We start from the raw sequence: 115,343 nt of genomic DNA, 5'->3' as shown, positions 1-115,343 counted from the left end.
ATTCCCTGCTCCGTCAGCTGGCTGAACACCTCATTGATCCCCTGGTCCCGTGCCACTTCGACAGCCAGAGTCGACTCTTCAAGCAGCTCACTGTCAAAACCAGTGATCACCGGCCGGCTGTGACTGGGTTCAATATCTAAAATAAAGGTCTCATACTGCAGTTTAGCCAGCAGCGCTTTCATGCTCGTATCTTCGATCAGCTCGCCTTTTTGAATAATCCCAATATTTCGACAGAGCATCTCTGCTTCCTCCAGATAATGCGTTGTTAAAATAATGGTCGTCCCTTTGGCATTCAGTTCCTTGAGAAACTTCCACATTTCGCGCCTCAGCTCAATGTCTACCCCCGCTGTTGGTTCGTCAAGAATCAGCAGTTTCGGCTCATGCATCAGCGCCCGGGCAATCATCAGCCGGCGCTTCATCCCACCCGAGAGCATACGGGCTTTTACATTCCTTTTTTCCCACAAGTCACTCTGCTTTAAGTAAACCTCGCTGCGCTCCAAGGCTTCCTTGCGGGAGACCCCATAGTAACCGGCCTGATTCACTACAATCTGCTGAACGGTTTCAAACTGATTGAAGTTGAATTCCTGAGGCACCAGGCCAATCTGCTGCTTGACCTGCATCAGCTCCTTGTCCAGATCATAACCGAACACTTTCACTTCTCCGGCCGTTTTATTGACCAGAGACGTAATAATCCCAATTGTTGTAGACTTGCCGGCTCCATTTGGTCCAAGCAGGGCATAAAAGTCTCCCTCCTTCACTTTCAGGTCAACACTTTTGAGGGCTTCAACCCCTCCGGCATATACTTTTTTTAAATCTTTTATTTCCAGTGCGTTTGTCATCTGTATGGTCTCCTTATTTTCTCTACTGTACTTGGCCATCACCCATTGTAACATAACTGTGCTTATTTTTAGTTAGCTGATTTCAGCGTCTATAGCTTCTTTCTCGCAGAAAGAAGCTATAGACGCTGACTGACCGTTTAAAGAATCGGTAGCACGCTTGCCTATGTATGTGAAAGAAGGCTTGAACAGCCCTCTTTCTTAACTATCAATGTAGCTGACCTGCTTTGAAGAAAGCCTGATCAGTCATCGTTCACGTAACTAATCAGAGATTGAAGATCCTCAATTTGAGCCTGAATAGACCGGCCGATGGTGGTATTTTTGATCAGTTTGCGCTCCAGCTTCTTGTCAATCATACGCTTCAGCGTCGCTTCTTTTGATTTCTCACCCAGTAAATTGTCCCTCGTGTCGAAAGTCTGATGGGTGACCAGCTGGAAGCCGTAGGAGTTGTTCAGCAAAGAATACCCTGCTATTCCGGTTGTTTTCTGATAGGCTGCATTCATGCCACCGTCGATAACAAATACTTTCCCGCCAGCTTTGACCGGCTCTTCCCCTTTTTTGACCTTAACAGGAGTGTGTCCATTGATGATCTTGGACTTTTCAGGATTCAAGCCAAACTCACGCAGAATAGCATCAGCTGTATCTTCTTCATTTCTCAAATCAAAATAAGGATCCCGCTCTTCTTTGTAGGTTTCTTCATTTTCAATATAATAGCGCTCAAAAGTCGTCATTTTGTTTCTCCCAAACAAGGGCGACAGCGGGCCTGCCCAGGCATACCATTCAAGGTCTGTGGAGAAGTCCTCTTGCTTTTCCGGATGCTCAGCCGCTTTTTTGATATGGTATTCAAAAAAGTCGAGCAGTTCTTTTCCTTTTAAGTCTTTCTCTTTGAGCCTCAGGCAGGCAAACTCCCCATTTTCTTTTAAAGGAATACAGCCGTGATAGAGCAGCTGATCATTATAAACCAGATACATGCTGCCTTTGCGCAAAAGAAACTTGTTGATTCGTCTCATTTTTTCAGCCTGCTGAAAACTGGCAAGCAGGGTCTCGACAATATAGGTTTCGTCGGCATTCAACTGGTTAGGGGCATGCTTATCGATACTGTCGTATGGAAAAGCATCCAGGCTGTAAGTTTTGCCTTCGATCGTGATCCTACCTTTTTCAAAATCGATAGCCTTCAGTATATTTCGCCAGTCCATATCGAATTCAGGCCGTCTTTCGATTAGCTGTCCTTCCAGCTTGAACTGCATGATAGCCAGGGCCTGATGGACCCGGTTAAGTAGAGATTCCTTTTCCTTGTTGAAAATACGCTCCGTACCGGAAGTCAGTTTAGGCTTGAATGCAGCATGTTCAGCATAGTGATTTTCAGCATACAAAAAAAGCGGCCGCAGGTTTAAGCCGTATGTTTTTTCAAGGTCATACAGGTAGCCATATCTGGCGGCAATGCGCAAAAGAGTCAGGAGGTTGGCTTTGGACCCGTGCATCGCTCCAAGCCAGAGCACGTCATGGTTCCCCCACTGTATATCGACGGAATGATGCTGCATCAGCTCCTTCATGACCGTGTACTCACCCCCACTGCGGTCAAAGATATCCCCAACAAGGTGGAGGTGATCGATAACCAAGCGCGGGATCACCCCACACAACGAGACAATAAAGCGCTCGGCTTGCTTCAGCTCAATGAGCCTGTTTAAAATACTGTCGTAATAGTCGTTTCTGTCCTTGTGAGAAGACGGGTCCGTGTACAAGAGCTCTTCAATGATGTAGCGGTACTTTTTAGGCAAGGCTTTTCTGAGCTTTGAGCGGGTATATTTAGCTGCACAAAAACCGATAAAATCTATCAGGTGTGTGATGGTCTGGTAATACCAGCTGTCTGTTTTTTCGCTTGCTTGCATGGAGGACAGGACTTTTTTGGGATAACTGATCAGCAGACTGAACTGGTTCTTTTCCTCCTCGTTCCAGCTATCTCCATAAAAGTTTTCTATCTTTTCCCTGACGTTTCCTGATCCTGTCTTCAGTATATGCTTAAACTCTTTGGACGCCCCGTGAACATCGGACAAGTAGAGTTCTGTTCCTTTGGGTAAGTTCTGGATCGCTTCTAGGTTCATCAGTTCTGTATATACAGACTCCGGTGTATTGTATTTTTCCTTCAGCAGCTCAAAGTATTTATCTTTCATCCTGTTGCTCCCCCTCGGCTTTGAATCGTGGCTTTTATTTTGATCAATGTGTCTGTTTTATATTATAGCACGGACGGTCTGCTTTTTTTAACTCGAGACAACAGGGGCTTGAGCGCTTGAAGCCTTGGGAGATTCTCTTGTCTGCACTAAAGAGCCCTAGGTGGAGAGCACTTTGCCAGCAAAAGCTTCGTTTGGATTTGTCAGTTCAGTACACCTAGACGAAGTCAGCACGGGTTTTAAGGTAACGGGTCAACCTCTTATCCCCTCACGCACAAAATAACCGGTCAAAATTAAGGAAAAACATCACTGTCTCTCTTTTTTACTCTGACCGGCTTCGTCTATTTTAATGTCTGGATTTGTTTCAGTTTCGGCTCTGAACAGCCTTTCTCCATTCAGTTCAGTTATTTGGCATTTTTCACACTGTCGGCGACAATCGTTGCAACCCCGGGGGCAAAGACGTCGGGAATGATATTGTCAACTGTGAGATCCGCTTCCTTGATAACACTCGCGATTCCTTTGGCAGCCGCTATCTGCATTTCCTCTGTAATATTTTTAGCCCGGGCATCCAGCGCCCCTCTGAATATGCCCGGAAAGGCCAGGACATTGTTTATCTGGTTCGGAAAATCGCTTCTTCCTGTCCCGACAATAAATGCACCGCCGGCCTTGGCTTCTGCAGGATCAATCTCAGGCTCCGGATTTGCCATGGCAAAAATAATCGGCTTGTCGTTCATCTCAGTGATCCATTCTTTTTTCAAAACATTGGGTGCCGAAACCCCTACAAAGATATCGGCATCCTGAAGTGCCGTTCTCAGATCTCCCTTGACCTGGTCTTTATTCGTTACGGTGGCGATATCTTTATGTCGTTCCTCAAGATTTGGCTGGTCTGCCGAAATGATGCCTGCCTTGTCGACCAGTATGATGTTTTGGACTCCTGCAGCCAAAAGACGCCTGGAAATCGCCACCCCTGCTGCTCCGCCGCCGTTCACGACGACTTTGACCTCATCTATCTGCTTTTCAGCCAACTTCAAGGCGTTATAAATACCCGCCAGCACCACAATCGCTGTCCCGTGCTGATCATCATGAAACACTGGAATATCCAGCGCTTCTTTCAATCGTTCTTCAATTTCAAAGCACCTTGGAGCACTGATGTCTTCCAGATTGATCCCCCCAAAAGACGGGGAGATGGCTTTGACATGCGCGATGATTTCTTCTACATCATTGGTATCCAGAGAGATGGGTACCGCGTCGACATCCGCAAAGCGCTTGAACAGGGCGGCTTTCCCTTCCATGACCGGTATCGCTGCCTCCGGACCAATATTACCCAGCCCCAGCACAGCTGATCCGTCAGTCACGACAGCCACAAGGTTGCGCTTGGATGTATAGGTGTAGACATCCTTTTTGTTTTTAGCAATGGCCGCACTCACTGCTGCAACGCCCGGCGTATAGGCTATGGACAAGTCTTCCATGGAGTCAATTTTAATCTTGGAATTGACCTCTATTTTCCCTCCCATTTCCTTGCTTACCTGAAGTGCTTTTTCTTTTACATCAGACATATGTACTTTCCTCTCTTGTTTTTATTATTCTATTATCTAAACATAAGAACAGCAGAGCTAAGCAAAGACACACTTGCTCTACATGAAGGGTGTTTGATTGAATCGCCACTTGTACAGCAGGCGCAAACCAGCTCCACCCTTTGTTTTAACTGTTTTAAAGACCCGGTCCGTCTTCTTGCCGGACCGGCCCTTCTTTTATCAACATCAGTCTACACTGATGACGCCCCGGTCGATATAGCTTTGAATACTGGCTTCGACAACCTGTACTGAAGTGTAGCGTGGACTGTAGCCGATTAGCTGTTTGGCGTTTTCGATGCTGTACATGCCGCTTCGGGCCAGGTGATGATAAGCGATACCGGTCTGGCGGTCATTTTGAACATATTCGCACCACTGGTCCCATGGTAGAAACTCGATTCTGGGTTCTTTTCTGAACAGGCGGTACATCGCCTGAGTGAAGCCATAAATGGTTAGAGCATCTGCCGAGACGGCATGAAAGTTTTCTCCCAAGGCTTCTTTTCGGTGCTTCACTGACTTGAAAAACACCTGGGCCACGTCTTCTGCATGAACCGGGTGGAGCGTCTCCATGCCAAAGTTAGGCAGGCAAATTTCCTTACCTTCTGCGATCGTCTGGAAAATACTGTCGTCTCCGTAACCCAGCGGACTGATGATCGACCAACCGGGTCCACAGATCTGTCCGGGACTGACGATCGTTACGGGGAAGTTGTTTTTTCTGAATTCCTGCATCAGATACTGCTCACTAAGGTACTTCTGACGGCCATATTCATCCAATGGTTCCTTGACACTATCCGCTTCGATTGGCAGCGTCTGTGCACGGCCGTGTGTCCAAATGGTCGAACAGTACAGGTAATGAGACAAGTCTGTCTGCTTGAGTGCAGCAACCATCTCTTTGACCTCGTCCAGTTCAAAGCAGATCAGATCGATCACTATGTCTCCATTCATATCCGCTATTTTCTGCACAAAGGCTGGATCCTTGCTCCGGTTCATAGACACATGTTCAGCCTTTTCCCAGGCCCAGTCTCTGATATACGGCTCTCGCCTTCCGCGGCTGACCATGATCACTTCATGGCCTTCTCTGACTAGCATAGGTACCAAATACGTCCCGATATGCCCGCTTCCCCCGATTACAATGACTTTCATAAGTTTGCCTCCCTGCTCATCTTGCTCTTTTTTCTCTGCTTATAGAATAGCACAATTAATGGCCAAAACAGCGCCTAAATGCCCGGTCAAAACAGCTGACTCCCACCAGCCGCCTTTCTTTTCTATGACTCCAGGGCCAGCCCTTGCTGATCTGACACTCTCAAAAGACTCGAAAATACCGCAACTGTGGTAAACTGTAACTATCGAATCCACTTGAGAAAACAGCAGTGCTTTGCCCGGCTTATCTCAAGTGCCAAGGAGGACACCTTATGAAAGCTGCTAAAATCACCGCCTGGCTCTGCCTGTTGGCCATGATCGGCGGACTGGTCAATGCCTTTGTGAACGGGGATTTTCTTGTCGACGGCGGGGCTCTGCTCGACAATCCCTGGGGCGTCATGTCCCTGATCGATCTCTATGTCGGCTTCGCACTCTTTTCCATCTGGATCGTCTACCGGGAAACTACACTCTGGAAAATCATCCTATGGGTAACTGCCATGATGATCTTCGGCTTTTTGACTGGGAGCGTCTATGTCCTGAAAGCATTGTATGAATCCGATGACAGCTGGGAGGTCGCCCTTAACGGCAAAAGAAGAGGAGGCCCTTATGAACAAACTTAAAGAATGGCTGGAACAGCTCCTGCTTGTTTTCGAACGCAAGACGGTGGATGCTCTTTTCCCCCCGCTGATCTTTTTCCTGGCCAATCGTTTTCTGACATTGGAAATCGCTGCCGGCCTGACTTTGCTCTATATTGCGGGACTCATTCTTTATCGCATCTTTAAACGCCATACAAAAAAATATGTCCTGGTTGGTACCGGCGGCGCTCTCTTTTCTATCGGCTTGAGCTACCTTTCCGGGGAAGCCATCAACTTTTACCTTCCAGGCCTGATTTCAACCGGGCTCATCGTGCTAGCCTGCATAGTGTCGCTCTTTATGAAACGCCCGCTGGCTGCTTTGCTCAGTCATCTGACCAGAGGCTGGCCGATCGAATGGTATTTAAGAGACGATATCCGCCCAGCTTACCGTCATGTCACGATTTTATGGGCGGCTTACTTTCTGATGCGTCTGGCTGTACAGATTCCCCTCTTTATTGCTGGAGCCTTTGACTTGTATTTTATTTTTAACAACATCCTGGGCTGGCCAATGAACATCATTCTGCTGATCACTACCTATGTCATGGGGATCAGAGGGCTAAAAAAGCTGTCTGGTCCTAGCGTTGAGGAGTTTATGAATAACAAACAGCCTCCTTACGAGGGCCAGCAGAAAGGCTTTTAGGTGCTGTGGATTTTGTATTCACCTTCAGATGATTGCTGATTTCATCTCTCCAAACAAAAACACCGTCAGGCCTAGTAGGTCTGCCGGTGTTTTGCTGTTTATCTTATTCAGTCAACTCATCCCGCGAGATGACTTAAATGATCATGGAAGAAAAGAAGAAGCTGATAACGGAGACCAAACCTCCTAAAGTAGTTCCCCAGATCAGATCAACAATAGTCACTTTAAGCGGCCATTTGTCCAGCGTGGCCAGGTTGGTTAGATCATAGGTCGAATAGGCCATCAGCCCAAAGAGCAGACCTCTGATTAACGCGTCCATAATTTCCCCGGACTGAAGCGCCGGGTCGATAACAAAAAAGACCAGACCAAAAATAAAGATAAAGTAAAAAATGACAGCGGCCGTCCAGTTTGTCTTTTCTTTCATAATGAAACCGAGCTGGTCTTTATAAAACTTTCTGGCTACAAGCCCGAGCCAGATGATGTCGACTACAAAAAAGGCGACAAAAGTGATCAGGTAGACGATCAGAAAATCCATTGCTTCCCCTCCTAATTGGTTATATAAGCGACGGCGACAGCCCCTTTACCGGCTCCTACAGCGATGACCCCGGAACTTTCAGTGATGTACTCCGGCTCTTTCCCTAGAGTTGCCCGCAGCTCATCTGCAAAAGCGTTCCCCAGCTTGATATCGTCGACATAGGTGACCGCATAATGCTTGATGCCTTTGTCTTCATTCAAGGCTTTCAGGTGCTTCAGAATTTTCTTTTTCGCTTTTTCCGGATGAAAGGCAATCTTGAAGACTTCTCCTTCTCCCTTTTCATCCAGGGAAACAATCGGTTTCAAGCCTACTTTCTTGGCGATGCCGCCTGCCCGTACACTCAGTCTACCTGAAGCAATCATATTGTCCAGTGTATTGATTTTGACCAGTATTTTAGAATCACTGATTGCTTGTCTTGCGTCGGACATAATGTCATCAACTGACTTGCCGGCTTTAAGATTCTGAATTGCCTGCCAAACAATCAGTCCCTCAGCTACTGAGTTCTGCTTTGTATCGATAACCTGGATTGTCTCTTTTTCCTTATTGAAGGGTTCAGCTGCTTTGGTGAACACGTTGTAAGTCCCGCTCAAAGCTTTAGCTACAGAAAACACGATAACGTTGTCGTAGTAACTGAGCAGATAACGGTAAGCATCCTCGACTGTTTTGGTCGTCGGCTGAGAAGAGGTCGGATGAACTTGCTTGTTTTTGGCAAGTTCGAACAACTTCTCATTCGTGATTGTCAGCTTGTCGATATACGTTTCTTCGCCAACAAGCAGAGAGATATTCACTACATGAACTTGGGCATCATCCAGCATCTCTTCCGGCAGATCGGCAATGGAATCCGTTACGATGACTGTCTCGTACTTACGGTTATGGATACGGTCATACTGTCTGACCATGTCGTCTACTTTTTGTTCGATGATTTTGCCTTGGTCGGACAACCGGTCGAACATTTCAGCCGGATTATTGGTATGGATATGCAGCCGGGTCTTCGACTTGCCTTTGACCTGGACAATAGAATCACCAATATCTGATAGAAGATTCTTCAAATCTGCATCCGCTGAGTTCGGTTCGATCAGCGCTTCCGTGCAGTAGCGGTATTTCCCAATTTCATGCTCGCCTTCGCTGATGGTAGGGATTGTTTCCAGCGGCTCAACCGTTTCCTCTGAAATAACTTTCCCCTGTATCCCGTCAACGAGACCTCTGACAAAATAGGCAAAGCCTTTTGCTCCAGAATCCACAACTGCTGACTTTTTCAGTACTTTCAGTTGTTCCGTTGTATGCTCCACAGCCTGATCCACTTTCTCGAAAGCCGACTCCAACAGCTGGTCAAAGGCTTCATGGCTGGCCCCTTCTTTGGTCAGCGCCTCATAAAAAACAGCCATCGTCGTCAGCATCGTACCTTCTACCGGGTTCTCGACTGCACGGTAGGCGTACTCCATCCCAGCTTTAATGGCTGAGGTAAAGCTCTCTTTGGTAATTACGTCCTCGTCAGTGATCCCCTCACTGAGCCCCTGAAAATACTGGGCAAAAATCAGACCTGAGTTTCCTCGTGCTCCAACGATGGCAGAATCTGCGATTGCTTCCAGCGTCGTTTTTGTGTCCTCCTTGAGTTCCGAGCGGTGCACGATACTGTGCATCGTCGAAAACAAATTACTTCCGGTATCCCCGTCTGCTACCGGAAAAACATTGATATCGTTCAAAAACAGCCGGTTATTCATGACTTCTCTCGCCCCGTTTATCAGGCCGATATACAGTTCGTTGTACGTTATTGTTTCCATTTTTTCTCCCCTTCTCTCCTGATGGTCGACTGACAGACAGCTGGCTGATTGTGCCAGGCTAAAAACATCAGTGCCTTCAGCGTTTACTTGTGTACTTTATCCTTTTTTACCCCAAGGGAAGATCATCGGTACCCGCTGTTTGTAGTCTTCCCAGGCATCGTATTTTTCCATGTTTTTCTCTAAAAGGGGTGTAGATATTTTGATCAGGACTGCACTCATGATTACCGGCGAAATCACCAGCAAGCCATAGTAAATCGGGCTGATATCCCCGTTGAACATCATCGGCAGGCCACTCACATACAAACCGATCCAGATTAGGATTTCCCCAAAATAATTAGGATGACGGGTCACTGACCACAGTCCAGACTGCAGAAGCTTCCCGGACTTTTTATTGATGTGCTGTCTCAGCTGCTCGTCTCCGACTACCTCAAAGAACAGACCGGTCAAAGCAACTAAAAGGCCCGCATAGATGATAAACTGACCTGCTCCTTCAAACTGAAAAGTATTAAAGCGGATGATCGAATAACTGGCAGAGCCGACAATAAAGTTAATAATTCCTTGTACCATAAACACTCGGAAGAAAGCGATAAGTACGACTTTTTCTCCCCATTCCTTTCGCCACTGGGCATAGCGGAAGTCTTCAGGCTTGCCCCAGTTGCGTTTCAACAGACGCAGCGACAGCCGGGTTCCCCAGACTGTAATAAAGCCGACAATAATGTAGGACAGCAGTGTCGGATCTCCTGTCACAAAAAGAGTCAGCCAACTGCCAATCACAAAGCCCATTCCCCATCCGATATCTACAATCGAATTGTTCTTGATAGCCGTAGCAATCAGAAAAATCGTCGTGAAGTAAATAAAAGTAAAGATCAACGGAACCAGCAAGCCATCAAAACCGATATTGGTAAAGCCTTGTGTAGAAATTGCAAGCGTAGCCAAAAATAATAGCGGATAAATAATCAGTCTTTTTTTGTCCATAACACACCTCATTCTCTTTAATTTATAATAGCGCTCAGAGCGCATTTTATGACTTTAGTATAACACTTCCTATAATCTATCGGCACCAGTAATTCTTATATTCTGAATTATATTGATTTGTTCAGCTAAACTGTAGGGTGCCCTATAGCCTGATCCTAGAAACTAAAAATGCATCCACTTAGCTTTTCTGTGAGCTTTTTGAGGAATGCACCGTTAGCCAAACAAGTCAAATACGCAAGCTTTTTGCCAAGCAAAAAGCTGCAGATTCGATGAAATAGAATCTACAGCTTATGAGCTTATAATCTGATTTTTCAGCTTAATTCTTCAAGTGCTGTACACATTCATCCTGCTTTCAGTTCTTCGTAGAAAAAAATTGAGCAGCATACCATCTGGGCAAGGCTCGAATCAGTAAAATAACCATAACAAGTCCCCCAAGTACGGCTACCAAAAAACTCATCCCTAAATCGGTCCCTCCGACAGTGTCCATCGGATTGAATGTTAGCAGATGTCCTAGTAGTCGGACAGCTACACTGTTGCGTGACAACTCAGGTGACTGCTGGCCTCACAGTTGGAACGCTAAGCCGATTGCGCGACGACTCAGGGGACTGCTGAACTCCCAGTTGGAACGCTCCACCATTTGCTTGACGACTCAGGCTTCGAGTCCTTCCTCAGTTGGATTAAAAAACATGATTAGCATCTATAGATAGTGCAATAAAGTAAACACCTTTGCTCTTTTCAGCAGAGGTGCCCCCTTCAATGTACGCAATAAAAAGCCTCAAGCAGCACGTAGAGTGCTCGCTTGAGGTAAGCTGCTGTTTAGCACGCTTTGTACAGGAAATGATCTGACTTTGGATAGCAGTTAACGGGCTAGACCGTATGCAGTATAACTTAGCCGACCGCCAGCTCTCGAGTTGGAATGTCAGACTGTTTAAGATTTTTCTTTATTCCTTAACACCTGAGAGGGCTATCAGCCGGGCACAATTTTGTGCTGTTTGTTTTAGGTTTTTATAGCCATTATCCAAAGCCGCTTCAACAGACATAAATTCTGGAAGAATGCTGAATGCGGCATGAATGCCGTGTTCATATACGGCTTCGTACCCCTCGCCCAAGCATCCGGCTAGAGCAATTACAGGTATGCCTTGTGCGTGCGCCACACGTGATACAGCGACCGGCGTCTTCCCGTATACCGTCTGATGATTGATGCCGCCTTCTCCTGTAACGACTAAGTCTGATCCTTTCATTTTTTGGGTCAGATCCAGTATGTCAACAAGCAGATCTCCACCTCGTTCCAGCTGCCCATCTAGGAAGGCCATGATCCCGGCACCTAAACCACCCGCTGCTCCAGCTCCAGGGACAGACTCTACATCTTTACCTGTCGATTCTTTTATTATGCGGGCAAAACGGCTCAAATTCTCGTCCAGCCGCTCGACTTGCTCTTTCGTTGCTCCTTTTTGTGGTCCGTAAATACGTGCGGCTCCTCTTTTTCCTGTCAAGGGATTGTCCACATCACAAGCGACACGAAACGATACCTCTTTGACACGCGGATGCACATCCGACAAGTCAATATAAACCAGGTCCTCCAGTCCCTTTCCGTTGGGGCTGATTGCCTGTTTATCGCCGTCAAGCAGCTTCCCCCCTAGGCTCATGATCATTCCTGCGCCTCCATCATTGGTGGCACTGCCCCCAATACCAAGCAAGATATGACTAACTCCTTCGTCGAGAGCATCCCTGATCAGCTCTCCAAACCCTAAAGTTGTGGTGATCAGCGGATTTCTTCTAGCTGGCTCTACTTTGTCCAGACCTGAAGACGCCGCCATTTCGATAAAGGCAAGGGTTTTATCCCCGGACAAGCCATAGTGGGCATCTATCTTGTCCCCCAGCGGTCCCGTCACTTGCAAATTTTTTATTTTTCCCTTTGTCGCGTCAACAATCGATTGAACAGTCCCTTCACCACCGTCAGCCATGGGGACTTTAATGTATTCTGCATCAGGTATAATCGTTTTGAACCCTTCTTCAATCGCTGTTGCAGCTTCCATAGCGGTCATACTTTCTTTAAATGAATCAGGTGCAATGACTATTTTCATGTAATCAGTCCTTTATTTATTTAGATGGATTGTATACGGCGGAGAATAAAAGATAGTGCCATTGATAGATGCTCTCTGATACACTATGGTTATGACGAGGAGGGCCATCATGAATTTTTATGAAAAGCTAGAATCTAACCGAAAACGCTTGAATGACAATGAAAACACGATTTTAAATTACCTTTTAGATCACAAAGAACAGTTATCTGAAATGACAATCAGAGAAGTTGCCGGTCATTTTTACACCTCACCCAATACAATTGTTCGCTTAACTCAAAAATTGGATTTTTCCGGCTATCAGGAATTTAAAGATCAACTGAAAAAGGTGCTGTCTGTTCAGAAATCTGTCGGTGAACTTTATTCGCTGGATGACAGGATCATCAAAACAAAGCAGCTGATTAATCCAGATATAGTTCAGCAGATGATTCAGGCTATACACAAAGCAGATACAATCCTGTTATTTGCTGTTGGTCTTTCCCGATTCCCCGCGGAAGAATTCAGCCAGAGACTTCAGATTGTTGGTAAGCACAGTCAGACGTTTATCGATCCGCATATTATGAAATACAACGCTCAACTGCTCGGAAAAAATGATTTAGCTATAGCGGTCAGTGTCAGCGGAAGCCAGTCGTCCAATGTTTATGCTGCTGCGAGCCGGGCAAAAGTAGCCGGTGCACAGACAATCAGTGTGACCGGCTTTTCGTCTAATGCTCTGGCTAACTTAACAGACTATCAGCTTTATGGTTACAGCAGTCCCATCAAAATCAATGCCATTGATGCGACTGACCGCTTTTCCATCCACTATTTGACCAATTACTTATACAATCAGTATATCGAACAGTATTATGATATTGAAACATCTCATTCATGAGAAAATAGACGGGAAACGCTACCCGTCTATTTTATTTTTATTTAATTGATTTTATTTAAGTTCCGGCCAGTAAGCCTTGTTTGCTTCAATCAGCGCATCCAGAACCTTTCTCGCTTTTTTGGCATCCACTATCGTACGGTTTAATGTCAATGCCTGTAAAGCTTTAGTATAAGACTCTTCCATGTAAGCCTCTACTGTCAGTTTTTCATACGCATGCTGGGATTCAATCAACCCTTTATAAAACGTATCAATGGGTCCGACAGCGTACGGTTGAGGCCCGTTGATGCTTAAGCTTGCTGCCACTTCAATCATGCTATCATCAGGCAAGTTCGAGACGATACCATTGTTTCTGACCATGACCACGTATGTTTTTCGCAGATTATGGAAAATCGAAGCCGCTACTTCAACCATCATGTCTCCATGGGCATCATTGTGGACAACTGTAGAGTCTTTTGCTGTACCATTTTCCACAATACGCCGGCATTCGTCAAAAACTTTCTTTTCGCGGCCTTCACGTACTTCATCTGTACGCGTACGATTCGGATTAGACTTTGAAAACTTGTATTCTGGATACAGATAATACTGCAGATAAGTGTTCGGCAAGTAGTCCGGGAAATCCACAAGCATATCCTCCACCATTGCATACGTATCCAGCCAGGACTGATCACGCTGCTCTGCGTCAACAGGTCGGAAGCCCCCGTTCAAAATAATCTCTTTGATTTCAGGCATTCTATCCTGACCCGCTTCATCGTATAGATGCTTGAACCAGCCGTAATGATTGAGTCCAAAATATACGGGTTCCAGCTTACTAGCATCGTAGTCAATCAGTCTGGCAAAGGAGCGCAGCAAGTTGACGGGCTGATCACAAATATTCAAAATGCGTTCTTCTTCTGGAAAAATCTTATCCAGAGCCAAGGCAACGATAGCTGCCGGATTCGTATAGTTGAGTATCCAGGCATCCGGAGAGTAAGTCCTGACACTATGAACCATTTGAACCATATCTCGGATTGAACGCAAGCCGTAAGCAAAACCTCCTGCTCCACAGGTTTCCTGGCCGATGACCCCAAACCGCATCGGGATTTTTTCATCTTTTTCTCTCATGTCAAAGCCCCCTGTCCGCATCTGACAAAAGACAAAGTCGACATCTTTATACGCTTCTGCTTCATCCGTAGTGTAGCTGACTTTTACATCGGGTGCTTCTTCCTTGAACAGTATTTTGGCAAACTCCCCAATCACCGCTTGACGTTCTTTGTCGATATCGTACAACTTGATTTCTTCGATAGGAAATGTTTGTAAGTGTGTCGTCATTGCTTTGAGTATCCCAGGAGTCCAAGTAGACCCTCCACCTACTAATACGATTTTACTTTTTTTATTCTTCATGATAATTTGCAGCTCCCTTCACTTTTGGTGCAATATTTTCAACTTTTGGTCCATAAATGACCTGATAATTCGTTTCATCCAGTTTAACCATGCCGGCAGCCCCGGTTTTTTTGAGTGCTACTTCATCTACAAGCGCAGTATCTCCCAGAACTAATCTCAGGCGAGTAAAACAGTTGTCGATACTATTTATATTGCTAGATCCCCCCAAGGCTTCGACAATCGCTCCTCCCAGTTCATCCTCAGACACTTTCGGCAAGTTGTCGATTTCTTTTTCGTCTTCATGACTATCACGGCCCGGTGACAATACTTTTCTTTTTGTAATAACCGTTTTAAAAACAAAGTAGTAAATCGGAGCATAAATCAATCCCACTAGCACGGCCCAGAACCAGTTAGTTTCTGTTCCCTGCAATATGCCAAAGACAAACAAATCGATCACTCCACCTTGTACATTGCCAATAACCACTCCGAATGCATCCATCAGCATAAAGGAAAGTCCAGCCATGACTGCATGAAAGAGAAACAGTACAGGTGAGACAAAAATAAAGGAGAATTCAATAGGTTCGGTAATCCCTGTTGTAAAACTGGCAAGTCCCGATGCCGACATCAGGCCTTTCACTTCTTTTTTCTTTTCCTGATAGGCAACTTTGACCATCGCAAAAGCTGCAGCAGGCAAGCCAAACACCATAAACGGAATTTTTCCCTGTGCTAAAAAGCGTGTGGAATCTGCCATGATTGCCATGTCCGGTGTATCCTGTGCCAGTGAGGTATTGAAAATATTCAATGCCCCTACCACCTGATTACCATCAATTTCTGCAATACCCCCAATGGGTGTAAAGCGAACCAGCTGATTGAGTATATGATGAAGTCCTGTTGGAATAAGCAGTCTTTCCAAAAAGCCGAATAGGAAAGAACCCAAAAGACCTGTCTGAGCAATCACGTTCCCTGTGGCTTCAATAGCCGCGCCGAAGAATGGCCAGATAAAGTACATCGCTATAGCCAGAAAAGGAACCGTCACTGTGGTGATAATAGGAACAAATCGTTTGCCTCCAAAAAAGCTGATGGCTGTAGGCAAGTCAATGGTGTGGAAAGTATTATGAAGAAACGAAACGAGCATACCTACAATAATTCCTCCAAAGACATTCATTCTCAATGAGAATATACCAAGAACCGTTTCATACTGAGAAGCGGTTTGAGTCGCTTCCAGTTCCGACAGTCCCGCTTCCATTAATGCTTCGACGGAGTACGTTGCAGCAGTTATTCCATTGATTTGCAGTAAATATTGAATCGTGACATGAAACAGCAGAAAGCCGATGACTCCAGAAAAAGCAGCGGTGGTCTTTTCTTTCTGTGCCAGTCCAAATGATATGGCGACTGCAAACAATACAGGCAAGTTCCCAAATATACTTCCCGCAAGTGATCGAATCAGTCCAATAACATTTTGCACAGCTGTCATCTCTACAAAACTTTCACCCACGATACTTGGATTCTGCAGAACAGCAGCTATCCCTAAAAATATACCGGCAGCTGCTATCAATGATATGGGCGTCATCAGTGACTTCCCGAGCTTTTGCCAAAAATCTCTGGTCATACATTTTCCTCCTCGAAATGCTTTCCTTTTTCTTTGTTAATCACATGATAGTATAGTTCGTGAAGCGGTTACAATAGCAAACACCATCGTACACATCCATTGTCCCTGTTCACATTTCTGTGTACACCATCACGCAAATAGATTTCTGGCTTGTCCGTTCGCGGCATATGAGTTATTACCCGGGCTGACTCAGGCTGATTTTCCCTTACTCGTGTGCATATGAAAAGAGCACCCGCTCAGGCGGCTGCTCTTTATCCCTATCCTACATTCACTTGAAGGTCGTAATCTGTGCTGCATCCAGACGAACAGTTTCCTCCCCCGGCTCAAGCGCCTTGCCTATAGCCAGCATCAGAACCGGAACATAGCGCTCCTTATCCAGACCCACACGTTCTGCTAGCTCAGCGTGGTCAAAGCCGGCGATAGGATTCGTGTCATAACCGTAACTTCTGGCAACCAGCATGAACTGCATAGCTGATAGGCAGGAATCGAGCCGGACGACTTTTTTCATTTTTTCTTTAGGGAAACTTTTGTACTCAGGGATGATTTCTGCCAGTTGCCTGTCTTTCTCTTCTTCCGATAGCTTGCCTTCCGCCACTGCTTTGGCGTAAATTTCTTCTCCGTACTCAAAGCAGTGCAAGTCTCCAAAAATCAGGACCATAGCTGCTGAGGTATCATTTTGCCTGGTATTCCAGCGAACTAAGGGGCGCAGATTCGCCTTGCCTTCATCGCTGTCAACCACTACAAAGCGCCAGGGCTGCAGGTTGACCGAAGAAGGAGCACGTGTAGCTTTTTGAATCATTTCAAGCATGTCTCGGCGAGGAATCTTCACATTGGGATCGTACTCCCTGACGGAACGCCGGTTCAACATTATAGCATCAAAGTCATTCGTTTTTGTCATAAGACTGCCTCTTTTCTCAAAAATAAATATACTAATACGCAAACGCTACTTTATAATCTGCAAAAGGTATCCGCACCAAGTCTTGCCCTGACTAAATTTATATCATGTAACCCATTCTTTCATTCTCATGTCTACCGTCTCAAGACTATTGTAAAAGGCAAATGAGTTTCCATCAGTAGTTCCCCCATCATAGTTCTCCGTTGAAAAAGTGTGTCCAGCTTCTTTGAATATGTACAATTCTACGCTTCTAGCTGAAACAGCCTGATGCTTTATTGTTTGTCCCATTTCAACGCTTGGCCATGTCAAATCATCGTCACCCGCAAACATTAAAATATTTCCTTCGAAACTAGAGATGTCTATCAACGTCTGGTTTATTTTTTTGCTGTGCTTTAGCTCTCTGTTAAAAGAAGCTACAAGAGCTAAATTTCTATTCAAGAGTCTATGACATAGAGTCCTGATTGAAAAATTTATATATGGCGCTTCATGCCCATTAATAACCCAGGCAGATGCCCTTTTAGTACCGGCAAACATAAAAGCTGACGGAGAATATAAAATAACATTTGAGACTTCAGAAAATTCTTTGGCCAATAACAAAGCTAGTTCGGCTCCTCTAGATGCGCCTACTACTGTGACTGATTCAGATTCCGGAAATATATGATCGATATAAGTCAGGACTTCGGCAAAAAAACTAAGGTCTACTTTATCCAACGTCTTTGACAACTCTGGTTTATTAAAGTAGTAAAGTGAGAGCACTTTGTAGCCTTTTAGAGCCAGATCATGCCCCATGTCGAACCAGCAACTACCCTCTGACCCCCCAAATGTAACAATGACGGCTTGTCTTACAGTGTAAGCCGGGCGGAAACTGTAACCATGGACACGGCCTGTGCTGATTTGTTCAATCTGAATATTCATACCTTGCCTCCTCTTAGTAAATCAGATGTATCCTCCACGCTTCTTTAGTTATGTACAAGCTGAACAATCCATATGATACATTTTTTAAATACAATAGGATATTACACAACTTTATTTCAAAGCAAACTAATGCTATCTGCTCTAAGTGTAATTATAACCCGAAATGATTGAACAACAGACAGCTAGCCCCCTATATAAAACAGGTGGCTCACTTATGCGGGCACTGGTTCTAAATAGAGGGCTGATGCTGATTATTGAGTTAAGTGATCCAGATGGAATTCTAGATGTTCTTCGATAAAGGTCGCAATCGTGTAGTAACTGTGGTCATGCCCTTTTTGCATGCGCAAGGTTACCAGATAGTCGGCTTCCTCTGCAGCTTCTACAAAAGCTTCGGGCTCCAGTTCTTTTTTGTAAAAACCGTCTGCATCCCCTTGGTCAATCAGGATCGGCAGTTTCTTGCCTGCATGCTCTTTGAGCAGCTCCAGTGCATCCCACTGCTTCCAGTCTGCCGGGTCTTCTCCAAGGTAATGCGTAAAGGCCTTGACCCCCCACGGCACCTGACTTGGATTGACGATTGGGGCAAAAGCAGTGATTGACTGGAAACGGTCTGGGTTCTTAAGCCCTAGTACAAGTGCGCCGTGCCCGCCCATCGAATGGCCCGACAAAAATTCAGGTCCCCTTAAACCAAAAACAGTTCTCACCAGATCAGTCAGTTCGTCTAGCACATAGTCTGCCATCTGATAATGAGAGGCCCAGGGTTCTTTTGTCGCATTCAGATAAAAGCCTGCACCTTGACCCAAATCGTAGTCTTCTGAATCCGCTACAGAATCGCCTCTCGGACTCGTATCCGGAACCACCATGGCTATACCCAGGCGAGAAGCCGCTCTTTGCGCCCCCGCCTTATGGGTAAAGTTGTCATCGTTACAAGTCAGCCCCGACAGCCACCACAAAACAGGTGGATCAGGAAAGGCCTCTTTATCTGGTAAAAAAAGGCTGAAAGTCATGTCGCTGTTCAGCAGGCTGGAGTGGTGACGATACTTATATTGCACGCCACCAAATGCCTTGTGTTCTTCCAGTTTTTCCAGTTCAGTCACTTGGTTTCCTCCTTTAGTGTGTTGAGTGGACTTAATACGCCAAGACCGTTCGGATAGACTCGCCTTTATGCAGCAGATCAAAGGCATCGTTGATTTCGTCAAACGTCAGATTGTGGGTAATAAACGAATCCAGATCGATTTCTCCATCCATATAGTTCAATACCATACCCGGCAGTTCCGTTTTCCCTTTCACTCCGCCAAAGGCTGAACCGCGCCAGACCCGACCCGTCACTAGCTGGAACGGACGCGTACTGATTTCCTTGCCTGCGCCGGCTACTCCAAGGATTATACTTTCTCCCCATCCTTTATGGCAGCATTCCAGTGCAGACCGCATGACATCGACATTGCCGATACACTCAAAACTGTAGTCCACTCCACCGTCTGTCATCTCTACGATGACTTCCTGAATCGGGCGGTCATGGTCATGAGGATTGACAAACTCGGTCGCCCCCATTTTTTCAGCTAGCGGCCATTTTTCTGGATTGATATCGATAGCAATGATGCGCTTGGCTTTCGCCTTGACTAGGCCTTGAATGGCAGCCAGACCAATAGCTCCCAGGCCAAATACAGCTGCCACAGCATCTTCTTCCACTTTCGCCGTGTTTTTAACAGCGCCCATGCCGGTTGTCACACCGCACCCAAGCAGGCAGACCTTTTCCAGAGGCGCACTTTCATCTACTTTAACTAAGTTGACGTCATTGACCACGGTATACTCACTGAAAGTGCTGGTCCCCATATAGTGATAGATTGGTTCTCCCTTGTAAGAAAAGCGGGTAGTCCCGTCTTTCATCAGACCTTTCCCTTGAGTCTCGCGAACCGAACTGCATAAATTGGTTTTACCCGACAAACAGAACTTGCACTCGCCACATTCTGCCGTGTACAAAGGAATTACGTGGTCTCCCGGCTTGAATCCTGTGACGCCTTCTCCTACAGATTCAACGATTCCGCCGCCTTCATGGCCTAATACTGCTGGAAATACCCCTTCCGGATCTTCACCCGACAGCGTAAAGGCATCGGTATGGCAGACAGACGTATTAACAATCTTGACACGCACTTCATTCGCTTTCGGTTCTGCAACATCGATTTCGACAATTTCTAACGGCTCGTTTGGCCCAAAGGCTACAGCTGCTCTACTTTTCATTTTAATATTCCTACTTTCCTGTAAACTGATTTTCGTCACTGTTTTCAGTATACAAGGAAAGGATGAAGAATGCTTTCAGAATGCTTGTCTACAAGCCAAGAGCCCACAGGCTGAACCAAATTATTGCTTTGTATTGTTTGATTTTGATGTTCGTCGCTTGGTTTATACTCATAGCCTGCAGGTTATAAATTTTCCATCGCGAACAGATCATCTCCAGTGATAGCCCGCCTTTTGGCTAGTATAAAAGCCTGTTGAAGCGACGGATCCTTTTTTTATTTCTGACCGCATTAACGCTCTATCTCATTACCCCACAGCACTCGGCCAGTTCCAGCTGGGAGATTTGCTATATTTTTTGCATCGATTTAGTCTGATGGATCATCTACTGATAACCCAGCCAATCGCCAGTAACCCAAATGCTAAAAGAGCCGTTAATGTCATCATCTTTTTGAATTCCTGATCCCCTTTTATTTTTGACAGGAAATACTGCTCAAGTGTGATCAGCAACGTTGTAGAAAGCACGGCAATCAGCAGCAAGATCCGCCCTTCCCCATCGTTTTGAAAGCGGAGAATCGACCCGCCTGCAAAAAGGGCCATGACGGTCACAAACCACGTTATTCTTACCGCTTTGTCAGCCATCCGCTGCTCCCTGTTATCTTTTTTTCTCATCCCTATCTCCCCCCTATGTAAAAAAAATTTTTTCACTTCCACCTTATCTGTTTTAAACAATGAGAGCAAACTGAATCTGATTAGCTGCTGCACTCCCACTCTTGTTGGTTCATTGCCCCTCAAGAGAATAAAAGTCTGAAACCCAGGGGTCTCAGACTTTTATCTTATTCTATCTATTTTAGACAGATGAATCGACCAACTTGCTGCTGTCTGCATCACTCACTGCCAAGTACTGAATGATATCAACTCGCCCGATTAGCCCGTATTTTGTCTACTTCTATTTTAAATTAATCATTTATTTTATCTGACGTGTCCCACCTAAGGTACTTTTTACAAGCTGTCTCTTACCGTTTTTTTGTAGTATAAAATCGATACAAGTCCAAAGGTGGAATAAAGTACAATATATGCACCCATAACTGTCAGCATCGGAATCCACATTTCATTTCCAAAAATGAACCAGCCTGCGTTAACAGCGAAATACGTGTGCAGTAAACCAATGATTAGAGGTATCCCGAAGGTTATCGCTACTTTTAGTGTCAGCCCTTTGACGATTTCATTTACAGAGAAGCCAAGTTTTCTCAAGACTTTATAAGTGTCTTTCTCGTCTTCACTCTCACCTATCTGTTTAAAATATAGAATACAGCCTGTTGTCATCAAAAAGGCCAGTCCGACAAAGCCGATTACAAACATTAATATGCCTGCACCTTGAATCTGATTTGTGTATTGCTCGATTCTCGATTCGAATAAAGGATTATTTTCTCCATTCATCAACTGAAATATCTCTTGACTATCCTCACCCACGATATCTATAACAAAAGCTTCATGAGGTTCTGCTTGTTCTTTGTCGTGGATGGCGTTCTCCTCAAGTCTACTGTAAACCTCACTAGACACAACTGCTTGTAGCCTTCCACGAGCAACAAAAGAGGGAAGTGCAGCATCTTCGTTTGTTTCTACCAGTTCAAGTGTCACTTCATAATCATCATTGTAGAGTGTAATAGAACGGTTCAAATCGAAGTCCATGTATACACCTACTACAGTGGATAGACCGTGGATAACAAGCTCGCCCTCATCGACTTCAGTATCATCCACAAATTCTTCGCTCACAATATTTAGACTTATCTCTGAATCATCATCGCCATTACCTGATATTATGCCATCTCCCCTCGCAACGTAGCTTATTGTTGGGATGACAAGGGGCCGATGTTCGATCTCACTATCATCAAGCAAATGACTGTAGAACTGCATGTCCTCTTCTTCATAAAAAGTATAGTCATGCGATACAGTACTCTCAATCAACGACTCTACCGAATAGTGAGAAATATATGAAAATGATATAAGCCCCATACTTATGGCACTAATGATACTGACCAGGCTCAAAAGAAATGCATTGGACTTCATCTTAAACATAATACTTGTCAGTGAAAGCACGTCATTGACAGATACGCATCCCTGTTTGGACTTTCTAATCATATTAAGAACAAAGGCAACCGACGCTTTAAACGTAAGATAGGTGCCGACGATGGTCAGAAAAAGAATACCAAACAGAACCAGAAGCAAAACTGATCCGAATTCAATAATATTCATTGACAACCAGTATCCTGAGCTAATCATGATAAGGCCGAGTAAGCCGAGGATCATTGTTCCAATCCCCATACCTGAATAGTCAGCCTCACTGGACTGGTCAAGTGTGAGCATGCTGATAAGGCGTGTTCTTTTTAAGAATATAAAATTCTGAATCATCAGTAGTGTAAATATGCCCACGAACAGTATGGCTGTCTGTATGACTGCCTGAACTGAAAAATTCAACCCTACTGAAAGTTCTACTTGCATGAGTCTAAGCAAGATCATGAGTAAAGTGCGGGATGTCAGAAAGCCAAAAGCGATACCAAAAACCAGACTGCTGAAATAAATAACCGCATTTTCCAGTACAAGTATCCTGAGTATTTCCCCATGGGTTAGGCCGATTAATTGAAACAGAGCCAATTCCCGATTTCTTCTTTTGAGAAAAAGCGAGTTGGCAAACATGACGAATGCTAAGATGATGACGACCAGCAATACAGAACCGACAGTAAAACCTGTACTCATCAATTGACTCGACTGTATTTCTTCTACTGCACTGTCATCCTGTGACATGAGGACAAAAGAAAAGTATAGAACCACACTGAATACTAGCGCAAACATATATAACGCATAGTTTTTGAGGTTCTTAAAGAAGTTTTTTAATATGACTGTGTTAAAACTCAACGCTGACACCACCAATAACACTTTGCGTGTTCATGATTTCTTTATAGAATGACTCTTGCGTGCGCTCCCCTTTAATAAGAGTGGAATAAATCAACCCATCCTTAAGAAAGACCACTCTCTTTGAATAACTCGCAGCCGTTGCATCATGAGTCACCATCAAAATCGTCGAATTAATTTTTTTGTTCAGTTGCTTCATTTTACTAAGTAAGCTGCTGGCGGCTTTTGAATCAAGCGCACCTGTCGGCTCATCTGCAAATATTATTTTCGGCTGGTGGATGAATGCCCTTGCTGCACTGGTCCGCTGCTTTTGACCTCCAGAGATTTCACTTGGGTACTTTTTTTTCAAGTTATAAATATCCAGCTCTTCTGAAACGAGTTTGAACTGCTTTTCTGCTTCTGCTTTTTTTGTCTCTCTAATGGACAATGGAAGTAAAATATTTTCTTTTACGGTCAGCGTGTTCAGGAGATTATATTCCTGAAAAACAAACCCAAGATCTTTTTTTCTGAAATCTGCAAGTTTTTTTTCTTTTAACTGGGTAATATCTTGATCTTCAATATACACATGGCCACTAGTCACATTATCTATGGAGCTTAAAACATTTAGCAGTGTTGTTTTTCCTGAACCAGATGCGCCCATGATGGTCACAAATTCGCCTGCTTCAATAGTCAAATCAATTCCTTTAAGGACTTCTGTTCTATTCCGTTTATTTCCATACGACTTCTTAATGTCTTTAGCTTGAATAATCATGCCTATCCCTCCGTTATTTGTTCTACTCTAATCCTACCTCACCGCTGTCTATCTATCGTTTGATTTCAGTGACATATGCAGAAAACCATGTGACAATAATGTCACATGGTTTTAATTTGCTGGAGCCTGTTTTGTTTAGGAAAGGTCAGATGAACGGATGTCCCTACACCATACTGGGACTCGACCTTAACGGAAATACCCATAGCATCCGCTGCTTCTTTTGCAAGGTATAAACCCATTCCAGTCGCTTCATCCTTGCCGTGATCACTGGTAGACGTAAAGCCTGCTTCAAAGATTCTGGGAAAATCTTCAGCTTTAATGCCTCTTCCTGCATCCGATACGACAAGTTCCATCCAACCCACTTTTTGAAAGCTGGTAATGGTGACTTCATTGTCCCTGGAGTATTTGATACTGTTGGAGATTACTTGATCCAGTATAAAAGACAGCCATTTTAAATCTGTATCCACATGCGTGACCTGCAAATCTATATCAAAGCCAATTCCCTTAGCCATACAGATGGTCTGCATTTTTCTGATGATAGTGGACAAGACGCTTTCAATCTCGACGCGTTCAAAGTAGAGATCATTATAAATATTAGTCAGTCTTTTTTCATAAAGCATCTCATTCAAAGTTGCATCCAGCCTGAGCCATTCTTGCTCAATTCCGCTACTGTCTTTTGGGTTTAAATCATCAATCATCAGTTTCATCGTGGTCATCGGCATCTTCAGGTCATGAATCCATCTAGTCAGTTCATTCAAGCTGGCTTCCGTTTTTTCTGACTCTTTGTCTAGCGCAGCAAAATGACTATTTCTCATCAGCTTTAGCTGACTATCCAGCTTCTTTTGATAAGGCGTGACGGGCTTCGGGAGGCTGTCTGTATCTTCGATATGATCAATAGCCATCAATTCACGGCGGTAGTCTTTGCCCCTGAAATAATCCCACACCAGAAAAAGAATCAAGACAACTGTATTGATGAGACAGATGTATACAACAGAGAGGTTAGGGATAGCACTATCCAGTAGGCCGATGGATAGAATCAGTCCATTAAAAAGCGAAAACAGCAGTAACCACGGCAGTCTTTGTCTTAAATACAAAACTCTCACTCCTCAAGCATATAACCAAGGCCTGTCTTGGTTATAATCGCATCCCTTAAATTGACCGTTTCCAGTTTCTTTCTGATCCGATTGACGTTTACGGTCAGGGTATTGTCACTGATAAAGCGTGAATCGTCCCATAGCTGTTCTATCAGCGTTTCCCTACTGACCGTCTGATTCATGTGTGAACTGAGGACAGATAGAATCAAGGATTCATTTTTAGTTAAGTCAATTTCCTCTTCTCTATGACTGATTTTATGCCGTTTAAAATCAAACACAGCCTCTCTAAAGTGGACACTGTCCATTGACTGATTTTGGTACTGATAGGTTCGCCTCAATAGTGCCTGTATTTTGGCCACCAGCACTTCAAAATCGAAGGGCTTTTGAATATAGTCATCACTCCCCATCTGCATACTCATCACCATATCCGACGGGTGATTTTTTGACGAAAGAAAAATAATTGGGGTATTGGATACTTCACGGATCCGTCGGCACCAGTAAAAACCGTCATACTTAGGCAGCGTGACATCAATAATGACCAAGTCCGGTTTTAAAGAGTTAAACTCATCTAAGATCTTGGAAAAGTCAGTCACACCATGAACAGTAAAATCCCAGTCTTTTAACCTTTTTTCAAGCTCACTAAAAAGTGGCTGATCATCTTCGATTATATAAATGTTCGTCATCATCTTCACAACCATTCATATTTAATGGGGTGTCTAGTCATGCCTCTAAGCTGCTTGTGTTTATCCTTTGATAAACACATATTCGCTCTCGGTTGAATGGTCATCACTAAAGGCAAAATCTGAATGATTGAAATCTTTAAGCTTCTCCGGTGTCTGAACCTGGTTTTCAGCCATAAAGCGGACCATTTCTCCTCTTGCCATTTTTACCATCGTTCCTTTTTCTTTCACTTTACCGTTTATGAGTTCGCCGAATTTGCAGCGAATAATCTGTGCTTGGTCATTGTATTTGGTGATGGTTTTACTGTACTCTTCCGAAGCCAGATTGATGATTGTGTCCGTTTCATCCAAAATCTGCTTAGCCAGCTGGTCTCCCCAGAAAGCATACACCGACGGGTAGGTTGCGTGCTTTAGTTTAGCCTGCATCTCCAGGCGGTAAGGCGTCACCCCATCAAAAGGCTTCAGCATACCATAAAAGCCAGACAGGATGCGTAGATGCTTCTCCAAATACGTGTACTGCTCTTTTTCTAAAACATTGGGCGCCATGTACTGGTACTGAATGCCTTCGTAAGAAAGAATCGCCGGAGTCAGATTTTTCTGCAGATTCATCTTCTGAATCCGTTCATGATTCACAGCCGTAATATTATCACTGGCTTTCCATATGTTCTTTAATTCATCGTATGTCAGCGTCTTCAAGTGCTCCAGCAGCTCACTGGTCTTATCCAGAAACTGGGGCAGCTGGCTGTGGGTAAAACTGTCATTGTCTGTCTTCATCTTTTTCGCAGGGGAAATAATTATGCGCATAAAAACCACCTTTTTTAAAATTCATTCTGTCTCAAATAGTATAGCAAGCAGAGTCCAGCCTTTCAAAGCGAATATCTCTTCCTTGCAGCCTGCTGTTCTTTTTTACAGGTTAGTAAGGTGACTGGTCAGTATTTCTGTTATTATTACACTAAAAGATGAAAGGAGCCTCACATGACTAAAATATCAGAAAGACATCGAAGAAAAGAATAATTATCTCTTTGATTATTTGTCGTATATATCAGCTTGGGAAGAAGAGCCACAATAATTTATTATTATAACTAGCTCACTATTTTAGGGATAATAATATACCTTATAAAAAAGCTTCTATAACCCACACTATTTGACATAGAACTAATAAAACAGGGTTCCCCCACCTCTTCAAACTGTAAAACACCAGTTGAATTATTTTGGGAAAATGTACCAGATTTGAAATTGTCTAGCTTAATTTGACAAACTAAATAACTTATAGATGGGATAATTAAAAAGCTTTAATCACAATTGTCAAAATGTGACGACTATATCATGTTATATAAGTTCGATAAATACTTATACAATTTATTGAACTAAACAAAGCAGACTTGCATAAGTGGGAGATGAAATTAAATGTTCGAAAAAAAAGAATATTTCTATCAGCAAGTAGGAATAGCCCCCAGACTGTTTTCCCTATACTCTTTTCTGACTATTTTATTTTTTTCCGGAATAACCTTTACGTTCGTTATTCCAGGCCTAAAGGGTTTCGACCTATATTCTATGATGTTAGCACTATTGATGTACTTTATAGTAGCTAATGTCTTTGTCGGCCTATTTGAGAAAAGAGTATGGTTTGTTTTTATCCTTTCATTAGTTTTAAGTAATCTCGGAATGTGGGGAAGATTATGGGTTGAGCGGGAGGAGTACAGTTTGGTTGAACACCAAAATTCAATCATCTACTTTAGCTACCCAGTTGCTATTGCACTTACCGTTACCATATTTTATAGTATTCTCAGTTCAGTACGTGGCAGAAAATCTGGCTAAATACACACTGTTCATATCAATTTACGGGATAGTTACTTTTAAAAGCCACAAAAACACTTTAAATTCAATCTAATTTATCTAAATAAACAGGGTTCACCCACCTCTTCTATGCAGTGGGTGAACCCTGTTTTCAGTTTAGACTATACAGAGTGATCTTCCATATCCAGGAAATGGTATAGAGCCCCGTACAAGTTGGCATCATTTCCTAGCTCACTGCGTTTAACTGCTGCCCGAACTCCTGTCGCTGCATAAATCGGGTCGTGTTCATAGTAGTGATCCAGTGCTTTTTCAATGGTTTCTGTCAGCATCGGTTCCGCACTCATGCCGCCACCGATTACAAATACTTCCGGATCTAAAATCCCCTGCAGGTTCATGATTTGGCCCGCAATGCTCGTGCAGTATGCCGTAAACGCCTCCTGAACTTTCTGATTTCCTTCTCTGATGAGCTTAAACATATCCTGTCCTTCAAATTCTTCAGGGTCGGCTCCTGTCATATTTGCAACGCGCCGAACTAGGTCCGTCGTGCTCCCATTTCTGCCAAAAAAACCGTCCGGATTCAGCGGATCCTTTCCTTGCATGCGTATAAATGAAAACTCGCCTGCACTAAAATGATGCCCTTTGACAAGCTGACCGTTGGCTATGATGCCGCCTCCTACGCCGGTACCCAAAACAAAGCCCACACCGTGGTCCACCCCCTTCAGGCCACCTTTAAAGAACTCGCCTAAAGCTGCACTCTTCCCGTCATTTTCTATCCTAACAGGCAGGCCCACCCTTTCCTCGATCAGCCTTGCAAAGTACGTATTTCTATTGTAAGTTAGTGATCCGCCATGACCGACAAAGCCAGCTGCGGAATCGATTCTTCCGGGCATGCTGACAGCCAGGCCTGCTATGCTTTTTGTATAAGGCTGGACAATCTTTTCAATCACAAACAGCAGAGATTCCAGCGAATCACGGGGCGTCTTTCTTTTCCCTTTACTATGTATCGTGTCTTTATCCATCAAGGCAAACTTGACTGCTGACCCACCTATGTCCAGCACCATATACTGCTTCATCTGATTGCTCCTTTTTGGTTAAAACTAGCCCAATCTGTTAAAACGCTTTCTCTTTGTCAGTATAGCAAATAATAAACGGATTGGAAGCAGTTCTTTCTGCAGCAGCAGTAACTGATTGATGCTGGAAACGTGCTGAAACCGGATTGATTCGTTTATTTATTGAACCCCCTGCATTGCACTCGCTCCTTTAAGGCTTTGTTTTCAGTCAGCCTCTTTGCTTTGAAGGATGGAACCCTGACTGGCATACCAGAGCTTTGCCAGCAAATACATCAGGAACATGACCACCACTCCGATTATGGTAAGAGACAGAATGTAAACCGGATTGACTGTCACTCCAGATACTGTGACAGTAGAACCGAGGCTGTACAAATACACCAATGGCCCTGCCGATCCCGGTGCATAGGTAAATAAATAATTGGATTGCTCATTAAAAATGTCAGCAAACCAGTTATTTATAATAATTGACGAAATATACAGCGGAACCGTTATTGCATATGCTTTTAAGAGGTCTCTTTGGTCAATCCGAATCATCTCTGTTAACAGCAGGAACAGCCCCGTCGCTACAATTAGCATATGCCCTAAAATGTAGGATAGGCCTCGAATGCTAAGTACATTACTGTATGTTTCCAGTGGGTCGGCAAATACAACGGCTGCCAGACCTGCAGGCACAGCCAGGCACCAGGCAATTGCACTTGTCACACGCAGCTTAGGATTGATTGCAACGATAAGCAGTAGGATGTTGGCAAAGTGAGAAATGTGGAATGGGAAAACTTCAGGACCTAAGCCGTCGGTACTAAAAACATAAATCTGTCTGATAGCTAATATGCCTACCAGGATTATCCCCATCGCTATGGCAACACGTCGCTTTACTGCAAATGTCTTGTCACGAGTGACTATATATAATGTAACGGGAAGCACAAATGGAAAAATCATCATAAAGTAATGAAACGTGCTCCACATTTCAAACTGCGCTTGCATACACCTTTCCACCTCATAACATATCTTAAAAGAATAAAAATCTTCCATTTCGTTTCCAGAACATTGAAACCATTATATAACCATCTATTCTTGGACAAAACAGATTTTCTCCAGTCATCGGTTTCATTTAGTTTATACTATCACTCTTATTCGGTTTTTAAAATCATATCACATTCCAGCTTTCAAATCGGCACTATTACAGAAGTAACTCAATAACACTTGAGTGAAAAACTTGAGGAATACTCTGACCAAGTGAATTGAAACGGTTGTTCTTTGTTTGTACAGTCAGTTTAAGGTCCGACAAATTAAAAAACACCTTCCAGAAGGAAAGTGTCTTGAAATATTGTATAGAAGCTTACTTAAAAATAATCGGAGCTTTTCGCATATATTTCTGGTCATTTTTGGCTATGCTTCTTTGGATATCTTTTCCGCCGCCTTGCTTGTTCTTTATCAGTTTTTGCATTTTTTCTTTTGGAGTCATTTTTTCCACCACCTCTAAAATTCTATTTTTAAAATTATGCTTTATAGTCCTTTAGCATCAGCCGGATACTCTTCAATTCTTATATTTGATTAAGCCGAAGATTAAATTTCATATTTGAAAAAGAACTTATCGACTTCTAGAACTGGAAACCCACTAGGCAATTTGTACTGATCTATTCGTTCAAAACCGTGTTTTACATAAAAACGATGTGCTGCTAGAAATAAAGGGGTGGTTCCCAGATATATGGTTTCTACTTTCTGTTCAATTGCCCACTGCTTGGCTGTATCCAGAAGAAGCTTAGCTGTATTAAATGTTGTACCCCGAAAACCTTTATCCACAAACATTTTCCGCAACGCAACGTTTTTCCCACCAATATCCAGTAAACTAATCGTTCCGACAACTTTATCTTCAATTGTAGCTACCCAAAAATTGCCTTGACCTTTCTGATAGACCTCTTCTATCTTGAAAAGATCAGGCTGATCTTCAGCTGATATTGCTACTCCATATTCCTGTTGCTGAATGGAAAGAATTAAATCTACTACCTGTTTCTGATTTACTTCTTCATATTCCATTACCACCGGCTCATCTGCCATACTGTTTTCTCCCCTTTTATTGAACACTATCAGATTCACTAACGTCAACATCCCTGTTACTGTCTTCATTCAGTTTTTCAGGTAGTATCTTTCAAATTATTTTACCTATACTCGGTCTCAAGTGATAGACTTAACAGTTTATGACTAGTGCCATTTATTCTACCATGTTACATACTTAATAAATAGTCATCAAAGAAAACTTCATGTGAAGACATTTATGGATATCTGGTAAAAAGACAGAGAGATTTCTGCGGACAAGTTATCGTAAAGTTTTAGTTTCTAAACTGAATGTTAAATCTTCAGTCACAGTTTCGGTCACGAGCGTAAAAAAAAGACACCTTCCGAAGTGGAAAGTGTCTTGAAACGCTGTAATTCCAACAATTAACGTTTTGAGAAATATCTCAAGAAATTCTAAGGATAATGAGTACATCTTAATCCATTTATAATAGTGTTTCGACAGACTCTAAACGGATAAAAAACTATGAAAAAGGATTATGATTGATACTATTTGAGCCAATTTGAACCAAAAGAATTGGTGCTGGTTGAATACAATAACTTTAGAAACTTAACAGGCTATAATATACATTCCATAATATAAATTAAAGTAATTAAGATAATAAATATGAATATCCAACTTTAGACATAATATCTTCTACTTTATCCCAATCGGGTTTGTCATCTTTAGAAGGCATTATTATTGTCAATTGCTTTAGTCTTTCTTCGCTCAATTTATAGCCATAAGGAAATCTTTTTTTACTTTGATATATTATTGTTTTTAAGAATAAATATTTTAATTTACTAGGACTGTCTTCTGACTTAATTTTTATTCTTTTTACATCATCTGAAAATAATGACTTCTCTTTGTGATAAAAAGAATCTGCAATTGAACCATTATAATTTACCCCAAGTACGTCTTTGTCACAGCTCCCATTCATATTATCTACAAAATTAGTAATTCCGTGATTTTTTGAACTAGCACCAATGAATGGAGTGGAACCTGCTAACATATCTGCTTTAGTTAACCTCACTCCAGGATAGATATCAACTACTTCTTCAAGTCTAAATTCTTTCCAACTATTGAAATCAAGATCATTTTGTTCGATTGATGAATTACGTTTAATTCCAACAAACTTTAATCGCCCAGTTATTTCCAAAATTTTATTTTCCATATAATCCCATGAAATTTCGTCATCTTGATTCACTGGTAGAATTATTTTCTCTCTTTTTAATCGAGTATTGCTAATTTCTCGACCAAAATTGTATTTAGACCTCATCATTTCGACTATTGGTTTAAGAAAGAGAAACACTTTTTTGTTAAGCTCTTTATTCTTTAATTCTAAAACTGTCACATGGTCAGAGGCTATAAACTTATAAGGATGATAAAATGCATAACCAATAGAGCCTGAATTGGAGAGAGATATGGCGTTTGAAAAAACTTTAGAAGATTCTGGAGGAGTGACTAAACTATCAATACCATTGTTCAACTTAGTAGAACTTATATAAGGTGTATCTCCAGCAATATGATCTTCACTTTTGTAACGATCGCCTCTAGTTATATTGAAAACACTTGTTATCGGGAAGGGCTTAAACCTCATCACTAACACCCCCATTTTCTTGTTCTCCGTAATAATCTGAAACAATAGTCAATAATTCTATTTCATCCAAGTCTCTATTTAATAAGCCTAAGTTTTCTCGTGCTTCAAAAACCAATTGTTCACGAATAGCTCTTTCAAAACTTTCTTCACTTAGATTACTATAGTCAGTTTTAGCAAAGCTTTGAAGTAACCATTCATCGCCTTCTCTAATTTTGTGAGATAATACATCAATATCATTTTCAAAATCTCTTATATTTTCAATTTTTTCGAACAATTCATTCTTTATATCGTCCCACCTGTTAAACAAATCTGTACGTCCTTTATTTTTAGCCAGTACAAATCCATCATCTGGTAAGTCAATAAATTTCGTTTTGTAATCACCTTGTGGTTGACCAACTTCAAAAACACTTATAGCAGTAATAGTAGCTGCGTTGGGCTGAAACAAATCTTCTGGCATATTGATAACATATTTTAATCTATGCTGCCTTAATATCCCATCCCTATCTTTTTGATCTTTAAAGTAAGTAGATAAAGGAGCTATCATAACAACATATCTTGTACACGTATCTAAAAGTAACTTTAAGAATGTTAGTTCTTTTTTTGTGGGATTAGATCTATTTTCTCTACCTCCATAAGGTGGATTTACAAAGCCTATAGTGGGTCTTATATCTTCGTAGTTCAATCTCAATAAGGTTTGTTCAGCCTCTTCACTAAAAGAATCTAAATTAAATAATTGAGACTTTCCATCATGTCTAAATAGCATGTTTGAGACACTTAAAGTGTACATAGTAGGGTTAATTTCAAAACCAACTAGTTGTTTTTTCTTAACATTCTTAATTCTATTTTGTTTGTCTGGTAATGCAGAGTTATTAATTCTTTTTGTCAAAGCATTCATAGCTGCTATCAAGAAAGCTCCCGATCCTGAAGCAGGATCAAATATAACATCATCCGGTCTCAATGGCACAAGTTCTGTAAAAAGTTCTGTAATATGTGCAGGAGTTAATACTATTCCATTTTTCACGTTTGATATCCCTGCATATCGTAAGAATTCTGCATAAAAACTTCCCATAATGTCATAATTAGATTCTATTTCAAAATAAGGAATAACATTATACTTTAACTCAATTAGGATATCTCTTAATACATTATTAGATTTTAAATCAATTTGAGAATCAAGAAATGTAATTTGATTTAAAATTATATTCAACTTCTCTTCAGGTATATCCTCAGAGCGCAACACTTCCCTCACCCTTGCCGGCAATTTAACAATAATGTCCGACCCTGAGTTACTTTCGAATTCGTTGATAAAACTATTGGTACTACGATCAATTTCAAATAGAGCAATCATTAAAGCAGATAGCAAGATTGGTCTTTTTTGAGAATCAATATTTCTCAGCATATTATTTATAACTTTAGATGAAGTGCTAATACGCTCAATCATTTCTTCTTCATTAACTTTTACAAAAAGTTGTAAATACTCTTCTTCTGAACATAGTGAATTTACTTGGTCTACATGTTCTATCTCTTCATCAATAACTATGAATGTTGATATGAGATGATTATACGAATCATGTATGTCCCCAGAAACTGCAATTCCAACTATTTTCCAATTCGAAAATCTATTATCATTAAATCTGCTCAAATACCACAATATACCGTCAACTGCATACTTTTCTGGATTAGTATCTTCATCGTCGTCAGATTCATGATCCGAAGGGTTTGTTTTATCTTCTACTAATATAAGTAGTTGTTTATCCTCATTAATATAAATTTGATCTGGGTAACCTGGATTTCCTGTAGCTGATTTTGAAGCAGTAGATAGAATACTATTAACGTCAACATGTGGCACAGACCTATTCCACTGATATGTATAATCTAAATTATTTAAGGCTAATAATATATCTGCATCTATTTTATCTTTTCTAGTCAATATTCTCTTCTCCTCTATAGTAAATCAATATTATAGTTATTATTTAAGCATTAGCTTTTTATATTTTAACATTTTCAATCTAATTAAAACAGACAGTAACCAGTGAACGATTTCTTCTATCTAAACAATAAAGAAAATAATTACAACATATTTTCTATTTTTCCTTACTAATTATTAAGTTTACTAGATTTATTTTTGGTCTACTTCCATGAATAGCTATTACTTCACCAGTTTCGTTGTATTCAAGATTACAATAATTAGAATCTACTATTCTAAAAGCTTCTTCTTCGACTAAGTTCATATTAATAAAATCTTCGACTACACTATCCCTGTTTAAATACTTTAAAACCTCAATTTGGTCATCCTTGAGAAATAATTGGAAGTATTCATTAATAACCTCATCAATCAATTTCTTGATTACACCCTCAATAGACTCTTCAAAACTGGTTATATTTCCCTCTCTTATTAATTCATCATGGTGCTGTTTGTATTTTTTTGACACTCTCATACTACTTTGGCCTATCAGTCCCCAATCATCTAATATTGGAACAGTTTTTCTTTTATAAGCACTTTTAATCTTTTTTTGAACTTTTGTATCACTAATTAATTTTTGAATATCGCTTTTAAACCATTCGTTGTGATACTGATCTAACTTTCTGGGCTTTATTTTTCTTTCGTGGGTTTTATTATACTCATCTACATAGTGATTAAAATTGTGTCTATCAATAACATCATCTCTTTCATTCGTTACTTTTCCAGTATTATCTAACCCCTTAAACCCTACTTCTTCATTAAACATATCCAGCACTTCATATATTAAAATTTTTTTTTGACTGCTCACCCAATATCACCCTTCAAAATAATTATTTATACTATAATACCATTAATAAAATTTTAACAGAACCTTCTGTACCTAAAATAAATGTTTTTTAAGCAAAAAGTTTGTCATTTTGCTATTTTAAAATCTGTTTTTTTAATATGATGAACTTAAGGAACAACAGCGCGCGTTCTCCTTAAAAAAATTTAACAGAAGGGAGTTTTTTCAAATGAAAAAACTCAGACAATTCAATAAGTTCGATGCAGAGGGTTTCTTTCAGGAAAAAGATGTCAGGGTCATGGCTCATGAACCTTGGAATGATTATGAAGATGGGCAAATAGCCAAGCAATTAGGCACGAAGTATAAGTGTGTGATTGCTACCGACAATACTACCTATGATGGTGACGATGTTCCAGCAGATTTAAATGCTGGTGAGCAAATCGATGTTAAAATAGCTAAACAGCCCAAGGATTATAAAAAGTTTAGCAAAATCAAGTTTATTCAACCAACAGCTTCAGTATACGGAACTTTCCAGTCTGAACTTAGCGTTAAAGCTGAAGATATCGAGATTATTTCTACTAAATAATATCTTCTATTCAACTTTCCCACCCTTTTCCCAAGGGTGGGATTTACAACAAGGAAGTGATTTTGTGAGAATAACGAATAGAACACAGCGTGGTATTTTCTTCTGGTGTATTCTAGGATTATTTTCTTTAATCTGGTATTTTGTGGATCGAATTTACCCTCTAATAATTGAGAGAGAAGTATTACTAGGGTTACCGCAAGTTAATTCGAATATTTTCTTCTTGCCAATTTTTTCTACTATTTTTATTCAGATAATAATTTGGGCAATTAGAAATAAATTGTGGAATGGTATATTCTATGCTATTGATTACTATGGTCGTATACGAAAAATACGAAAACATCTTCTTAGAGCAAATTTTGATATTAGAAATGAATTTGATACCACAATTGTAAAATTACCAAAGATAATTATCCAGTTCGATAATAAAAAAAGAAATACAGGAAACATTTATATTCAAAATTCAATAAAGTTTGATAAAAAGTTAGAGGACATGAGAATTGATTCAGCATTAGATGGATATGTATGTGAACGCCAGTACTTGTCTCAGGATAGAAATTGGTATATTTATTCGTTCTATAATACAGATTCTATGAAACAACTAGAAATTAAATCTCAAAAAGAATTGGTTGACTGGTCAAACAAGACATCAAACGATTATACTTTACGTTTAGATGAGCGTGCAACTGTACCTCTTCATCATATGGGTTTGGTAGGTCAAACTGGTAGTGGAAAATCCTATTTTATTCAAACATTAATTGAACAAATATTATCGAAAAAGGTCAAACACGAATTGTTTATCATCGATCCTAAGCGTACGGATGTTTATCAAATGTCAAAATATACTTTTGGTAATGAGCAAACAGCTGATAAGACAAATGCGATTGACCTGATTAAGCAATTTCATAAACGTATGAATAAAAGACAAGACGAGATGCAAAATTATCTGAAATCGAACCGAAACAAAACATTTAAGGATGCTGGCCTACCTGCTCTAATATTGCTCATTGATGAATTCGGGGCACTCAGAGAGTCGTGGAAGACTTTATCGAAAAAAGAACGTGATGAAGTTGACAGTATACTTTCTGATGTTGCATTTATGGGCCGACAACTAGGATGTATTTTGTGGGTTGCTACCCAACAAATGAATGCACAGACAATGCCAACAGCGATTAGGGAACAGCTTGTTTTGAAGATCGCATTAGGTGATAGCGATGAGCAAACCTATAGAACATTGTTTTCTTCTGGTGTGGATATATCTCCAGTTCGATTTTCTGCAGGTCAAGGTATTTTTAGCTTCCCTGGTCTAGCAAGTGCAGATAAACCAAGGCTAATAAGTACACCATATTGTAGCTTCTTAGATTCAAGCACCTAGCTCTCCCTAAAGGATTCAAGGCGCAATGATCGGAAGGGGACCCGCTGAATAGGCGGGGAAGGGGCCGATCCGCGCTTTTCGCCTTTAGGAGAGCTGGGGTGCTGGTAATCACCCCAGCTCCAGTTATGCATTTTTTTTGAGCAACACCTGTTATGACGGGGTTTTTAACTAAAAAAAACTTATATATAGTTTTATAAAAGGAGTGAACCGAACTTGATTGAACCAAACATTGACCAATTCACAATTGTTTTACAGCCACTAAATTCGTTTGATTTCGATGAGTGGCGCAACTGGGTTGCTAAAAGTATGATAAATACTTTTATAGTTAATTCTAAGATGAATCAGTTATTTGATAATTTCGGCGAATCAGATGTTAAATTACCAGAAGGTTATACGCTAGGTTATTCATTCAATAATACACCGTTTTATTTTTGTATTGCCTATCATGAAGCATTCACAAAAATGGGCGTAATCATAAAATATAGTGCGTATGCATGGCACTCTTATCAGCAGCGATACAACGCTATGTTTAATGAATCTATTCATTTACACACATTTTTAAAAATGATTGATTCGGATGAATATAACTTTAGACTTTCACGGATTGATATCTGTTGTGACATTTTTAATGAAGGAATTGATATTGCTAAATTGAAGAGATCAATTGAAGATGGAAGGACTGAGATTCGCTATGGTAAATATTAAAAAAAGCTATTTGCAAAAAGTAATTGAAGACAATAAAGAAATGCCTTACAAGAAAAACAACTCTAAATTGTCTGATGTCTCCAAAAACTTTCAGGCACAGACATTATATGTAGGTGCAAAAAGTAGGAACACAAAAGTACACCTACGCATATACAACAAAAAAGAGGAACAACTATCATGAAGCATATGCGTCATATTGCAAAAAAAGTAGATGATTGGACTCGTATCGAAGCAGAATTTTCTGGCGAATACGCACATCAATTGACTGATGCTATTAGATATTGTGACACAGATGAGCAACTTAAAAATATACTAGTTAGTTCTTTAGTAGATCGATATATGTTTTTTTACACAAATTCAAATCGACCTCATAAGATTACTAAACTAATGCTTGAATTACTGGATGATAAGGATTTCAGGTTTAAATCACCCTCACCACGTAATAATTTACTGAATCAGTCAATAGACCATTTGATAAAGGGTTCTGGTCTTCTACCTACATTATGGAAAGTTCAAAAAATATGGGGTGGAGAGACTGCCAAAGAACTGAGTGACTATTTGTTCACGAAATACTACTCGGAATTTAAACCTACTGATGACCATTTATCCTGGGTAAATAAGTACAAGCCACTATATTTAATCGAAGGAAAGCCTTGGAAGGAGAATAACTAAAATGAGAAATGAACAAATTCTTCATAATTTGACGGAGTTAGAGAGACACACAGACAAAATCATAACAAATTTATTCGCTAGTCTTGGACTAGTTGATAATTACTCACCTAACGACGAAGAGGTTCATAAAATTTGCAAAATCGAATACGAACTGTTCAAGGAAAGAATTTTAGAACTAAAAGTTGAGATTAAAATGGACAAGGAAAACGTAGGTCATACCGACGAGGTGAATGACTAGTGAGAAATAATATTGTTTTCAAAAAGTACCCTTATCTCTTAACTAGAGAGCAAGCATCACATTTCTTAGGTTTAGACCCTAAATCCTTCGATAAGTACGTAAGATCCAATGACTCTTTAGACCGCTTTATGGTAGGCCGTCAGGAACGTTACACTATGAAATCTTTAATAGATTTTATCGAATCACAATTTATTTAACGTTTTTACAGTTGATTAGGTGCTCGTTTCAGAATACAATACACTTGTATTCAACTAGCACCTATCAACTTATTTTTTCGAAAGGAATTGATAGCATGGCTAGTATTGTAAAACGTGGTAAATCATATCGAGCACAGGTGTCGTTATATAAGCATGGGAAGCACAATAAAATTTCTAAAACATTTCCTACTAAGAAAGAAGCAAAGCTATGGGCTTTAGAAATAGAATTGGCCAAGGGAGAAGGGAAAGAACTGGCTCATAGAACTACAACCTTTGCAGACTTCTTCGAAAGTTGGATTTACCTAGTAAAAGCCAACGACGTCAAGGAAACAACATTTCAAAATTATGTTCGTACTCTAGGTGTTGTCAGAACACTCTTTCAAGATATTCAGTTAAAGGACCTAAATGATATCGTAGTTCAAAAGAGAATTGACCAATATGCAACAACACATTCACGAAAAACAACTCATGAGGTACTCCTCAAAATAAAGACATCTTTACGTGATGCTTATGCTCGTGGTTATATAACAAACGATTTCGCCTCTCTGGTAAAGACGCGGGGAGCCAACCCACCAAAACGCAATAAAGCATTATCCATTAGCGATTTTAAAAAGCTTCGTAACTTTGTTTTAAGTCATCCAGAAGATGAGTTTAACATTCTTGTACTGTTGGCTTTAGAGACAGGTATGCGACGTGGTGAGCTACTCGCATTACGCCCTGAGAGCCTCTATAAGTACGGAATCAAAGTAACACGTTCAATCAGTCCAACTTCAAATGACACCTCTTTAAAGACTCAAAATGCGAAGCGAGACGTTTCCATTAATAGAGAAGTTTATGAACTAATTCTTAACATGTCAGTTAAAAATAATGGATATTTTTTTAGTTTTAACGGTTTCAAACAGTCAGAGCAACTAGCTGTATTGTTGAAAAAATTAGACATAAATAGGACGACCTTTCACGGCTTAAGAGACACCCATGCGTCCTTCTTGTTTGCCCAAGATATAGATATTGCATATGTATCAAAGAGATTAGGTCACGTTAATATTCAGACCACACAGAATTACTATCTGGAATTAATGCCAGAAAAAAAGCACCAGCAGGATGCTGATGCCTTAAATCTGTTAAGTTCTTTATGAGGTTCAAGCTGATTTGAACCAACTGGAACCAAAAAATCTTTGTAAACGTTGATGCAATAAGGAATTGATTAACGTTTTGAGAACTGTGGAGATTTACGCGCTTTTTTAAGACCTGGTTTCTTACGCTCTTTCATACGTGAGTCACGTGTCAGCAGTCCAGCTGCTTTAAGAGGCGCACGGAATTCAGGGTCTACTTGTAGAAGTGCACGAGAGATTCCGTGACGAGCAGCTCCTGCTTGTCCTGAGAATCCACCACCGTGGACATTGATAGAAATGTCGTAGCTGTCTACTGTATCAGTAACGGCTAGTGGCTGCTTAACTACTAGGTGTAGGTGATCGAAGTTAAGATATTCAGAAATATCTTTACCGTTGAAAGTGATTTTACCAGAACCTGGAGTCATGATAACACGAGCTGTTGAGTTTTTACGACGACCAGTTCCGAAATATTGTACTTGTGCCAATGGAAGTCCCTCCTTAAATCAAGTTTGTAATGTCTAGTGTTTCTGGCTGTTGAGCTTGGTTCTTGTGCTCTGGGCCAGCGTATACGTGAAGTTTTTTGACTTGCTTACGACCCAGCGGGTTGTGTGGAAGCATGCCTTTGATTGACATTTCAATCAGACGTTCCGGCTTTTGAGCACGGATCGTTCCAGCTGAAACCTGAGTCAATCCACCTGGGTGTCCAGAGTGACGAGAATAAATCTTGTCGCTTGCTTTCTTCCCTGTCAATTTAACTTTCTCTGCATTAATTACGATGACGTGGTCACCAGTATCAACGTGTGGTGTATACGTTGGTTTGTTTTTACCGCGCAGGATAGAAGCAACGACTGTTGACAGACGTCCCAAAGGAATGTCTGTAGCGTCGACTACATACCATTTGCGTTCAATGTTGCTTTCATTCGCCATAAATGTTGTACGCACGATCTTAACCTCCAAATTTTTTTCAAGATTCAATTGTCATTTGATTGCTTTCCGTCGCTTCTAAGTTCCGTTAAAAGTTGTGAAAAGTCTGTTGTTGTTTGTTCCAAAACAAGTTTCCGGGGCTTATCATGGTGGCAAACAATACCATCTGATATAGTACCGTGAATGACCATAAAAGTCAACAATCTATCTGAAATTAATCCATTTATTTGTGACAGAGATTGTTTATTGATGTTAACTCTGTCCTGCTCCCATCAAAGCACCAGCATATTGGACTCATCAAATGTCCATATGTCTCCATAGGCAACCTCCCAGTAGTAACCGTCCAAATCACGGAAGTAGCCGCTGTAGCCACCCCAGTCTGTTGGCTGAGGGCTCTTGACGATTTCAGCACCCGCCTGTGCAGCCTTTTGAAGCAAGAGGTCCACTTCCTCTTTATTCTTAACATTATGCGCAAGCGTAAAGCCTGGAAAGCCTGCCTGCCGATAAGGGGGATGTGTCGAGCTGATATCTGATGCCAGTTTTTCTAATGGATAAAGTGCCAGGCGCGTCCCTTCATTTTTGAAGAAAACGATGCTGGGCTCTTCCGCATCCCCTTCCACAGTGGATTCAAACCCCAGTGCAGTATAGAAGCTAAGTGCGTTATTGATGTCCTCTGTTCCCAGAGTGATGATATTTATGCGGTTCATTATTGGTCCTCCCTATTCCTTGCTGGCCTGACTTTCTTCCCCTCGGCTGTCAGCTGTTTGAGTCTCCTACTGCCTGTGTTTACTGCTAGAAATCCATCCTGCTATACAAATAGCTGGAAGTCCTAAAAGATGCTGCTAAAACGGCTGCTGATGAAGCGCTGGCTACAGCAAAAACCTGAGCAGCTGATGAGGCGTCATACACGCTTTGAAAGCCCCAGTAGTCAAACTGTTCACCCTGACTATACACTGAATAGACTAGAGCTGACAATACAACAAAATAACCAATAAAACTAAATACAGCAAATCCTTTTTTGACTAAGTATTTCAAAGGGTAATGAACGGACAAGAAAAAAGAAAGAATCAGAAAAGCGACTGACAGTTCTGCTAGACTGATCACTTCAAAATGACGATTAAACAGACTGATCAGAAATGCACTACCGAGATAAAACACTCCAATCATTAGACTGTACAAATATTTACTTAAGACTATTTTCTTACGTGATACAGGTAAGCTATTTATCAGGACATCACTCCTCACTCCTTCATTTAATTCATTTGAAACAGTTGAAAGACAGCTTAGTATTATTGCAAGATAAAGCATGTTACCGATGATTCCTCTGAGAAGAATCAGAAGAGTAAACCAGATTAAGTCAATCATTATTTGATTTCTATTTACTAAAAACTCTTTCTTCAGTAGTGCTTGCATGAGCCTCTCCTTTCAAGGTGTACACCATGATATCCTCTACTGATGCAGACTCAATCAGCACTTTGTCTCCAAAAAGCTCTGTAAACGTCTGGTGCTCTTTCGATAATCCTTGAAAACCTATATCTGTCTCTTTTAAGTGAACAAATAAATCTCTCAATTCTGCATCTAGCAAGCCAGACGGCCCCCTGATCAGCTTAAACTCATCCTGCAGTTGTTCTTTTGACCCACTATACGCTAACTGTCCCTTATTCAGGCAAACGATGTAGTCTGCTACTCTTTCTAGATCGTTGAGAATATGTGTTGAAAATAAGATTGTTTTGTCTTCATTCTGAATAATGTCAGATAAAATATCCAGTACCTCTCTTCTAACAAGTGGGTCCAGGCCTGATGTCGGCTCATCCAGTAGGATCAAATCAGCATGATGAGAGAGTGCAATCGATAAAGATAATTTCATTTTCATGCCAGTTGAAAGCTGACTGACTTTGGAATGTAAAGGTAGCTCAAACCTGTTTATGTAATACAAAAACTGGTCATTATCCCATCTTTTGTAAAAGGGGGCCACTAGTCGACCCGTTTGCTTAACTGACAAGTGGTCGTAATAGCTATTTTCAGGACATACAAAGCCAATGCGCTCTTTTATCCTTTCTTCGCTTCCTTCCAGCTCTTCCCCAAAAATATGTATTGACCCACGATTATTTTTCAGCAACCCCATAATCATTCTGATTGTAGTTGTTTTTCCAGAGCCATTCGGGCCGATTAGTCCTGTAATATAGCCTTTTTTCACACTAAAGTTCAGCTTATTTATCGAAAATGATTCAAAGGTTTTGCTTACGCCTTTCAGTACAATTACCTCTTCGGTCATTTCTATTCCTCCTTAAACTTGCTTTTCAAAAGCTGTTGAAGATTTTCAAGTGATAGCCCAACTACTTGAGCATCCTCAATAACTATTTCAAGGTGATGTTCTATTTGCCTGATTTTACTCTCTTTTAACTTGCCAACCTCTTGTTTAGCCACAAAAGTGCCTTTACCCACTAGCGATGTCACATATCCTTCAGCTTCCAAATCCTCATAGGCACGCTTAGTGGTTATCACACTGACTTCCAGATCTTTAGCCAGCTTTCTTATGGATGGCAAGGGTTCCCCTTCAATTAGTTGCCCACTTAAAATACTATTTTTTATTTGACTTTTTATCTGTTCATATATTGGCTTGTTTGACTTATGAGATAGCAATATATTCATTTTGCCTCCTTGATGATTATATTGTGTATATTCATTATATACACTGTGCCATTCAAAGTAAACTTTTTCGTAGATTCAAAAACAAAATCATCCGTAGCTCATAGCTTGCCTTGAGCGGTAACGTTCTTTATATACATGAGCTACAAAAGATTATAGACAAAAAGAACGACAAAGAGCCTTTAATGGGATTCTTTATCGTTCTTTTATCCTTTTTTGTACTTTTATTGATATGGCTGACATCAAATCTGTTCATCTATCAGTCTAAGAGGCATCTCCACTGATTTTCTCTTTGAGTTGCGCCGCAAAAGGAGTTTGCGCGGCAGCTCCACTGATTTTCTCTTTGAGTTGCGCCGCAAAGGGAGTTTGCGCGGCAGCTCCACCGACTTTCTCTTTGAGTTGCCCCGCAAAAGGAGTTTGCGCGGCAGCTCCACTGATTTTCTCTTTGAGTTGCGCCGCAAAGGGAGTTTGCGCGGCAGCTCCACTGATTTTCTCTTTGAGTTGCGCCGCAAAAGGAGTTTGCGCGGCAGCTCCACCGACTTTCTCTTTGAGTTGCGCCGCAAAAGGAGTTTGCGCGGTAGCTCCACCGACTTTCTCTTTGAGTTGCCCCGCAAAAGGAGTTTGCGCGGCATCTCCATCGACTTTCTCTTTGAGTTGCGCCGCAAAGGAGTATATAGCTAGCTCATTAGGGCCCTTAAATCAATACGAACCCAAGTACCATAATGAATGCCGGCAGTCCGCCGGCAAAGAGGACATCTTTTGTTCTGACTTGCATCTGCAGCTGCATTACGCGGTTTTCACTGAAACCTTTGGACTCCATGGCCAAAGACAGCCGCTCGGACCAGCGGACCATCCGGATCATCATCGTAAAGAGCGGCTTGCTGTCCAACGGTTTAACCGGTATGTTTCTGACTTGCAAAGCAAGTCTGGACTGCTCATGCTCGGTCTTAATCAGGGCTGTGAGATTCACAGCCGTCAAAATTGCGTAGCCCATTTTCATCGGCATACGAGCCTGCTGGATCAGACTGGCGATCAGCTCGCCGGAATCGGTCGTCATCCCGTAACTGATCCCAAGCATCGCAAAAGCAAAAATACGCGAGCTTAGATTCAGGCCATTAACCAAATCCCGGCCTGTCGGCAAGGTCAGGTCTCCTGCAGACGTTGCAAACTGGGCTCCTTCTGAACTGAAGAGCCAGCCGGTGAAGAAATAGCTGAGAGAAATAACTGCCAGCGGCAAAGCCACTTTCAGCAGCCGAGCTGGCTCGGTCCGACTGGAAGTTATCAGGAAAAGGAGGCCCAGTAAGGAAACAGCCAGATTGACCCGCCAGTCAAAGGTAAGACCCAGGGCAATACTGCCCAGCAGGATGCCTACCGTTTTAGCGGTTGGATTGATTGTATCGATCATCTCTGCTTAAACACCTTCTTTTCTCTGATTTCAAATATCCGGTCAGCATAAGCATCGACGAGCTGGCGATCATGACTGGTAAACAGGCAGGTCATCCCGTCCCGGCACAGCTCGCTGAGCGTGTCCATAATCAGCCGGGCATTCGAAGCATCCTGACCGTACGTTGGCTCATCGACCAGCAGGAGCCGCTGCTTGCCAACTGTCATACAGATCACCGCCAGCCGGCGCTGCTGACCCTGACTGATCAGCCAGGGGGACTGCTTTTCTTTGTTGTGAAAGCCGTGTGTTTCAAGCAAGGCTTTGGCTTCTGGTTCAATCTGGCTTTCTTCCACCGTCTCCCAAGCACGCAGGCTGATTTCCATTTCATCCAGTAATGTCGTTTTGACAAACTGCAGGGACGGATCCTGGAACACCAGGCCGACTTGACGGTAAAGATCTGTTGGCTTCAGTTTCTGCGTGTTCTCCTCCTGCAGCCGGATCTCACCCTTGTAGGGCGTGGCTTTCAAAATCGCCTTGAACAGCGAGGATTTGCCCACCCCACTGGGACCGACCAGAGCCGCTAGCGCCCCTTTCTCCAGTTCAAAACTAGCGTCTTCGATCACGGTATGAACGGTGGTTTCTTTTTTAAACAAAGAGCGGCGTCTTGTTTTTTTATAGAAGACTGAAACCCCGTTTAGTTCCAGAACCGTCTCAGCTGACTGGAGCATCTGTTGTTTGGCTTTTAGCTCCTCAGGCCAGATACCCTCAGCAATTAGACGATCGATTCGATCTTTTGTGTCTGGCAGTTCAGACAGATCCTGGAGCTGCTGCTGGGCGTCCATCAGAAGCCAACGGTCCACATCCGTCCACCTTTTAACGTGATGGTCGATAATAAGGACCGCTTTTCCGCTCGCAGTCAGCTCGTTCATATAGTCCGTGTAGGTCTCGATCGTGTCTTCATCCATATTGGCGAAGGGCTCGTCCATGATAAAGAGGGGTACATCCGTCAGCGAGGCGCAGACAAAGGCGGCTTTCTGCAGCTCCCCTCCCGACAAATCATCAAAAGAACGGTCCAGCAGCTCTGTCAAATTAAATGCCTCTGCTTTATGCTTTACGGTCCGGTCGATTTCTGAGACGGGCGTTCGGCTGTTTTCCAGGCAAAACACCATCTCTTCTCTCAAATTACGCATGGAGAAAGACAGCCGAGCATTCTGGAAAATCGTCTGGACCTTGTCTGAACGCTCCACTACCGATTGCCGGCTGATATCCTGCCCATTAACCGTAAGGCGGGTCACGGTCTGCTTCCCGCCGTATTCGGGATAATAGCCGTTGATTAGATTCGCAAGCGTACTCTTCCCGCTTCCGCTTCTGCCGCAGAGAAGAACGGTCTCACCGGCTCGGATATCCAAGCTGACCTCGTCGATCAGCCGTTTGCCGTCGATCTCAAAAGTCAGCTTGTCTATCGATAAAATGGGCTTATTCAACGGCATCACTGGCTTTCAGATTGTGATTCAGGACGCCGGCTTCATCCAGCTTGTCGCACAGCCATTTGGCTACAAAGCCGGTAAAGAACAAGGCGCTCAGCAGACGGATCACAAAGATTGCCAGGACGATACGCCAGTCCATAGCCAGGTAGTTGCTTCTGAAACCGGTCCAGATAAAGGACAGCACTGTCGTTATGACAGCAGCCAGCATCGAGACTTTATACGTGTACTGTTCGTACTTGGTAGCAGCAAAGGCCAGTTCGACCCCGACACCCTGGATAAAGGCGGAGATTAAAACGATGGCCCCGAACATATTGCCTAGAAGGATCTGGACGAGGGCGGTAGCCACTTCGGTGACGATGCCGACGACCGGCTTTCTGATCATATAGGTGGTGACGAGAGCCGCTGAATACCAGATACCGTAAAACGGCTCATAGCCGAGCACCCCAAGGCCAAGCGGTGTCAAAGCAGCGGTGAGGGCAGTGCCGGCATATACTGCCGTCAAAAAGACGATTCCGAATACTACCGCAATCAAAGACATCAGCAGATAGTCACGCAAACTCAAAGGCTTTCTGTTCATCAGATGTCTCCCTTCGGCACGTTGCACAACAGTGTGATCTGACTGACATAGTGGCTAACTTTGCTTCCGACTGTTTTTGAGACATATTCTAGATAAGCAAAGACGTCCTGCACGCTGCCGCCCAGATTGGTGCCGTAGTGGCCGGAACCGGTGACGACTCCTCTGTCGATACCTTCGTTGACGACTTCAGCGATCGTCGCCATATAATCATCGGATCCCATCGGGTAAAGGGCAAATTTGCCGATGACTGGGAAGTCGATGGACTGAGTGTCTTCCTGATTTACTTTAGGATTATCCAGCTCCAGTGTGTAGTCGCTGTCTGAATCTCCCGGACAGCCTTTGGAGATCGTCGCTTCCAGAGACATGTGGACGCCTTCCTTGTAGGCATAGACATAGGCCGCTTTCAGGGCATCAAAGACGGCTTCTTCCTTGCCACGATAGACTGTGGAGATATGGTCCGTTTCCGACCAAACCTTAGACAGGTCGACCTGCTTGATGGCTCCAAGAATAATCGCCTTGAAGTCATCGCTCATTGGGGATAAATTAAAGCGTGCGCCGGTGATTTCCATCGTGGAACCGGGCTTTCCAGCTGCACAGCTTCCGTAGTTGACATAGCTTTTTGACATGAAAAAAACTCCTCCAAACGAAAAAAATCCATAGGAAAGAGCCATAATATATAAGATACTTCCTACGCAGCCATTACGCTGATCAGGTTACTGGTCTGATATACATCACTCTCAGCCTCCAAAACAAGGCTCCCAGGATCTTCCGTATTTAATTTTTTTGTTTACCTAGTGACTATACCAATTTAACTCACTAATTACAAGAGCGTTTTCAACTCCTTGGCTGACTCGGCCTAACAAGGAGAAAAGGAATGCCCCGGGATTTGTTCTGACCTTCTGCATCCATTCCAACCGGCTTGAGCTAGAATGGACAGGGGCTCGCTTAATTAGGCGAGTGCATGACTGAGATCTCTTCAGGCGTGTTTTATGTTCCTAAGGTCCGTGAAATGGCGTTCAGAAAAATCGGCGGCATCTCTTAAAGAATACAGTTTAACGGCCGCATTGCCGATTTTACTGGGCTGGACGAGCCCCGCCGCCTCAAGCTTTCTTCCGACAGCCGGAAACTGATCCTCATCCAGGTCGACATCCTGATACGTCTGCCATACCCGCTGTTTATCTAGTAATATCGGTGCCCCTTCTGTTTTCACTGGCGCATGTGGTGCTCGGTATTCACCCAGGTGCATGGCTGTTGAGGTGTCATAGTCTGTCCCGACAGCCAGGATCCTGGCATCCAAATCATACAGTGTCTTCAATGGAGATCCTTCCCCCAGGCCGAAATCCAGATCATGCCTTTCAACTATAAGCCCGGCTTGAGCTCCCCAAGCAGCAAAAGATACCGCCGGATGATTGCTTCTCAAAACCATTGGATAGGTCCGGAAAAGATCCGCAACTACCCCCATATAGGGGCAGGGTGTTTTTCGAGGGTCAAAAGCCGGCATCGTCTCCCGAATCGTCTCCCACCAGCTCTGTGGCACAGGTGGATGCTGCCAGTTGGACGGCTCGCTCCAGTCCCCGCTTTGAGTCGGCATCACCAACGTGCCGGCAGCCGGGTCAATCACTGACATCAAAGCGTCCACAAAAGCTGTTGCACCCCCATTGACCCAGCCAACTTTAGACAGGGAGGTATGGACTAGCAGCACCTGATCCTTCTCTACCCCTGCCTGCTTCAGCTCCTGGGACAATGACGCCCTTGTATTCGGATAGGGCGTTTCTTTAATCAGTTGCTCTCTCATTTTTATCCATCCTTTATTATATTTGTCTTTACTTCATACTAGGAACATTTGAAACGACTCAGCTGTTGAATTAGAAGCTGCACTGCTGCATGTCAGACCGCCTGAACCTTCCTGGGCCTGCCTTACCTAATGACAGTCGTCTCTTTTTATTTTAACGAAAATACAAAATACGTACCGTATGTTTTAAAATGAAAAACGCACCTGATAAGTCTATTTTACACAAAAAAAAGGATAAATAAGGCAATGATTTCTGTCTCATTCATCCTATTGAGCTGGATTATTTTTTAGCTGAGTCCCATTCAGTCTAGGTGATTTAGATGCGTAAAAGTGTTCATGCCTGAGTGACAGCCGACTGCAAAAAAAGCTCCTCCCCTGCTAGGCTTGGAAGGAGCGTACTTGATCGAAAGTGATCGGACGGGCATGCCCATCCTTCCCGTTTTACTTGAAACCTGGGATATCCTGTTCGTCATAATAAACGGTCTCCATGGTCAGACCTTCCGGCGCCAGGGTTTTCCCGGCTGCTTCCCGGTTTTTTGCCTCGATTATATAGGGAATTTCAGAGGGCTGGCGTCGGCCGTCAGCCACTTCCAGCAGCGTCCCCATGAGGATACGAACCATGTTGTACAAAAAGCCGTTGCCTACAAAGGTGAAAATCCACTCATTCGTCCCCTCCACCTGCTCGACACCGGCATGATAGATTGTCCGGACTTTGCTTTGAGTCTCTGAATGCACCGAGGAAAAACTGGTAAAGTCATGCGTCCCGATCAGCAGCTGCATCGCCTCTTTAACAGGTTCCTCTATCATCGGATACCGGTGGTGGCAGGTGTAACGTCTGAGGAAAGGATCCGGAAAGTAGCTGTTGTCCACCCGGTACCGGTACATTTTCCCCTTTGCTTGGAAGCGAGAATGAAAATCAGGATTCGCCTGCTCTACATGTGTTACCGTAATATCTTCTTGCGTCAGCGTATTCAAGCCAAACTGTATCCCCGTCGGATCGATATGAAAAGGGAGATCAAAATGAATAACCTGTCCCCGCGCATGTACGCCCGCATCCGTCCGCCCAGCGCCCTGCACTTTGATTTTTTGGTTTTTGGCCATTTTATAGAGCGCTTGCTCAACCTCTCCCTGAACAGTCCGCTGCTTCGGCTGAACTTGAAAGCCGGCAAAATCTGTCCCGTCATAGGCTATGATTGCTTTATACCGGTAAGTCGTCATACCTTTCTCTCCTTTGTTCGATTATTTTGGTCTCATCTGCCTTTTTTAATATAAAACTGTTCCCATAAGCCGCCGCAACTAAAAAATTGGAATCTGTCAAAACACAGCTAGCTACAGAACGCTCAAATCGGCCGCTCTTGTCCGGTTTGCTGAACACCTTTCTCCTTTGCTCGCCCAGTAGTCTAGACAAGCTCAGCATGCCTTTTTTAACGAATCATAGGCATATATACCCTCTAGTGCAGTTCCAGTTGGACCGAGTTCCTCTTATTCAGCAGACCCAGGACAGCCGTCTTTTACAGTTTATGAAAACAGCTTATTTTCAGCTTGCTCAAAAGCCGCTCACACTTCACCTGTCCATTAAGCGTCTGTTTTGATTCAGCCAGTTCCTTATTCTGTCTCAGCCTACCGCGAAGCTTACCTAAAGAGAAAGCGGACAGCGCCTTATTTTGGGACGATTATGAGCTGTGCTGGGAACGGCTCATAGTCCAAGCCACTAAGACACCTCACTTGCAAAACTGTCTCGTACACGTCCTATCGACGTGTATCTTTCCTTCTGAACGTCAAAAGAAAAAGGATAAGGATCCTGTCCTTATCCTTTCGGCTTATGCTTCACCGTATTTACAGTTCTACAGGCTAGACTCTCAGGACAAACAATGCCACAGATAGCAAGCCGAAAGCAACCATAACCGCCGTGTCCCGATTATGCCAGTTCAGCTGGCGGTACTTGGTTCGTCCTTCCCCGCCTTTGTATCCTCTGGCTTCCATGGCGGTAGCGAGTTCTTCAGCCCGGTTAAAGGAGCTGACAAACAGGGGAATCAACAGCGGTACGATTGCCTTCATTTGCTGATAGATGCTGCCTTCGCCAAAATCAATCCCACGAGCACGCTGAGCGTTCATGATTTTTTCAGTTTCGTCCATCAGTGTCGGTACAAAACGCAGAGCAATGGATAACATCAGGGCAATTTCATGCACAGGCACTTTGACCGCATCCAAAGGTCGCAGCAGGTACTCAATCGCATCTGTCAGCGACAGCGGCATGGTCGTCAGTGTAAGAATCGTTGACATGAAAATAATCAAGACGAACCGCATAAAGATGAATACCCCATTCAAAATACCCTCCTGGGAAATAACAATCGGCCCTAGCCGGAACCAGATTGTCTGTCCACTGGTGAAAAGGATCTGTAAAATGACCGTAAAGAGAATCAGCCAGATTAGCGGCTTCACTCCGTTGATAAAGAATTTCGGACTGATTTCAGAGAGCTTGATAGCTGTCAGCACAAAGAGTGCCAAAACCAGATACGTCAGCCAGTTATTGGCCATAAAAATGATGATGATAAACCAGATGGCTCCGACCAACTTAGCCCGTGGATCCAATCGGTGGATTAAAGAGTCTCCAGGGATATAGCGCCCGAAAATAAGTTTTTCCATCATAGAGCATCCCCCTCTCCGGCTGACAGCTTGACTTGCATCTGTTCCGCGAGTTCATCGGTTGTCAGCGGAAGAGGATCAAAATGCCATTGGAACTTTTCTTCCAATTCATGAGCAAAGCGGACCGTTGATGGTACACCCAGCTGCATGCTGGACAGCCAGCCCGCTTCCTTGAACAGTTCTCTTGGATGACCTTCCTTCATGACCGTCCCTTTTTCAAGCACAATCATGTGATTCGCGTAGGTGGCAACATCATCCATCTGGTGCGTTACCAGGACCACAGTCAGTCCCTGCTCTTGATATAAATTATAAAACATATCCATGACTTCCTTGCGTCCCTGTGGATCCAGACCTGCCGTCGGCTCATCCAGAACCAGTACTTCCGGCTCCATTGCCAAAACACCAGCGATAGCTACCCGGCGCATTTGTCCGCCAGACAAGTCAAAAGGTGAGCGTTCCATGAAGCTTTCATCCAGTCCGACCAGAGGCAGAAGCTCCTTGGCTTTGGCCAGTCCCTCTTCTTCTGATACCCCGAAATTCTTGGGTCCAAAAGCGATATCCTTGGCAACCGTTTCTTCAAATAACTGCGCTTCAGGAAACTGGAACACAATCCCGACTTTTTTTCTAAGTGTCTTCAAACCTTTATCTTCGGAGAAGTGTGTGATTACACGATCTCCAATGGTGACCTGACCACTGGTCGGTTTTTTTAGAGCATTCAAATGCTGAAGAACAGTCGACTTTCCGCTGCCGGTATGGCCGACCAGAGCTGTAAATGACCCAGCTTCGATTGTCAAATCGATGTCGTGAAGGGCCCGGCTCTGGAAAGGCGTTCCTTTCTGATAAGTATAGCCTACTTCTTCGAAACGTATGTCCATAACCAGTCCACCATCCCTTCTTCAGTCAGATAATCAGCCGGCACATCCATGCCCTGCTTTTTCAGTGATGCTTTTAGTTTTTCCGGGAAAGGCAAGTCCAGACCCATTTCAATCAGTTTTTCGCCATACGAAAAAATGGTCTCTGGCGTTCCTTCCTGAATCATTTTACCGTCTCTCATGACGAGGACCCGGTTGGCTGCGGCTGCTTCGTCGATATCATGGGTGATGGACAAAACAGACAGGTTTTCCTGTTCTTTCACTTCCTTAACGGTGCGCAGCACCTCTTCCCGGCCCTGGGGATCCAGCATACTGGTAGCTTCATCCAGAATCATGATATCCGGCCGCAAAGCGACGATTCCGGCAATAGCCACTCGCTGTTTCTGTCCGCCTGACAGTCTGGCCGGTTCACGTTCAGCAAATTCAAGCATATTGACTTTATCCAGTGCGCTTCTGACCCGCTCGATCATCTCATCTCTGGGAATCCCCAGATTTTCCAGCCCAAAAGCCACATCGTCCTGGACAGTGGACCCGACAAACTGGTTGTCCGGATTCTGGAACACCATGCCGACCATTTGCCGGATCGACCAGATATTCTCTTCGTTCAGATCCAGTCCACCGACACTGACTTCTCCGCTATCCGGCTCAATCAGGCCATTGATTGTTTTAGCCAGAGTTGATTTGCCTGACCCGTTCGGTCCGATGATGGCCACCCATTCTCCTTTGGTGATCTGAAAAGAAACGTCCTCCAGTGCCGGACGCTGGTCTTCATCATCATATCGATATGTGATATTGTTTAGTTTGATAATTTCAGACATGATTTACCCTCTACTTTATTGTTTCTCTTATTTTTTAAGCATTTTACAGGTGTCAAGACAGTAACTCAACATTACAAGGTTACCAAAAACTGACTGACAGTACAACAAAAAATGACGGCTGTATCCCTTTACATCAAGGTCCCCTGCAAGATCCTGGCTTCCTCAAATTATTCAGCTGAGCTGGCCTAAACAGACCACCCTTCGTATAGCCGTTGATTCAGGACCTGACCAGACAATCAGCGCATAAGACAGGATTTTTTATCTAGCTACTATGTATAGGATGAAACGGTAATAAAAAAACACTTTACGATATATGGTGTCCCTCCCGGGTTAAACCCGGGAGAAACTGAGCTAGACACTTGGAATATCTTCCATCATCGTAACGCTCATCATACATCCAAAAGTGATTTTGGTTGATTGCTGTTCGTGTATTTAATTATTCAGCGTCTGCGTCGCTAGTGTTTACTGGTCCTTCTACAAGTTCCAGTACAGCCATTGGTGCGCCGTCTCCGCGACGAGGTTCTGTTTTCAATACGCGAGTGTACCCACCGTTACGCTCAGCGAAACGTGGTGCAATATCATCAAACAATTTTTGTAGTACTGATTGTACTACGATTTCGTCTTCAGTTTCTGATACAGTTGCCAGTTCGTTACGAACAAATGCAGCAGCTTGACGACGAGCGTGCAAGTCTCCACGTTTACCTAAAGTGATCATTTTATCAGCAAGTTTAGAAACTTCCTTCGCACGAGTAACAGTTGTTACAATACGCTCGTTGATAAACAAGTCAGATGTCAGATCACGAAGCATTGCTTTACGCTGAGAGCTTGTGCGTCCTAATTTACGATAACCCATTCGTCGAAATCCTCCCTTTACTACAAGATTGCTGTTGCCGAATACAGTAATATCGGCAGTGAATATTTACGATCGCTCCATTAAAGGATTGGTCGGTTTACTCTTCATCGCGCAAGCCTAAATCCAGCTCGCCCAGTTTGAGTTTAACTTCTTCCAGTGACTTACGGCCCAAGTTACGGACTTTCATCATTTCTGGTTCAGTTTTGTTTGTCAGTTCCTGTACAGTGTTAATCCCTGCACGCTTCAAGCAGTTGTAAGAACGCACAGACAGATCCAGCTCTTCGATAGTCATCTCAAGCATTTTTTCCATTTGTGTCTCTTCTTTTTCAACCATAATTTCAGCTTCACGGGCTTCTTCTGTCAGGTTGACGAAAATGTTCAGGTGCTCAGTCATGATTTTTGCAGCCAAGCTGACACCATCTTCCGGAGAGGTCGAACCATCTGTCCATACGTCAAGGGTTAGCTTGTCGTACTGTTCTTTTTCTCCTACACGTGTATTTTCAACATGGTAATTTACTCGGCTGATTGGGGTATAAATCGAATCAACCGGCAATACACCTATTGGCATATCATCGTGCTTGTTGTGTTCAGCGCGTACATATCCTCTGCCTTTTTGTGCTTCCATGCGGGCGTGCAAGTGACCACCCTCAGAGACTGTACAAATATATAGATCCGGGTTCATGATTTCAACATCGCTGTCGAAAATAATATCAGCTGCTGTAACAGTAGCTGGTCCCTCAACATCTATCTCAATGGTTTTTGTTTCATCAGAATACAACTTAAGCGCGAGTTTCTTTAAGTTTAAAATGATGGCTGTGACGTCTTCAACAACTCCATCGATCGCAGTGAATTCATGCAAAACGCCATCAATTTGAATATTTGTGACGGCAGCACCTGGCAAAGATGATAACAGGATTCGACGCAGGGAGTTCCCTAATGTTGTACCGTATCCTCGCTCAAGCGGTTCAACGACAAACTTGCCGAATTTTCCATCTTCACTGATCTCAACTGTTTCAATTACCGGCTTCTCAATTTCGATCATCTGGTCCGTTTACCCCTTTCAAAACGTATAGTCCACGTTATCCTTAAAACGACTTTTTTAATTTTATACGCGACGACGTTTTGGAGGACGGCATCCGTTGTGTGGTACCGGTGTTACGTCACGAATTGCAGTTACTTCTAGTCCAGTAGCCTGTAGGGCACGGATCGCAGCTTCACGACCTGAACCAGGTCCTTTAACGGTAACTTCAACTGTCTTCATTCCATTTTCCATTCCGCCTTTTGCAGCAGCTTCAGCAGCCATCTGAGCAGCAAATGGAGTGGACTTACGAGAACCTCTGAATCCCAGTGATCCTGCAGAAGACCATGAAATAGCATTTCCGTGTACATCAGTTATCATAACGATTGTATTGTTGAACGTTGAACGGATGTGCGCGACTCCCTGTTCAATATTCTTTTTCACTCGACGTTTACGGTTACGAGCGGGTCTTTTTGCTTTAGCCATTCGTAGATTGACCTCCTAACTTATGGTAAATTATTTTTTCTTACCGGCAATAGCGACTGCTTTGCCTTTACGCGTACGTGCGTTGTTCTTTGTGTTCTGTCCACGTACTGGCAGACCACGACGGTGACGAATGCCACGGTATGATCCAATTTCCATCAAACGCTTAATGTTCTGGTTTACTTCACGACGAAGATCTCCTTCAACTTTAAGCTTGTCGACTTCAGCACGGATAGAATCCAGCTGGTCGTTTGTCAGTTCACGTACACGAGTTTCCTCTGGTACGCCAGCAGCTTCCAAGATTCCTTGAGCTGTTGTTTTACCGATTCCGTAGATATATGTTAGTGAAATTACCACATGCTTGTCACGTGGAATGTCTACACCTGCTACACGAGCCATATATATGCACCTCCTGTTTTAATATTATCCTTGACGCTGTTTGTGTTTAGGATTTTCGCAAATAACCATTACACGGCCGTTACGACGAATCACTTTACACTTGTCACACATTTTTTTGACTGATGGTCTTACTTTCATGAACTTTCCCTCCTTGAGTCTTCGGAGTCCTAAGTTTATTTAAATCGATACGTAATGCGTCCACGAGTTAAATCATATGGAGACATTTCAACCGTTACCTTATCCCCAGGCAGAATCCGGATGTAATTCATACGAATTTTGCCAGAAACGTGTGCTAGAATTTCATGACCATTTTCCAGTTCAACTTTGAACATTGCATTAGGCAGAGTTTCTAGGACGGTTCCTTCAATCTCTATAACATCGTCTTTTGCCACGCCTGGTTTCCTCCTTTGATATCTCACTTCTGTACACATGAAAACGTGAGAACCTGGATTCTCACTTGATTGATTATCTAACTGTTCAAACGTCAGTTTTTTGACGCTCGTACAATTATATCATGCATACACAATCATTGCAAGGATTCATCATAAAACATCGGACTTCTTAGTTTAAATGGTCCACAATGTCTTCAAATACTTGATTAGGACTCTGCTCGCCGTCGATTTCACGGACTAGGCTGTAATCAGCATAGTGCTTAGCAAGTACTTCTGTTTGTTCTTCGTTGACGTTGATACGATTCTCAACTGTTTCAGGCTTATCGTCTTCACGCTGATAGAAGTCGTGCGAGCCACATTTATCACAAACACCTGCCACTTTAGGTGGATTGGTTATTTTATGATAAGTCGCTCCACAGTTAGAGCACATGAATCGTCCGGTCAGACGTTCCATCAAAATATCTTTCGGTACTTTGATGTACAGAACATGGTTCAGTCTTCTATTGGAAGACGCCAGTGCCTGCTGCAGGGCCTGAGCCTGATTCAATGTTCGAGGATAGCCGTCCAGTAAAAACCCTCTTTTGGCATCGTCTTGCTGCAGTCGCTCTTTGACGATTCCATTTGTTACTTCATCGGGCACGAGATCTCCCGCGTCCATGTACTTTTTCGCTTCCAGACCAAGCGGGGTCTTGTTCTTCATAGCAGCTCTGAACATATCTCCAGTCGAAATATGGGGAATGTTATATTTATCAGAAATACGGGCTGCTTGCGTCCCTTTCCCTGCTCCGGGAAGACCTAACAGGATCAAATTCATCTTGCTTCCTCCTTAGTATTTAAGCTTTCTTCAGCAATAACGGAAAAAAGATCGATTTACCCTGCTGCGAAACGGTTGAGACTGACGGGCAAATCGTCTATTTTCAATACGTTATCATGATGTGCGCTGAATAAAGCCCTGATAACTCTTCTTACTTAGTAATCCTTCAAGCTGACGCATGGAGTCAAGTGCTACACCGACAACGATGAGCAGGCTTGTTCCTCCCAAAGCAATCGAACTTGGAAGATTGAATAAAGCAGAAGCTACTATTGGAAGCAATGAAATGGTTCCCAGATAAATCGCTCCCACGGTGCTTAAGCGAATAAGCATGTATCCAATATACTCTTCTGTCGCTCGTCCAGGCCTGACACTTGGGATATAGCCGTTCTGTTTCTGCAGATTCTCAGCCGCTTTTTCAGGGTTGACCTGAATGAAAGCATAGAAGAACGTGAAGAGAACGATCAGTATCGTGTAAAGCGCTGCTCCTAGTGGTTCCTGCAGATTGAACACGCTGTTCAATGTCTGGAACCAGCCGGCATTCTGATTACCTTGAGCAAAGTAACCCAGAATGATTTGAGGAGTCATAAGAAACGAACTGGCAAAAATAACTGGAATAACTCCAGCTGAGTTCACTTTCAGTGGCAATACAGCACTGTCTTTCGATGTGCTTGCACGTTTAGAGTAACGTACCGGAATATTGCGCTTGGCATTTTCCATATAAGTGACCAATAATACAAGCAGTACAAACACGACCAGCAGCAAAGCTGTCAGTATCCACGCGCTGACAATCTCGTCTCCCGCGTTTCTAATTTGCAAGTTGTAGTATTGTTGTATATCTTGTGGAATTCTGGCAATAATACCTGAGAAGATGATGAACGAGGTTCCGTTACCAAAACCGTGTACGGTGATCATTTCACCTAACCACATCACAAGCATTGTACCAGCCGTCAGGATGATAGCGATGGTTACATACGTGGCCGGTCCTGGATTTCTCACCAGTCCCAAACCAGTTAATGCATTGAAACCATAAGATATACCGATTGCCTGAAAGAAAGCCAGGACAATCGTTAAATAGCGCGTTGCCTGATTCAATTTTTTGCGTCCTACTTCACCTTGCTCGGACCACTCCTTGAATTTCGGAAGCACATCCATTTGCAAGAGCTGTATGACGATCGAAGCCGTAATGTATGGTGAAACCCCAAGGGCGAAAACAGAGTAACTCCCAAGTGCTCCCCCACCAAACGTATCCAATAGATTGAACAGACCAGTATCTGATAATTCTGTAAGTGCCTGTGCATCTACACCGGGTACTGTAATATGTGTCCCTAGACGAAACACAATCAGTAGACCCAGAGTAAATAGAACACGGCTGCGAACATCTTTCTCTTTCACTGCGCCTTTAATCAGTTCGATCATCCTTAGATCACCTCAACTGATCCACCGGCAGCTTCGATCGCTTCTTTAGCAGAAGCAGAAAACTTGTGTGCTTTCACAGAAATCTTGTGATCGACGTTTCCTTTCGCCAAAACTTTCACACCGGATTTTTCGTTTTTGATTACTCCTGTCTCTACAAGTAGTTCTGGAGTAACTTCTGTACCTTCTTCGAAACGGTTCAATGTGTCTAAGTTGACAATTGCGTATTCTTTACGGTTGTAGTTCGTAAATCCACGTTTTGGAAGGGTTTGGAACAATGGAGTTTGTCCACCTTCGAAACCTAAACGTACTCCTCCGCCTGAACGCGCTTTTTGTCCTTTTTGACCACGACCGGATGTTTTTCCGTTACCAGAAGATGATCCGCGACCTACACGATTGCGTGTCTTGCGAGATCCTTCTGCAGGTTTTAATTCATGAAGTTTCATAAATCCTGGCACCTCCTTTAGTTAGACTCTGAACTCATTAAACTTCTTTAACATCGACCAAATGGGCGATATGCTTGATTGCGCCTCTTGTAAATTCATTATCTGGTCTGACTACTGTGCTGTGCAGTTTTCTTAGACCAAGTGACTGAACTGCTTGGTGTTGCTTTTGAGGACGACCAATCAAGCTGCGCTTTAGGGTAATTTCTAAGTTTGCCATTATGTCATCTCTCCTTATCCAAGTAATTCTTCTACGGTTTTACCGCGAAGTTTAGCCACATCTTCAGCACGTTTCAGGTTACCAATTCCGTCGACCGTTGCACGAATCATGTTGATTGGTGAACTTGATCCAACTGACTTGGAAGAAACGTCCTGTACTCCAGCTAATTCCAGAACCGCACGGACAGGTCCGCCAGCAGATACTCCAGAACCGGCAACAGCTGGTTTCAAAATGATTTTACCGCCGCCGTGGCGTCCGATAATACGGTGTGGAAGAGTAGTCCCAACCATAGGTACTTCCACAAGATTGTTTTTAGCTGCTTCGATCGCTTTACGGATTGCTTCAGGAACTTCCTGAGCTTTACCGGTACCGAAACCAACGTGTCCGTTTCTGTCTCCAACAACGACTAAAGCGGCAAAACGCAGACGACGTCCACCTTTAACAACTTTAGTAACACGGTTGATTTCTACTACGCGATCTTCAAGATCTAATTTAGATGCATCAATATGAGTTGTCATGTACTGTAACTCCTCCTTTTCTTAGAATTTAAGTCCGTTTTCACGGGCAGCGTCAGCTAGTGCTTTAACGCGTCCGTGGTACTGATATCCGCCACGGTCGAAAACGACTTCTGTTACGTCTTTTTCTGCAGCGCGTTTAGCAACTAAAGCGCCGACTGCAGCAGCCTGTTCTACTTTCGAATCACCTGAAGCATCAGTGTCCAGTGTAGATGCACTTGCGAGCGTTACACCCTCTACATCATCAATGACTTGAGCGTAGATGTTTTTATTCGAACGGAATACATTCAAACGTGGGCGCTCAGCAGTACCAGAAAGATTTCTGCGGATACGTTTCTGTCTCTTTTTGCGTAGCTTGTTTTTATCTGGTTTTGTAATCACAATTGTCACCTCTTTATTCAAGATTCTCTTAACAGAGATCGTCAGGTAAACCGGTAAACTGGAAAGCAGAACAGAGTGAAAACATTCACCGGGCTCCACTTAATCAGATTACTTACCTGTTTTACCTTCTTTACGGCGTACGTTTTCGCCTCTGTAGCGAATTCCTTTACCTTTGTAAGGCTCTGGAGGACGTACGGCACGAATGCTGGCAGCCAATGCGCCAACTTTTTCCTTGCTTGCACCTTTAACAGATACAACAGTGTTTGATGGTACTTCAACTGTCAGTCCTTCAACCTGTTCAAATTCAACTTGGTGTGACAGGCCAACATTCAGTACAAGTTTATTACCTTGCAGTTGTGCACGGTAACCAACACCGTTCAATTCTAGAACTTTTTCAAATCCTACAGATACACCTTCAACCATGTTGTTTACTACAGCACGTGTTGTTCCGTGAATCGTACGGTTTGCTTTAGAATCATTTGGACGGTGGAAAGTCATTTCGTTGTCTTCGATTTTAATATCAATAACAGGGCTCACTTCACGGGATAGTTCACCGTTTTTCCCTTTAACTGTTACCACGTTACCGTCGATGTTTACCTCAACACCTTCAGGGATCGTGATTGGTTTATTTCCGATACGGCTCAAAGTCCGGCACCTCCTTCATCTTTCTTAATGATTACCAAACGTATGCGAGGACTTCTCCTCCGATGTTTTTAGCACGTGCAACTTTATCAGTAACAACACCTTCTGAAGTGGACACTAGGGCAACACCCAGTCCGTTCAGTACTTTAGGCATTTCTTCTGCGTTAGCGTAGACACGCAAACCTGGTTTAGAGATACGTCTGACACCAGTGATTACACGTTCGTTGTTTTGACCATATTTCAAGAAAATGCGGACGATGCCTTGTTTGTCATCTTCCACGAATTCAACATCCTTGACGAAACCTTCTGATTTCAGGATGTCGGCCATAGCTTTCTTTAGGTTAGAAGCAGGAATTTCCACTTTCGTGTGACGCGCATTGTTTGCGTTACGAATACGAGTCAGGAAATCTGCGATTGGATCTGTCATGACCATTCGTTGTAGCCTCCTTTACGGCAAGTTTTTCAGTTTCATTTCTACCAGGCATCTAGTCGCTATAATACTTGGGCAACAGGAGTTGATACGTTCAACTCCACGTTTTACAAATATGATAGGTCTCAGTCATCAACCTTGCAGCAGTTTCGGTTTACCAACTTGCTTTTTTGACACCAGGAATTTTTCCTTCGTGTGCAAGTTTACGGAAGTTGATACGTGACATGCCAAATTTACGCATGTAACCTCTTGGTCTACCATCGATTTTATCTCTGTTCTGTAAGCGGGTAGGAGAAGCATCTCTTGGCAGTTTAGCCAGTGCTTCGTAATCTCCCTTTTCTTTCAACTCTTTACGAATAGCTGCATACTTTTCAACTGTGCGCTGCTGACGTTCAAGTTTAGCGATTTTACTTTTTTTAGCCATTACTAATTTCACCCTCCTAACAGGTAGTTTAGGTTATTTCTGGAACGGCATTCCCATTTGTCCGAGGAGCTCACGAGCTTCTTCGTCTGTGTTAGCTGATGTGACGATAACAATATCCATACCGCGGACTTTATCTACATCATCATAGTCAACTTCAGGGAAAATTAGTTGCTCTTTGATCCCCAGCGTGTAGTTACCACGGCCGTCAAATGCATTTTTGCTCACTCCACGGAAATCACGTACACGAGGTAATGAAACAGAAACTAATTTATCCAGGAAATCATACATGCGTGCTCCACGCAGCGTAACTTTCGTACCGATCGGCATACCTTCACGTAGACGGAAACCGGCGATAGATTTCTTCGCGCGTGTGACAACTGGTTTTTGTCCAGAAATTAATGTTAGTTCTTCAACTGCTTTGTCTAAGTTTTTAGTGTTTGAAACAGCGTCACCCACACCCATGTTGATAACGATCTTGTCAACTTTCGGTGCTTCCATGACTGAGCTGTATTCAAATTTCTCAACTAATGATGGACGAACATCATTGTTATACTTTTCTTTAAGGCGTGTCATTTATGAATGCCCTCCTTTCCTGCTTTGAATTAAAGTGCTTCGCCAGATTTTTTAGCGTAGCGTACTTTCTTGCCATCTTCAAACTTGAATCCTGCACGGGTAGCTTCCCCTGATTTAGGATCGATCAGCTGAACGTTGGAAACGTGAATCGGTGCTTCCGTTTCAACAATTCCGCCTTCTTGTCCCATTCCTGTTGGACGGGTGTGTTTCTTCATGATGTTGAGTCCTTCAACGATCACTTTGTTTTGTTTAGGCATAGCAGAAAGGACTGTTCCTTCTTTACCTTTGTCCTTACCAGCTATCACTTTAACTTTATCTCCAGTTTTAACAAACATTCTCTAGCGCACCTCCTTATGACGTATATCGGAATTATAGTACTTCCGGAGCTAACGAAACAATTCTCATAAAGTCATTCTCACGTAATTCACGAGCAACTGGTCCGAAGATACGTGTTCCACGTGGTGCTTTGTCTTCACGAATAATTACACATGCGTTTTCGTCAAATTTGATATATGAACCGTCTGGGCGTCTCGCACCAGATTTAGAGCGAACGATTACTGCACGAGCAACGTCTCCCTTTTTAACAACGCCGCCTGGTGTTGCATGTTTAACCGTAACAACAACTTCGTCTCCGATGTTTGCTGTCTTAGCGCCTGATCCACCCAATACTTTGATGACCAGCACTTCACGTGCACCAGAGTTGTCTGCGACTTTCATTCGACTTTCTGTTTGAATCACGTTAGGATCCTCCTTTCAAACTCACGTTGGAGCTTTTATGCTCCCCGTTGTGTTTATGCCGTCTTATCGGCGAAAAATTTCTTAAAGAACGATAGCCTCTTCGACCACTTCAAGTAAACGGAATCGTTTATCTTTTGACAATGGACGAGTTTCCATGATTTTTACAACGTCGCCTGTTTTAGCTGTGTTGTTTTCATCATGTGCTTTAAATTTAGTTGAATACTTCATTTGCTTTTTGTATTTCGGGTGTGACTTACGTGTCGCGATTTCAACAACGATGGTTTTATCCATTTTGTCTGAAACAACTTTACCCTGGTAGACCTTACGGTCGTTACGTTCAGCCATTTTTTAGCCTCCTTTGATTAAGCTATTACACTCACGTATTACTTAACCATTTCTGCTTGACGCAAAACAGTTTTTACACGAGCAATATTTTTACGGACCTCTTTGATGCGAGCGGTGTTTTCCAATTGTCCAGTAGCTAATTGAAAGCGTAAGTTAAATAGCTCTTCTTTAAATTCTGCTTCTTTTTCAATCAATTCAGTAGTGGATAAGCCTGTTAATTCATTAGCCTTCATTTGAGTCACCACTTTCTTCACGAGTTACTATCCGTGTTCTAACGGGTAGTTTGTGTGAAGCTAAACGCAATGCTTCGCGAGCGACTTCGTCAGATACGCCACCGATTTCAAACATGATTTTACCACGTTTCACAGGGGCTACCCAGCTTTCAGGAGCTCCTTTACCAGAACCCATACGCACTCCGATTGCTTTAGCTGTCACGGGTTTATGAGGGAAGATTTTAATCCATACTTTCCCACCACGTTTCATATAACGAGTCATCGCTATACGAGCTGATTCGATCTGTCTGCTTGTGATCCATACAGAATCAACAGCTTGCAGTCCATATTGACCATAGGCAATTTCTTTTCCACCTTTAGCTTCTCCGCGCATCTTTCCACGGAACTCACGACGGTGTTTTACACGTTTTGGTACTAACATTGATTATTTCCCTCCTTTCTTGTCTTCAGTTTTTGCTGGAAGAACTTCTCCTTTGTAGATCCATACTTTTATGCCTAGTTTACCGTAAGTTGTATCGGCTTCTTCGTTAGCATAATCGATGTCTGCACGCAGTGTGTGCAAAGGAACAGTTCCTTCCGAAAAGCTTTCGCTACGAGCAATGTCTGCGCCGTTCAAACGACCTGCAACCATTGTGCGGATACCTTTAGCTCCCATACGCATAGCGCGCTGGATTGCTTGTTTCTGTGCACGACGGAATGAAATACGGTTTTCAAGCTGATCAGCGATGCTCTTCGCTACTAGAGTAGCGTCCAGATCAGGACGTTTAATTTCCACGATGTTGACGTGTACTCTCTTGCCTGTCAGTTTGTTCAAGTTGTTTCTCAAAGCGTCAACCTCAGAACCACCTTTACCAATAACCATTCCTGGCTTAGCAGTGTGAATTGACACATTGATTCTGTTTGCTGCACGTTCAATTTCTACACGAGAAACGGAGGCATCACTTAGTCTCTTAGCAATGTACTCACGAACAGCCATATCTTCATGTAATTTGTCTGCAAAATCTTTGTCTGCGTACCATTTAGCGTCCCAGTCTTTGATGACGCCAACTCGCAGCCCATGAGGATGTATTTTTTGTCCCATTGATTACCCCTCCTTCTTCTCAGTTACCACTACTGTAATGTGGCTTGTTCTTTTGTTGATGCGTGAAGCTGCACCTTTTGCACGAGGGCGGAACCTTTTTAGGGTTGCTCCTTCATTGACATAGGCTTCGCTTACGACTAGCTCTTCAATATCCATATCGTAGTTGTGTTCAGCATTTGCAATTGCTGACATCAAAACTTTTTCTACCGCTTCCGCTGCTCCTCTGTTAGTGAAGCGAAGGATAGAAATAGCTTCTGCAGCACTTTTCCCTCTAATGGTATCGACTACCATGCGTGCTTTACGCGGTGCGATTCGAACCGTACGAGCAGTTGCTTTTGCTGCTGTTACTGTTTCTGCCATGAATGTATCCTCCCTTCGCTATTAACGTCTAGTTGTGCGGTCGTCTTTTCCGTGTCCGCGGTACGTTCTTGTTGGTGCAAATTCACCTAGTTTGTGTCCTACCATGTCTTCTTGAACATAGACGGGCACGTGTTTTCTTCCATCGTATACGGCAATGGTATGACCTACAAAGTTCGGAAAGATTGTTGAGCGACGTGACCATGTCTTAATGACACGTTTGTTGTCGTCATCCATTTCGCGAACTTTTTTCATCAGATGACTATCGACGAAAGGTCCCTTTTTCAAACTACGGCTCATGTATTGCCCTCCTTTTGGGGTTGTCCCCTATTAATTCATCAAGTACTTCAGTCTTTTATGACTTATTTTTTGTTTTTACGACGACGTACGATAAGCTTGTCTGAACGCTTCTTAGAACTACGTGTCTTCTTACCAAGAGTTGGTTTACCCCATGGTGACATTGGGCTTGGGCGTCCGATTGGAGCCTTACCTTCACCACCACCGTGCGGGTGATCGTTCGGGTTCATTACAGATCCACGAACAGTTGGACGTTTACCTAACCAGCGGCTACGTCCAGCTTTACCGATGTTAATCAGTTCGTGCTGTTCGTTACCGACAGTACCGACAGTCGCACGACAAGTCAGAAGGATCAGACGGCTTTCGCCTGAGCTTAGACGGACAAGTGCGTACTTGCCTTCTTTACCCAATACCTGAGCTGATGTTCCGGCTGAACGGACAAGTTGTCCACCTTTACCTGGTTTCAATTCGATGTTGTGGACAAACGTACCTACTGGGATATTTTTAAGTGGCAGTGCATTCCCTACTTGGATATCTGCATCTGGTCCAGAGAAAATATCTGTTCCTACTTTAAGTCCTTTAGGTGCCAGGATGTAAGTTTTTGTTCCATCTTCATATTGAACCAATGAAATGTTTGCGGAACGGTTTGGATCATATTCAATCGTTTTGACAATACCGCGAACGCCATCTTTCTGACGTTTAAAGTCGATTACACGGTATTTGTGCTTGTGGCCTCCGCCTTGATGACGGACAGTGATTTTACCAGCATTGTTACGTCCAGCACGCTTAGGGTTTGGCTTCAGCAAGCTCTTTTCAGGTGTGCTTGTTGTGATTTCCGCGAAATCAGACCCTGTCATGTTACGACGTCCGTTTGTGGTTGGTTTATACTTCTTAATCGCCACGTGATTCCCCTCCTTGTTAAACTAGTTTCTAGTAAATAATATACTTGCTTTTGCTTACTCTTCGTCTCCGAACAGTGCGATGTCGTTAGAGTCTTGAGTCAAAGTAACGATCGCTTTACGACGCTGCTTTGTCAATCCTTCATAACGTCCCATACGCTTAGGTTTACGCGCTGTGTTCAGTACGTTTACCTTGTCGACTTTAACGTCGAAAATTTCTTCTACAGCTTTTTTGATTGCTGGTTTCTTAGCACGAACATCAACTTCGAAGGTATACTTCTTGTCATCCATAGCATACATAGAAGCTTCAGTGATGATCGGGCGTAAAATTACGTCGCGTGCATCCATTATTGAAGAGCCCCCTCTACTTGTTCCAGAGCAGCCTTCGTCAAGATGAGTTTGTCATGCGCAACAACATCAAGCACTGATACATTGTTTGGAGCTACTACTTTAACTCCTGGAATGTTGCGTGCTGACAGTTTTGCAAATTCATTGTCATCTTCCAAGACAACCAGAGCTTTTCTATTCACGTCTAAGTTGTTTAGTACCGCTCTGAACTCTTTCGTTTTTGGTGCGTCGAAGTTCAATCCGTCTACTACGACGATTTCTTCATCAATGACCTTAGTGGACAATGCTGATTTGATCGCCAGACGACGAACTTTCTTCGGCAATTTGTAGCTGTATGAACGAGGTGTTGGTCCGAATACGGTACCTCCTCCACGCCATTGTGGTGAACGGATAGACCCTTGACGGGCACGTCCAGTTCCTTTTTGACGCCATGGTTTGCGTCCTCCGCCGCGTACTGCGCTACGGTTTTTTACTGCATGTGTTCCTTGTCTTAGTGACGCACGCTGCATAGTGATTGCATCAAAAACAACGTTCTCGTTTGGTTCGATACCAAAGATTGCATCATTTAATGTTACATCGCCATTTTGCGTTCCGTCTTGTTTGAATAACGTTACAGTTGGCATTCTGCTAGTCCTCCCTTCCTAATCTTTTACTTGTCTGCTTTTTCCGCAGTTTTAATTTGTACAAGTGATTTCTTTGATCCAGGTACGTTACCTTTGATCAGTAGAACGTTGCGCTCAGTGTCCACACGAACGATTTCAAGGTTTTGTACAGTGACTTGGTCGCCACCCATACGTCCGGCTAGTTTCTTACCTTTGAAAACTCTCGCAGGATGAGTAGCCATACCCATTGATCCAGGACGACGGTGATAACGGGAACCGTGTGTTTCTGGTCCACGACTCTGGCCGTGACGCTTGATAACACCCTGGAATCCTTTACCTTTAGACGTTCCTGTTACATCGACGATATCGCCTTCTGCAAATGTGTCTACTAATACTTCGTTTCCAACTTCTACGTCACCTAGCTCTGCATCTCTGAATTCTCTAATGAAGCGCTTAGGAGCCGTGTTAGCTTTTTTAACATGACCTTGTGCCGGTTTGTTAGATAGAACTTCACGTTTATCTTCGATTCCCAACTGGACAGCGTTATAACCGTCTGTTTCAACAGTTTTAACTTGCAGTACCACGTTAGGTTTCACCTCAACAACAGTTACAGGAAGCATTTCGCCTGATTCACTGAAGATTTGAGTCATTCCGACTTTTTTACCCAAGATTCCTTTGGTCATGATTACACCTCCGTTTAAGTTTGATTTTTATTTTGTAATTTATCTATCGTCATTACTGATTAAAGTTTGATTTCGATGTCTACACCTGACGGCAGGTCAAGTTTAGTCAGCGCGTCAACAGTCTTTGGTGTTGGATTCAAGATATCCACAAGACGCTTGTGCGTACGCATTTCAAACTGCTCACGTGAATCTTTGTAAACGTGTGGTGAGCGGATAACTGTGTACAGTTTACGTTCAGTTGGCAATGGGATTGGACCAGATACGCTTGCTCCAGTTCTCTTTGCCGTTTCAACGATTTTGTCAGCTGATTGATCTAGTACTCGATGCTCGTAAGCTTTTAGACGAATACGAATTTTTTGTTTTGCCATGATGTTTCCCTCCTTCGCTTATTTAAAAAATAAACCTAGCTCCACGAAAATTTTCGACTGCCCTCCATGGCAATGCATCCGGGTGTGTCGTAACCTCTCGCTTCCTAGCCGTGGTTCCGTGAACGATGCCACCTAGCACAACTATTATTACACAGGTTTAATAGTTTCTGCCGAGATAACCCTCTCTCACAGACACCTATACAAGTATACAGACAACACAGAGCAGAATCAAGTGTTTTTAAAGGATTTATCCAATAAATCCAGACTTTTCCCTTACTCCAGTCAATGATCGGCATACTTCTAGTATTATAGGCAATTTCTTTGCCTCTCGCACCCTTTAGCCTCTAAAAAAGTGGATTTTTTACGTTCCTCTTCACTTTTCAGACACATTCCCTACTTATAGCGTTTTCGGCTGTCTGTTTGGAGCACGGGACCGTCTAGATTAGAGGGCCTTGTCCTTTCTTGTACAAAGTGCTGTCCGCCCCCATGATGGGCAGTCCGCCTGGTTGATTTCACTTAAAATAATATATAATAGAAGAAACCAGCTTCACCATCTTTCCTTTTCCCCGTATGCCCAGCTTCAATTTGTTTACCGGGCAGCTGCTTTATCCGTGTGCATTCATTTGATAACCGTGTTCACTTATTAATTGTAACCATTTCATGAAACTCTTGCTTAGTCCGTTGTGTTATCCTCTTTTTCTCTATACAATAGTTAAAACCCTTACATCTTTTTCATTTCATTGCACAGACGATCCAGCCTGTTAACACAAGTAGATACATTAAATTATATATCGAGGGAGCCAGCCTATGACATTTTCAGAAGCGACCGAGCAGTCAGTAAGTAAACTGCATACGTTAATCGATACTGTTGACCGCATCATCATTGGTAAAAAAGAAGTAACCCGCTTGACCATTGTGGCGATGCTTGCCGGCGGACATGTTTTATTCGAAGATATTCCCGGTGTTGGAAAAACTTTGCTGATCCGAACCATAGCCAAATGCCTAAAAGCGGATTTTGCCCGCATCCAGTTCACCCCCGACTTGATCCCTTCAGATATCGTCGGTTTTTCTGTACCGTCTGCTGATGGAACCGTCTTTGATTTTCAAAAAGGACCCATATTTAATCAACTGCTCCTGGCAGACGAAATCAACCGGACATCGCCACGTACACAGGCCGCCATGCTTGAAGCCATGTCCGAAAAACAGGTAACCATCGACGGCAGCACCTACAGACTTCCTGAGCCTTTCTTTGTCTTGGCTACACAGAATCCGGTCGAGTATGAAGGCACCTATCCTCTCCCGGAGGCTCAGCTCGACCGCTTCTTCTTTCAATTGTCTCTTGGCTATCCCGATACTGAACAGGAAGTCCTGATGCTCGCTTCTCCCGATCAGCACGAAGCTGTTGAACAGCTAAAGCCGGTTATGCCGCTTGAAGAGTTTCTTCTATTAAAAGACACCGTACAAAGCATTCATGTAGAAGAAAATCTCCTGCACTATATCGTCTCCCTGGCTGGCCTGACTCGAACCCATCCTGACCTGCGTCTGGGAATCAGTCCGAGAGGAAACCAGTATTGCCTCGCTGCTGCCCGGGCTCATGCGCTGATTAATAGCCGGGACTTTGTCACACCTGAAGACATATTAACTGTACTCAAGCCAATTTACCGCCATCGCCTCCTGTTTGAAAATGCATTGTCCAAGCCGGAGGTAGATGCTTTTATTGACGAGCTGACCAAAGACCTGGTTGTTCCGACGGTCAAGGGCAAAAGATGGTGGGATTTGAAATGACTAAACTGCGTCTGATTCTTTACTTTTTTCTATATGTCCTGATTCTGCTTTATACATTGGCCTTCGCTACAACGGTGTCCTGGTTTATTCTGTATTCCTTCACTTTAATGCTCCTCCTTGCTTTTTTGTCGTCCAGGCAGCGCCTCGTCATTTATGGAGTCAACTGGTACAAAACTGAATCTGGAAAGGTAGGGGTTTCCTGTAAAGTACGCGGCAGACATCGGCTCCCTCTTGTTCTGTCATCGATGAGTCTAAAGTTAAATACAGAGGGCCACAGCAACACACAATACAGCACCTGCTTCCTTTCTCGCCTTGTACCGGTATATTTCCAGCCTGTCAAACTGACTAGAGGACTGCATGAACACCTCAGGCTGGATATCGAGGCCGTCAGTATATTCGGACTATGGAAACGCCGGCTCACATACGCGTTACCTGTCCATATTGAGATTTATCCTGCTGTAATGACCAAAACAAATCGGGGTAAGTTGATGCGCAATATTACCCCTAGACTCTCAGTTGCTCTTCACTCACCTATTCACGAATTTTATGTAAAAGAAATCCGGCGCTACCAGCAGCGGGATGCCATGAGCCTGATTGACTGGAAAACCAGTCTCAGACGTGGACACTGGATGGTCAAGGACTACGAACACGAAGAGGAAGCACCCATTGATATTTATTTTTATGGTACAGCTTCTGATGAGTTTGAGTTTTTACTGAGTATTGCCTACAACTTGGTAATGGAACTAAATCCGTCTCTTACTCCCAATCTCTATCTATTAGGCATGTTCGGTAATCGTCCGGGAATTCGACAGTCCATCAGCGATTTTTTATCCATTCAGCCTGTAGATAATCCAGCTTCCCTCTCTGATTTGTATAGGCATTCACTCGTCACTGACAGAAAGCGTATCATTATCAAAGCCAGCCGCTGTACCCTTCCTTCACAGCAGACAGCCAATCAGCCAGACCTGATTCTGACTGAACACGACCTTCACTTTTTAAAAGGAGGATGACCTCACTGCCATGTTCTTAACCAACAAACTGGACAGCTTCAGGGATGTCCTTATCGGTATCGTCCATTATCTAGTTTTTATTCCAGTAGCCACGTTTGCTTTTGAACTCAACCGACTGACCGGCACTGCTTCACTTGCTTCCTTCTTTATTACCACGCAGCTGATTGCTGTGGTCGTAAAAAAAGGCTGGCTCTTTTTCAGTCTACAAGCGGGACAGCTCATGCTGTTCTTATACGTTTTATTTCCTCAAACAGCAAACAGCGCGGAAAGCCGCTTCTGGCTGACTAAAACAGTTGAAGCTCTATACGGTCAGTTCAGCGGGCTTCTGGCCGGCGAACTGACCGTTACTCCCCAGCTCCTGATCATGACACTTCTTTTTGTTACAGTCAGTTTGCTGACTTATTTAACGCTATTCGCCAAGCTCGCCATTCCGTCTTTTCTCGTTGGCTTTATTTATCTAATGATTGTCCACACCTTCAGCGCTAACCGGGTACTGCCTGAAATGATTCAGCTGATTGGATTTGGCTTTATGCTGATTGCACTGATGCAGCTGAATACACGGACAAGCTGGCTTGCTTTTTCTAAAAGCTTTGCCTACACAGCCCTGTTCACTTTTGGACTGACCCAGTTGTCCATATGGGGAATTGATCGTCTAAGGCCAACACAGGAATGGATCGAATCCCGTTCACAGACTTTGCAAAAAGAACTAGATAACCGGGGAGTCTTTGACTGGATTAATGCCTACTCAAGCGGGATGGGATTCAAGCGTACAGGAATGGGCTTGGATGACTCAAGACTTGGCGGTCCCTTGACCCAAGACTTCACGCCTCTCTTCCGTGCCTACACTGAAAATCCATACTACTGGAAAGTACTGCACCGAACAGAATACACGGGTCTCGGGTGGGAAAGCGACTCGGAGGAACTGCCTAGACAAGTGGCCTCTCCCTATAACGTAGCTCATGACTTTACAGCAACAGCCGAACAGCGGGACCAGCTTATGGAAGAGGAATCTATTTCCTTTATTACTGTCGAGTGGCTAGAGGAGGCTAACTACATTGCCTACCCTTACGGCTGGTATGACTTGGACATCGAGACATCAGATCTTCCTTACACGCTAGAGCGCTTTGAAAGCAGCATGTTCTATGCTCTGGAATCTGAAGCTGAGCCTTTGACTACCTACAGTGTGTCTTATGACAATACTTTCCCGACACGCTTCGATGAAGAGCTGCTCAGAGAAGATGATGACTGGCGTGAGCGCTATTTCGAAGCCTTCAGTCAAAGCCAGCCGGAAGATGATCAGCCCTTTACGGGCTCCCGCGAATTTGTCACGCACTATTTCATGGATGAACTGCAACTGCCGGATACTCTTCCCCAAAGAGTAATCGATCTGGCAGTCGAGCTGACAGAGGATCTGGAATACGAATATGAAAAAGTCCGGGCGATTGAAACATTTCTAAAAGAGGACGGCGGGTACCGCTACAGCTTGCTAGAAGTGGAAAATACACCGGACGGCGGAGACTATGTTGATCACTTCCTCTTCGAATCACAAATCGGCTACTGCAATAATTTTTCTTCGGCTATGGCTGTCATGCTCCGGGCGATAGGCATACCTACTCGGTGGACTAAGGGATTTACACCCGGCGCTATCTATACTGATGAGAGCGAAACCCCTTTTTACCAGGTCAGTAATTCCAATGCGCATTCATGGGTCGAAGTCTTCTTTCCAAGTCATGGCTGGGTCCCTTTTGAGCCCAGTCCTTCATTTTCAAATCCTATGACCGATTTGGACCCTGTTCTGGCAGGTACGGACGAACCCTTGTCTTTTGACGATGGGGATCTGATTGATCTGGAAGAGCAGACACGCGACAGTCAGGAAGCCGAAGAACTGGCTGGTCTAGAGGAAGATGGCGACTTCAGTGATACTGAAAATCCAGGTCTAACCGGAGAAGTGACCCGCGCTGACACTGAAACAGACCGTCGCTGGACCGGAAGAGGCCACCTGACTATCGCTGCCTTCCTGATATCCATCGTCGTTGTGACTGTATTCAGATGGAGCCTTGCCATGAATCTGATTAAATGGCTCATTATTAGACGATGGATCAGGCTGGATCAGGCTTGCAGGTTGATCTTGAGACTGCTTCGTTTCAAGTCCAAGCGACATCCCTCTGAAACAGTCAGCCAGTACCTCACCCACTGGAAACCTTTCTTGCTCAACAAAACAGACGCCATAGACGCCTTTGCGCAGTTAACAGATACTGCCTTTTACAGCTCCGGACAGCCTAGCAGACGTTGGACTCCAGAGCAAACTGCTGTGATTACCGATATACTCGATCTGCTGCCCGACTTACCTGATCTCAAGCGGCAACAGCCCGTCAGCCATCCTTTAAGCGGTAAGCTGATTCACTGAACGTATACAAAACAAAGACTATGTGCCCTGATAGGATAATCACAAAGACCTCACCTAGCCAAGAACCGGTAGTTTCCGGCTTCTAGGCAAGTGAGGCCTTTTACTTTTCATTGTACGGAGCTTGATCAAGTTTTTGCCAGCAGTAAAGCTAGAGAACAAAAAAAGCACTTGGAGGACAAGCCTCCAAGTGCTTTTGATAAAATCATTGTCAGATATTACTCAACAATTTTAGTTACAACGCCGGCTCCAACAGTACGTCCACCTTCACGGATAGTGAATTTAGTACCATCTTCAACAGCGATAGGAGCGATTAGAGAAACGCTCATTTCTGTGTTATCGCCAGGCATAACCATTTCAGTTCCTTCTGGAAGTTCAACAACACCAGTTACGTCTGTTGTACGGAAGAAGAACTGTGGGCGGTAGTTTGTGAAGAATGGAGTGTGACGTCCACCCTCTTCTTTAGAAAGAACATAAACTTCCGCATCAAATTTTGTGTGAGGAGTGATTGATCCTGGCTTAGCCAGAACTTGTCCACGCTCGATGTCGTCACGGGAAACTCCACGTAGAAGTGCTCCGATGTTGTCTCCAGCTTCTGCGTAGTCAAGCAATTTACGGAACATTTCAACACCTGTAACAGTTGTTTTAGCAGTATCTTTAATTCCGATAACTTCAACTTCGTCACCGACACGTACTTCACCAGTCTCAACACGACCAGTTGCAACCGTACCACGACCAGTGATTGAGAATACGTCCTCAACTGGCATCATGAATGGCTTAGCAGAGTCACGCTCAGGAGCTGGGATGTAGTCATCTACAGCTTGCATCAATTCAAGAATTTTCTCTTCGTAGTCTGCTTCGCCTTCAAGAGCTTTAAGAGCAGAACCAGAAACTACAGGAATGTCGTCGCCTGGGAAGTCATATTCGCTTAGAAGATCACGAACTTCCATTTCAACTAGTTCTAGTAGCTCTTCATCGTCAACCATATCAACTTTGTTCAGGAATACAACGATGTAAGGAACGCCAACCTGACGTGAAAGCAGGATGTGCTCACGAGTCTGAGGCATTGGTCCGTCAGCAGCAGAAACTACAAGAATAGCTCCGTCCATCTGAGCAGCACCAGTGATCATGTTTTTAACGTAGTCTGCGTGTCCTGGGCAGTCAACGTGTGCATAGTGACGTGTATCTGTTTCGTACTCAACGTGTGAAGTAGAAATTGTGATTCCACGCTCTTTCTCTTCTGCAGCACCATCAATAGAATCGTATGCTTGAGCTTGTGCATAACCTTTCTTAGAAAGTACTGTAGTGATTGCAGCTGTTAGGGTTGTTTTACCGTGGTCGACGTGTCCGATTGTTCCAATGTTCATGTGCTGCTTGGAACGGTCAAATTTTTCTTTTGCCATTTTAAACATTTCCTCCTTAGGGTTGTCTTCATTTTTTTAAATAGAAAAAGAGTTTTCTATTCCTATTTCCACTAATTAATTATACCGATTGAACAGTATAAAATCAATTGATTTGGCAAATCACAGCACGCTTCTCTCTATCATAGAATGATTCAAGAAGCATGCCTGACTGCCACAGGGGACAGATACGTATTACTGTCCGCCGTTTTTCTTGATGATTTCTTCGGCAATGCTCTTAGGCACTTGCTCATAGTGATCGAATTGCATTGTAAACGTTCCGCGACCTTGTGTTGCAGAACGCAGAGCAGTTGCGTAACCGAACATTTCAGCCAGTGGAATGCTTCCTCTGACGATTGTTGCGTTTCCGCGCTGTTCAGATCCTTCGATGTTTCCGCGACGAGCAGAAATGTGACCCATGATATCACCCATGTAGTCTTCAGGTACCGTTACTTCAACAGCCATCATTGGCTCAAGAATAACTGCGCCTGCTTCCTTAGCAGCATTTTTAAGTGACAGTGAAGCCGCCACCTTAAAGGCCGTCTCGTTTGAGTCGACATCGTGGTAAGATCCATCGTAAAGTTTAGCCTTGACGTCTACTAGTGGGTAACCAGCAAGAACACCGTTATCCAGTGACGCTTCAAGACCAGATTTAACCGCTGGGATATATTCACGTGGAACAACCCCACCAACGATTGCATCTTCGAATTCAAAACCTGCTCCTTCTTCGTTTGGTGTAAATTCAATCCAGACGTGTCCGAACTGACCTTTACCACCAGACTGACGAACAAATTTACCTTCGGATTTAACCGGTTTGGTGAATGTTTCACGGTAAGATACCTGAGGCGCCCCAACGTTCGCTTCAACTTTAAACTCACGTTTCATACGGTCAACGATAATGTCTAGGTGAAGCTCACCCATACCGGCAATAATCGTTTCGCCTGTCTCGTGGTCAGTTTCTGCACGGAAAGTTGGATCCTCTTCAGCAAGCTTCTGCAGAGCGATACCCATTTTGTCCTGGTCAGCTTTTGATTTAGGCTCAATCGCTACCTGGATTACCGGCTCAGGGAATTCCATTGATTCCAGGATAACTGGGTTATCCAGGTCACATAGCGTGTCCCCTGTTGTAGTATCTTTCAGCCCAACTGCAGCAGCGATGTCTCCGGAGAAGACTTCTGCAATCTCTTCACGAGAGTTCGCGTGCATTTGCAGGATACGGCCGACACGCTCACGCGTATCTTTTGTTGCGTTCAGGATGTATGAACCTGATTCAAGCGTACCGGAGTATACTCGGAAGAAAGTCAGACGTCCAACGAACGGGTCCGTTGCTACTTTAAATGCAAGAGCAGAGAAAGTCTGGTCGTCGCCAGCTTCAACTTTGATCGTTGCATCTTCGTCTCCTTGTTTGTGACCAACAATGGCACGAACATCCAGTGGAGATGGAAGGTAGTCGACAACAGCGTCCAGCAGAAGCTGAACCCCTTTGTTTTTGAAGGCAGAGCCCACAAGCACAGGGTAGAAGTCAACACTTAGAGTAGCGGTACGGATACCGGCTTTCAGCTGCTCTTCAGAGATTTCTTCTCCTTCAAGGTACTGCATCATGAGTTCTTCATCCATGTCTGCAACAGCTTCTACCAGCTTCGTGCGCCATTCCTGTGCCAGTTCCATGTAGTCTTCTGGGATGTCTTCTTCAGTGATTTCAGTTCCCAGGTCGTTACCGTACATGAATGCTTTCATCTTAACAAGGTCGATAATCCCTTTGAAGTCATCTTCGGCACCGATCGGCAACTGGATTGGGTGTGCATTAGCCTGCAGACGCTCATGAAGGGTTTCATTTGCGTGAAGGAAGTCAGCACCCAGTTTATCCATTTTGTTGACAAAAACAACACGAGGTACACCGTAAGTTGTCGCTTGACGCCATACGGTTTCAGTTTGTGGCTCAACACCAGACTGTGCATCCAATACCGCAACCGCTCCATCTAGTACACGAAGTGAACGTTCTACCTCAACGGTAAAGTCCACGTGTCCAGGAGTGTCGATGATATTGACTCGGTGATTGTTCCACTGAGCAGTTGTCGCTGCGGAAGTAATGGTAATTCCACGCTCCTGCTCTTGCTCCATCCAGTCCATTTGTGAAGCACCTTCGTGTGTTTCACCAATTTTATGGATTCGGCCAGTGTAATAAAGGATACGCTCAGTCGTAGTTGTTTTACCAGCATCGATGTGAGCCATGATTCCAATATTACGTGTCTTTTCTAGAGGAAATTTTCTTTTAGCCACTAATCATTACACCTCTCTTATATAAATATCCGCCATGTTTCCATGACTCAGAGTCTTAAATAGAAGAAAACAGAGGTATCCAGACACACAGACACTAAATGCTGTGCGTCCAGACAGGATCCTCTTCTTCTTACCAGCGGTAGTGAGCAAACGCTTTGTTTGCTTCAGCCATACGGTGGATTTCTTCACGTTTACGAACAGCAGCTCCAGTGTTGTTTGCTGCGTCCATGATTTCTTTAGCCAGTCTGTCTTGCATGGTGTTTTCTCCACGTAGACGAGCGTAGTTTACCAACCAGCGCAGTGCTAGGGTCGTACGACGATCTGAGCGTACTTCCACAGGCACCTGGTAGTTGGAACCTCCTACACGACGAGCTTTAACTTCTAGTACAGGCATGATGTTTTTCAGTGCTTGTTCAAACACTTCCATTGGGTCATTGCCTGTCTGTTCTTTAATTTGATCAAATGCATCATACAAAATCGTAGACGCCTTCCCACGTTTACCGTCAACCATCAAGCGGTTGATCAAGCGGGAAACCAGTTTAGAATTGTACATTGGATCTGGCAATACATCACGTTTTGCTACAGGACCTTTACGAGGCATTCAAATTCCTCCTTTCAGGAATAATAATAATTTCGAGTTTTTGGTGAGTTCGGCTTGACGCCTCACTCCACTATTTTTATCCAGTTTCGTTCGGCAGCTCCCCACTCCATTCACCTGATCCATTCGCTGTGCAGCCTGAGGCTTGCTCGCTGAAATGTCTCCGGTGGATGTCAGGACGAGCTTGACGCCTCACTCCACTATTAAATTATATTTATTTAGGACGCTTCGTTCCGTATTTAGAACGGCCTTGCTTACGGTCTGTAACACCAGCAGTATCAAGCGCTCCACGAACGATGTGGTAACGTACACCCGGCAAGTCTTTTACTCGACCTCCACGGATCAATACCACGCTGTGCTCCTGCAAGTTGTGACCTTCACCAGGAATGTATGCTGTAACTTCGATCATGTTAGACAAACGAACACGAGCATATTTACGTAACGCTGAGTTAGGTTTTTTAGGAGTCATTGTTCCTACACGTGTACAAACACCACGTTTCTGTGGAGAGTATACGGTAGTCTGCTTGCGCTTTTGAGTGTTGTACCCTCTGTTCAACGCAGGTGACTCAGATTTGCTTGTTTTAGACTTACGAGGCTTACGAATAAGTTGATTCATTGTAGGCATGTTGTGTTTCCTCCTTCCATTCTTTTCTGTAGAATACGTGCTTTTCTAAGTCCACACATCCAGGCGGTTCCTTTTTAAGCAAAAAGAATGATCGCCTGACAGCGACATCTTCTGTTACTTTGAAAAAGCCTTGATATACGGGTTTGTTTTGCTTGTCTTGTATGAAACATCGACTTTCTAGTTTATTTCACAGGCAGCTACCTGTCAAATAACCAGAACACAAAAGCACCTCTAGCATAGTACCACGTCCATGCAGGGTTGTCAACGTCTTGCCTGAACTTTTTCAAACACAATAGAATGTCAGAGCAGCACAGTGGCTGCCCTGTTCATTCTCTGGTTAAACGGCTCGGGACAATTACAGATGTTTATTCTGTAATTTCTGCATCTTCGCTGATGCTGTAGACATTTTCACTGACTACGCCCACTTCTTTTGGCTTCATATCGTTGTATACCTTCATACCTGTTCCAGCTGGAATAGATTTTCCGATAATAACGTTCTCTTTCAGTCCAATCAGTTTATCGTTCTTACCTCTGATTGCTGCATCGGTCAGGACACGCGTTGTCTCCTGGAAAGATGCGGCAGAAAGGAAACTGTTTGTTTCAAGAGACGCTTTGGTAATTCCCAGTAGTACTGGACGGGCAGTAGCCGGTAGTCCTCCAGATAATAGAGTAGACTTATTGGCTTCTTTGAAGTCGTAGATATCGACTAGACTTCCCGGCAGAATGCTGGTATCGCCTGGATCCATAACACGTACTTTTTGAAGCATCTGTCTTACCATAACCTCAATGTGCTTGTCACCGATTTCTACCCCTTGACTGCGGTAGGCATACTGAACTTCTTTCAGCATGTAGTTCTGAAGTTTGATGACGTTACTAATGGCCAGGAGTTGTTTCGGCTCGATTGAACCTTCACTTAGTCCATCTCCACGCTCAACAAAACTTCCTGCCTGCACACGCATACGTGCATTGATTGGCAGTGTATAGCTTCGGGTATCTGTTGCACCCTTGATGGTGACTTCTTTAGTCCGTTCGCTTGGATTCTCTTCGATGGACACCACTTCACCTGTAACTTCTGTGATTGTTGCTTGTCCTTTAGGATTTCTTGCTTCGAAGATTTCCTGAACACGCGGCAGACCTTGAGTGATATCGTCCCCTGCTACTCCTCCAGTGTGGAAGGTACGCATGGTCAGCTGAGTACCTGGCTCACCGATTGACTGAGCAGCAATGGTTCCAACTGCTTCCCCGACTTCAACCTCACGGCCGGTTGCCAGGTTGCGTCCGTAACATTTCTTACATACACCGTGGTTGGTGTTACATGTAAAGACGGAACGAATCGTTACTTTCTCGATGCCTGCTTCAGCAATGTCTTTAGCAATGTCTTCTGTAATCAGATCATTTTCTTTGACCATTACTGCACCTGTTTCAGGATGCTTAACGGTCTTACGGGCATAACGGCCTGTAATACGCTCTTCAAGTTCCTCGATAACCTCATTGCCGTCACGCAGAGTGACAGCTTCCAGTCCACGTTTCGTTCCGCAGTCTTCTTCACGGATAATAACATCCTGAGCGACGTCTACCAGACGACGGGTCAGATAACCGGAATCGGCAGTTTTCAGGGCCGTATCGGTCATGCCTTTACGGGCTCCGTGTGTAGAAATGAACATCTCGAGAACGGACAGGCCTTCACGGAAGTTGGACGTGATTGGGAGTTCCATGATTCGTCCACTCGGAGCCGCCATCAGTCCACGCATACCAGCCAGCTGAGTAAAGTTGGAGATGTTACCACGGGCACCGGAGTCACTCATCATGAAGATGTTGTTGTGATTATCCAGAGAGTGCATCAGGTGCTCCTGGATGGTGTCTTTCGTCTTCGTCCAAACTTCAATAACTGCAGTATAACGCTCTTCTTCCGTAATCAGACCCCGACGGTGCGACGCATTGATACGGTCAACTTTGGTGTGTGCCTCATCAAGAATCTCCTGTTTTTCCTGCAGATTCGAAATGTCGGCAATCCCTACGGTAATACCTGATTTTGTTGAGTGCTTGTAGCCCAAGTTCTTCATTTTATCCAGCATCTTGGATGTTTCCGTGACCTGGAATCGTTTAAAGACTTCAGCGATGATGCTGCTCAAGTTTTTCTTCTTGAACGGATTGACAATCTCAGCATCTTTAATATGCTGTCTGATGTTTGTACCGTAGGCAACAAAGTACTTATCTGGTGTCTGCTTCTCCAGGTTAGCCTGTGAAGGTTCATTCAAGTAAGGGAACTCGGCCGGCATGATTTCGTTAAAAATCAGCTTACCAACAGTTGTAATCAAATACTTGTCTTTCTGCCAGTCAGTAAAAGGCTTCTCTGGCAGTGCAGACGCATGAACAGCCACACGCGAGTGCAAGTGTACATAGCCGGTCTGATACGCCTGAATCGCTTCAGACTGACTGGAGAAGACCATACCTTCTCCTACTTTTCCAGCATCTTCCATGGTCAGGTAATAGTTACCCAGGACCATATCCTGTGAAGGCGTTACAACAGGTTTCCCGTCTTTAGGATTCAAGATGTTCTGTGCCCCCAGCATGAGAATACGGGCTTCTGCCTGTGCTTCATCACTCAGCGGAACGTGAACAGCCATCTGGTCTCCATCAAAGTCGGCATTATAGGCTTCACAGACGAGCGGGTGAAGACGAATTGCTTTCCCTTCGACTAGGATGGGCTCGAATGCCTGGATACCCAGACGGTGAAGCGTAGGGGCCCGGTTCAACAGAACGGGGTGCTCACGGATGACATCTTCCAGAACAGCCCAGATTTCTTCGTCCAGTCTTTCAACTTTACGTTTGGCATTTTTTATGTTGTTGGCAATCTCTCTAGCAACCAGTTCTCTCATAACAAATGGTTTGAAGAGTTCAATCGCCATTTCTTTCGGCAGACCACACTGATACATTTTCAGGTTTGGTCCAACAACGATAACGGAACGGCCGGAATAATCGACACGTTTACCGAGCAAGTTCTGACGGAAACGTCCCTGTTTACCTTTTAGCATGTGAGAAAGTGATTTAAGCGGACGGTTACCCGGTCCGGTTACAGCACGCCCACGACGTCCATTATCAACTAGCGCATCTACAGCTTCCTGCAGCATTCGCTTCTCGTTCTGTACGATAATGTGCGGAGCGTTTAAGTCCAGCAAACGCTTCAAGCGGTTGTTACGGTTGATGACTCGGCGGTAAAGATCGTTCAAGTCACTTGTCGCAAATCGTCCACCTTCTAGCTGCACCATTGGACGCAGCTCAGGCGGGATGACAGGAACAACGTCCATAACCATCCATGACGGATCGTTTTGAGAGTGTCTAAATGCTTCCAGGATATCCAGTCGACGGACCGCACGGGTACGCTTCTGGCCTGTCGCTGTCTGAAGCAGTTCTTTCAGTTCATCCACTTCTTCTTCCAAGTTAACATCATCCAACAGCGTCTTGATCGCTTCTGCACCGATTTCAGCACGGAATTTTGTTCCGTACTGTGCACGGCGCTCACGGTACTCCCGTTCAGTCATCAGTTGTTTTTTCTCAAGCGGTGTGTCGCCAGCATCAGTCACCACGTAGGAAGCGAAATAAATAATCTCTTCCAGTGCCCGAGGTGACATATCCAGCACAAGTCCCATACGACTCGGAATTCCCTTAAAGTACCAGATGTGCGTAACTGGAGCTGCAAGTTCCAAATGCCCCATGCGTTCACGTCTTACTTTTGACTTGGTGACTTCCACGCCACAGCGGTCACAAACGATGCCTTTATAGTGCACACGTTTATACTTTCCGCAGGCACACTCATAGTCCTTGGACGGGCCAAAAATTCTTTCACAGAATAGGCCGTCTTTTTCAGGTTTAAGTGTACGGTAATTGATTGTTTCCGGTTTTTTTACTTCTCCGTAAGACCAGCTGCGGATCTTATCCGGAGAAGCCAGTCCGATCTGAATACTTTCAAATTTATTTACATCGATCAAAGGGGCTACCTCCCTTTAGTAGATTATAGAGCTGCCCTAGTGCTCCTTGTTACTTAAAGACGAGAAAGAGGTACATTACACGGCCCTCTTTCTGTCTCTGCCTATTTTACTGAAGCTTATTCCTGTTCCTGTGTTTCGCTTTCAGCAAGTTCTTGTTCTTCTTTTACGCGTGCTTCTTCTGCACGTTTTTCGTCCTGCTCTTTTTTCATTTTCTCAAGTGAGTCCACATTGCCGAATTCATCGTCTTCGTCAGAATCCTGCAGATCGATGGCTTCCTTGTTCTTGTCCAGTACTTTCAGGTCCAGACCAAGCGACTGAAGCTCTTTGACTAGCACGCGGAATGATTCAGGAACACCAGGTTTTGGAATGGTTTCTCCTTTGACGATCGCTTCGTATGTCTTCACACGTCCAACGACGTCATCTGACTTGTATGTCAGGATTTCCTGCAGGGTATAAGCTGCACCGTATGCTTCCAGCGCCCATACCTCCATCTCACCGAAACGCTGTCCACCAAACTGGGCTTTACCCCCGAGTGGCTGCTGTGTAACGAGTGAGTATGGTCCAGTTGAACGGGCATGCAGTTTGTCGTCAACCATGTGCGCCAGTTTGATGAAGTACATAACTCCGACCGACACTTTATTGTCGAACTCTTCCCCTGTACGGCCGTCAAACAGAACGGTCTTGGCATCATCGTCCATGCCGGCTTCTTTGATTGTTTCCCAGATGTCTTCCTCGTGGGCTCCGTCAAATACCGGGCTGGCAATGTGTATACCCAATTTACGGGCAGCCATTCCCATGTGGAGTTCGATAACCTGTCCGATATTCATACGGGATGGAACCCCAAGCGGATTCAGCATGATATCGACTGGTGTCCCGTCAGGCATGAATGGCATGTCTTCTTCCGGAAGGATTAGAGATACAACACCCTTATTTCCGTGACGTCCAGCCATCTTATCTCCAACGTTGATTTTACGCTTCTGTACAATAAAGACACGGACAAGGTAGTTGACGCCTGGCGACAGTTCGTCTCCAGCTTCACGGGTAAAGATTTTAACATCGTGAACGATTCCGCCGCCACCGTGAGGCACTCTCAGTGAGGTGTCTCTGACTTCACGTGCTTTTTCTCCAAAGATCGCATGCAGCAGTTTTTCTTCTGCAGACAGTTCAGATACTCCCTTAGGTGTGACTTTACCCACAAGGATGTCTCCGTCATGTACTTCTGCACCGATGCGGATGATTCCACGGTCGTCTAGGTTCTTCAACGCGTCGTCACCGACGTTTGGCAGTTCACGCGTAATTTCTTCCGGCCCAAGCTTAGTGTCACGGGCTTCTGACTCATATTCTTCGATGTGGACAGAAGTGTAAACGTCATCTTTGACCAGACGCTCACTCATGATGACCGCATCCTCAAAGTTATACCCATCAAAAGTCGTGAAAGCAATCAGCGGATTGCGTCCCAAAGCCATTTCTCCATTTTCCATGGATGGTCCGTCTGCAAGAATGTCTCCCTTGTCAACTTTATCTCCGTGACTGACCAGCGCACGCTGGTTGTAGGAAGTCCCTGCATTGGAACGCTTGAATTTAGCGATGTAGTATTTGTCCAGTCCGCCGTCTTCACGTCTGACACGAACCTGCTTAGCATCGACATATTCTACTACTCCATCATGTCTTGCAATAACAGCAGCTCCAGAATCGCGGGCAGCCGTATGCTCGATTCCTGTTCCGACAAGCGGTGCCTCTGGTTGGATAAGCGGCACAGCCTGACGCTGCATGTTCGCACCCATCAGGGCACGGTTGGAGTCATCATTTTCAAGGAACGGGATACTTGCTGTCGCAACAGAGACCACTTGCTTCGGCGATACGTCCATGTAGTCAACCAGCTTGGCATCTAGTTCTTCATTGTTGTTTTTCGTACGGGCCAGCACCAGTTCATTAACAAATGAGCCGTCTTCGTTCAGCGGGGCATTTGCCTGCGCAACCACATACAGGTCCTCTTCATCTGCTGTCAGATAGTCGATCTGATCAGTTACACGGCCGGTCTTCTTGTCGACAAGGCGGTAAGGCGTTTCGATGAATCCAAATTCATTGATTTTGGCATACGTGGACAAACTGTTGATCAGCCCGATATTGGGTCCTTCAGGCGTTTCGATCGGACACATACGACCATAGTGAGAATAGTGAACGTCTCGCACTTCATATCCGGCACGGTCACGGGTCAAACCACCAGGTCCAAGGGCAGACAGACGTCTCTTGTGAGTCAGCTCACCCAGCGGGTTGGTCTGATCCATGAACTGAGACAACTGAGATGAACCAAAGAATTCTTTGATTGAAGCTACAACCGGTCGAATATTAACCAGTTGCTGTGGTGTCGTTGTAGACGTGTCCTGGATCGACATGCGCTCACGAACGACACGCTCCATACGGGACAAACCGATACGGAACTGATTCTGCAGCAACTCACCGACAGAACGGATACGTCGGTTACCTAGGTGATCGATATCGTCTGTTTCTCCAATACCTTCCTGAAGGTTAAAGAAGTAACTCATAGAGGCAATCATATCTGCCGGAATAATGTATTTCACTTCACGGTCAGGATTGGCATTTCCGATAACATTGACTACACGGTCGTTGTCCTGCGGAGAATACACTTTGATGATCTGCAGATCGATTGGTTCAGGTACGACTCCTTCATCTGAAGGATGCAGCGTGACATGGTTCAGTCCATTGTCTAAATGAGGGCCCAGTTCATCCATGACTTCACGGTTGATCAAGGTTCCTTCCTTAGCCAGAAGCTCACCTGTTTCACTGTCCACTAGTGATTCTGCCAAAGTCAGACCCATCAGTCTGATTTTCAGATCCAATTTTTTGTTCATCTTGTAGCGACCGACACGAGCCAGGTCGTAACGCTTCGGATCAAAGAAACGTGTTGTCAGTAGACTTCTTGAAGAGTCTGCTGTTTTAGGCTCACCCGGACGCAGACGCTCGTACACATCTTTAAGGGCTTCTTCAACACGTGAATCCGCCATATTTTTGTGTACATCTTTTTCAAGCGTCGCCATCAGGCTCTCATTGGAGCCAAAAATGTCGAGAATCTCATCGTCAGAGCCGAATCCAAGTGCACGTACCAGAACACTCAAAGGAATCTTACGGGTGCGGTCGATACGGACATTGGACAACCCTTTCGAATCTGTTTCATATTCAAGCCATGCGCCACGGTTAGGGATGACGGTTGATCCGAAACCTTCCATACCGTTCTTTTCAACTTTAGGGCTGAAATAGACACCTGGTGAACGAACAAGCTGTGAGACGATAACACGCTCGGCACCATTGATGATAAATGTTCCTTGCTGTGTCATTAGTGGGAAATCGCCAAAGAAAACTTCCTGCTCCTTAACTTCGCCTGTTTCTTTATTGATCAGACGCAACTTTACGTATAGAGGCGCAGAATAGTTTGCATCGTGCTGTCTCGCTTCATCTACTGAATATTTAGGTTCCTGCAGCTGATAGTCAGTGAACTCCAGAGATAAGTTTCCAGAAAAGTCTTCAATAGGAGAAATGTCCTTGAACATATCTCTCAATCCGTCTTCTAAAAACCAGTCATAAGAGTTTGTCTGAATTTCGGTTAAGTTCGGTAATTCCAATACTTCATTAATTCGTGAGTAACTTCTACGTGTACGGTGCTTGCCGTATTTCACATCTTGGCCTGCCAACCTCTTCACCCCTCATAAATAATCACTAGCCTGCATATTCAGGAGCCTTCGATCAGTGTACGGGATGACCGACATTGCTTTATATCCAAATGTTACATTATCGTGACAAATGTTTCTTCTGGATTAAAAAGCGTCGTTTTTCCCTGTTTTTGACCAAAAAAAATACAAAAGAGTCGTGAAAGAATCATCCTGAATCATCACACATTCTTTTGTTTTTGCTCCAAAAACCGCGTACGGACAATATTTCGCACGGATTTCTTTTCATACTTTGTTTAGCGTCCATTAAGTTTACATAAAAAGCAAGCTCAAGTCAAGAGAAAATAAAAGAACAGCTGTCTTTTGTCCTCTGACAAAAGAGCTGCTCCTCAAACTCTTGCTTATTGTTCAGTCTTTACAGACTGCAGTACCCAGTAGCCTTTTTCCAAGCCAATCCGGTTGACATTTCCGTAAGTGTCTTCCATAACTTTCTGAGCACTTGGCGCCCCCTGCTTTCTTTGAATGACAATGACCAGCACTCCCTTGTCAGCCAAGTGCTCTTTGGCCTCAATAATAATTTGATGGACCGTTTGTTTTCCGGCTCTGATGGGAGGATTAGAAATCACAGCGCCATAATTGGTTTTATCAACATTGTCATATACTGAAGACAAAAAAACGGACACGTTTTTAACAGCGTTGCGTTGGGCATTCTTTCTAGCCAATTCAATGGCTCTTTCGTTTACATCAATCATATCGACCTTAAGCTTTGGGTTACTTTTAGCCAGAGACAGGCCGACTGGACCGTAACCGCAGCCTACGTCCAACACGTGCGGATTAGGAAAAATACGGTCATCGATAACGTTGATCATTACCTCGGACCCAAAGTCTACACGGTCTCTGGAAAACACACCGGCATCTGTTGTAAAAGACAGGGCCTGTCCCCTCAGCTTGGCACTGATCTCTTTTTCATCTTTTTTTGCACTGGGTTTGGATGTGTAATAATGATCGGTCATCTTGAACTCCTCTTTTTCTCTTTGTTGTTGTGCTTTCAGTATACTATGGAGGCGATTGGACTACAATCTTTCCTGTCAGAATTCAGGCTGCTGTGTTTATTTTTTAGGCTCTCACCCTGTGGCCCCTAATGCGCTGGGCATGAAAGGTGTTGACTATTTTATTACCGGCATTGCAGCGAAACTGAACGACAGAGAAACTGGATTCAGCAGTTTCGCTTATTCATTCTTACCAGGCTTTGTTTTAAGGAAAGGTACTCTCCCTAGCGACCTCCTCCAATGAAACAGGCTTTATTTCAAGGAAAGATACTCTCCCTAATAACCTCCTTCAATGAAACAGGCTTTATTTCAAGGAAAGATACTCTTCCTAGCAACCTCCTTCAATGAAACAGGCTTTATTTCAAGGAAAAGTCCCCCCCCTAGCAATTTCCTTCAATGAAACAGGCTTTATTTCAAGGAAAGATACTCTTCCTAATAACCTCCTTCAATGAAACAGGCTTTATTTCAAGGAAAGGCACTCTCCTTGGCGATTTCCTTTAATGAAATCCTCTTCTACCGGCCAAGCTGTCTGGATTATCTGATTCAAAAATCAACAGACCGGCTAGATCATCTTTTTGGCATCAACGTAACGGTCAAAGTCTTCACTTGTCAGAATCTCCAGCTGAATTGCCGCTTCTTTAAGGGTCAGCTCATGTGCATGTGCATGTTTGGCAATCTGCGCAGCCTTATCATAGCCAATATATGGAGAAAGAGCTGTGACCAGCATCAACGACTGATCTAGAAGCTTTTTCATTTCTTGCTCTCGCACTTCGATACCTTTTACACACTTCTCATCAAAAAGAGCCAGGCTGTCCGCAAGCAAGCTCACACTCTGCAGAAAGTTGTAGGCAATTACCGGCATAAAGACATTAAGCTCGAAGTTGCCCTGTGAAGCGGCAAAGCCGACCGCTGCATCATTTCCCATCACCTGAACGCATACCATGGTCAACGCTTCAGCCTGGGTCGGATTGACTTTTCCCGGCATAATCGAGCTACCGGCTTCATTCGCGGGTATAGTAATTTCCTTCAAGCCACTTCTCGGCCCGCTTGCCAGCCAGCGGATATCGTTGGCCATCTTCATGGCATTGGCCGCCAGAGCCTTCACTGCCCCATGTGCAAAGACAAAGGCGTCCTTACTGGAGAGACCATGAAATTTATTTGGATTCTCAGCAAATGGCTCATTCAGCAGCTCACTAATTGTTTGAACTGCTTTGGATGCATACTGCTCATGCGCATTCAGCCCTGTCCCTACAGCTGTTCCACCTAGCGGCAGCTGGAGAAGTCCCTGGAGACTGTTTTTTAACATCTGCTCGTTTTGATACATCATCTCCTTCCAGGCGCTCACTTCCTGCCCAAAAGTGACTGGAGTGGCATCCTGCAAATGCGTCCGTCCGATTTTGACCGTATCCTGGTAACGGTCTTCCAGTTCTGCCAGCGTATGCTGCAAATTTTTCAAAGACGGAATCAGTCTCTTTCGGATCTGGAGCACACCGGCAATGTGCATCGCTGTCGGAAATGTGTCATTTGTGCTTTGTGCTTTATTGACATCGTCATTTGGATGGACTTCGGCGGAAGTTTTGACAGATGCCAGACGGGCAATGACTTCATTCATATTCATATTGGTCTGTGTCCCGCTTCCTGTCTGCCATACAGACAAAGGGAATTCTGCGTCCCACACACCGGACTGAATTTCATCACAGACTGCAGCGATAGCATCGGCCTTGTGCTTATCCAGCAACCCTAGAGAACCGTTGGTGATCGCCGCAGCCTTTTTGACTACGGCATACGCGTGAATCAGCTCCACCGGCATTTTCTCGTTCCCGATTGGGAAATTAGTAAGACTGCGTTGGGTCTGCGCCCCCCACTGTCTGTTCAATGGTATAGCTATCTCCCCAAACCCATCTGCTTCAATACGATTTTCCATTCTTTTTCCGCCTTTTTTTATTATTTGAATACCCTGCTTTTCTTTATCCAGCCAGACGCTCTGATAAGCCGGCTACTGACTGGTCGAATTCCTCTTTCTATCCTAACATAAAAAGCCTCCGGACACTCCTAAGCATTAAACACTCGGAGGCCGGAAGCTTTAGTATTGTGATTATAAATACCAGAAGACTGCTTCCCTTTCTGGCTTGCACCTAATTCAGTTGCGCCTTTGCCGGATCCCCATCAGAGGCAAGGACAATCACTAAGCTAGGTCTTTTCGCTAAAAAGAGACGCTGAAACGTCTCTTTTTCTTGCTTAGCTCTCTGCAGCGTATCCTGCACTTTTAGAGGAGCTATAATCCGTCTTTTTTTCGTTTTCATATTCTGCCTCATACTCCGCTTCTTCTCTGGGCAGGATCTGGTTCAAGACAATTCCCGTAATGGCACTCAAAGCCGTTCCCGAAAGCGTCACAAAGCCGGCGATATCAAAGACTGCACCGCCCAAACCGACCACAAGCATAGAGCTGGCGATGATTAAGTTGCGTGACTGGTTGAAGTCGACTTTGTCTTCGATCATGACTTTCAGCCCATTGCTGGCGATGACTCCGTAGAGCAGAATAGACATACCTCCCAGCACTGGAGCCGGAATGGTTGAGATCAGTGCAGAAAACTTGCCCATGAAACTCAGGGCGATAGCGATGAAAGCCGCGTTTCGAATAACAGATACCGAAGCGATACGTGTCATGCCGATCACGCCTGTATTTTCACCGTATGTTGTGTTAGCCGGACCGCCGAAGAAGGCAGAGACCGCTGTCGCTGCACCGTCACCGATCAGCGTGCGCTTCAGGCCCGGCTCTTTGAGAAATTCACGGTCACAGATTTTACCAAGTACAGAATGGTCCCCGATGTGCTCCGCTACAGTAACCAGAACGATCGGCAGCAGGGCCCATGTTTCCGGACCAAAGTAGAATGTGTAGCTTTCAAACGTGTTCGTTTCGAACGGCAGGTGCAGTTCAGGTAGGGCGAACCAGTTGGCTTCCGCTACTGGCGTGAAGTCTACGACACCCAAAGCGACTGCAATAAGATAGCCTCCAACAATCCCTGAAAGGAAAGGAATAATTTTAAAGAACCCTTTTGCTTTAGTATTAATGAATGCTGTGATCAAAAATGTCGAAATCGCGATCAGGATGGTGCGCCAGTCTGAATCGGATACAAAGCCGGCGTTTTGCACGGCATTACTTGCTAGCCCCAAGCCGATAACCATAATCATCGGTCCAATAACAATGGGAGGCAGCAGTTTATCTACCCAAGCCGTTCCAACAGCTCGGACAATGCCTGCCATAACAATATAAACCAGTCCAACCATAATGACGCCTGTCTGAGCGGCACTGATGTCTCCTCCCATTTGCTCCATCGCTATCTGCATGGCTGCAATATAGGCAAATGACGAACCCAGATAAACAGGTACTTTAGCTTTAGTCGCAATCTGATAGATGATGGTTCCAATTCCACTTGCCAGAAGAGCAACCGATACAGGCATGCCTAGAAGCATCGGTACCAAAATCGTAGCCCCGAACATCGCGAACACGTGCTGCAAGCTCAAGAACAAACCTTTGAGCGGTTTAGGCTTTGCCTCCACATCCAAAATCAACGGTCTTTGCTGTATTGCCATAACTTATCGTCCCTTTCTCCTTTGTTTTTGGGCATAAAAAAATGCCCTTTACAGTATGCAAAAGGACCTTTAGATAAGATGGAATCCAGTCTGATCGGCAAGCTGAGACTTCCTCCCGCTTTATGAAAGGAGCTCTCTGCTGTGGCGCTCAGCCAGAATTATAAGAATTTTTCCATCCTTTTCTACCTCTCTGGATAGATTTAAAGGAGCTTTGCTTTTATTAGTTTACCAATTTCCTCACAAGAATGCAATGACCAGTTTTCCTTTTTCAAGATTCATATAATCTCCATTGCTTTCAGTTTTTTAAGCAGTATACTGGAGCCTGTAGCTACTTACTGAAAGGAAGGACATTATTTATGCATACTCCCTCAAAATCCCTCAAGCACTGGCTAGTCTTTGCCGTAAGCTGTGGGATGTCCGCCAGCGCCATCGGAATCAATTTAAATGTGATTGGTGTTTTTTATACTCCCGTGTCTCAAAGTCTGAATGTCTACCGGGGAACCTTTGCCTTGCACGCGACAATATCCTCACTCGCCCTGGCTTTTATTTCTTTATACTTCGCTCCCCTGTTGAACCGTTTCGGGTGGAAACCGCTGCTGACCGGGTCGGTCCTGTTAGCTTCCCTTTCAACTGTACTCATGGCTTTTACCCGCAACATGTGGATTTTTTACTTGCTTGGCGCTTTGAGAGGTGTCGGTGCCGGCCTGTACGCCATGGTCCCCTTATCCTTGATTATCAACAACTGGTTTGAAAAGAAAAAAGGCTTAGCCATGAGTCTGGCTTTCGGTTTCAGTGGAATTGCCGGTGCCATATTTTCGCCTATTTTTACAACACTGATTCAACAGATCGGCTGGGAAAACAGCTTTATTGTCATGGGCATCATTATGCTGCTTTTCACCTTGCCAGCCATCCTTTATCCCTATTCTCTGGATCCCAAAGACGACGGCTATCTGCCTTATGGCCATGAACCGGAAGACAAAAATGGACGCACCGTCATCAAAAAAGCCAACTGGACTAATTTTTCCTTTACACAAAAAAGTTTTGTGCTGATTGCTATTATCGGCCTGCTCCATACTTCCATTACCGGGATTTCCCAACACCTCCCCGGCTTTGCCGAATCCATCAACCTGTCTTCTCAGACCGGCGGCAGCATGCTATCGGCAGTCATGATCGGAAATATTTCCTTCAAGCTATTGATCGGTTCCATCAGTGACTACCTCGGGATTGTCAAATCAACGGTTTTGATGATCCTGATTAATATTTTGGGCATCATTTTGATTCTGTCTGTCTCTCATCCAGTCGCTCAAGTGGCCAGTGCCTTTGTCTTTGGGTCGGTATTTTCTGTTCCTTCTGTTTCTCTACCTCTCTTGACAACAGAGTTTTTCGGTCGGGCTCTTTATGTCCGCATCTATCCTATTTTATCTTTTGTAGCCGGTATTGGGGGGGCCTTGTCTATGGCTGTGGTCGGATATGTCTACGACTTTACCGGCTCCTACAGCCCGGCTTTTCTGACAGCCTTGTTATTTCACTTGATCAACCTGACTTTGCTATATTTTGCTGTAAAAGCTGTCCGTCAGCCGCAGGCTGTCCAGACAGCAGACACTTCTCCAACAGCTTCCTGATTCCAATCAGCTCCACCTTGCGTGTTTTATTTCAAACAGACCTAATACCGTCTCCACCCGACACCTTTCTCTTGAAGATGGTTGATGGGCTGGAGACTTTTTATACCATACAGTCGGCTCATTCCATCCTCTCTGCCAGAGCGCCGCTCTTGTCTCGACTGTCCTTTTGCTCTTCTTCTATCCGTTTCAGCTGCCGCAAGTCCTTTGATTCTTTCCTTTTTGCACGATAAAAAACAGGCGCATCGGCCGATGCACCTGCTTTTTATCTAATCTTGACCCTTTATTCGACAGCTGCGTGCCTGACCTCAGGAATTGTTTGAGCGAGAAGCCGAAACCACACAGTCAATGACGATGACGATACCCAGGAGTACAGTCAGGTCTTCTTCATCGTAGATATTAATCTCATAACTGTCGCCCCAGGACAGCCACTTCTTGTTTATATCGGCAATCACCCGTCCCTGATGCTTGATAACATAGTCGTGGGCTGTGATAGAGCCCTCGATCTGCCAATCTTTGCCCAAAATCGCGTAGTTGTTGCTAAAGAAAGTCAGTTCCTTTTTAACTGTAGCCACAGTCTGCCCGTCAACCCTCAAGTCGAATTCTGGCAGGAAGTTCCACAGCTTCTGCTCAATATACAGAATTTCCTGGTTGTACTGATCATATACTCTCAATTTTTTTGCAAAGGAGAGCCACTCACCTTCAACATAGTAGCGGTCATTTCCGTCTGCATCTTTAACGTCAAAACGGTCTTTCAGTGACAGGACTTGCTGTTTGATAAACAATTGCACAGGCGCGTGCTCCTTTCCTATTGCTGTTTATTGGCCTTGTTGTAATTCACGCGTGCCGATACATTAGCGACCAGTCCAATCGATGCGGATAAAACCAGCATACTCGAGCCTCCAAAGCTGATGAAAGGAAAGGTTAGGCCGGTGATTGGCATAATACCAATGACTCCACCCAAGTTGATAAAGGCCTGTACCATGAACATCGTTGCAATCCCGATACTAAGCAAGGATTCAAAAGGATTACGGGCTCTGACAGCCGTAAGAAAGAGTCGGGATACCATCACTGTAAAGAGAGAAATCAGTATAACAATGCCGATCAGCCCGAATTCTTCTCCGATGATTGATACGATAAAGTCCGTATAGGGAAAAGGCAGAAAACCCGTTTTTTGGACACTGTTACCAAAACCGACACCAGTGATCCCGCCCCTACTGAGAGCATAGTAAGAATGAACCAGCTGCATGCCGGCTCCTTCAGCAAGGCTGAAAGGATCCCAGAAACCAAGGAAACGGTTATAGCGGTATTCATTCAAAAAGAACAACCGGGTTCCGTAGTGCCTAATTAGTTGAGACAAGCCCAATAGTCCGGTCATCCCGACAAGCCCGAAACTTAGCCCTAGCTTGGGAGAGACTCCGCTGGCAAAAATCATCGTTGCACCAATCAAGACGATAATGAAACTTGATCCTGTATCCGGCTGGATATAGATGAATAGCACAATAAAAGCTACCAGTATGATCGGAGCCACTACTGCATTGAAAAAGTTTTCCGCAATCTTCTGCTGCTTCTTGGATAGAATATAGGCCAGATACCAGATAACCATAAACTTGGCAAACTCAGCCGGCTGGATATTGAAGAAAGGCGTTTCGATCCAGCGTCTGGCCCCATATATCTCCCGACCAAAAATCAGCAGAAAGAAGAGCGAAACAGCCGTGAGGAAAATACCCCACTGGACCAGTCCTTTTTTCTTGAACAGCCTGATCGGGACCATAAATGCACAGAAAAAGACAAAATAGCCCAAAGCGACATAGATCGCCTGTCTAGGCAGATAATGATGCGGATTGCCGTAGTCGTGCAAGGCACTGTAGGTGCTGGCACTGTAGACCATCATAATACTGAAGAGTGTCATCATCAGATAGGGGACGACAATCAGTTTGTCTACATATTTGATTCGCTCACGTAACATAGTATCCGTCCTTTCATGTGGTCAGATTTAAGACCCGGGGTGGAACTCTTTGCCTTCTCCTGAGAAGAAGTAGGACTTGTGATGGTAGCGCATGGACATAATCAGTCCGATCCCCATCATATTCCCCAGCAGAGCGGATCCGCCCTGCGAGATGAAAGGCAATGGAATACCGGTCATCGGCAGCAGACCAATGTTCATCCCGACATTCTCAAGTACGTGGAAAGCAATCATCATGATGACACCGGTAGCAATATAGGCATAAAATTCATTTTTGGTATCGTATACGACCTTGATCATCTGGTACACCAAAACAAAGTAGATAAAAATCACGAAAGCTCCTCCGGCAAAGCCAAAGTTTTCACCAATCGTCGCAAAAATCATATCGGATTCTCTTACCGGTACATACACATCACTAACGCCAAAGCCCTTTCCGAATACTCCACCGGAACCAATAGCCTTAAAGGTCTGGACAATCTGGTAGGACGTCCCGCTTCTTCCCTGATGCGGATTCAGCCAGGTATCAATCCGGGCAAACTGATAAGGTTGAAAGAGGCCGGTACTGTACAACAGATCCCGGTTGTAGACCACTAGCACGATCAGTGTGATCCCAATCAGTGATATGACTAGAAAAATCGGTACCAGTATCTGCCAGCGGATCCCCGACAGCAAAGTGACCCCTATCGCAACCGATATATATACCAGAGCGGTTCCCAAATCATTTTGCATAAAGACCAGTATAATGGGGATGAGCGCATAAACGGCTAGTTTCCCCAGCAGGACCAAGTCCGAATTAAAGTCTCTGTTTTTAAAAGCACTGTTATGCTTGGTGACTACTTTGGCAAGCATCAAGATATAGGGAATCTTGACGAACTCCGATGGCTGGATTGTCCCGATGGGTCCTAGCCTGACCCAGCGTCTTCCCCCGGTCGTCATGGCCATATTCCGGTCATATAAAAACAGGGTCAGTATCAGAGTCAGCAGACCGGCAATATATAAGTAAGTCGTCATCTTCCAGAGCTGTTCTGAGTCGAACTGCATGATGATAAAAACAGCGATGGTGCCAATCCCATACCACATAATCTGCCGGATGGTCATTCCTAACCCTTCATCCTGAATCATGACCGTAGTCGAATACAGCGAGAGGATACTGATGAGTGCCAGCAGCATGACCGAGAGGATAATGCCATAATCGACACGCTGTGCATTTTTTTCGTTTTTCATTTATCTATTCCTTTCTTTACTTGTGAACACCACTAATCAATACAAAGCTGGTAGGCGCAAAAAATTATCCCGTTCAAAGTCACATTTTATCAAATATACAGCCGTATTCCTACATAATCATGAAAAAGACACAAAAAAGTAGAATGCAAAAAGGCCCCCGAGTGCAATACATACACTCGGGGGCCTTTTTGTTGTCTCTACAACAAAGAGAAAAGAATTACTTAACTTCTACAGAAGCTCCAGCTTCTTCAAGTTTAGCTTTCAATTCTTCAGCTTCATCTTTAGATACGCCTTCTTTAACTGATGAAGGAGCGCCATCTACAAGAGCTTTCGCTTCTTTCAGGCCAAGACCTGTAGCTTCACGAACTGCTTTGATGACTTTAATTTTAGCTGAACCAGCGCTTGCCAATTCTACTGTGAATTCTGTTTGTTCTGCTGCTCCACCTTCAGCTGCTCCTGCTGCTGCAACCGGTGCTGCTGCTTCAACGCCGAATTCTTCTTCGATCGCACTTACTAGGTCGTTAAGTTCAACGACAGTTGACTCTTTCAAGTCAGCAATGATTTTTTCAATATCTAATGCCATTTTTGTTTTCCTCCATTTTAATTATATTAGTTGGTTTAATTTGTCAGCACGCTGCACTAAAGTGTAACCTAAGCTGACACGAGTAGGCTGTCTGCTTAGGCAGCTTCCTCTTCTGCTTTCTTTTCTGCAACTGCTTTGACTGCCAGGGCAGTGTTTCGCATAGGTGCTTGAAGAACAGATAGCAGCATTGAAAGTAGGCCTTCGCGGCTTGGTAGTTTTGCAATTTTGTTGATTTGATCAACATCAGCAACACGGCCTTCCAGTACGCCACCTTTGATTTCAAGTGCTTCTGCTTCTTTCGCAAATTCTGCGATGATTTTAGCAGGAGCTACGACTTCTTCGTTACTGAACGCTACAGCTGTAGGGCCTTTGAAGACGTCTTCCATTCCTTCCAAGCCGGCAGCTTCAGCAGCACGACGAAGCATAGTGTTTTTCAGTACACGCATTTCGATTCCTGCGTCACGTAATTGCTTACGCAGTTCAGTTACCTCGCCTACTGTCAGTCCACGGTAGTCTACTACGACTACTGCTTGTGCGTCTTCGAATTTCTTCGTCAGTTCATTGACTAGCTCTTCTTTTTTCGCAATGACACTTGCTTTGCTCATTGATGTTTCACCTCCTGATCGATTGAAATGAGGATTTCACTTATTCCGCAGTCCGAGGGACTTTATGGCATAAAAAAACCCCATGTCACCGTAGACATAGAGGGAGTGTAAATTGACTTTCATCACTTTATCCTCGGTATGATATTAAGGCATGCGCCACATACTGTCTTCGGTATTATTCAGTTAATCAGCTGTACCGGAACATGTCCAGCGTCTGATAACTTTCATCAATGCATATTCAATTAAGGTCGATTCCTTAACCTGCATAAGTATAGCAAGCTATCTCATACAGGTCAAGAAGAATCGGACTTTTTTTTACTTGATTACAGAACCTGTGTCAATCTTGACACCAGGACCGAATGTGCTGGCAATAGCCATGTTCTTGATGTAAACACCTTTAGAACTTGCAGGCTTCGCTTTCACGATGACGTCGTGAATAGCTGCCAGGTTATCCTGAAGCTTGTCTGTACCGAATGATACTTTTCCGATCGGTACGTGGATGTTTGACTGACGGTCCACACGGTAAGTGACCTGACCAGCTTTGATGTCGTTGACAGCTTTAGCTACGTCTGGTGTTACAGTACCGGTTTTCGGGTTAGGCATCAAACCTTTAGGTCCAAGTACACGTCCCAGTTTACCTACTTCAGCCATCATGTCCGGCGCAGCAACGACCACGTCGAAGTCCAGCCATCCACCTTGTACTTTTTCTACAAGATCGCTGTCGCCAACGAAGTCTGCTCCTGCTTCTTCAGCAGCTTTTGCAGCATCGCCTTTAGCGAAAACGATAACGGTTTGAGTTTTACCTGTTCCGTGTGGCAGTACCATTGCGCCACGGATCTGCTGATCCGCCTGTTTAGGATCGACACCTAGTCGGTAAGCCACTTCGATTGTTGCATCGAAGCCAGCGTAATCGATTTCCTTAACCAGTTCCAATGCTTCTTGTGCATCATATTGTTTTTCGCGGTCTACTTTTTCCAAAGCAGCTACGAATTTTTTGCTCTTTTTAGCCATTATATTTTTTCCTCCTTGTTGTGGTATTAGCGGTTTAACCTCCCACTTGATCTCCGCAAGAGCATACTGATCGCTGATCAGCAGCTAATTTGAAAAGACGGGCTTTTCTCAGGTTGCGGAGGCAGCAAGCAATGGGGTGAATGCAGTGTCTTCAAGACCAAGCTTACTAATCAGCTTATCCTTCGACAGTGAATCCCATGCTGCGTGCTGTACCTTCGACCATGCGCATTGCTGCTTCAACATCAGCTGCGTTTAGGTCTTCCATTTTAGTTTCAGCAATTTCTCTCACTTGAGCGCTTGTTACAGAAGCCACTTTTTTCGTGTTTGGTTCACCAGAACCAGACTCGACGCCAGCTGCTTTCTTAAGCAGAACAGCTGCAGGTGGAGTTTTAGTGATAAATGTAAATGAACGGTCTTCATATACAGAGATAACTACAGGAATAATCATTCCTGCTTGGTCTGCTGTACGAGCGTTAAACTCTTTACAGAATCCCATAATGTTTACTTGCGCTTGTCCTAGTGCAGGTCCTACTGGGGGAGCCGGATTAGCTTTCCCTGCAGGGATTTGCAGTTTCACGACGTTTACAACTTTCTTTGCCACGAGACATACCTCCTTGATTTTTGTCCGTGAGTGGTTAAATGAGGTTATAATTTTCCTCTCCCACTATTGACGCGCACACAAAATACACATCCGTATATTAGGCGCACTGACACAGTCTACCACTCATGATTTGCTTTTGCAACAGTTTTTTAGTTGTCTAGCTTGGAAATCTGGTTGTAGTCCAGTTCCGCATTTGTTTCGCGTCCGAACATCTCAACAGAAGCCTTGATTTTCCCTTTTTCAGTTTCCAGCTCTGTTACGGTTCCTTCCATTCCTGCAAAGGCTCCACCGACGATCTGGATCCGTTCACCGACTTCTACATCCATCTTCACTTTACGCGGATTGATTCCCATACTGCGCAGAATCTGGTCTACTTCTTCAGGCAGAAGGGGTGAGGGCTTACTTCCGGCACCATGCGAGCCAACAAAGCCGGTTACACCTGGCGTATTACGGACAACGTACCAGGCATCATCGGACATGATCATTTCGACCAGAACATATCCTGGGAAAGTTTTCTGCATAGCAGTCTTGGTTTTGCCGTCTTTTTCCTCAACTGTTTCTTCTTCCGGTATCAACACCTGTAAGATATTATCTTCCATCTTCATACTAGTGGCACGGGATTCCAGATTCTGCTTAACTTTGTTTTCGTAGCCTGAATAGGTATGCAAGACATACCAGGCTTTGGAACTTTCTAATTCGTTCATGATTCTCTCCTTTAGGTTTGTTCATACTAAAAAAACCTTTTCCCCTAATACCGGAAGAAAGGTTTTTTCGTCACTTCTCGTTACACAGTATAGCATGACCGTCACTTAAATGCCAACGGCTGCCGCCTTTGTCACACTAAGTTCAATAAAAATACCAGCAGTGAATCGGCAGCGTAAAAGAATACGCCAAAGAATGCCATCACACCAAATACAGTGACCGTATTCTTCTTCATCACGTCTTTTTTCGGCCAAGTCGTTTCTTTCAGTTCGTGCTTGACTTCACCCAAGAAAGTTTTGATTTTGTTCATTCGTGTCTCTCCTTTCCAATTCACTGCGGCTGAACGTTCAGTGGTTGTTATTTCGTTTCCCTGTGCAGGGTATGTGTTTTGCAGTAGCGGCAATACTTCTTAATCTCTAGACGCTCGGTCCGGATTTTCGTGCCCACTTCTTTCGTGTAGTTTCTGGACCCGCATTCGATACAGGCCAGGGCTAATTTCTTTTTCATCTGTTCCCTCGCTTCAGCTGACTTGCTCTTGATGTTTACAGTCTTTTATACTTTACCATTTACTGAAAACACTGTCAAACCGGCTCAGTTCGCCCGTTCGAAATCGTCATCACTGATCTGGACGCTGTCCTTCAGTCCTTCTGATACAAAGACCTCCCAGTCACCTGTTGTATAGATAACTTCAACATCCTCCAGGCTATTGATATACTCCAATCCAGCTTCTACCCCTTTGGAGAAAGCAATATTGGCAATCGCATCCGCATCCATGGCGTTGTCCGCAATGACGCTGATCCCTGAAATGTTGTTCTCAAATGGAAAGCCAGTGTCCGGGTTCATCAGATGATGATATTCATCCTCGCCGTCACGGACAAGTCTTTCATAAATACCGGAAGTGACGATTGCCCGGTCCGATACCGGCACCATGCCAATAATCTGCCCACGGTCTCCATAAGGGTTCTGGATGCCGACATTCCATGGTTGATCTTCCCCACGGGTGCTGTTACCGACTACAACAATGTCTCCACCCAGATCGATAATGGCTGTATTGACGCCTTCTTCTACTAAAACGCGAGCGGCTTCATCGGTAATATAGCCCTTGGCAATGGCTCCCAAGTCAAGAACCATTCCTTCCTCCTGAAGATAGATCGTCTGATTTTCTTCATTTAATTCGACTTTGTTGAAATCCACTACGTCAACTGCCTGAGCCAGCTCATCCGGATCCGGTACAGCCGCATACTCTTGCCCGATACCCCACAGACTGGTCACAGCACCAATCGTCGGATCAAAGCTGCCGTCTGACTCTTTCGCAAAGTGCAAGGCTCTTTCCATGACCAAGAAAACTTCTTCAGACACTTCGACCGGTTCAATCCCCGCCTGACGGTTAACTTCCGATATTTCAGAGTCCGGATTCTGCATGGAGAACCATTCGTCCAGTTCCTGTACCCGGTCAAACGCTTTGTCCAGTGCCTCTTCTTTACCTTCATTATATACACGGATATTGGCTACGGTCCCCAAAAGGAATTCTGTCCGGTCATATGGCTCATTGGCTAGCCCTCGCGGATCGCTTTCCCCGCAAGCCGCCAGTCCAGCCGATACTACCGGCACGAGCAAAGCCAGTCCTATTTTCTTATTTACAGTAAACATGGTTGCCTTCCTTTCCTTCTTTTCCTCTGTACATCTTACAGTAAAAGTGTTATTCTGTCCATGTTTTCACAAGAGGAAAAAGTGACGGAAATGTGCATGATTCTGTCGCATGATCGTCGCATTTGTGAGAAGATTAATTCAATGAAGAGCAGCCGCAATATGCTCCTTTTATTCCAGATCATTTAGAAAAGAAGGATAACCATGACCCGTACTCAAAAACTGATCTATATCGCTCTGCTGTCCGCGCAAGCCGTGATTCTAGGCATTGCCGAGCGCAGTATTCCCTTTCCTTTTGCCTTTGCACCGGGAGCCAAACTGGGAGTAGCCAACCTGATCATCATCATTGCCATCTACACCCTTCCTTTCAAAGACAGCATCAAAGTCGTGATTATGCGGCTTTTGATGACGACTCTGCTTGGCGGAACACTCTCGACTCTAATGTACAGCACAGCTGGGGCTTTGCTGAGTTACACAGGTATGCTCCTGGTTAAATTTCTGGGAGGCCGGCGTATCAGCATCATTGGCGTCAGCGCGACCGGAGGGATCCTGCACAATTTAGGCCAGCTGATTGTCGCCAGCCTGATTGCCCAGACCTGGACGGTCCTGCTTTACTTGCCGGTGCTTTCCTTTATGGGGATTCTTTCAGGTATCGCTATCGGTATTGCCGCCAACTTCATGATGGAACACGTGTCTACTATCCAACGTTTCAAGAAGGCTCACGAGGAAAAAAAACAGCTTAAAGACAGATCTGCTCCACTTCATACAGCTGTCTCAGATGAATGCTCAAAACCCTAAATCTTTTCTTCAATTGACCAGGGAACCTTAATGTTTAAAAGCTCACTGCTCTCAGGTACGCCTTCTTGAAACCAGTGAGTTTTTTCTGTGTATGCTGCCTATCGAAACATTTCAAAAGTCATTCTATTACTTAAACGCTTGCTCTGTCAGTTAGATTGTATAAACAATTTTTTGAACTTCTCGGTACAGCGGTGTTTCGCATTGATGACTTTTTGGCGCTCGCAGTTCAATTGGGCAGCGATGTCATCATAAGAGTATCCTGAATAACAGCTTATGCATACTGTCCGCTCAAAAGGCGACAGACAGGTCAGATACTCGTCGACTGTTTCTTCAATAATCGGTGAGTCAGCCGGCATAAACACCCTGGATTCTGCAACCAGCTGAACCCCCTGCTCTTCGACCACTTTCTCAAGAGACAGTGCGTCTCTGTAAGCTTGCCGCTTAATGGTATTGTGCCAGCGAATCAGTTTATGAAAATGATTATCCAGGCACAGACAGGCATACTGATTGAAACTCATCCCCTTGTCACTCTTATATTTTCCAACAGCTTCTACCAGTATCATACAAGCTTCCTGGTACAGGTCCTCTCGTTCAAACCCCTTAATGAACCGCCGATAGATTGCCCGTTTTAATAGAGCTTCACTTTTTTCAAGCAGCAGGGGAAACAGCTCTAATTCTCCCTTTTGAATCTGCAGGACCAGGTCATCGCTTTCCGGGTCACTGATATCCCGGTAGCTTATTGTGCTTTTATTCACTAATAAATCTGTACTTATCCGCATCTTTACTTCTTCCTTTGCATATTGTCTTAACCCGTACAAAGTAAAGCATTTATGAGCGTAGTAGCTTGAACATTTGAAAGCGTTTCAATTATTATACTATCCAAAAGTTAAAATAGTCATTAATTTAATTTTAATTGTGAGAAAAATCTTATGTAAAATCAGTTGTCACAGTTTTCAAAACGCTGTATAACAACCTTTTCTATATTCACTCACCTCATCCTCAATTTTTCTGGCGATTAGCCTTAAATCAAATTAAACAAAAAAAAACCTTAAAAGCCACAGGCTCTCAAAGGTGATTTTTTTCGTCAAATCTTTCATCAATCAGTTTGCCGTACAGCTGCTCCAATCGCTTTTTGTCCTCATCCTTCAAAGGGGAGTTCCGCGATTTGTTCTGCATCCGGTAGACGGCGCTGTCGATTGTGATTTTCTTTTTTGTGCTTTTGATGTCCTTGTACAGTTCGTTGGCGGATTTTCTTGTGGCTCCTCGTTGGAAGATAATCCACTGCTCGGCCAGGTCCGATGTAGCCACTTGGACATGGGTAATTAGCAGGTTTTCTTCTCCTACTGCTTTTTCGATATAACTATCGGCTGTCTCCCCTTCGCTCGTAAAAATCACGGCTACTTCGTACTTTTCATAGCGCTTAGTCAGTCCCGGCACAAACTGCGCATCAAAGACGATATTGATTTCGATGCCTTCGTATTTGGCGTAGTTGCTTAGCTCGTGCAGTAGGTAATCCCTGGCGTCCGCCATCTTGTCCTGACGTTTCAGTCGGACGAGCTCTGGCCAAGCACCAATCATATTGTAGCCGTCGACATACAGCACTTCTTTTTTCACGTTTGCTCCCCTCCTCCCAGATCAGTTTAAAACCGGCTTCTACAGGCTGTTTCGTTTTCGGAATACTTCATACATCATCAGTCCGGATGCTACACTGGCATTCAGGCTCTGGACATCTCCCACCATCGGAATGGAAAGCGTCTCATCCACTTTTTCTTTAACCAAGCGGGACAAGCCCTTGCCCTCATTGCCGATGACCAGGCCGACTGGCGAAGACACATCCCAGTGACGGTAGTCCTTGCCTTTCATGTCGGTTCCAAATATCCAAAGGCCGCGGTCTTTCAGTTCATCGATCGTCGTGGCCATATTGGTCACTCGGGCTACAAGGACATGCTCGATGGCACCGGCTGATGATTTTGCTACCGTTGAGGTCAGACCGACCGCCCGTCTTTTAGGTATGATCACCCCGTGCACACCACTGGCATCAGCTGTTCTTAGGATAGACCCCAGATTATGCGGATCTTCTATCCCATCTAGCAAGAGGAAAAAAGGGGCTTCTTTTTTCTGCTCCGCCTTTGTAAACAGCTCGTCAATCGAAGCATAATTTACCGGACTGGCCGCCAGAACCAGCCCCTGGTGATTACCTCCATCTGACAATGTATCCAGCTTGGACTTGGGTACAAAAGAAAGCTGGACTTTTCTTTTCTTAGCCTCGGAGACAACAGCATTGATTTTGTCTCCTGACAGACCATCCTGAACGAACAGCTTGTTGACATCCCGGCTGGACTTGAGCGTTTCCATGACCGGATTACGGCCATAAACCATTTCATCCGACTCAGCTTCACCTGATTGCTGTCCATCTTTTTTGCGGAAATCATCACGGTTCACCTTTCCATCTTTTCTGCCTGACCGTTTGGGTTGTGGCTTTTTGGGCATTTAGCTCGCTCCTTCCTGTTTTTCTTCTTCGATTTTCCCGGTGCACCAGCTAACCAGCTCTTCCAGACGCTGCGTTTGTCCCGTCAGGTGTAAATACCCCATAACTGCTTCAAATCCCGTCGAATAACTGTATGTCTGCGCATCCGTATTTTTTGCTTTACTGTAACTTTTCGCATTGCGTCCTCGCTTGAAAATATCCACTTCACCCGCTGTAAGGAAATTCCCTTCCAGCAGTGCTTCTATCAGCCGGGCCTGTGCTTTAGCAGATACATAGGTGGTCGCCTGCGTATGCAGAACATTCGGCTTTGTCTGCCCTTGTTGGATCAGGTGTTCCCGGACCCTTAATTCATAAATCGCATCGCCCAAGTAGGCCAGGGCCAAGCCGTTGAGCAGGCTGGGATCTACACTTTTCTTCATTCTAAAGCCCCCGCTTCCAGCGGACACCTTGGGGCGTATCCTCCAAAAGAATGTGCTGCTCTTTCAGTTCATCTCTGATCTGGTCCGCACGCTGGAAGTCCCGGTCTTTTCTTGCCTGTTCCCGTTCCTTGATCAATGCATCGATTTCCACATCCAGCAGGTCTTCTGTTACAGACAGACGGAGCCCAAAAACAGACATCAGGTCTTCCATCAGCGTCAGCATCGCCTGCAGTACAGGTTTGGAGACTTCCGCTTCTTCCAGATATTTGTTCAGGAAACGGACCAGATCATAGACTACTGTAATTCCGTTTTGAGCCTGAAAGTCATCATCCATCTGCTGGATGAACTGCTCTTCAAACCCCTTCACTTCAGCCAACAGGCTGCTGTCTCGGTCCGAACACTCCCCTGCCTGATCCAGGCGGTGTGCAGCATTGAAGTAGGCCGTTTCGATCCGGTCTACATTTGTCTTGGCTTCTTCAATTGTATTCAGAGAGTAATTGATCGGCCGTCTATAATGCGCCGTTGCCAAGAAGAACCTTAGGGCCTTTGGATCATGCTGCTCACGCAAATCTTTTACCAGTACGACATTTCCGATGGACTTGCTCATTTTTTCGTCATTCATCGTTACAAAACCATTATGAATCCAGTAATTAGCAAAGGTCTGGCATGTTTTCGCCTCGGTCTGAGCGATTTCGTTTTCATGATGAGGAAATGTAAGGTCCTGACCGCCGGCATGGATATCAATGGTGTCTCCCAAGTACTTAGTCGCCATAACCGAACACTCGATATGCCAGCCCGGTCGCCCTTTCCCCCAGGGAGAATGCCAGCTGATTTCATTGGCTTTGGCTGTTTTCCACAAAGCAAAATCGAGCGGATCTTCTTTTCTTGCTGATTCTTCACCTGTCCGATTGCTCGCTCCTAGTTCCAGCTCATTCAGGGAGACCCGGCTGAGTCGGCCATAGCCCTTAAACTTGCGGGTACGATAATAAACATCCCCTTGGTTTTCATAGGCATATCCCTTTTCAATCAGCGCTTCAATAAATGAGATGATGTCCGGGATGTTGTCCATGACACGGGGGGCCGTATCTGCTTTTTGGACCTCCAACGCTTCTGTATCTTCGTAAAATGCCTGGATAAAGGTGTCTGCTACTTCAGGAGCTGTCTGACCACGTTGTTCAGCAGCTCGGATGATTTTGTCATCCACATCTGTAAAATTGGAAACATAGTTGACCTCATATCCGCGGTATGTCAGGTAGCGGCGGATGGTATCAAAAGCAACTGTGCTTCTAGCGTTCCCAATATGGATATAATTATAAACGGTCGGACCACAAACGTACATCCTGACCTTGCCTTCTTCGATTGGCTCAAAAACTTCCTTTTGACGTGTCAGTGTATTGTATAAACGAATCACGCGTAGAAACTCCTTTCATGTAAGTACTACTCCGGTAAACGGACTTCGTCCGCCTGAGGAGTTTTAGTTTACCGTCATACCTGTCTTTAGCGAACGGAAAAGCCATACAACCCGCTTCAAGAAAGTTCCGGTTGCATGGCTATATCCAGTCGATATGCAGTTAAAAATCAGGCATCGATAGCTTGCTTGGATGTTTCAAGGTTGGCAAGTACTTTTTCTCTGCCCAAAAGTTCGATGGCGTCATTTAGCTGTGGACCATGCTTCTGGCCGGTAACCGCTACACGAATCGGCATGAACAAATTCTTACCTTTGATACCTGTTTCTTTTTGGACAGCCTTGATTGCTTTCTTAATTGTGTCTGCTTCAAAAGGCTCTACTTGTCTGACTTGTTCGCTAAAAGCATCCAGGACCACTGGAACACTTTCTCCTTGAAGGACTTCCTTCGCTTCTGGAGACCAGTCGAGTCCCTCTTCAAAAAACAGTGTAGCCAGCTGAGTAATTTCAGCTGCATAACTCATTTGTTCCTGATAAAGGCCGACAAGCTTTCGGATCCACTCGCTTTTCTCAGCGGACGGATTTTCTTCGACATAGCCAGCCTGCACAAGGTGAGGCAGTGCTTTGAGCGTCAATTCATCGAGATCGACTTCCTTGAGATACTGATTACTAATCCAACTCAGTTTTTTCGGATCAAAGGCAGCTGGGGACGTGCCCAAGCGCTTATGGTCGAACATATCGATAAACTGATCTTTCGTAAAGAGTTCTTCTTCTCCGACCGGGGACCATCCCAGCAGAGTAATAAAGTTGAAGAGTGCCCCAGGCAGATAACCCAGTTCACGGTACTGCTCAACAAACTGCAGGATTGTTTCATCACGCTTACTTAGCTTCTTACCGGTTTCCGTATTGACAATCAGGGTCATATGACCAAATTCAGGCGTTTCCCACTCAAACGCTTCATAGACCATCATCTGTTTAGGTGTGTTGGCAATATGATCATCTCCACGCAGGACATGCGTGATTTTCATGTAATGGTCATCAACTGCAACGGCAAAGTTGTATGTCGGCATACCGTCACGCTTGCGAATAACCCAGTCTCCTCCAACGGATCTGGACTCAAAAGATATCGGTCCTTTGACCATGTCTTCAAATGTATACGTAGCGTCTTTTGGGACCCGCAGACGGATAACTGGAGTGATTCCTTCCTCTTCCTTGGCTCTCTGTTCAGAAGGACTCAAGTTGGCACATTTTCCGCTGTAATGAGGCATTTCTCCCCGTGCACGCTGCGCTTCACGCTCAGCTTCCAGTTCTTCTGATGTGCAGTAGCATTTGTAGGCACGGTTGCTTGCTAGCAGCTGATCAATCAGTGGATCATAATAATCCAGTCGCTCAGACTGACGGTAGGGGCCGTATTCTCCTCCTACATCCGCACTCTCATCCCAGTCGATCCCCAGCCATTTGAGATTGTCCAGCTGGCTTTGTTCACCTGTATCGATGTGACGCTTTCGATCTGTATCTTCTATGCGAATAATGAAATCTCCACCATGATGGCGGGCAAATAAATAATTAAACAGGGCCGTACGTGCATTCCCTATATGAAGGTGTCCTGTGGGACTCGGTGCATATCGTACGCGGACTTTTTCTGTCATGTAACATTCTCCTTTGTTGTTGCTGTGATTTTGTAAGCCTGTCTGCATGTCCGCAGACTAGAGTTAAAGACGGCCGTCAGCCATGCGCTTGACGCTCTGGACTATATGGTAATTAAGTAGTGTCGCGATTTTGAAGTTTAGTTCATCCCCTTCGACGACATGAACAGGTACCCCAAAACGTTCAAGCAACTCGCCTTCTTCGTTGCCGTAAAAGCCTGATTTTTCTGCTTCCATAAAAGCTTTTTTTAGATTTCCCAGTCGAAATCCCTGGGGGTCTGAATCTGACGGACAGCCGAACGGTCAAGCGACTGGATGACCGTTTGGGATGGACTGACTACTTTCAAAAAAATCCTTGGCCTGGATAGCTGGAACAACTGCATCAGCCTGATCCAACGCCGACAGCAGCCGGTCAATGATTTCCCGGCTCAAAAAGGGCCGGGCAGCGTCGTGAATCAGCACCAAGGCATCTCCTTTTTCAGTCAACTGATCCAGCGCCAGTCGCACACTATCCTGCCGCTCTTTCCCGCCCGTCACCCAACAGATGCTTTTGGACTGGTTTGGAAATATTTTCTGGACGATGTCTTGAAATGTCGTCCACTCTTCTTCTTTGGTCACAATCCAGACAGACCGGCAACGCCTGTCAGCCAGCATCACATCAAGTGAATAAGTGATGACTGCTCTGCCATCCAGGGGCATTAGCACTTTATTTCAGCCCTTGGACCCATTGAAGCGGCTGGCAGACCCCGCTGCGAGAAGGACCGCCTCATAAACCAGATTGGTATTTGCTTCTTCTATATTCAAAAGCTTGTCATTGGCCGACACCCCACCAGTAGAATGCCGAATTTCTTCTTTATCCATATTTTTTCTTGTCTTTCCGGTCATCGATTGCTTTCTGGTCATTGACCAGTTTCGCAAAAATCATGCGGCCAGCATTCGTCTGCAGCGAACTGGTCACAACGACTTCGACCCTCTCGTTCATGTGGTGTTTGCCCTCTTCGACAACGACCATCGTACCGTCATCCAGATAAGCTACACCTTGTGCCCGTTCAGTCCCGTTCTTCACAATCATGACCCGCATGTCTTCTCCGGGAATGACGACCGGCTTGACCGCATTAGCCAGCTGATTGATGTTCAGAACTGGAACATTCTGAAACTCAGCTACTTTGTTCAAATTGAAATCATTAGTTACGACCATGCCGTCCAGTTTTTTAGCCAGGTACACAAGCTTCATGTCGACTTCATCCGATTCCGGCAGCTCGCTGTCATCTATTTGCAGCAAGATTCCTTCCTCTTTCTGCAAAGCATTGAGAATATCAAGTCCCCGCCTGCCTCTGACCCGCTTCAGGCTGTCGGAAGAATCAGCAATATGCTGAAGCTCCTGAAGAACATACTGTGATACGACCAATACCCCCTCTAAAAAGCCCGTTTTGACAACATCCAGGATTCGGCCATCAATGATGGCACTTGTATCAAGCACTTTGTACTTGCGGTAAGATTCACCTTCCCTGCGTTCCAGCACGTCTTCATTTTCAGCTTTCACTGTTTTCGGACTGAAAAGACGTCTGATTTCTTCTCGTCTGGATGTGCCCAACTGGAAACCAAAATAAGCAAAGCCGACTGCCAGGACGAGCGGAATCACATCACTGATGAAAATCATGTTCAAAGCATTTAAAAATATACTGATCAGTACTGCTAGAATAAGTCCAATGATTGCTCCGATGCTTCCAAACATGAGATAGGCAATGCTGACTTCTCCAAAGGCCTTCTCAATTCGTGCTGCCCCTTTCTCAAGCGGCTTGATCGCCTGAAAAGACAGCATATAGAACATTCCTGCTCCCAAAACCATACCGGTGATTGGATGAACCAGCCAGCCAGGGATCACATCCCAATTACTCACTAGTTCGGGAAACAGATTATACCCCAGACTTCCGCCCACAAGGACAAAAGTCAGTATAATTAATTTAGAAACCACTTCACTCCTCCTCTCCTGTTTTTGACTTGTTTATTCTTTTAGTATACCAAAAGTCACAAAATAACCGCAGCCGCTTGCCTTTAATATCAGGTAAAAGCCTTACGTATCGCATCAGCCAGAGTGGCACAGCCCACGACTTCGATTCCCTCAGGAAAGGTCCAGCCGTCCATATTGTTTTTGGGAACAAAGACTCGCTTGAATCCAAGCTTTGCGGCTTCATTTACCCGCTGTTCAATCTTAGACACTCGCCTGATTTCACCTGTCAACCCGATTTCCCCAACAAAGCAGTCAGTTGGACGCGTCTCCTTTTCCTTGTAGCTAGAGGCGATGCTGATTGCGATAGACAAGTCGATTGCCGGTTCATCAAGCTTTACTCCGCCGGCAGCTTTCAGATAGGCATCCTGGTTCTGCAGGAGCAGACCGGCTCTTTTTTCCAGCACAGCCATGATCAGCGAGACTCTGGAATAGTCGAGCCCACTGGCAGTACGCTTGGCATTTCCAAATACCGTTGGAGAAATAAGCGACTGAATCTCTACCAGAATCGGACGAGTGCCTTCCACTGCAGCGACGACTGCTGACCCCGTTGCACCGGACAAGCGTTCTTCCAGGAAAAGCTGGGAAGGATTCAACACTTCCACCAGTCCACCGTTTCGCATTTCAAAAATTCCGATTTCGTTTGTCGAGCCAAAACGGTTTTTGACCGCCCTTAAAATCCGGAAAGTATGATGCCGTTCCCCTTCAAAATACAGCACCGTATCTACCATATGCTCCAGCATTCTTGGACCGGCAATTGCCCCTTCCTTAGTCACATGTCCCACAATAAAAATGGCTATTTCATTCATCTTCGCTATTTTCATCAGGGTGGATGTCGATTCTCTTACTTGCGACACACTGCCCGAGGCACTCTCGATTGCCGCATGGTGCATAGTTTGGATGGAATCGATAATCACATAGTCCGGCTTGATCTCCTCGATGGTCTCCTGAATGGCACTGACTTCTGTTTCCGCATAAAGGAAGAAGTCAGCTCCTCTCAGTTCCAAACGTTCGGCGCGCATCTTAATCTGAGAGGCACTTTCTTCCCCCGAGACATAAAGAACTTTCCCGCCCTTCTTATTCAGCTGGGCGGATACCTGCAGCAGCAGAGTCGATTTCCCGATACCGGGATCGCCACCAATCAGCACAAGAGAACCTGGAACAACTCCTCCTCCCAGTACGCGGTTAAACTCTGCCAGGTCTGTTTTGACGCGTTCTTCTTTTTCAATCGTAATATCAGTGATGGGTTCGGCCTTAGAGGCTTTACCGGTCATTGATACCCGACTTCGGTTATCTGCCTTGTCAGGGAGCTTCTCTTCAACCATCTGGTTCCAGGCTCCACAGCCGGGACATTTACCCAGATAGCGGGGGGATTCATATCCGCAGCTCTGACACACAAAAGTGCTTGCTTTTTTTTTCGCCAATCTTGTAACTCCTTTTCAGATGGTTAGGTATTTATCGGCCGCTCGACCCGAATCCGCCGGTTCGGACATCAAATGCATCTGTTTCCTGATCTACTGTTTCATAGCGCATGAATATCCCTTGCGCAATGCGCTCACCCTGCTTGATATGCACATCTTCTAGGCCATAGTTGATGACCTGAACAAAAATTTCGCCTTCATTACCTTCGTTATTGTAGTAGTCTGAATCAATAACACCGATCCCGTTAGGCACAGCTAGCTGCCTTTTCATAGGGTTACTTGAACGGTTTGCAAGAAGCAGATATTCCTGTTCGGGCATGTAGGCTTTGACTCCCGTTGGAATGAGTGTCGATGCGACAGGATTACTATTTGGAGCCGGATCTTTTAGTGCTTTGAATACGGAAGGGATCACGCAGTCTTTGGAGGCGGTCAAATCATAGCCGGCCGATCCTCTGGTTGCTCTTTTCGGCAGCTCGACTTCACCGGCTGCATATGTTGAAACTTTTTCGAATCCTCTGATTTTAGTCATGATAAATGGCTGCTTCCTCATAGACGAAACAGTACTGTGCCCCTTTCCAGTTAAGCAATATTTAGTAATACTTCTATTTTACACTATATCCGACCCTTTATAAACGGTCATTTTAAGGCAAAAAAACCTCTCCGATCATACATCTATGCAGATCGAAGAGGAAAAAGGGGGCCTATTCAGTTCACTGAACCTATCTCGCTTTAGCGGATAACCTCAGTTGTTTCAGGATCAAAGAAGTGTGATTTGCCCATGTCGAAGGCCAAATCTACATTGTCACCTGGAGTGTGGTAGTCACGCGCATCAACTCGCGCAATAAACTCAGTGCTTCCCACTTGTGAGTACAACATCGTTTCAGCTCCCAGAAGTTCGGAAACCGCCACTTTAGATGTAACCGTTGAACCTGGAGAAGCATCCAGAGCTACCTGTTCACTCTTGATATCTTCCGGTCGGATACCGAATATCAGTTTAGCTCCGTCTTTGTAGCCTTTTTCACTCAGCATCTTCACTTTACCTTCCGGCACTTCGATAACCATGCTGTCGCCATCAGTAATCGTGTTTCCTTTAAGCGTCACATCGAAGAAGTTCATCGCAGGTGAGCCGATAAAGCCAGCTACGAAAGTGTTGACAGGCAAGTCATACACTTCTTTTGGAGAACCGATTTGCTGAATGAAACCGTCTTTCAAAATAACGATACGGTCAGCCATAGTCATCGCTTCTGTCTGATCGTGTGTAACGTAGATAGACGTTGTGTTCAGACGCTGGTGTAATTTAGCAATTTCAGCACGCATTGCTACACGCAGTTTAGCATCAAGGTTGGACAGAGGCTCATCCATCAGGAAGACTTTCGCATCACGAACGATTGCACGACCTAAGGCCACACGCTGACGCTGTCCACCGGACAAAGCAGCCGGTTTACGTTCTAGCAAGGGAGTCAGTCCAAGAATTTCAGCCGCATTTTCTACACGGTTCTTTATTTCTTCTTTCTTGTACTTACGCAGTTTAAGTCCGAAAGCCATGTTGTCAAACACAGTCATGTGCGGATACAGGGCGTAGTTCTGGAATACCATCGCGATATCACGGTCTTTAGGCGCCACATCGTTCATCATTGTATCGCCAATCCACAATTCACCATCAGTAATCTCTTCTAGTCCTGCGATCATACGCAGTGTCGTAGACTTACCACAACCGGAAGGTCCAACGAATACGATGAATTCTTTGTCTTTGACACGCATGTCAAAGTCTGTTACCGCAAAATCATCAGAGTTGTCATATTTTTTGTAAATATTTTTCATAGCCATTTCTACCATAATTCAATCACCCTTCTGTTTTAAAAATAATCGATTCCATTTAGTCCGGTTTGCATAAACCTTGTTTAGTTGACAATACTTATTGTATTGGAAACGCTTTTTCAGCACTATGGAAACGTGCCCAAATTTAATGGAAGCGTTTTGTGCACTATGCCCAAATCCGCTCTCCTTTTCACCTGAGTCCTGAGAATATTCCCCTTATTCAGTTTTACTCGCAAACTATAAAACAATCGACTTTTTGTAAGCCTTTACTTTTGCTAAAAATGAACTTTATCGTTTAAACTTATATTGTGAAATAAAATACGAATAGGAGTGTATAGAATGTTTGATTTAAAAGGAAAAGTGGCCGTCATTACAGGGGGCGCCTCCGGTATAGGACTTGCCACAGTCGAAGCCTTTTTGGATAAAGGTGCCAAGGTAGTGTTGAGTGATTACAATGAAGGAGACGGGCAGAAGCAAGCCAATCGCCTCAGCAGCAAAGGAGACGTGATCTTTGTCAAAGCTGATGTTTCAGTAGAGGATGAAGTCGAAGCCCTGATTCATAAAGCAGTGGAAACTTACGGCTCGGTTGATGTGCTCTTCAACAATGCTGGGATTGGGGTTCAAGGCGAGACACATAACCTAAGTTATGAGGACTATCATAAGGTGATCCGAATTAATCAGGACGGTGTCTTCTTTGGAAGTAAACACGCTGTGCGTCAAATGAAAAAAAATGGTGGTGGAGTTGTGATCAACTGTGCTTCCATTTTAGGAATCGTCGGTGAGCCAACTGCTTATGCCTATAACGCATCTAAAGGAGCTGTCGTGCTCATGACCAAATCCCTTGCGCTTCAGTATGCCAAGGACAATATCCGCTGTGCAGCAGTCGCTCCTGGCTATGTCGAAACAGGCATGGTCAACAAAGAAGCTCTGGGCGAATACTATGACAATCTGGTGGATAAACATCCGATTGGACGATTAGGCGCCGCGGACGAGATTGCACACGCCGTCGTATTTATAGCTGAAAACGAGTTTCTGACCGGTATAACTATCCCCGTGGACGGTGGATACACCACACAGTAAATGCTTTACTCTATTCATAAACAGGATCTCGGCTGCTTCAAAACAGTCGGGATCCTGCCTTTCTGTATACAGCCTGTATCAGCATTTCCCTTTGATTGACATCTTTTCCTATTAACTTTAAAATCAAGAGGCACACTTACTTTTTTACAGCAACGACATTCAAATATTTCTTATGTAAAATCATTAGATGGAGTGACTACTATGACTTATACCTTTTTGGAGCCTTACACCTTCTCAAATAAGGTGGCTTTAAGAAACCGCGTGCTCTTAGCTCCAATGACTACCAGCTCCAGTACACCTGAAGGTACAGTAACCGAAGACGAACTTATTTATTATCTTGTCCGCTCAAGTGGTCCAGGTGCAGTGATTACTGCCTGTGCCTATATCGACTCCAAAGGACAGGCCTTCAAGAACGGTATGGGTGCTTCAAAAGACAGTCACCTAAACGGGCTGAAAAAGCTGGCACAAGTCATCAAACTCCAGGGAGCAAAAGCTATCCTGCAAATTTATCATGGTGGAAGAATGAGCCAAAGACAATTCAACGGGGGACGCCAGCCTGTTTCCCCATCGGCCATCCGTGCTGAACGGGAATGGGCTGATACGCCAAAGGAGCTGACGGAAACTGGAATCCATATTTTAGTCAGCCAGTTCGGTGCTGCTGTCAGACGTGCCATAGATGCCGGTTTTGACGGGGTAGAACTGCACGGAGCCAATACTTATCTCCTCCAGCAGTTTTTCTCTCCTCACTCCAACCGTCGCCAAGACGACTGGGGTGGCAGTCTGGAAAAACGCCTCCGTTTTCCGATAGAAGTCGTCAGGCACTGCCAGTCTGTTATTGACGCGCATGCTTCAGAAGGTTTTCTTCTGGGTTACCGCCTGTCGCCTGAAGAAGTTGAAGAGCCAGGCATCCGACTCACAGATACTTACGTACTGATTGATGCGCTGATTGGTTTAAAGGTCGATTATATTCACCTTTCTGTCGGTCATTATGCCCAGCCATCGATTGTTGGCTTTGGTAATTACAAGAAACAGATTCCCCAGCAAATTGCAGATTACGTTAGCAAACGTGTTCCACTTATCGCTGTAGGATCAATCCAGACAGCAGCTGATGCGGAAAAGGCGCTTGAATACTCACAGCTAGTGTCCATCGGTAGGCAGTTAATCATCGAACCTAAATGGGTCGAAAAGCATGCAGAAGGTAAAAAACGATCCATCACTCACTATATCGATACAGCTCAAAAGCCTATCTACCGACTTCCTGATGCGATGTTTGAAATGATCACAGGTATCCCCGGCTGGTTCCCTGTACGGGACGGCACATCAAATACATGATACAATGAACATTATAATAGCTGTAGTATTAAAACTAGAATAGAAGAGGATGTCTGATATGAATATAGAAGTGACAAAAAAAGCCGTAGCCTGGTTTGAAAAAGAACTTTTACTGGAAAAAGGACAAGCTATCCGCTTTTTTGGAAAAACTTATGGTAATACAGAAGTGCACGAAGGTTTCTCAGTCGGCATGAGTGTTGACCAACCTGATGGTGATATTATGGGCAAGACCGAAGTCAACGGTGTCACCTATTATGCCGGTGCACAAGATGACTGGTTTTTCAGCGGATATAATCTTGAAATCGACTATAATGAAGACAAAGATGAGCCAATCTATCACTTTCATGAAAAGCGTTAAGCCTTTCTCCCTCATTACAAACAAAGAAAGCACCTCACCGGACAGATTAAATCTAGCCGGTGAGGTGCTTTCTAATTTCAGGTAAAAAAAGCTCCGCAAGCAGGGCTCGAACCTGCGACAACACGATTAACAGTCGTGCGCTCTACCAACTGAGCTATTGCGGAATCATACTATAAAGTTAGTATAACAAAAAAAGAGCTGCACGGCAACGTCCTGCTTTCACAAAGGGAAACCCTTCACTATCCTCGGCGCTGGGAAGCTTAACGGCTGT

At 44.4% G+C, this 115,343-nt stretch carries 123 protein-coding genes, 1 tRNA gene, 1 pseudogene, 1 riboswitch and 1 other annotated feature (1 of these 127 running past the window's edge); of the genes and pseudogenes, 19 read left to right on the top strand and 106 right to left on the bottom strand.

Annotated elements, in window-relative coordinates:
* The 4 genes from ADIAL_RS03370 to ADIAL_RS03355 form a co-directional block, all read right to left on the bottom strand.
* Nucleotides 1-839, bottom strand: the 5' portion of a protein-coding gene (locus ADIAL_RS03370; RefSeq protein ID WP_034300031.1) for an ABC transporter ATP-binding protein. The gene continues 97 nt to the left of window position 1, outside the view; only the first 839 of its 936 coding nucleotides appear in the window; it begins with the start codon at nt 837-839; its stop codon lies beyond the left edge, outside the window.
* A gap of 239 nt (nt 840-1,078) precedes the next feature.
* Nucleotides 1,079-3,007, bottom strand: coding sequence for a fructose-bisphosphatase class III (locus ADIAL_RS03365; RefSeq protein ID WP_034300029.1), 1,929 nt, complete (start codon nt 3,005-3,007; stop codon nt 1,079-1,081).
* A 401-nt stretch (nt 3,008-3,408) separates the two neighbouring features.
* Nucleotides 3,409-4,560: an NAD(P)-dependent malic enzyme gene (locus ADIAL_RS03360; RefSeq protein ID WP_034300028.1), complete on the bottom strand. Its 1,152-nt coding sequence runs from the start codon at nt 4,558-4,560 to the stop codon at nt 3,409-3,411.
* A gap of 204 nt (nt 4,561-4,764) precedes the next feature.
* Nucleotides 4,765-5,718, bottom strand: coding sequence for an NAD-dependent epimerase/dehydratase family protein (locus ADIAL_RS03355; RefSeq protein WP_034300026.1), 954 nt, complete (start codon nt 5,716-5,718; stop codon nt 4,765-4,767).
* A 269-nt stretch (nt 5,719-5,987) separates the two neighbouring features.
* Between ADIAL_RS03355 and ADIAL_RS03350 the strand changes: the two genes are divergently transcribed.
* Both ADIAL_RS03350 and ADIAL_RS03345 read left to right on the top strand, forming a co-directional pair.
* Nucleotides 5,988-6,335, top strand: coding sequence for a DUF1475 family protein (locus tag ADIAL_RS03350; RefSeq protein WP_034300024.1), 348 nt, complete (start codon nt 5,988-5,990; stop codon nt 6,333-6,335).
* A complete protein-coding gene (locus ADIAL_RS03345; protein ID WP_034300022.1) occupies nt 6,322-6,990 on the top strand; it encodes a DUF3159 domain-containing protein in 669 nt (222 codons plus the stop codon). Before ADIAL_RS03350 ends, ADIAL_RS03345 begins: the two co-directional genes overlap by 14 nt.
* Before the next feature lie 133 nt (nt 6,991-7,123).
* Here the strand turns inward: ADIAL_RS03345 and ADIAL_RS03340 are convergent, their stop codons facing one another.
* The 5 genes from ADIAL_RS03340 to ADIAL_RS03325 all read right to left on the bottom strand — a co-directional run bounded on the left by ADIAL_RS03340 (nt 7,124) and on the right by ADIAL_RS03325 (nt 12,362).
* Nucleotides 7,124-7,522: a DUF2177 family protein gene (locus ADIAL_RS03340; protein ID WP_034300020.1), complete on the bottom strand. Its 399-nt coding sequence runs from the start codon at nt 7,520-7,522 to the stop codon at nt 7,124-7,126.
* Between the two features lie 11 nt (nt 7,523-7,533).
* Nucleotides 7,534-9,303, bottom strand: a complete 1,770-nt coding sequence (locus ADIAL_RS03335) for a DegV family protein (RefSeq protein ID WP_034300018.1) — start codon at nt 9,301-9,303, stop codon at nt 7,534-7,536.
* Between the two features lie 96 nt (nt 9,304-9,399).
* On the bottom strand, nt 9,400-10,278 hold the full coding sequence (locus ADIAL_RS03330; RefSeq protein WP_051503677.1) for a DUF1295 domain-containing protein: 879 nt from the start codon (nt 10,276-10,278) through the stop codon (nt 9,400-9,402).
* 352 nt (nt 10,279-10,630) lie between these two features.
* Entirely contained in the window at nt 10,631-10,822 is a 192-nt protein-coding gene (locus ADIAL_RS11350) for a hypothetical protein (RefSeq protein WP_155849165.1), read from the bottom strand.
* A 397-nt stretch (nt 10,823-11,219) separates the two neighbouring features.
* On the bottom strand, nt 11,220-12,362 hold the full coding sequence (locus tag ADIAL_RS03325; protein WP_034300016.1) for a glycerate kinase: 1,143 nt from the start codon (nt 12,360-12,362) through the stop codon (nt 11,220-11,222).
* 109 nt (nt 12,363-12,471) lie between these two features.
* Here ADIAL_RS03325 and ADIAL_RS03320 point away from each other — a divergent pair, with 109 nt between their 5' ends.
* Entirely contained in the window at nt 12,472-13,230 is a 759-nt protein-coding gene (locus ADIAL_RS03320; RefSeq protein ID WP_034300014.1) for a MurR/RpiR family transcriptional regulator, read from the top strand.
* Nucleotides 13,231-13,281: 51 nt separating this feature from the next.
* Here ADIAL_RS03320 and ADIAL_RS03315 read toward each other — a convergent pair whose 3' ends face one another.
* From ADIAL_RS03315 to yaaA, 12 genes are all read right to left on the bottom strand, one after another.
* Nucleotides 13,282-14,610, bottom strand: coding sequence for a 6-phospho-alpha-glucosidase (locus ADIAL_RS03315; RefSeq protein ID WP_034300012.1), 1,329 nt, complete (start codon nt 14,608-14,610; stop codon nt 13,282-13,284).
* Complete coding sequence (locus tag ADIAL_RS03310; protein ID WP_034300010.1) at nt 14,600-16,198, bottom strand: PTS transporter subunit EIIC; 1,599 nt, start codon at nt 16,196-16,198, stop codon at nt 14,600-14,602. Before ADIAL_RS03310 ends, ADIAL_RS03315 begins: the two co-directional genes overlap by 11 nt.
* Before the next feature lie 268 nt (nt 16,199-16,466).
* On the bottom strand, nt 16,467-17,096 hold the full coding sequence (locus ADIAL_RS03305; protein ID WP_034300008.1) for a nitroreductase family protein: 630 nt from the start codon (nt 17,094-17,096) through the stop codon (nt 16,467-16,469).
* A gap of 102 nt (nt 17,097-17,198) precedes the next feature.
* Complete coding sequence (locus ADIAL_RS03300) at nt 17,199-18,008, bottom strand: acyl-CoA thioester hydrolase/BAAT C-terminal domain-containing protein (protein ID WP_034300006.1); 810 nt, start codon at nt 18,006-18,008, stop codon at nt 17,199-17,201.
* A gap of 251 nt (nt 18,009-18,259) precedes the next feature.
* The gene (gene fghA, locus ADIAL_RS03295) at nt 18,260-19,093 is read right to left on the bottom strand and encodes an S-formylglutathione hydrolase (RefSeq protein WP_034300119.1); all 834 of its coding nucleotides are present in this window, start codon (nt 19,091-19,093) and stop codon (nt 18,260-18,262) included.
* A gap of 40 nt (nt 19,094-19,133) precedes the next feature.
* On the bottom strand, nt 19,134-20,243 hold the full coding sequence (locus tag ADIAL_RS03290) for an S-(hydroxymethyl)glutathione dehydrogenase/class III alcohol dehydrogenase (RefSeq protein ID WP_034300003.1): 1,110 nt from the start codon (nt 20,241-20,243) through the stop codon (nt 19,134-19,136).
* A 375-nt stretch (nt 20,244-20,618) separates the two neighbouring features.
* Nucleotides 20,619-20,909, bottom strand: a complete 291-nt coding sequence (locus ADIAL_RS03285; protein ID WP_034300002.1) for a hypothetical protein — start codon at nt 20,907-20,909, stop codon at nt 20,619-20,621.
* Between the two features lie 330 nt (nt 20,910-21,239).
* Nucleotides 21,240-23,153 (bottom strand): FtsX-like permease family protein, encoded by a 1,914-nt coding sequence (locus ADIAL_RS03280; protein ID WP_034300000.1) that lies wholly within the window; start codon nt 23,151-23,153, stop codon nt 21,240-21,242.
* Nucleotides 23,143-23,907, bottom strand: coding sequence for an ABC transporter ATP-binding protein (locus ADIAL_RS03275; RefSeq protein ID WP_269317489.1), 765 nt, complete (start codon nt 23,905-23,907; stop codon nt 23,143-23,145). The genes ADIAL_RS03280 and ADIAL_RS03275 overlap by 11 nt, the downstream gene beginning before the upstream one ends.
* 95 nt (nt 23,908-24,002) lie before the next feature.
* Complete coding sequence (locus ADIAL_RS03270) at nt 24,003-24,995, bottom strand: sensor histidine kinase (RefSeq protein WP_034299996.1); 993 nt, start codon at nt 24,993-24,995, stop codon at nt 24,003-24,005.
* A 5-nt stretch (nt 24,996-25,000) separates the two neighbouring features.
* Nucleotides 25,001-25,681: a response regulator transcription factor gene (locus tag ADIAL_RS03265; protein ID WP_269317487.1), complete on the bottom strand. Its 681-nt coding sequence runs from the start codon at nt 25,679-25,681 to the stop codon at nt 25,001-25,003.
* A 57-nt stretch (nt 25,682-25,738) separates the two neighbouring features.
* On the bottom strand, nt 25,739-26,479 hold the full coding sequence (yaaA, locus tag ADIAL_RS03260; RefSeq protein WP_034299993.1) for a peroxide stress protein YaaA: 741 nt from the start codon (nt 26,477-26,479) through the stop codon (nt 25,739-25,741).
* Nucleotides 26,480-27,082: 603 nt separating this feature from the next.
* On the opposite strand from yaaA, the gene ADIAL_RS03255 reads away from it, so the two are divergent.
* Nucleotides 27,083-27,493, top strand: a complete 411-nt coding sequence (locus ADIAL_RS03255; protein ID WP_034299992.1) for a hypothetical protein — start codon at nt 27,083-27,085, stop codon at nt 27,491-27,493.
* Between the two features lie 140 nt (nt 27,494-27,633).
* Here ADIAL_RS03255 and ADIAL_RS03250 read toward each other — a convergent pair whose 3' ends face one another.
* From ADIAL_RS03250 to ADIAL_RS03220, 7 genes are all read right to left on the bottom strand, one after another.
* Entirely contained in the window at nt 27,634-28,545 is a 912-nt protein-coding gene (locus ADIAL_RS03250) for an ROK family protein (RefSeq protein ID WP_034299991.1), read from the bottom strand.
* A 201-nt stretch (nt 28,546-28,746) separates the two neighbouring features.
* Nucleotides 28,747-29,523, bottom strand: coding sequence for a TMEM164 family acyltransferase (locus ADIAL_RS03245; RefSeq protein WP_034299990.1), 777 nt, complete (start codon nt 29,521-29,523; stop codon nt 28,747-28,749).
* A gap of 355 nt (nt 29,524-29,878) precedes the next feature.
* On the bottom strand, nt 29,879-30,004 hold the full coding sequence (locus ADIAL_RS11595) for a hypothetical protein (protein WP_034299989.1): 126 nt from the start codon (nt 30,002-30,004) through the stop codon (nt 29,879-29,881).
* 101 nt (nt 30,005-30,105) lie between these two features.
* The gene (locus ADIAL_RS03235) at nt 30,106-30,597 is read right to left on the bottom strand and encodes a GNAT family N-acetyltransferase (protein ID WP_034299987.1); all 492 of its coding nucleotides are present in this window, start codon (nt 30,595-30,597) and stop codon (nt 30,106-30,108) included.
* A 608-nt stretch (nt 30,598-31,205) separates the two neighbouring features.
* Entirely contained in the window at nt 31,206-32,207 is a 1,002-nt protein-coding gene (locus ADIAL_RS03230) for a restriction endonuclease subunit S (RefSeq protein ID WP_197017748.1), read from the bottom strand.
* Nucleotides 32,182-34,122, bottom strand: coding sequence for an HsdM family class I SAM-dependent methyltransferase (locus tag ADIAL_RS03225; RefSeq protein ID WP_034299984.1), 1,941 nt, complete (start codon nt 34,120-34,122; stop codon nt 32,182-32,184). The genes ADIAL_RS03230 and ADIAL_RS03225 overlap by 26 nt, the downstream gene beginning before the upstream one ends.
* A 154-nt stretch (nt 34,123-34,276) precedes the next feature.
* Nucleotides 34,277-34,963, bottom strand: a complete 687-nt coding sequence (locus tag ADIAL_RS03220) for a hypothetical protein (RefSeq protein ID WP_034299982.1) — start codon at nt 34,961-34,963, stop codon at nt 34,277-34,279.
* Between the two features lie 205 nt (nt 34,964-35,168).
* On the opposite strand from ADIAL_RS03220, the gene ADIAL_RS03215 reads away from it, so the two are divergent.
* From ADIAL_RS03215 to ADIAL_RS03185, 7 genes are all read left to right on the top strand, one after another.
* On the top strand, nt 35,169-35,525 hold the full coding sequence (locus tag ADIAL_RS03215) for a hypothetical protein (protein ID WP_034299981.1): 357 nt from the start codon (nt 35,169-35,171) through the stop codon (nt 35,523-35,525).
* Between the two features lie 64 nt (nt 35,526-35,589).
* Nucleotides 35,590-36,897, top strand: coding sequence for an FtsK/SpoIIIE domain-containing protein (locus tag ADIAL_RS03210; protein ID WP_034299978.1), 1,308 nt, complete (start codon nt 35,590-35,592; stop codon nt 36,895-36,897).
* Between the two features lie 213 nt (nt 36,898-37,110).
* Complete coding sequence (locus ADIAL_RS03205; protein WP_034299976.1) at nt 37,111-37,602, top strand: hypothetical protein; 492 nt, start codon at nt 37,111-37,113, stop codon at nt 37,600-37,602.
* 177 nt (nt 37,603-37,779) lie between these two features.
* The gene (locus ADIAL_RS03195) at nt 37,780-38,274 is read left to right on the top strand and encodes a hypothetical protein (protein ID WP_034299972.1); all 495 of its coding nucleotides are present in this window, start codon (nt 37,780-37,782) and stop codon (nt 38,272-38,274) included.
* Nucleotide 38,275: 1 nt separating this feature from the next.
* Nucleotides 38,276-38,512 (top strand): hypothetical protein, encoded by a 237-nt coding sequence (locus ADIAL_RS03190; RefSeq protein WP_034299970.1) that lies wholly within the window; start codon nt 38,276-38,278, stop codon nt 38,510-38,512.
* Nucleotides 38,512-38,709, top strand: a complete 198-nt coding sequence (locus ADIAL_RS11505; protein WP_081757629.1) for a DNA-binding protein — start codon at nt 38,512-38,514, stop codon at nt 38,707-38,709. The genes ADIAL_RS03190 and ADIAL_RS11505 overlap by 1 nt, the downstream gene beginning before the upstream one ends.
* Before the next feature lie 95 nt (nt 38,710-38,804).
* The gene (locus ADIAL_RS03185; protein WP_034299968.1) at nt 38,805-39,845 is read left to right on the top strand and encodes a site-specific integrase; all 1,041 of its coding nucleotides are present in this window, start codon (nt 38,805-38,807) and stop codon (nt 39,843-39,845) included.
* A 68-nt stretch (nt 39,846-39,913) separates the two neighbouring features.
* Here ADIAL_RS03185 and rpsI read toward each other — a convergent pair whose 3' ends face one another.
* The 45 genes from rpsI to rpsJ all read right to left on the bottom strand — a co-directional run bounded on the left by rpsI (nt 39,914) and on the right by rpsJ (nt 67,921).
* The gene (gene rpsI / locus ADIAL_RS03180) at nt 39,914-40,306 is read right to left on the bottom strand and encodes a 30S ribosomal protein S9 (RefSeq protein WP_034299966.1); all 393 of its coding nucleotides are present in this window, start codon (nt 40,304-40,306) and stop codon (nt 39,914-39,916) included.
* A gap of 13 nt (nt 40,307-40,319) precedes the next feature.
* Nucleotides 40,320-40,763 carry a 50S ribosomal protein L13 gene (rplM, locus tag ADIAL_RS03175; protein WP_081757628.1) on the bottom strand — a complete coding sequence of 148 codons (444 nt, stop codon included), beginning with the start codon at nt 40,761-40,763 and terminating at the stop codon, nt 40,320-40,322.
* Between the two features lie 254 nt (nt 40,764-41,017).
* A complete protein-coding gene (locus ADIAL_RS03170) occupies nt 41,018-41,452 on the bottom strand; it encodes a VOC family protein (RefSeq protein WP_034299964.1) in 435 nt (144 codons plus the stop codon).
* Between the two features lie 85 nt (nt 41,453-41,537).
* A complete protein-coding gene (locus ADIAL_RS03165; protein WP_034299962.1) occupies nt 41,538-42,158 on the bottom strand; it encodes an ABC-2 transporter permease in 621 nt (206 codons plus the stop codon).
* A complete protein-coding gene (pmtA, locus tag ADIAL_RS03160; RefSeq protein WP_034299960.1) occupies nt 42,121-43,020 on the bottom strand; it encodes a phenol-soluble modulin export ABC transporter ATP-binding protein PmtA in 900 nt (299 codons plus the stop codon). Before pmtA ends, ADIAL_RS03165 begins: the two co-directional genes overlap by 38 nt.
* 2 nt (nt 43,021-43,022) lie before the next feature.
* Nucleotides 43,023-43,397 carry a GntR family transcriptional regulator gene (locus ADIAL_RS03155; RefSeq protein ID WP_034299958.1) on the bottom strand — a complete coding sequence of 125 codons (375 nt, stop codon included), beginning with the start codon at nt 43,395-43,397 and terminating at the stop codon, nt 43,023-43,025.
* A 239-nt stretch (nt 43,398-43,636) separates the two neighbouring features.
* The gene (locus ADIAL_RS03150; RefSeq protein WP_034299956.1) at nt 43,637-44,032 is read right to left on the bottom strand and encodes a hypothetical protein; all 396 of its coding nucleotides are present in this window, start codon (nt 44,030-44,032) and stop codon (nt 43,637-43,639) included.
* 56 nt (nt 44,033-44,088) lie between these two features.
* The gene (locus ADIAL_RS03145; RefSeq protein ID WP_034299954.1) at nt 44,089-44,799 is read right to left on the bottom strand and encodes an energy-coupling factor transporter transmembrane component T family protein; all 711 of its coding nucleotides are present in this window, start codon (nt 44,797-44,799) and stop codon (nt 44,089-44,091) included.
* Nucleotides 44,796-46,268, bottom strand: coding sequence for an ABC transporter ATP-binding protein (locus ADIAL_RS03140; protein ID WP_034299952.1), 1,473 nt, complete (start codon nt 46,266-46,268; stop codon nt 44,796-44,798). The genes ADIAL_RS03145 and ADIAL_RS03140 overlap by 4 nt, the downstream gene beginning before the upstream one ends.
* Nucleotides 46,255-46,842 (bottom strand): ECF transporter S component, encoded by a 588-nt coding sequence (locus tag ADIAL_RS03135; protein ID WP_034299950.1) that lies wholly within the window; start codon nt 46,840-46,842, stop codon nt 46,255-46,257. Before ADIAL_RS03135 ends, ADIAL_RS03140 begins: the two co-directional genes overlap by 14 nt.
* Complete coding sequence (locus ADIAL_RS03130) at nt 46,842-47,468, bottom strand: YkoF family thiamine/hydroxymethylpyrimidine-binding protein (RefSeq protein WP_034299948.1); 627 nt, start codon at nt 47,466-47,468, stop codon at nt 46,842-46,844. The genes ADIAL_RS03135 and ADIAL_RS03130 overlap by 1 nt, the downstream gene beginning before the upstream one ends.
* 41 nt (nt 47,469-47,509) lie before the next feature.
* Nucleotides 47,510-47,614: riboswitch (TPP riboswitch) on the bottom strand.
* Nucleotides 47,615-47,818: 204 nt separating this feature from the next.
* Nucleotides 47,819-48,637: an aminoglycoside N(3)-acetyltransferase gene (locus tag ADIAL_RS03125; RefSeq protein WP_034299947.1), complete on the bottom strand. Its 819-nt coding sequence runs from the start codon at nt 48,635-48,637 to the stop codon at nt 47,819-47,821.
* A gap of 438 nt (nt 48,638-49,075) precedes the next feature.
* Nucleotides 49,076-49,852: a tRNA pseudouridine(38-40) synthase TruA gene (truA, locus tag ADIAL_RS03120; RefSeq protein ID WP_034299945.1), complete on the bottom strand. Its 777-nt coding sequence runs from the start codon at nt 49,850-49,852 to the stop codon at nt 49,076-49,078.
* Nucleotides 49,853-50,485: 633 nt separating this feature from the next.
* Entirely contained in the window at nt 50,486-51,283 is a 798-nt protein-coding gene (locus ADIAL_RS03115; protein ID WP_034299942.1) for an energy-coupling factor transporter transmembrane component T family protein, read from the bottom strand.
* Nucleotides 51,280-52,155 carry an energy-coupling factor ABC transporter ATP-binding protein gene (locus tag ADIAL_RS03110; protein ID WP_034299940.1) on the bottom strand — a complete coding sequence of 292 codons (876 nt, stop codon included), beginning with the start codon at nt 52,153-52,155 and terminating at the stop codon, nt 51,280-51,282. The genes ADIAL_RS03115 and ADIAL_RS03110 overlap by 4 nt, the downstream gene beginning before the upstream one ends.
* Nucleotides 52,131-52,970 (bottom strand): energy-coupling factor ABC transporter ATP-binding protein, encoded by an 840-nt coding sequence (locus ADIAL_RS03105; RefSeq protein WP_034299938.1) that lies wholly within the window; start codon nt 52,968-52,970, stop codon nt 52,131-52,133. Before ADIAL_RS03105 ends, ADIAL_RS03110 begins: the two co-directional genes overlap by 25 nt.
* Nucleotides 52,971-53,406: 436 nt before the next feature.
* Nucleotides 53,407-53,823 (bottom strand): 50S ribosomal protein L17, encoded by a 417-nt coding sequence (rplQ, locus tag ADIAL_RS03100; RefSeq protein ID WP_034299936.1) that lies wholly within the window; start codon nt 53,821-53,823, stop codon nt 53,407-53,409.
* 97 nt (nt 53,824-53,920) lie between these two features.
* Nucleotides 53,921-54,865: a DNA-directed RNA polymerase subunit alpha gene (locus ADIAL_RS03095; RefSeq protein ID WP_034299935.1), complete on the bottom strand. Its 945-nt coding sequence runs from the start codon at nt 54,863-54,865 to the stop codon at nt 53,921-53,923.
* Nucleotides 54,866-54,928: 63 nt separating this feature from the next.
* Nucleotides 54,929-55,327 carry a 30S ribosomal protein S11 gene (gene rpsK, locus ADIAL_RS03090; protein WP_034299932.1) on the bottom strand — a complete coding sequence of 133 codons (399 nt, stop codon included), beginning with the start codon at nt 55,325-55,327 and terminating at the stop codon, nt 54,929-54,931.
* Nucleotides 55,328-55,357: 30 nt separating this feature from the next.
* Nucleotides 55,358-55,723 carry a 30S ribosomal protein S13 gene (gene rpsM / locus ADIAL_RS03085; protein ID WP_034299930.1) on the bottom strand — a complete coding sequence of 122 codons (366 nt, stop codon included), beginning with the start codon at nt 55,721-55,723 and terminating at the stop codon, nt 55,358-55,360.
* A 24-nt stretch (nt 55,724-55,747) separates the two neighbouring features.
* Nucleotides 55,748-55,861 (bottom strand): 50S ribosomal protein L36, encoded by a 114-nt coding sequence (rpmJ, locus tag ADIAL_RS03080; RefSeq protein WP_034299928.1) that lies wholly within the window; start codon nt 55,859-55,861, stop codon nt 55,748-55,750.
* 35 nt (nt 55,862-55,896) lie between these two features.
* Nucleotides 55,897-56,115 (bottom strand): translation initiation factor IF-1, encoded by a 219-nt coding sequence (gene infA, locus ADIAL_RS03075; RefSeq protein ID WP_034299926.1) that lies wholly within the window; start codon nt 56,113-56,115, stop codon nt 55,897-55,899.
* 169 nt (nt 56,116-56,284) lie between these two features.
* Nucleotides 56,285-56,929 (bottom strand): adenylate kinase, encoded by a 645-nt coding sequence (locus tag ADIAL_RS03070; RefSeq protein WP_034299924.1) that lies wholly within the window; start codon nt 56,927-56,929, stop codon nt 56,285-56,287.
* Between the two features lie 114 nt (nt 56,930-57,043).
* Nucleotides 57,044-58,345, bottom strand: coding sequence for a preprotein translocase subunit SecY (gene secY, locus ADIAL_RS03065; protein ID WP_034299920.1), 1,302 nt, complete (start codon nt 58,343-58,345; stop codon nt 57,044-57,046).
* 2 nt (nt 58,346-58,347) lie between these two features.
* Nucleotides 58,348-58,788, bottom strand: a complete 441-nt coding sequence (gene rplO, locus ADIAL_RS03060; RefSeq protein ID WP_034299917.1) for a 50S ribosomal protein L15 — start codon at nt 58,786-58,788, stop codon at nt 58,348-58,350.
* A 37-nt stretch (nt 58,789-58,825) separates the two neighbouring features.
* Nucleotides 58,826-59,005: a 50S ribosomal protein L30 gene (gene rpmD, locus ADIAL_RS03055; protein WP_034299914.1), complete on the bottom strand. Its 180-nt coding sequence runs from the start codon at nt 59,003-59,005 to the stop codon at nt 58,826-58,828.
* Between the two features lie 14 nt (nt 59,006-59,019).
* Nucleotides 59,020-59,523, bottom strand: a complete 504-nt coding sequence (gene rpsE / locus ADIAL_RS03050) for a 30S ribosomal protein S5 (RefSeq protein ID WP_034299911.1) — start codon at nt 59,521-59,523, stop codon at nt 59,020-59,022.
* Between the two features lie 21 nt (nt 59,524-59,544).
* Complete coding sequence (gene rplR / locus ADIAL_RS03045) at nt 59,545-59,910, bottom strand: 50S ribosomal protein L18 (protein ID WP_034300113.1); 366 nt, start codon at nt 59,908-59,910, stop codon at nt 59,545-59,547.
* Nucleotides 59,911-60,009: 99 nt separating this feature from the next.
* A complete protein-coding gene (rplF, locus tag ADIAL_RS03040) occupies nt 60,010-60,546 on the bottom strand; it encodes a 50S ribosomal protein L6 (protein WP_034299908.1) in 537 nt (178 codons plus the stop codon).
* Nucleotides 60,547-60,577: 31 nt separating this feature from the next.
* Nucleotides 60,578-60,976, bottom strand: coding sequence for a 30S ribosomal protein S8 (rpsH, locus tag ADIAL_RS03035; protein WP_034299905.1), 399 nt, complete (start codon nt 60,974-60,976; stop codon nt 60,578-60,580).
* A 151-nt stretch (nt 60,977-61,127) separates the two neighbouring features.
* Nucleotides 61,128-61,397 (bottom strand): 30S ribosomal protein S14, encoded by a 270-nt coding sequence (rpsN, locus tag ADIAL_RS03030; protein ID WP_034299903.1) that lies wholly within the window; start codon nt 61,395-61,397, stop codon nt 61,128-61,130.
* Between the two features lie 33 nt (nt 61,398-61,430).
* Nucleotides 61,431-61,970, bottom strand: a complete 540-nt coding sequence (gene rplE / locus ADIAL_RS03025) for a 50S ribosomal protein L5 (protein WP_034299900.1) — start codon at nt 61,968-61,970, stop codon at nt 61,431-61,433.
* A 29-nt stretch (nt 61,971-61,999) separates the two neighbouring features.
* Nucleotides 62,000-62,305: a 50S ribosomal protein L24 gene (gene rplX, locus ADIAL_RS03020; RefSeq protein WP_034299897.1), complete on the bottom strand. Its 306-nt coding sequence runs from the start codon at nt 62,303-62,305 to the stop codon at nt 62,000-62,002.
* 34 nt (nt 62,306-62,339) lie between these two features.
* Nucleotides 62,340-62,708 (bottom strand): 50S ribosomal protein L14, encoded by a 369-nt coding sequence (gene rplN / locus ADIAL_RS03015; RefSeq protein ID WP_034299895.1) that lies wholly within the window; start codon nt 62,706-62,708, stop codon nt 62,340-62,342.
* An 81-nt stretch (nt 62,709-62,789) separates the two neighbouring features.
* Nucleotides 62,790-63,053, bottom strand: coding sequence for a 30S ribosomal protein S17 (rpsQ, locus tag ADIAL_RS03010; protein ID WP_034299893.1), 264 nt, complete (start codon nt 63,051-63,053; stop codon nt 62,790-62,792).
* A gap of 38 nt (nt 63,054-63,091) precedes the next feature.
* Nucleotides 63,092-63,286 carry a 50S ribosomal protein L29 gene (rpmC, locus tag ADIAL_RS03005; RefSeq protein ID WP_034299890.1) on the bottom strand — a complete coding sequence of 65 codons (195 nt, stop codon included), beginning with the start codon at nt 63,284-63,286 and terminating at the stop codon, nt 63,092-63,094.
* On the bottom strand, nt 63,276-63,707 hold the full coding sequence (gene rplP, locus ADIAL_RS03000; protein ID WP_034299888.1) for a 50S ribosomal protein L16: 432 nt from the start codon (nt 63,705-63,707) through the stop codon (nt 63,276-63,278). The genes rpmC and rplP overlap by 11 nt, the downstream gene beginning before the upstream one ends.
* A gap of 3 nt (nt 63,708-63,710) precedes the next feature.
* Complete coding sequence (gene rpsC / locus ADIAL_RS02995; protein WP_034299886.1) at nt 63,711-64,367, bottom strand: 30S ribosomal protein S3; 657 nt, start codon at nt 64,365-64,367, stop codon at nt 63,711-63,713.
* A gap of 3 nt (nt 64,368-64,370) precedes the next feature.
* Nucleotides 64,371-64,727, bottom strand: a complete 357-nt coding sequence (gene rplV, locus ADIAL_RS02990) for a 50S ribosomal protein L22 (protein ID WP_034299884.1) — start codon at nt 64,725-64,727, stop codon at nt 64,371-64,373.
* A gap of 21 nt (nt 64,728-64,748) precedes the next feature.
* Complete coding sequence (rpsS, locus tag ADIAL_RS02985; protein ID WP_034299882.1) at nt 64,749-65,024, bottom strand: 30S ribosomal protein S19; 276 nt, start codon at nt 65,022-65,024, stop codon at nt 64,749-64,751.
* A gap of 62 nt (nt 65,025-65,086) precedes the next feature.
* Nucleotides 65,087-65,923, bottom strand: coding sequence for a 50S ribosomal protein L2 (gene rplB / locus ADIAL_RS02980; RefSeq protein WP_034299880.1), 837 nt, complete (start codon nt 65,921-65,923; stop codon nt 65,087-65,089).
* A gap of 54 nt (nt 65,924-65,977) precedes the next feature.
* Nucleotides 65,978-66,268, bottom strand: a complete 291-nt coding sequence (rplW, locus tag ADIAL_RS02975; RefSeq protein WP_034299878.1) for a 50S ribosomal protein L23 — start codon at nt 66,266-66,268, stop codon at nt 65,978-65,980.
* A complete protein-coding gene (rplD, locus tag ADIAL_RS02970; protein ID WP_034299875.1) occupies nt 66,268-66,891 on the bottom strand; it encodes a 50S ribosomal protein L4 in 624 nt (207 codons plus the stop codon). The genes rplW and rplD overlap by 1 nt, the downstream gene beginning before the upstream one ends.
* Nucleotides 66,892-66,917: 26 nt before the next feature.
* Complete coding sequence (gene rplC / locus ADIAL_RS02965) at nt 66,918-67,553, bottom strand: 50S ribosomal protein L3 (protein WP_034299873.1); 636 nt, start codon at nt 67,551-67,553, stop codon at nt 66,918-66,920.
* Nucleotides 67,554-67,612: 59 nt separating this feature from the next.
* The gene (gene rpsJ / locus ADIAL_RS02960) at nt 67,613-67,921 is read right to left on the bottom strand and encodes a 30S ribosomal protein S10 (RefSeq protein WP_034299870.1); all 309 of its coding nucleotides are present in this window, start codon (nt 67,919-67,921) and stop codon (nt 67,613-67,615) included.
* A gap of 807 nt (nt 67,922-68,728) precedes the next feature.
* On the opposite strand from rpsJ, the gene ADIAL_RS02955 reads away from it, so the two are divergent.
* Genes ADIAL_RS02955 through ADIAL_RS02945 form a run of 3 tightly spaced genes read left to right on the top strand, consistent with a single transcriptional unit; the run spans nt 68,729 to nt 73,123 of the window.
* Nucleotides 68,729-69,706, top strand: a complete 978-nt coding sequence (locus ADIAL_RS02955; protein ID WP_034299867.1) for an AAA family ATPase — start codon at nt 68,729-68,731, stop codon at nt 69,704-69,706.
* The gene (locus ADIAL_RS02950; protein ID WP_034299864.1) at nt 69,703-70,716 is read left to right on the top strand and encodes a DUF58 domain-containing protein; all 1,014 of its coding nucleotides are present in this window, start codon (nt 69,703-69,705) and stop codon (nt 70,714-70,716) included. Before ADIAL_RS02955 ends, ADIAL_RS02950 begins: the two co-directional genes overlap by 4 nt.
* 10 nt (nt 70,717-70,726) lie before the next feature.
* Nucleotides 70,727-73,123 carry a transglutaminase-like domain-containing protein gene (locus ADIAL_RS02945; protein ID WP_034299860.1) on the top strand — a complete coding sequence of 799 codons (2,397 nt, stop codon included), beginning with the start codon at nt 70,727-70,729 and terminating at the stop codon, nt 73,121-73,123.
* Between the two features lie 215 nt (nt 73,124-73,338).
* Here ADIAL_RS02945 and tuf read toward each other — a convergent pair whose 3' ends face one another.
* The 9 genes from tuf to ADIAL_RS02900 form a co-directional block, all read right to left on the bottom strand.
* Complete coding sequence (tuf, locus tag ADIAL_RS02940) at nt 73,339-74,523, bottom strand: elongation factor Tu (protein WP_034299858.1); 1,185 nt, start codon at nt 74,521-74,523, stop codon at nt 73,339-73,341.
* A gap of 192 nt (nt 74,524-74,715) precedes the next feature.
* Nucleotides 74,716-76,800 carry an elongation factor G gene (fusA, locus tag ADIAL_RS02935; RefSeq protein WP_034299856.1) on the bottom strand — a complete coding sequence of 695 codons (2,085 nt, stop codon included), beginning with the start codon at nt 76,798-76,800 and terminating at the stop codon, nt 74,716-74,718.
* 130 nt (nt 76,801-76,930) lie between these two features.
* Nucleotides 76,931-77,401 carry a 30S ribosomal protein S7 gene (rpsG, locus tag ADIAL_RS02930; protein WP_034299854.1) on the bottom strand — a complete coding sequence of 157 codons (471 nt, stop codon included), beginning with the start codon at nt 77,399-77,401 and terminating at the stop codon, nt 76,931-76,933.
* Between the two features lie 211 nt (nt 77,402-77,612).
* The gene (rpsL, locus tag ADIAL_RS02925) at nt 77,613-78,023 is read right to left on the bottom strand and encodes a 30S ribosomal protein S12 (RefSeq protein WP_034299852.1); all 411 of its coding nucleotides are present in this window, start codon (nt 78,021-78,023) and stop codon (nt 77,613-77,615) included.
* Nucleotides 78,024-78,388: 365 nt separating this feature from the next.
* Nucleotides 78,389-82,012 carry a DNA-directed RNA polymerase subunit beta' gene (gene rpoC, locus ADIAL_RS02920; RefSeq protein ID WP_034299850.1) on the bottom strand — a complete coding sequence of 1,208 codons (3,624 nt, stop codon included), beginning with the start codon at nt 82,010-82,012 and terminating at the stop codon, nt 78,389-78,391.
* 116 nt (nt 82,013-82,128) lie between these two features.
* A complete protein-coding gene (gene rpoB / locus ADIAL_RS02915; RefSeq protein WP_155849162.1) occupies nt 82,129-85,731 on the bottom strand; it encodes a DNA-directed RNA polymerase subunit beta in 3,603 nt (1,200 codons plus the stop codon).
* 368 nt (nt 85,732-86,099) lie between these two features.
* Nucleotides 86,100-86,711, bottom strand: coding sequence for a class I SAM-dependent methyltransferase (locus ADIAL_RS02910; RefSeq protein ID WP_034299844.1), 612 nt, complete (start codon nt 86,709-86,711; stop codon nt 86,100-86,102).
* A 598-nt stretch (nt 86,712-87,309) separates the two neighbouring features.
* Nucleotides 87,310-88,671: a class II fumarate hydratase gene (fumC, locus tag ADIAL_RS02905; protein ID WP_034299842.1), complete on the bottom strand. Its 1,362-nt coding sequence runs from the start codon at nt 88,669-88,671 to the stop codon at nt 87,310-87,312.
* A 314-nt stretch (nt 88,672-88,985) separates the two neighbouring features.
* Nucleotides 88,986-90,341: a uracil-xanthine permease family protein gene (locus tag ADIAL_RS02900; RefSeq protein ID WP_051503676.1), complete on the bottom strand. Its 1,356-nt coding sequence runs from the start codon at nt 90,339-90,341 to the stop codon at nt 88,986-88,988.
* 356 nt (nt 90,342-90,697) lie between these two features.
* Between ADIAL_RS02900 and ADIAL_RS02895 the strand changes: the two genes are divergently transcribed.
* Nucleotides 90,698-91,963: an MFS transporter gene (locus ADIAL_RS02895; RefSeq protein WP_051503675.1), complete on the top strand. Its 1,266-nt coding sequence runs from the start codon at nt 90,698-90,700 to the stop codon at nt 91,961-91,963.
* 305 nt (nt 91,964-92,268) lie between these two features.
* Here the strand turns inward: ADIAL_RS02895 and ADIAL_RS02890 are convergent, their stop codons facing one another.
* From ADIAL_RS02890 to ADIAL_RS02845, 11 genes are all read right to left on the bottom strand, one after another.
* Entirely contained in the window at nt 92,269-92,751 is a 483-nt protein-coding gene (locus ADIAL_RS02890; RefSeq protein ID WP_034299840.1) for an LURP-one-related/scramblase family protein, read from the bottom strand.
* Nucleotides 92,752-92,768: 17 nt separating this feature from the next.
* A complete protein-coding gene (locus ADIAL_RS02885) occupies nt 92,769-93,929 on the bottom strand; it encodes an FtsW/RodA/SpoVE family cell cycle protein (RefSeq protein WP_034299838.1) in 1,161 nt (386 codons plus the stop codon).
* A 27-nt stretch (nt 93,930-93,956) separates the two neighbouring features.
* Nucleotides 93,957-95,150 carry an FtsW/RodA/SpoVE family cell cycle protein gene (locus ADIAL_RS02880; protein ID WP_034299837.1) on the bottom strand — a complete coding sequence of 398 codons (1,194 nt, stop codon included), beginning with the start codon at nt 95,148-95,150 and terminating at the stop codon, nt 93,957-93,959.
* A gap of 217 nt (nt 95,151-95,367) precedes the next feature.
* Nucleotides 95,368-95,733 (bottom strand): 50S ribosomal protein L7/L12, encoded by a 366-nt coding sequence (gene rplL / locus ADIAL_RS02875; RefSeq protein ID WP_034299836.1) that lies wholly within the window; start codon nt 95,731-95,733, stop codon nt 95,368-95,370.
* A gap of 95 nt (nt 95,734-95,828) precedes the next feature.
* Nucleotides 95,829-96,338 carry a 50S ribosomal protein L10 gene (gene rplJ / locus ADIAL_RS02870; RefSeq protein ID WP_034299835.1) on the bottom strand — a complete coding sequence of 170 codons (510 nt, stop codon included), beginning with the start codon at nt 96,336-96,338 and terminating at the stop codon, nt 95,829-95,831.
* Nucleotides 96,339-96,400: 62 nt separating this feature from the next.
* Nucleotides 96,401-96,529, bottom strand: a sequence feature (ribosomal protein L10 leader region).
* Between the two features lie 124 nt (nt 96,530-96,653).
* Complete coding sequence (gene rplA / locus ADIAL_RS02865; protein ID WP_034299832.1) at nt 96,654-97,349, bottom strand: 50S ribosomal protein L1; 696 nt, start codon at nt 97,347-97,349, stop codon at nt 96,654-96,656.
* A gap of 175 nt (nt 97,350-97,524) precedes the next feature.
* Nucleotides 97,525-97,950 carry a 50S ribosomal protein L11 gene (rplK, locus tag ADIAL_RS02860; RefSeq protein ID WP_034299831.1) on the bottom strand — a complete coding sequence of 142 codons (426 nt, stop codon included), beginning with the start codon at nt 97,948-97,950 and terminating at the stop codon, nt 97,525-97,527.
* Nucleotides 97,951-98,099: 149 nt separating this feature from the next.
* Nucleotides 98,100-98,654 (bottom strand): transcription termination/antitermination protein NusG, encoded by a 555-nt coding sequence (gene nusG, locus ADIAL_RS02855; RefSeq protein ID WP_034299829.1) that lies wholly within the window; start codon nt 98,652-98,654, stop codon nt 98,100-98,102.
* Between the two features lie 131 nt (nt 98,655-98,785).
* Entirely contained in the window at nt 98,786-98,962 is a 177-nt protein-coding gene (gene secE / locus ADIAL_RS02850) for a preprotein translocase subunit SecE (protein WP_034299827.1), read from the bottom strand.
* A gap of 47 nt (nt 98,963-99,009) precedes the next feature.
* On the bottom strand, nt 99,010-99,159 hold the full coding sequence (gene rpmG, locus ADIAL_RS11200; protein WP_081757625.1) for a 50S ribosomal protein L33: 150 nt from the start codon (nt 99,157-99,159) through the stop codon (nt 99,010-99,012).
* A gap of 84 nt (nt 99,160-99,243) precedes the next feature.
* A complete protein-coding gene (locus ADIAL_RS02845) occupies nt 99,244-100,302 on the bottom strand; it encodes an FAD:protein FMN transferase (protein ID WP_051503674.1) in 1,059 nt (352 codons plus the stop codon).
* Nucleotides 100,303-100,503: 201 nt separating this feature from the next.
* On the opposite strand from ADIAL_RS02845, the gene ADIAL_RS02840 reads away from it, so the two are divergent.
* Nucleotides 100,504-101,097: a Gx transporter family protein gene (locus tag ADIAL_RS02840; RefSeq protein ID WP_034299825.1), complete on the top strand. Its 594-nt coding sequence runs from the start codon at nt 100,504-100,506 to the stop codon at nt 101,095-101,097.
* A 146-nt stretch (nt 101,098-101,243) separates the two neighbouring features.
* Here ADIAL_RS02840 and ADIAL_RS02835 read toward each other — a convergent pair whose 3' ends face one another.
* The 12 genes and pseudogenes from ADIAL_RS02835 to ADIAL_RS02785 form a co-directional block, all read right to left on the bottom strand.
* The gene (locus ADIAL_RS02835) at nt 101,244-101,876 is read right to left on the bottom strand and encodes a sigma-70 family RNA polymerase sigma factor (RefSeq protein WP_034299823.1); all 633 of its coding nucleotides are present in this window, start codon (nt 101,874-101,876) and stop codon (nt 101,244-101,246) included.
* Between the two features lie 286 nt (nt 101,877-102,162).
* Nucleotides 102,163-102,711, bottom strand: coding sequence for an NYN domain-containing protein (locus ADIAL_RS02830; RefSeq protein WP_034299822.1), 549 nt, complete (start codon nt 102,709-102,711; stop codon nt 102,163-102,165).
* A gap of 39 nt (nt 102,712-102,750) precedes the next feature.
* Nucleotides 102,751-103,476 carry a 23S rRNA (guanosine(2251)-2'-O)-methyltransferase RlmB gene (gene rlmB, locus ADIAL_RS02825; protein WP_034300106.1) on the bottom strand — a complete coding sequence of 242 codons (726 nt, stop codon included), beginning with the start codon at nt 103,474-103,476 and terminating at the stop codon, nt 102,751-102,753.
* A 111-nt stretch (nt 103,477-103,587) separates the two neighbouring features.
* Nucleotides 103,588-104,004: a Mini-ribonuclease 3 gene (locus ADIAL_RS02820; RefSeq protein WP_034299821.1), complete on the bottom strand. Its 417-nt coding sequence runs from the start codon at nt 104,002-104,004 to the stop codon at nt 103,588-103,590.
* Between the two features lies 1 nt (nt 104,005).
* On the bottom strand, nt 104,006-105,415 hold the full coding sequence (cysS, locus tag ADIAL_RS02815) for a cysteine--tRNA ligase (RefSeq protein ID WP_034299820.1): 1,410 nt from the start codon (nt 105,413-105,415) through the stop codon (nt 104,006-104,008).
* A gap of 167 nt (nt 105,416-105,582) precedes the next feature.
* On the bottom strand, nt 105,583-107,058 hold the full coding sequence (gene gltX, locus ADIAL_RS02810) for a glutamate--tRNA ligase (protein ID WP_034299819.1): 1,476 nt from the start codon (nt 107,056-107,058) through the stop codon (nt 105,583-105,585).
* 63 nt (nt 107,059-107,121) lie between these two features.
* Nucleotides 107,122-107,754 (bottom strand): annotated as a pseudogene (locus ADIAL_RS11500) (IspD/TarI family cytidylyltransferase).
* Nucleotides 107,755-107,766: 12 nt separating this feature from the next.
* Nucleotides 107,767-107,916 carry a hypothetical protein gene (locus tag ADIAL_RS11340; protein WP_155849161.1) on the bottom strand — a complete coding sequence of 50 codons (150 nt, stop codon included), beginning with the start codon at nt 107,914-107,916 and terminating at the stop codon, nt 107,767-107,769.
* On the bottom strand, nt 107,909-109,030 hold the full coding sequence (locus ADIAL_RS02800) for a PIN/TRAM domain-containing protein (RefSeq protein WP_034299816.1): 1,122 nt from the start codon (nt 109,028-109,030) through the stop codon (nt 107,909-107,911). Before ADIAL_RS02800 ends, ADIAL_RS11340 begins: the two co-directional genes overlap by 8 nt.
* Nucleotides 109,031-109,116: 86 nt before the next feature.
* Complete coding sequence (radA, locus tag ADIAL_RS02795; RefSeq protein ID WP_034299814.1) at nt 109,117-110,487, bottom strand: DNA repair protein RadA; 1,371 nt, start codon at nt 110,485-110,487, stop codon at nt 109,117-109,119.
* 31 nt (nt 110,488-110,518) lie between these two features.
* Nucleotides 110,519-111,013, bottom strand: coding sequence for a dUTP diphosphatase (locus ADIAL_RS02790; protein WP_034299812.1), 495 nt, complete (start codon nt 111,011-111,013; stop codon nt 110,519-110,521).
* A 200-nt stretch (nt 111,014-111,213) separates the two neighbouring features.
* The gene (locus tag ADIAL_RS02785; RefSeq protein WP_034299809.1) at nt 111,214-112,320 is read right to left on the bottom strand and encodes an ABC transporter ATP-binding protein; all 1,107 of its coding nucleotides are present in this window, start codon (nt 112,318-112,320) and stop codon (nt 111,214-111,216) included.
* A 321-nt stretch (nt 112,321-112,641) separates the two neighbouring features.
* Between ADIAL_RS02785 and ADIAL_RS02780 the strand changes: the two genes are divergently transcribed.
* The 3 genes from ADIAL_RS02780 (at nt 112,642) to ADIAL_RS02770 (ending at nt 115,072) form a co-directional block, all read left to right on the top strand.
* Complete coding sequence (locus tag ADIAL_RS02780) at nt 112,642-113,382, top strand: SDR family NAD(P)-dependent oxidoreductase (RefSeq protein WP_034299807.1); 741 nt, start codon at nt 112,642-112,644, stop codon at nt 113,380-113,382.
* A gap of 201 nt (nt 113,383-113,583) precedes the next feature.
* Nucleotides 113,584-114,714, top strand: coding sequence for an NADH-dependent flavin oxidoreductase (locus tag ADIAL_RS02775; RefSeq protein ID WP_034299805.1), 1,131 nt, complete (start codon nt 113,584-113,586; stop codon nt 114,712-114,714).
* 58 nt (nt 114,715-114,772) lie between these two features.
* Nucleotides 114,773-115,072, top strand: coding sequence for a HesB/YadR/YfhF family protein (locus ADIAL_RS02770; protein ID WP_034299803.1), 300 nt, complete (start codon nt 114,773-114,775; stop codon nt 115,070-115,072).
* Between the two features lie 91 nt (nt 115,073-115,163).
* Here the strand turns inward: ADIAL_RS02770 and ADIAL_RS02765 are convergent.
* A tRNA-Asn gene (locus tag ADIAL_RS02765) sits at nt 115,164-115,236 on the bottom strand.
* Nucleotides 115,237-115,343: the final 107 nt, after the last annotated feature.

It is taken from the genome of Alkalibacterium sp. AK22 (genome assembly GCF_000585255.1).
Classification (GTDB): Bacteria; Bacillota; Bacilli; order Lactobacillales; family Carnobacteriaceae_A; genus Alkalibacterium.
The sequence above is the reverse complement of the archived record's forward strand: the minus strand, read 5'-3'. Positions and strand labels throughout refer to the sequence as shown.

Coding starts and splice junctions, on each gene's coding strand:
- ADIAL_RS02840 (WP_034299825.1), top strand. CDS start 100,504: ATGACCCGTACTCAAAAACTGATCTATATCGCTCTGCTGTCCGCGCAA.
- ADIAL_RS03345 (WP_034300022.1), top strand. CDS start 6,322: ATGAACAAACTTAAAGAATGGCTGGAACAGCTCCTGCTTGTTTTCGAA.
- rpsN (WP_034299903.1), bottom strand. CDS start 61,397: ATGGCTAAAAAAAGTAAAATCGCTAAACTTGAACGTCAGCAGCGCACA.
- ADIAL_RS03325 (WP_034300016.1), bottom strand. CDS start 12,362: ATGAAAATAGTCATTGCACCTGATTCATTTAAAGAAAGTATGACCGCT.
- rplV (WP_034299884.1), bottom strand. CDS start 64,727: ATGGCAGAAACAGTAACAGCAGCAAAAGCAACTGCTCGTACGGTTCGA.
- rplQ (WP_034299936.1), bottom strand. CDS start 53,823: ATGGGTTATCGTAAATTAGGACGCACAAGCTCTCAGCGTAAAGCAATG.
- rplO (WP_034299917.1), bottom strand. CDS start 58,788: ATGAAACTTCATGAATTAAAACCTGCAGAAGGATCTCGCAAGACACGC.
- rpsL (WP_034299852.1), bottom strand. CDS start 78,023: ATGCCTACAATGAATCAACTTATTCGTAAGCCTCGTAAGTCTAAAACA.
- ADIAL_RS03140 (WP_034299952.1), bottom strand. CDS start 46,268: ATGCCGTTGAATAAGCCCATTTTATCGATAGACAAGCTGACTTTTGAG.
- ADIAL_RS02780 (WP_034299807.1), top strand. CDS start 112,642: ATGTTTGATTTAAAAGGAAAAGTGGCCGTCATTACAGGGGGCGCCTCC.
- rplW (WP_034299878.1), bottom strand. CDS start 66,268: ATGGATGCACGCGACGTAATTTTACGCCCGATCATCACTGAAGCTTCT.
- ADIAL_RS03135 (WP_034299950.1), bottom strand. CDS start 46,842: ATGAACAGAAAGCCTTTGAGTTTGCGTGACTATCTGCTGATGTCTTTG.
- ADIAL_RS03290 (WP_034300003.1), bottom strand. CDS start 20,243: ATGAAAAGTAGAGCAGCTGTAGCCTTTGGGCCAAACGAGCCGTTAGAA.
- ADIAL_RS03115 (WP_034299942.1), bottom strand. CDS start 51,283: ATGATGGAAAAACTTATTTTCGGGCGCTATATCCCTGGAGACTCTTTA.
- ADIAL_RS02820 (WP_034299821.1), bottom strand. CDS start 104,004: ATGAAGAAAAGTGTAGATCCCAGCCTGCTCAACGGCTTGGCCCTGGCC.
- ADIAL_RS02770 (WP_034299803.1), top strand. CDS start 114,773: ATGAATATAGAAGTGACAAAAAAAGCCGTAGCCTGGTTTGAAAAAGAA.
- ADIAL_RS03130 (WP_034299948.1), bottom strand. CDS start 47,468: ATGTCAAAAAGCTATGTCAACTACGGAAGCTGTGCAGCTGGAAAGCCC.
- ADIAL_RS11340 (WP_155849161.1), bottom strand. CDS start 107,916: ATGGATAAAGAAGAAATTCGGCATTCTACTGGTGGGGTGTCGGCCAAT.
- yaaA (WP_034299993.1), bottom strand. CDS start 26,479: ATGCGCATAATTATTTCCCCTGCGAAAAAGATGAAGACAGACAATGAC.
- rpmD (WP_034299914.1), bottom strand. CDS start 59,005: ATGGCAAACTTAGAAATTACCCTAAAGCGCAGCTTGATTGGTCGTCCT.
- rpsQ (WP_034299893.1), bottom strand. CDS start 63,053: ATGGCTGAACGTAACGACCGTAAGGTCTACCAGGGTAAAGTTGTTTCA.
- nusG (WP_034299829.1), bottom strand. CDS start 98,654: ATGAACGAATTAGAAAGTTCCAAAGCCTGGTATGTCTTGCATACCTAT.
- ADIAL_RS03305 (WP_034300008.1), bottom strand. CDS start 17,096: ATGACAAAAACGAATGACTTTGATGCTATAATGTTGAACCGGCGTTCC.
- ADIAL_RS02785 (WP_034299809.1), bottom strand. CDS start 112,320: ATGGTAGAAATGGCTATGAAAAATATTTACAAAAAATATGACAACTCT.
- ADIAL_RS03185 (WP_034299968.1), top strand. CDS start 38,805: ATGGCTAGTATTGTAAAACGTGGTAAATCATATCGAGCACAGGTGTCG.
- rpmG (WP_081757625.1), bottom strand. CDS start 99,159: ATGAAAAAGAAATTAGCCCTGGCCTGTATCGAATGCGGGTCCAGAAAC.
- ADIAL_RS03265 (WP_269317487.1), bottom strand. CDS start 25,681: ATGATGACGAACATTTATATAATCGAAGATGATCAGCCACTTTTTAGT.
- ADIAL_RS03190 (WP_034299970.1), top strand. CDS start 38,276: ATGAGAAATGAACAAATTCTTCATAATTTGACGGAGTTAGAGAGACAC.
- rplX (WP_034299897.1), bottom strand. CDS start 62,305: ATGTTTGTTAAAACTGGAGATAAAGTTAAAGTGATAGCTGGTAAGGAC.
- ADIAL_RS02775 (WP_034299805.1), top strand. CDS start 113,584: ATGACTTATACCTTTTTGGAGCCTTACACCTTCTCAAATAAGGTGGCT.
- rlmB (WP_034300106.1), bottom strand. CDS start 103,476: ATGGTTTATGGCCGTAATCCGGTCATGGAAACGCTCAAGTCCAGCCGG.
- rpsH (WP_034299905.1), bottom strand. CDS start 60,976: ATGGTCATGACAGATCCAATCGCAGATTTCCTGACTCGTATTCGTAAC.
- ADIAL_RS02955 (WP_034299867.1), top strand. CDS start 68,729: ATGACATTTTCAGAAGCGACCGAGCAGTCAGTAAGTAAACTGCATACG.
- secE (WP_034299827.1), bottom strand. CDS start 98,962: ATGAACAAAATCAAAACTTTCTTGGGTGAAGTCAAGCACGAACTGAAA.
- rpsC (WP_034299886.1), bottom strand. CDS start 64,367: ATGGGACAAAAAATACATCCTCATGGGCTGCGAGTTGGCGTCATCAAA.
- rpmJ (WP_034299928.1), bottom strand. CDS start 55,861: ATGAAAGTAAGACCATCAGTCAAAAAAATGTGTGACAAGTGTAAAGTG.
- ADIAL_RS03255 (WP_034299992.1), top strand. CDS start 27,083: ATGTTCGAAAAAAAAGAATATTTCTATCAGCAAGTAGGAATAGCCCCC.
- tuf (WP_034299858.1), bottom strand. CDS start 74,523: ATGGCAAAAGAAAAATTTGACCGTTCCAAGCAGCACATGAACATTGGA.
- ADIAL_RS02950 (WP_034299864.1), top strand. CDS start 69,703: ATGACTAAACTGCGTCTGATTCTTTACTTTTTTCTATATGTCCTGATT.
- ADIAL_RS03155 (WP_034299958.1), bottom strand. CDS start 43,397: ATGAATATATTGCTATCTCATAAGTCAAACAAGCCAATATATGAACAG.
- ADIAL_RS03330 (WP_051503677.1), bottom strand. CDS start 10,278: ATGGACAAAAAAAGACTGATTATTTATCCGCTATTATTTTTGGCTACG.
- ADIAL_RS03300 (WP_034300006.1), bottom strand. CDS start 18,008: ATGAATATTCAGATTGAACAAATCAGCACAGGCCGTGTCCATGGTTAC.
- ADIAL_RS03315 (WP_034300012.1), bottom strand. CDS start 14,610: ATGAAGAATAAAAAAAGTAAAATCGTATTAGTAGGTGGAGGGTCTACT.
- ADIAL_RS03360 (WP_034300028.1), bottom strand. CDS start 4,560: ATGTCTGATGTAAAAGAAAAAGCACTTCAGGTAAGCAAGGAAATGGGA.
- ADIAL_RS03110 (WP_034299940.1), bottom strand. CDS start 52,155: ATGGACATACGTTTCGAAGAAGTAGGCTATACTTATCAGAAAGGAACG.
- rpsE (WP_034299911.1), bottom strand. CDS start 59,523: ATGACAACTCATATTGATGCATCTAAATTAGATCTTGAAGATCGCGTA.
- gltX (WP_034299819.1), bottom strand. CDS start 107,058: ATGACAGAAAAAGTCCGCGTACGATATGCACCGAGTCCCACAGGACAC.
- rpsJ (WP_034299870.1), bottom strand. CDS start 67,921: ATGGCAAAACAAAAAATTCGTATTCGTCTAAAAGCTTACGAGCATCGA.
- ADIAL_RS03250 (WP_034299991.1), bottom strand. CDS start 28,545: ATGAAGCAGTATATGGTGCTGGACATAGGTGGGTCAGCAGTCAAGTTT.
- rplJ (WP_034299835.1), bottom strand. CDS start 96,338: ATGAGCAAAGCAAGTGTCATTGCGAAAAAAGAAGAGCTAGTCAATGAA.
- rplD (WP_034299875.1), bottom strand. CDS start 66,891: ATGCCAACTGTAACGTTATTCAAACAAGACGGAACGCAAAATGGCGAT.
- ADIAL_RS03335 (WP_034300018.1), bottom strand. CDS start 9,303: ATGGAAACAATAACGTACAACGAACTGTATATCGGCCTGATAAACGGG.
- ADIAL_RS03235 (WP_034299987.1), bottom strand. CDS start 30,597: ATGGCAGATGAGCCGGTGGTAATGGAATATGAAGAAGTAAATCAGAAA.
- secY (WP_034299920.1), bottom strand. CDS start 58,345: ATGATCGAACTGATTAAAGGCGCAGTGAAAGAGAAAGATGTTCGCAGC.
- rpsG (WP_034299854.1), bottom strand. CDS start 77,401: ATGCCTCGTAAAGGTCCTGTAGCAAAACGTGATGTATTGCCAGATCCA.
- rplL (WP_034299836.1), bottom strand. CDS start 95,733: ATGGCATTAGATATTGAAAAAATCATTGCTGACTTGAAAGAGTCAACT.
- ADIAL_RS03170 (WP_034299964.1), bottom strand. CDS start 41,452: ATGAACCGCATAAATATCATCACTCTGGGAACAGAGGACATCAATAAC.
- ADIAL_RS02900 (WP_051503676.1), bottom strand. CDS start 90,341: ATGGCAATACAGCAAAGACCGTTGATTTTGGATGTGGAGGCAAAGCCT.
- rplE (WP_034299900.1), bottom strand. CDS start 61,970: ATGACACGCCTTAAAGAAAAGTATAACAATGATGTTCGTCCATCATTA.
- ADIAL_RS03350 (WP_034300024.1), top strand. CDS start 5,988: ATGAAAGCTGCTAAAATCACCGCCTGGCTCTGCCTGTTGGCCATGATC.
- ADIAL_RS02845 (WP_051503674.1), bottom strand. CDS start 100,302: ATGTTTACTGTAAATAAGAAAATAGGACTGGCTTTGCTCGTGCCGGTA.
- fumC (WP_034299842.1), bottom strand. CDS start 88,671: ATGGAAAATCGTATTGAAGCAGATGGGTTTGGGGAGATAGCTATACCA.
- truA (WP_034299945.1), bottom strand. CDS start 49,852: ATGACGACTTACCGGTATAAAGCAATCATAGCCTATGACGGGACAGAT.
- ADIAL_RS03150 (WP_034299956.1), bottom strand. CDS start 44,032: ATGGAGATGCCGCGCAAACTCCTTTTGCGGGGCAACTCAAAGAGAAAG.
- ADIAL_RS03355 (WP_034300026.1), bottom strand. CDS start 5,718: ATGAAAGTCATTGTAATCGGGGGAAGCGGGCATATCGGGACGTATTTG.
- rpsM (WP_034299930.1), bottom strand. CDS start 55,723: ATGGCTCGTGTAGCAGGTGTAGACATTCCACGTGACAAGCATGTGGTA.
- rplC (WP_034299873.1), bottom strand. CDS start 67,553: ATGACCAAAGGAATCTTGGGTAAAAAAGTCGGAATGACTCAAATCTTC.
- ADIAL_RS03095 (WP_034299935.1), bottom strand. CDS start 54,865: ATGATCGAAATTGAGAAGCCGGTAATTGAAACAGTTGAGATCAGTGAA.
- ADIAL_RS02835 (WP_034299823.1), bottom strand. CDS start 101,876: ATGCGGATAAGTACAGATTTATTAGTGAATAAAAGCACAATAAGCTAC.
- ADIAL_RS03105 (WP_034299938.1), bottom strand. CDS start 52,970: ATGTCTGAAATTATCAAACTAAACAATATCACATATCGATATGATGAT.
- ADIAL_RS03365 (WP_034300029.1), bottom strand. CDS start 3,007: ATGAAAGATAAATACTTTGAGCTGCTGAAGGAAAAATACAATACACCG.
- ADIAL_RS02790 (WP_034299812.1), bottom strand. CDS start 111,013: ATGACTAAAATCAGAGGATTCGAAAAAGTTTCAACATATGCAGCCGGT.
- ADIAL_RS03165 (WP_034299962.1), bottom strand. CDS start 42,158: ATGCAAGCACTACTGAAGAAAGAGTTTTTAGTAAATAGAAATCAAATA.
- ADIAL_RS03070 (WP_034299924.1), bottom strand. CDS start 56,929: ATGAATTTGATCCTGTTAGGTCTTCCCGGAGCAGGGAAAGGGACGCAA.
- ADIAL_RS03145 (WP_034299954.1), bottom strand. CDS start 44,799: ATGATCGATACAATCAATCCAACCGCTAAAACGGTAGGCATCCTGCTG.
- pmtA (WP_034299960.1), bottom strand. CDS start 43,020: ATGACCGAAGAGGTAATTGTACTGAAAGGCGTAAGCAAAACCTTTGAA.
- rplA (WP_034299832.1), bottom strand. CDS start 97,349: ATGGCTAAAAAGAGCAAAAAATTCGTAGCTGCTTTGGAAAAAGTAGAC.
- ADIAL_RS03320 (WP_034300014.1), top strand. CDS start 12,472: ATGAATTTTTATGAAAAGCTAGAATCTAACCGAAAACGCTTGAATGAC.
- ADIAL_RS03285 (WP_034300002.1), bottom strand. CDS start 20,909: ATGAGAAAAAAAGATAACAGGGAGCAGCGGATGGCTGACAAAGCGGTA.
- ADIAL_RS02895 (WP_051503675.1), top strand. CDS start 90,698: ATGCATACTCCCTCAAAATCCCTCAAGCACTGGCTAGTCTTTGCCGTA.
- ADIAL_RS11595 (WP_034299989.1), bottom strand. CDS start 30,004: ATGACTCCAAAAGAAAAAATGCAAAAACTGATAAAGAACAAGCAAGGC.
- rpsK (WP_034299932.1), bottom strand. CDS start 55,327: ATGGCTAAAGCAAAAAGACCCGCTCGTAACCGTAAACGTCGAGTGAAA.
- ADIAL_RS02885 (WP_034299838.1), bottom strand. CDS start 93,929: ATGTTACGTGAGCGAATCAAATATGTAGACAAACTGATTGTCGTCCCC.
- ADIAL_RS03230 (WP_197017748.1), bottom strand. CDS start 32,207: ATGGGGGTGTTAGTGATGAGGTTTAAGCCCTTCCCGATAACAAGTGTT.
- ADIAL_RS03340 (WP_034300020.1), bottom strand. CDS start 7,522: ATGGATTTTCTGATCGTCTACCTGATCACTTTTGTCGCCTTTTTTGTA.
- ADIAL_RS02880 (WP_034299837.1), bottom strand. CDS start 95,150: ATGAAAAACGAAAAAAATGCACAGCGTGTCGATTATGGCATTATCCTC.
- ADIAL_RS02945 (WP_034299860.1), top strand. CDS start 70,727: ATGTTCTTAACCAACAAACTGGACAGCTTCAGGGATGTCCTTATCGGT.
- ADIAL_RS03245 (WP_034299990.1), bottom strand. CDS start 29,523: ATGCAAGCGCAGTTTGAAATGTGGAGCACGTTTCATTACTTTATGATG.
- rpsS (WP_034299882.1), bottom strand. CDS start 65,024: ATGAGCCGTAGTTTGAAAAAGGGACCTTTCGTCGATAGTCATCTGATG.
- ADIAL_RS03310 (WP_034300010.1), bottom strand. CDS start 16,198: ATGACCAGAGATTTTTGGCAAAAGCTCGGGAAGTCACTGATGACGCCC.
- rplP (WP_034299888.1), bottom strand. CDS start 63,707: ATGTTAGTACCAAAACGTGTAAAACACCGTCGTGAGTTCCGTGGAAAG.
- ADIAL_RS02910 (WP_034299844.1), bottom strand. CDS start 86,711: ATGACCGATCATTATTACACATCCAAACCCAGTGCAAAAAAAGATGAA.
- ADIAL_RS03195 (WP_034299972.1), top strand. CDS start 37,780: ATGAAGCATATGCGTCATATTGCAAAAAAAGTAGATGATTGGACTCGT.
- ADIAL_RS03215 (WP_034299981.1), top strand. CDS start 35,169: ATGAAAAAACTCAGACAATTCAATAAGTTCGATGCAGAGGGTTTCTTT.
- rpmC (WP_034299890.1), bottom strand. CDS start 63,286: ATGAAGGCTAATGAATTAACAGGCTTATCCACTACTGAATTGATTGAA.
- ADIAL_RS03125 (WP_034299947.1), bottom strand. CDS start 48,637: ATGAGAGAGCAACTGATTAAAGAAACGCCCTATCCGAATACAAGGGCG.